This is a genomic window from Bradyrhizobium sp. 23AC (assembly GCF_054863025.1).
This window is the reverse complement of sequence record NZ_JAVAYN010000001.1, coordinates 448,815-560,795: the sequence shown is the minus strand read 5'-3', so window position 1 is coordinate 560,795 and position 111,981 is coordinate 448,815. Positions and strand designations below refer to the sequence as shown.

The 111,981-nt window shown below is 64.6% G+C and carries 90 protein-coding genes (1 of these 90 cut by a window edge); 43 read left to right on the top strand and 47 right to left on the bottom strand.

Annotated elements, in window-relative coordinates; translation table 11 throughout:
* Window positions 1-115: 115 nt before the first annotated feature.
* The 6 genes from urtD to RAD10_RS02595 all read left to right on the top strand — a co-directional run bounded on the left by urtD (window position 116) and on the right by RAD10_RS02595 (window position 7,711).
* Complete coding sequence (gene urtD / locus RAD10_RS02620; protein ID WP_461616210.1) at window positions 116-871, top strand: urea ABC transporter ATP-binding protein UrtD; 756 nt, start codon at window positions 116-118, stop codon at window positions 869-871.
* 11 nt (window positions 872-882) lie between these two features.
* Window positions 883-1,572: an urea ABC transporter ATP-binding subunit UrtE gene (urtE, locus tag RAD10_RS02615; RefSeq protein WP_461616209.1), complete on the top strand. Its 690-nt coding sequence runs from the start codon at window positions 883-885 to the stop codon at window positions 1,570-1,572.
* A 27-nt stretch (window positions 1,573-1,599) separates the two neighbouring features.
* Window positions 1,600-2,829 (top strand): formamidase, encoded by a 1,230-nt coding sequence (fmdA, locus tag RAD10_RS02610; protein WP_018316778.1) that lies wholly within the window; start codon window positions 1,600-1,602, stop codon window positions 2,827-2,829.
* 111 nt (window positions 2,830-2,940) lie between these two features.
* Window positions 2,941-3,315: an FmdB family zinc ribbon protein gene (locus RAD10_RS02605; protein ID WP_461616208.1), complete on the top strand. Its 375-nt coding sequence runs from the start codon at window positions 2,941-2,943 to the stop codon at window positions 3,313-3,315.
* Window positions 3,316-3,357: 42 nt separating this feature from the next.
* Window positions 3,358-4,398: an aliphatic amidase gene (locus RAD10_RS02600; RefSeq protein ID WP_461616207.1), complete on the top strand. Its 1,041-nt coding sequence runs from the start codon at window positions 3,358-3,360 to the stop codon at window positions 4,396-4,398.
* Between the two features lie 322 nt (window positions 4,399-4,720).
* Window positions 4,721-7,711, top strand: a complete 2,991-nt coding sequence (locus RAD10_RS02595; RefSeq protein ID WP_461616206.1) for an autotransporter outer membrane beta-barrel domain-containing protein — start codon at window positions 4,721-4,723, stop codon at window positions 7,709-7,711.
* A 40-nt stretch (window positions 7,712-7,751) separates the two neighbouring features.
* Here the strand turns inward: RAD10_RS02595 and RAD10_RS02590 are convergent, their stop codons facing one another.
* Both RAD10_RS02590 and RAD10_RS02585 read right to left on the bottom strand, forming a co-directional pair.
* Window positions 7,752-8,582: an MlaD family protein gene (locus RAD10_RS02590; protein ID WP_461616205.1), complete on the bottom strand. Its 831-nt coding sequence runs from the start codon at window positions 8,580-8,582 to the stop codon at window positions 7,752-7,754.
* Between the two features lie 144 nt (window positions 8,583-8,726).
* Entirely contained in the window at window positions 8,727-10,946 is a 2,220-nt protein-coding gene (locus RAD10_RS02585) for an acetate--CoA ligase family protein (RefSeq protein WP_461616204.1), read from the bottom strand.
* A 200-nt stretch (window positions 10,947-11,146) separates the two neighbouring features.
* On the opposite strand from RAD10_RS02585, the gene RAD10_RS02580 reads away from it, so the two are divergent.
* On the top strand, window positions 11,147-12,793 hold the full coding sequence (locus RAD10_RS02580) for a glycosyltransferase family 2 protein (RefSeq protein WP_461616203.1): 1,647 nt from the start codon (window positions 11,147-11,149) through the stop codon (window positions 12,791-12,793).
* Window positions 12,794-12,804: 11 nt separating this feature from the next.
* Here the strand turns inward: RAD10_RS02580 and RAD10_RS02575 are convergent, their stop codons facing one another.
* The 3 genes from RAD10_RS02575 to RAD10_RS02565 form a co-directional block, all read right to left on the bottom strand.
* Window positions 12,805-13,797: a glycosyltransferase gene (locus RAD10_RS02575; protein ID WP_461616202.1), complete on the bottom strand. Its 993-nt coding sequence runs from the start codon at window positions 13,795-13,797 to the stop codon at window positions 12,805-12,807.
* A 163-nt stretch (window positions 13,798-13,960) separates the two neighbouring features.
* Window positions 13,961-14,530, bottom strand: a complete 570-nt coding sequence (locus RAD10_RS02570; RefSeq protein ID WP_461616201.1) for a class GN sortase — start codon at window positions 14,528-14,530, stop codon at window positions 13,961-13,963.
* 127 nt (window positions 14,531-14,657) lie between these two features.
* Window positions 14,658-16,919, bottom strand: coding sequence for a marine proteobacterial sortase target protein (locus RAD10_RS02565; RefSeq protein WP_461616200.1), 2,262 nt, complete (start codon window positions 16,917-16,919; stop codon window positions 14,658-14,660).
* A gap of 185 nt (window positions 16,920-17,104) precedes the next feature.
* Between RAD10_RS02565 and RAD10_RS02560 the strand changes: the two genes are divergently transcribed.
* Complete coding sequence (locus RAD10_RS02560; RefSeq protein ID WP_091964371.1) at window positions 17,105-17,875, top strand: helix-turn-helix domain-containing protein; 771 nt, start codon at window positions 17,105-17,107, stop codon at window positions 17,873-17,875.
* 48 nt (window positions 17,876-17,923) lie between these two features.
* Window positions 17,924-19,429 carry a glycosyltransferase family 2 protein gene (locus RAD10_RS02555; protein WP_461616199.1) on the top strand — a complete coding sequence of 502 codons (1,506 nt, stop codon included), beginning with the start codon at window positions 17,924-17,926 and terminating at the stop codon, window positions 19,427-19,429.
* 45 nt (window positions 19,430-19,474) lie between these two features.
* On the opposite strand, the gene RAD10_RS02550 is transcribed toward RAD10_RS02555, so the two are convergent.
* Window positions 19,475-20,698 carry an ABC transporter substrate-binding protein gene (locus tag RAD10_RS02550; RefSeq protein ID WP_461616198.1) on the bottom strand — a complete coding sequence of 408 codons (1,224 nt, stop codon included), beginning with the start codon at window positions 20,696-20,698 and terminating at the stop codon, window positions 19,475-19,477.
* Window positions 20,699-20,773: 75 nt separating this feature from the next.
* A complete protein-coding gene (locus RAD10_RS02545) occupies window positions 20,774-22,324 on the bottom strand; it encodes an acyl-CoA synthetase (protein ID WP_461616197.1) in 1,551 nt (516 codons plus the stop codon).
* A gap of 266 nt (window positions 22,325-22,590) precedes the next feature.
* Here RAD10_RS02545 and RAD10_RS02540 point away from each other — a divergent pair, with 266 nt between their 5' ends.
* The 8 genes from RAD10_RS02540 to RAD10_RS02505 all read left to right on the top strand — a co-directional run bounded on the left by RAD10_RS02540 (window position 22,591) and on the right by RAD10_RS02505 (window position 32,478).
* Window positions 22,591-23,727: an acyl-CoA dehydrogenase family protein gene (locus RAD10_RS02540; protein WP_461616196.1), complete on the top strand. Its 1,137-nt coding sequence runs from the start codon at window positions 22,591-22,593 to the stop codon at window positions 23,725-23,727.
* 122 nt (window positions 23,728-23,849) lie between these two features.
* The gene (locus RAD10_RS02535) at window positions 23,850-25,013 is read left to right on the top strand and encodes an acyl-CoA dehydrogenase family protein (RefSeq protein WP_461616195.1); all 1,164 of its coding nucleotides are present in this window, start codon (window positions 23,850-23,852) and stop codon (window positions 25,011-25,013) included.
* A complete protein-coding gene (locus tag RAD10_RS02530) occupies window positions 25,013-25,669 on the top strand; it encodes a glutathione S-transferase family protein (protein WP_461616194.1) in 657 nt (218 codons plus the stop codon). The genes RAD10_RS02535 and RAD10_RS02530 overlap by 1 nt, the downstream gene beginning before the upstream one ends.
* 172 nt (window positions 25,670-25,841) lie before the next feature.
* A complete protein-coding gene (locus RAD10_RS02525) occupies window positions 25,842-26,642 on the top strand; it encodes a helix-turn-helix domain-containing protein (protein ID WP_092251622.1) in 801 nt (266 codons plus the stop codon).
* A 199-nt stretch (window positions 26,643-26,841) separates the two neighbouring features.
* Window positions 26,842-27,708: a beta-keto acid cleavage family enzyme gene (locus RAD10_RS02520; RefSeq protein WP_461616193.1), complete on the top strand. Its 867-nt coding sequence runs from the start codon at window positions 26,842-26,844 to the stop codon at window positions 27,706-27,708.
* A 121-nt stretch (window positions 27,709-27,829) separates the two neighbouring features.
* Window positions 27,830-29,446, top strand: coding sequence for an acyl-CoA carboxylase subunit beta (locus RAD10_RS02515; RefSeq protein ID WP_461616192.1), 1,617 nt, complete (start codon window positions 27,830-27,832; stop codon window positions 29,444-29,446).
* Window positions 29,443-31,419 carry an acetyl-CoA carboxylase biotin carboxylase subunit gene (locus tag RAD10_RS02510; RefSeq protein ID WP_461616191.1) on the top strand — a complete coding sequence of 659 codons (1,977 nt, stop codon included), beginning with the start codon at window positions 29,443-29,445 and terminating at the stop codon, window positions 31,417-31,419. Before RAD10_RS02515 ends, RAD10_RS02510 begins: the two co-directional genes overlap by 4 nt.
* 186 nt (window positions 31,420-31,605) lie before the next feature.
* The gene (locus RAD10_RS02505; protein ID WP_461616190.1) at window positions 31,606-32,478 is read left to right on the top strand and encodes a hypothetical protein; all 873 of its coding nucleotides are present in this window, start codon (window positions 31,606-31,608) and stop codon (window positions 32,476-32,478) included.
* Here the strand turns inward: RAD10_RS02505 and RAD10_RS02500 are convergent.
* From RAD10_RS02500 to RAD10_RS02470, 7 genes are all read right to left on the bottom strand, one after another.
* The gene (locus RAD10_RS02500; protein ID WP_461616189.1) at window positions 32,435-33,436 is read right to left on the bottom strand and encodes an ABC transporter ATP-binding protein; all 1,002 of its coding nucleotides are present in this window, start codon (window positions 33,434-33,436) and stop codon (window positions 32,435-32,437) included. The genes RAD10_RS02505 and RAD10_RS02500 overlap by 44 nt on opposite strands.
* The gene (locus tag RAD10_RS02495; RefSeq protein WP_461616188.1) at window positions 33,433-34,440 is read right to left on the bottom strand and encodes an ABC transporter ATP-binding protein; all 1,008 of its coding nucleotides are present in this window, start codon (window positions 34,438-34,440) and stop codon (window positions 33,433-33,435) included. Before RAD10_RS02495 ends, RAD10_RS02500 begins: the two co-directional genes overlap by 4 nt.
* Window positions 34,440-35,333 carry an ABC transporter permease gene (locus RAD10_RS02490; RefSeq protein WP_461616187.1) on the bottom strand — a complete coding sequence of 298 codons (894 nt, stop codon included), beginning with the start codon at window positions 35,331-35,333 and terminating at the stop codon, window positions 34,440-34,442. The genes RAD10_RS02495 and RAD10_RS02490 overlap by 1 nt, the downstream gene beginning before the upstream one ends.
* Window positions 35,334-35,342: 9 nt before the next feature.
* Window positions 35,343-36,290 (bottom strand): ABC transporter permease, encoded by a 948-nt coding sequence (locus tag RAD10_RS02485; RefSeq protein WP_028139688.1) that lies wholly within the window; start codon window positions 36,288-36,290, stop codon window positions 35,343-35,345.
* 106 nt (window positions 36,291-36,396) lie between these two features.
* On the bottom strand, window positions 36,397-37,995 hold the full coding sequence (locus tag RAD10_RS02480) for an ABC transporter substrate-binding protein (protein WP_461616186.1): 1,599 nt from the start codon (window positions 37,993-37,995) through the stop codon (window positions 36,397-36,399).
* Between the two features lie 267 nt (window positions 37,996-38,262).
* Window positions 38,263-39,813: an AMP-binding protein gene (locus RAD10_RS02475; protein ID WP_461616185.1), complete on the bottom strand. Its 1,551-nt coding sequence runs from the start codon at window positions 39,811-39,813 to the stop codon at window positions 38,263-38,265.
* A gap of 18 nt (window positions 39,814-39,831) precedes the next feature.
* Entirely contained in the window at window positions 39,832-40,986 is a 1,155-nt protein-coding gene (locus RAD10_RS02470; protein WP_461616573.1) for an iron-containing alcohol dehydrogenase, read from the bottom strand.
* 328 nt (window positions 40,987-41,314) lie between these two features.
* On the opposite strand from RAD10_RS02470, the gene RAD10_RS02465 reads away from it, so the two are divergent.
* The 3 genes from RAD10_RS02465 to RAD10_RS02455 all read left to right on the top strand — a co-directional run bounded on the left by RAD10_RS02465 (window position 41,315) and on the right by RAD10_RS02455 (window position 47,191).
* Window positions 41,315-42,520, top strand: a complete 1,206-nt coding sequence (locus RAD10_RS02465) for an efflux RND transporter periplasmic adaptor subunit (RefSeq protein ID WP_461616184.1) — start codon at window positions 41,315-41,317, stop codon at window positions 42,518-42,520.
* A complete protein-coding gene (locus tag RAD10_RS02460) occupies window positions 42,517-45,687 on the top strand; it encodes an efflux RND transporter permease subunit (RefSeq protein WP_461616183.1) in 3,171 nt (1,056 codons plus the stop codon). Before RAD10_RS02465 ends, RAD10_RS02460 begins: the two co-directional genes overlap by 4 nt.
* 310 nt (window positions 45,688-45,997) lie before the next feature.
* Window positions 45,998-47,191, top strand: coding sequence for an ABC transporter substrate-binding protein (locus tag RAD10_RS02455; protein ID WP_104461980.1), 1,194 nt, complete (start codon window positions 45,998-46,000; stop codon window positions 47,189-47,191).
* Between the two features lie 158 nt (window positions 47,192-47,349).
* Here RAD10_RS02455 and RAD10_RS02450 read toward each other — a convergent pair whose 3' ends face one another.
* The 4 genes from RAD10_RS02450 to RAD10_RS02435 are packed head-to-tail and all read right to left on the bottom strand — an operon-like array spanning window position 47,350 to window position 51,950.
* Entirely contained in the window at window positions 47,350-47,736 is a 387-nt protein-coding gene (locus RAD10_RS02450; protein ID WP_461616182.1) for an MAPEG family protein, read from the bottom strand.
* A 29-nt stretch (window positions 47,737-47,765) separates the two neighbouring features.
* Window positions 47,766-48,848 carry a lipocalin-like domain-containing protein gene (locus tag RAD10_RS02445; protein WP_461616181.1) on the bottom strand — a complete coding sequence of 361 codons (1,083 nt, stop codon included), beginning with the start codon at window positions 48,846-48,848 and terminating at the stop codon, window positions 47,766-47,768.
* A complete protein-coding gene (locus RAD10_RS02440; RefSeq protein WP_461616180.1) occupies window positions 48,838-51,300 on the bottom strand; it encodes an FtsX-like permease family protein in 2,463 nt (820 codons plus the stop codon). The genes RAD10_RS02445 and RAD10_RS02440 overlap by 11 nt, the downstream gene beginning before the upstream one ends.
* Window positions 51,297-51,950 (bottom strand): ABC transporter ATP-binding protein, encoded by a 654-nt coding sequence (locus RAD10_RS02435; RefSeq protein WP_461616179.1) that lies wholly within the window; start codon window positions 51,948-51,950, stop codon window positions 51,297-51,299. Before RAD10_RS02435 ends, RAD10_RS02440 begins: the two co-directional genes overlap by 4 nt.
* Before the next feature lie 146 nt (window positions 51,951-52,096).
* On the opposite strand from RAD10_RS02435, the gene RAD10_RS02430 reads away from it, so the two are divergent.
* Window positions 52,097-53,431 (top strand): MFS transporter, encoded by a 1,335-nt coding sequence (locus RAD10_RS02430; RefSeq protein ID WP_461616178.1) that lies wholly within the window; start codon window positions 52,097-52,099, stop codon window positions 53,429-53,431.
* 54 nt (window positions 53,432-53,485) lie between these two features.
* Here RAD10_RS02430 and RAD10_RS02425 read toward each other — a convergent pair whose 3' ends face one another.
* The 4 genes from RAD10_RS02425 to RAD10_RS02410 form a co-directional block, all read right to left on the bottom strand.
* Window positions 53,486-55,204 carry an N-acyl-D-amino-acid deacylase family protein gene (locus RAD10_RS02425; protein WP_461616177.1) on the bottom strand — a complete coding sequence of 573 codons (1,719 nt, stop codon included), beginning with the start codon at window positions 55,202-55,204 and terminating at the stop codon, window positions 53,486-53,488.
* A gap of 211 nt (window positions 55,205-55,415) precedes the next feature.
* Complete coding sequence (locus RAD10_RS02420) at window positions 55,416-56,624, bottom strand: MFS transporter (protein WP_461616176.1); 1,209 nt, start codon at window positions 56,622-56,624, stop codon at window positions 55,416-55,418.
* Window positions 56,625-56,930: 306 nt separating this feature from the next.
* On the bottom strand, window positions 56,931-57,098 hold the full coding sequence (locus RAD10_RS02415) for a hypothetical protein (protein ID WP_461616175.1): 168 nt from the start codon (window positions 57,096-57,098) through the stop codon (window positions 56,931-56,933).
* An 80-nt stretch (window positions 57,099-57,178) separates the two neighbouring features.
* Window positions 57,179-58,216 (bottom strand): MBL fold metallo-hydrolase, encoded by a 1,038-nt coding sequence (locus tag RAD10_RS02410; protein ID WP_028139702.1) that lies wholly within the window; start codon window positions 58,214-58,216, stop codon window positions 57,179-57,181.
* 266 nt (window positions 58,217-58,482) lie between these two features.
* On the opposite strand from RAD10_RS02410, the gene RAD10_RS02405 reads away from it, so the two are divergent.
* Both RAD10_RS02405 and RAD10_RS02400 read left to right on the top strand, forming a co-directional pair.
* Complete coding sequence (locus tag RAD10_RS02405) at window positions 58,483-58,899, top strand: DUF7674 family protein (protein ID WP_461616174.1); 417 nt, start codon at window positions 58,483-58,485, stop codon at window positions 58,897-58,899.
* 253 nt (window positions 58,900-59,152) lie between these two features.
* The gene (locus RAD10_RS02400; RefSeq protein WP_461616173.1) at window positions 59,153-61,402 is read left to right on the top strand and encodes an ABC transporter substrate-binding protein; all 2,250 of its coding nucleotides are present in this window, start codon (window positions 59,153-59,155) and stop codon (window positions 61,400-61,402) included.
* Window positions 61,403-61,578: 176 nt separating this feature from the next.
* Here the strand turns inward: RAD10_RS02400 and RAD10_RS02395 are convergent, their stop codons facing one another.
* Genes RAD10_RS02395 through soxX form a run of 7 tightly spaced genes read right to left on the bottom strand, consistent with a single transcriptional unit; the run spans window position 61,579 to window position 66,172 of the window.
* The gene (locus RAD10_RS02395; RefSeq protein WP_461616172.1) at window positions 61,579-62,037 is read right to left on the bottom strand and encodes a DsrE family protein; all 459 of its coding nucleotides are present in this window, start codon (window positions 62,035-62,037) and stop codon (window positions 61,579-61,581) included.
* Window positions 62,034-63,785, bottom strand: coding sequence for a thiosulfohydrolase SoxB (gene soxB, locus RAD10_RS02390; protein ID WP_461616171.1), 1,752 nt, complete (start codon window positions 63,783-63,785; stop codon window positions 62,034-62,036). Before soxB ends, RAD10_RS02395 begins: the two co-directional genes overlap by 4 nt.
* Window positions 63,786-63,838: 53 nt before the next feature.
* Entirely contained in the window at window positions 63,839-64,144 is a 306-nt protein-coding gene (locus RAD10_RS02385; protein WP_461616170.1) for a hypothetical protein, read from the bottom strand.
* Window positions 64,141-65,004: a sulfur oxidation c-type cytochrome SoxA gene (gene soxA / locus RAD10_RS02380; protein WP_271591166.1), complete on the bottom strand. Its 864-nt coding sequence runs from the start codon at window positions 65,002-65,004 to the stop codon at window positions 64,141-64,143. The genes RAD10_RS02385 and soxA overlap by 4 nt, the downstream gene beginning before the upstream one ends.
* Window positions 65,004-65,315: a thiosulfate oxidation carrier complex protein SoxZ gene (soxZ, locus tag RAD10_RS02375; RefSeq protein WP_461616169.1), complete on the bottom strand. Its 312-nt coding sequence runs from the start codon at window positions 65,313-65,315 to the stop codon at window positions 65,004-65,006. The genes soxA and soxZ overlap by 1 nt, the downstream gene beginning before the upstream one ends.
* A 13-nt stretch (window positions 65,316-65,328) precedes the next feature.
* Window positions 65,329-65,820: a thiosulfate oxidation carrier protein SoxY gene (soxY, locus tag RAD10_RS02370; protein WP_461616168.1), complete on the bottom strand. Its 492-nt coding sequence runs from the start codon at window positions 65,818-65,820 to the stop codon at window positions 65,329-65,331.
* A 25-nt stretch (window positions 65,821-65,845) separates the two neighbouring features.
* Window positions 65,846-66,172 (bottom strand): sulfur oxidation c-type cytochrome SoxX, encoded by a 327-nt coding sequence (gene soxX / locus RAD10_RS02365; RefSeq protein WP_091964576.1) that lies wholly within the window; start codon window positions 66,170-66,172, stop codon window positions 65,846-65,848.
* Between the two features lie 266 nt (window positions 66,173-66,438).
* Between soxX and RAD10_RS02360 the strand changes: the two genes are divergently transcribed.
* Entirely contained in the window at window positions 66,439-67,110 is a 672-nt protein-coding gene (locus RAD10_RS02360) for a DUF938 domain-containing protein (protein ID WP_461616167.1), read from the top strand.
* Window positions 67,111-67,294: 184 nt separating this feature from the next.
* Here the strand turns inward: RAD10_RS02360 and RAD10_RS02355 are convergent, their stop codons facing one another.
* Complete coding sequence (locus RAD10_RS02355; RefSeq protein WP_461616166.1) at window positions 67,295-69,361, bottom strand: prolyl oligopeptidase family serine peptidase; 2,067 nt, start codon at window positions 69,359-69,361, stop codon at window positions 67,295-67,297.
* A gap of 195 nt (window positions 69,362-69,556) precedes the next feature.
* On the opposite strand from RAD10_RS02355, the gene RAD10_RS02350 reads away from it, so the two are divergent.
* Complete coding sequence (locus RAD10_RS02350) at window positions 69,557-70,804, top strand: MFS transporter (RefSeq protein ID WP_461616165.1); 1,248 nt, start codon at window positions 69,557-69,559, stop codon at window positions 70,802-70,804.
* Window positions 70,805-70,968: 164 nt separating this feature from the next.
* Window positions 70,969-72,204, top strand: a complete 1,236-nt coding sequence (locus RAD10_RS02345) for an MFS transporter (RefSeq protein ID WP_461616164.1) — start codon at window positions 70,969-70,971, stop codon at window positions 72,202-72,204.
* A 245-nt stretch (window positions 72,205-72,449) separates the two neighbouring features.
* Here RAD10_RS02345 and RAD10_RS02340 read toward each other — a convergent pair whose 3' ends face one another.
* Window positions 72,450-72,944 (bottom strand): VOC family protein, encoded by a 495-nt coding sequence (locus tag RAD10_RS02340; protein ID WP_461616163.1) that lies wholly within the window; start codon window positions 72,942-72,944, stop codon window positions 72,450-72,452.
* A gap of 109 nt (window positions 72,945-73,053) precedes the next feature.
* Window positions 73,054-73,599 carry a carboxymuconolactone decarboxylase family protein gene (locus RAD10_RS02335; protein WP_461616162.1) on the bottom strand — a complete coding sequence of 182 codons (546 nt, stop codon included), beginning with the start codon at window positions 73,597-73,599 and terminating at the stop codon, window positions 73,054-73,056.
* 137 nt (window positions 73,600-73,736) lie between these two features.
* On the opposite strand from RAD10_RS02335, the gene RAD10_RS02330 reads away from it, so the two are divergent.
* Entirely contained in the window at window positions 73,737-74,936 is a 1,200-nt protein-coding gene (locus RAD10_RS02330) for an acyl-CoA dehydrogenase family protein (RefSeq protein ID WP_461616161.1), read from the top strand.
* Window positions 74,937-75,109: 173 nt separating this feature from the next.
* Complete coding sequence (locus tag RAD10_RS02325; protein WP_461616160.1) at window positions 75,110-76,249, top strand: acyl-CoA dehydrogenase family protein; 1,140 nt, start codon at window positions 75,110-75,112, stop codon at window positions 76,247-76,249.
* A 202-nt stretch (window positions 76,250-76,451) separates the two neighbouring features.
* On the opposite strand, the gene RAD10_RS02320 is transcribed toward RAD10_RS02325, so the two are convergent.
* The 10 genes from RAD10_RS02320 to RAD10_RS02275 form a co-directional block, all read right to left on the bottom strand.
* Window positions 76,452-77,489, bottom strand: coding sequence for an amino acid ABC transporter substrate-binding protein (locus tag RAD10_RS02320; protein ID WP_461616572.1), 1,038 nt, complete (start codon window positions 77,487-77,489; stop codon window positions 76,452-76,454).
* 87 nt (window positions 77,490-77,576) lie between these two features.
* On the bottom strand, window positions 77,577-78,170 hold the full coding sequence (locus RAD10_RS02315; protein ID WP_091964260.1) for a L,D-transpeptidase: 594 nt from the start codon (window positions 78,168-78,170) through the stop codon (window positions 77,577-77,579).
* 367 nt (window positions 78,171-78,537) lie between these two features.
* Window positions 78,538-79,512, bottom strand: a complete 975-nt coding sequence (locus RAD10_RS02310; protein WP_461616159.1) for a hypothetical protein — start codon at window positions 79,510-79,512, stop codon at window positions 78,538-78,540.
* A gap of 101 nt (window positions 79,513-79,613) precedes the next feature.
* Window positions 79,614-80,177 carry a thioredoxin family protein gene (locus RAD10_RS02305; protein ID WP_461616158.1) on the bottom strand — a complete coding sequence of 188 codons (564 nt, stop codon included), beginning with the start codon at window positions 80,175-80,177 and terminating at the stop codon, window positions 79,614-79,616.
* A gap of 31 nt (window positions 80,178-80,208) precedes the next feature.
* The gene (locus RAD10_RS02300; RefSeq protein ID WP_461616157.1) at window positions 80,209-80,907 is read right to left on the bottom strand and encodes a cytochrome c biogenesis CcdA family protein; all 699 of its coding nucleotides are present in this window, start codon (window positions 80,905-80,907) and stop codon (window positions 80,209-80,211) included.
* A gap of 307 nt (window positions 80,908-81,214) precedes the next feature.
* Entirely contained in the window at window positions 81,215-81,826 is a 612-nt protein-coding gene (locus RAD10_RS02295) for a sigma-70 family RNA polymerase sigma factor (RefSeq protein WP_018316842.1), read from the bottom strand.
* A gap of 423 nt (window positions 81,827-82,249) precedes the next feature.
* A complete protein-coding gene (locus RAD10_RS02290; protein ID WP_461616156.1) occupies window positions 82,250-82,987 on the bottom strand; it encodes a response regulator in 738 nt (245 codons plus the stop codon).
* A 10-nt stretch (window positions 82,988-82,997) separates the two neighbouring features.
* The gene (locus RAD10_RS02285; RefSeq protein WP_461616155.1) at window positions 82,998-84,743 is read right to left on the bottom strand and encodes an ATP-binding response regulator; all 1,746 of its coding nucleotides are present in this window, start codon (window positions 84,741-84,743) and stop codon (window positions 82,998-83,000) included.
* Window positions 84,713-86,791 carry a sensor histidine kinase gene (locus RAD10_RS02280; RefSeq protein WP_461616154.1) on the bottom strand — a complete coding sequence of 693 codons (2,079 nt, stop codon included), beginning with the start codon at window positions 86,789-86,791 and terminating at the stop codon, window positions 84,713-84,715. Before RAD10_RS02280 ends, RAD10_RS02285 begins: the two co-directional genes overlap by 31 nt.
* Before the next feature lie 6 nt (window positions 86,792-86,797).
* The gene (locus RAD10_RS02275; protein ID WP_104466084.1) at window positions 86,798-87,793 is read right to left on the bottom strand and encodes a TRAP transporter substrate-binding protein; all 996 of its coding nucleotides are present in this window, start codon (window positions 87,791-87,793) and stop codon (window positions 86,798-86,800) included.
* A gap of 184 nt (window positions 87,794-87,977) precedes the next feature.
* On the opposite strand from RAD10_RS02275, the gene ugpB reads away from it, so the two are divergent.
* The 10 genes from ugpB to RAD10_RS02225 all read left to right on the top strand — a co-directional run bounded on the left by ugpB (window position 87,978) and on the right by RAD10_RS02225 (window position 99,190).
* Window positions 87,978-89,318, top strand: a complete 1,341-nt coding sequence (gene ugpB / locus RAD10_RS02270) for a sn-glycerol-3-phosphate ABC transporter substrate-binding protein UgpB (RefSeq protein WP_461616153.1) — start codon at window positions 87,978-87,980, stop codon at window positions 89,316-89,318.
* Window positions 89,319-89,402: 84 nt separating this feature from the next.
* On the top strand, window positions 89,403-90,362 hold the full coding sequence (locus tag RAD10_RS02265) for an aminoglycoside phosphotransferase family protein (RefSeq protein WP_461616152.1): 960 nt from the start codon (window positions 89,403-89,405) through the stop codon (window positions 90,360-90,362).
* Between the two features lie 350 nt (window positions 90,363-90,712).
* Window positions 90,713-92,335: an ABC transporter substrate-binding protein gene (locus tag RAD10_RS02260; protein ID WP_461616151.1), complete on the top strand. Its 1,623-nt coding sequence runs from the start codon at window positions 90,713-90,715 to the stop codon at window positions 92,333-92,335.
* A 133-nt stretch (window positions 92,336-92,468) separates the two neighbouring features.
* On the top strand, window positions 92,469-93,482 hold the full coding sequence (locus RAD10_RS02255) for an ABC transporter permease (RefSeq protein WP_461616150.1): 1,014 nt from the start codon (window positions 92,469-92,471) through the stop codon (window positions 93,480-93,482).
* 215 nt (window positions 93,483-93,697) lie between these two features.
* Window positions 93,698-94,597, top strand: a complete 900-nt coding sequence (locus RAD10_RS02250) for an ABC transporter permease (protein ID WP_461616149.1) — start codon at window positions 93,698-93,700, stop codon at window positions 94,595-94,597.
* Between the two features lie 91 nt (window positions 94,598-94,688).
* Entirely contained in the window at window positions 94,689-96,458 is a 1,770-nt protein-coding gene (locus RAD10_RS02245; RefSeq protein ID WP_461616148.1) for a dipeptide ABC transporter ATP-binding protein, read from the top strand.
* Between the two features lie 29 nt (window positions 96,459-96,487).
* Window positions 96,488-96,667, top strand: a complete 180-nt coding sequence (locus RAD10_RS02240) for a DUF4089 domain-containing protein (RefSeq protein ID WP_201760059.1) — start codon at window positions 96,488-96,490, stop codon at window positions 96,665-96,667.
* Between the two features lie 7 nt (window positions 96,668-96,674).
* Complete coding sequence (locus tag RAD10_RS02235) at window positions 96,675-98,069, top strand: AtzE family amidohydrolase (protein WP_461616147.1); 1,395 nt, start codon at window positions 96,675-96,677, stop codon at window positions 98,067-98,069.
* Window position 98,070: 1 nt separating this feature from the next.
* The gene (gene hpxZ / locus RAD10_RS02230; protein ID WP_461616146.1) at window positions 98,071-98,463 is read left to right on the top strand and encodes an oxalurate catabolism protein HpxZ; all 393 of its coding nucleotides are present in this window, start codon (window positions 98,071-98,073) and stop codon (window positions 98,461-98,463) included.
* 4 nt (window positions 98,464-98,467) lie between these two features.
* Entirely contained in the window at window positions 98,468-99,190 is a 723-nt protein-coding gene (locus RAD10_RS02225; RefSeq protein WP_461616145.1) for a GntR family transcriptional regulator, read from the top strand.
* A gap of 110 nt (window positions 99,191-99,300) precedes the next feature.
* On the opposite strand, the gene atzF is transcribed toward RAD10_RS02225, so the two are convergent.
* Both atzF and RAD10_RS02215 read right to left on the bottom strand, forming a co-directional pair.
* Window positions 99,301-101,106 carry an allophanate hydrolase gene (gene atzF / locus RAD10_RS02220; RefSeq protein ID WP_461616571.1) on the bottom strand — a complete coding sequence of 602 codons (1,806 nt, stop codon included), beginning with the start codon at window positions 101,104-101,106 and terminating at the stop codon, window positions 99,301-99,303.
* Window positions 101,107-101,311: 205 nt separating this feature from the next.
* Window positions 101,312-101,806 carry a MarR family winged helix-turn-helix transcriptional regulator gene (locus RAD10_RS02215; protein ID WP_461616144.1) on the bottom strand — a complete coding sequence of 165 codons (495 nt, stop codon included), beginning with the start codon at window positions 101,804-101,806 and terminating at the stop codon, window positions 101,312-101,314.
* Window positions 101,807-101,956: 150 nt separating this feature from the next.
* On the opposite strand from RAD10_RS02215, the gene RAD10_RS02210 reads away from it, so the two are divergent.
* Window positions 101,957-103,807, top strand: a complete 1,851-nt coding sequence (locus RAD10_RS02210) for a feruloyl-CoA synthase (RefSeq protein WP_461616143.1) — start codon at window positions 101,957-101,959, stop codon at window positions 103,805-103,807.
* Window positions 103,808-104,320: 513 nt separating this feature from the next.
* Here RAD10_RS02210 and RAD10_RS02205 read toward each other — a convergent pair.
* A complete protein-coding gene (locus tag RAD10_RS02205; RefSeq protein ID WP_018316859.1) occupies window positions 104,321-104,827 on the bottom strand; it encodes a MarR family winged helix-turn-helix transcriptional regulator in 507 nt (168 codons plus the stop codon).
* Between the two features lie 83 nt (window positions 104,828-104,910).
* Here RAD10_RS02205 and RAD10_RS02200 point away from each other — a divergent pair, with 83 nt between their 5' ends.
* The 3 genes from RAD10_RS02200 to RAD10_RS02190 are packed head-to-tail and all read left to right on the top strand — an operon-like array spanning window position 104,911 to window position 107,735.
* Window positions 104,911-106,131 (top strand): cytochrome P450, encoded by a 1,221-nt coding sequence (locus RAD10_RS02200; protein ID WP_461616142.1) that lies wholly within the window; start codon window positions 104,911-104,913, stop codon window positions 106,129-106,131.
* 12 nt (window positions 106,132-106,143) lie between these two features.
* Window positions 106,144-106,467, top strand: coding sequence for a 2Fe-2S iron-sulfur cluster-binding protein (locus tag RAD10_RS02195; protein WP_461616141.1), 324 nt, complete (start codon window positions 106,144-106,146; stop codon window positions 106,465-106,467).
* Window positions 106,468-106,523: 56 nt separating this feature from the next.
* Complete coding sequence (locus tag RAD10_RS02190) at window positions 106,524-107,735, top strand: ABC transporter substrate-binding protein (protein ID WP_461616140.1); 1,212 nt, start codon at window positions 106,524-106,526, stop codon at window positions 107,733-107,735.
* 205 nt (window positions 107,736-107,940) lie between these two features.
* Here RAD10_RS02190 and RAD10_RS02185 read toward each other — a convergent pair whose 3' ends face one another.
* Window positions 107,941-109,203: an NAD(P)/FAD-dependent oxidoreductase gene (locus RAD10_RS02185; RefSeq protein WP_183262064.1), complete on the bottom strand. Its 1,263-nt coding sequence runs from the start codon at window positions 109,201-109,203 to the stop codon at window positions 107,941-107,943.
* 312 nt (window positions 109,204-109,515) lie between these two features.
* On the opposite strand from RAD10_RS02185, the gene RAD10_RS02180 reads away from it, so the two are divergent.
* The gene (locus RAD10_RS02180) at window positions 109,516-110,688 is read left to right on the top strand and encodes an ABC transporter substrate-binding protein (protein WP_461616139.1); all 1,173 of its coding nucleotides are present in this window, start codon (window positions 109,516-109,518) and stop codon (window positions 110,686-110,688) included.
* 154 nt (window positions 110,689-110,842) lie between these two features.
* On the opposite strand, the gene RAD10_RS02175 is transcribed toward RAD10_RS02180, so the two are convergent.
* Window positions 110,843-111,981, bottom strand: the 3' portion of a protein-coding gene (locus tag RAD10_RS02175) for a bifunctional sugar phosphate isomerase/epimerase/4-hydroxyphenylpyruvate dioxygenase family protein (RefSeq protein WP_461616138.1). It continues 733 nt past the right edge of the window; 1,139 of the gene's 1,872 nt are visible here — the last part of the coding sequence; its start codon lies off the right edge, out of view; it ends in the stop codon at window positions 110,843-110,845.

The window sequence follows — 111,981 nt, the reverse complement described above, 5'->3', positions numbered from 1 at the left end:
ATAGATCATGCTCGTCGGTCATCACGATGCCGATGCCGCGCTGGCAGTGAGGAGATAGATCATGCTCGTCGGTCATCACGATGCCGATGCCGCGCTGGCAGTGAGGAGATAGATCATGCTCGTCGGTCATCAACCCAAGGAATTCCTGCTCGCTGTCTCCGGATTGACGGTCTCGTTCGACGGGTTCAAGGCGGTCAATGATCTCTCCTTCTACGTCGAGGAGAACGAGATCCGCGTCATCATCGGTCCCAACGGCGCCGGCAAGACCACGGTGCTCGACCTGATCTGCGGCAAGACCAAGGCGACCTCGGGCTCGATCCAGTTTCGTGGCAAGGAGCTCACGAAGATGAGGGAGAATGAGATCGTGCAGACCGGCGTCGGACGCAAATTCCAGACGCCATCGGTGTTCGAGGATCTCACCGTGTTCGAGAACCTCGAGATCTCGTTCCCGCGCGGCCGCACCGTGTTCGGCTCATTGACCTTTCAGCGCGACCAGCTCGTGAAGGATCGGGTCGAGGAGGTCGCGGAGATGATCTTCCTCAAGGACAAGCTCAACACCTATGCCGACGAGCTCAGCCATGGTCAGAAGCAATGGCTCGAGATCGGCATGCTGCTGATCCAGGATCCGGACCTCTTGATGCTCGACGAGCCGGTCGCCGGCATGAGCGTGTCCGAACGCGCCAAGACCGCCGAGCTGCTCAACCGCATCATCAAGAACCGTTCGGTGCTGGTGATCGAGCACGACATGAAGTTCGTCGAGGACATCGCCCACAAGGTGACCGTGCTGCACCAGGGCCAGATCCTCTCCGAGGGGACCATGGAGAAGGTCAAGAACGATCCCAAGGTCATCGAAGTCTATCTGGGGCACTGAGGAGAATCTCGATGCTGGCAATTTCCGATCTTCACGTCGCCTACGGCCAGAGCGAGGTGCTGCACGGGCTCAACGTCAAGGTCGCGCCCAACGAGATCGTGGCGATCATGGGCCGCAACGGCATGGGCAAGACCACGCTGATGAAGTCGCTGATGGGCATCCTGCCGGCCAGGAGAGGCTCGGTGACCATGGACGGCGCTGAGCTCGGTAACCTCAAGAGCTACGAGCGCGTCGCCAAGGGTCTCGCCTATGTGCCGCAGGGCCGCATGATCTTCTCCACCATGACGGTGAAGGAGAACATCGAGACCGGCCTCGTCGTCGCGGGTGAATCCGAGGTGCCCGGCGACATCTACGAATTGTTTCCGGTCCTGCTCGAGATGAAAGGCCGCCGCGGCGGCAATCTCTCCGGCGGCCAGCAGCAGCAGCTCGCCATTGCGCGTGCGCTCGCAACCAAACCGAAGGTGTTGCTGCTGGATGAGCCGACCGAAGGCATCCAGCCCTCCATCATCAAGGAGATGGCGCGCACCCTGAAGCGCATCCGCGACGAGAAGGGGCTCTCGATCGTCGTGTCCGAGCAGGTCCTGAGCTTCGCGCTCGACATCGCCGACCGCGTGCTGGTGATCGAGAACGGCGAGATCGTGCGCGACGATCCGCGCGATGCCGTCGATGCCGCACAGGTCTCGAAATATCTGTCCGTCTAACCAACCATGTAAAAGGGGAGCATCTCGATGCCAGAGACACTGATCAAGGTCGATCTCACCAAGTCGGCTTACGAAAATGACATGGTGCATAACCGCTGGCACCCCGACATCCCGATCGTGGCCTGGGTCAATCCCGGCGACGATTTCATCATCGAGACCTATGACTGGACCGGCGGATTCATCAAGAACAACGATTCCGCCGACGACGTGCGCGATATCGACCTGTCGATCGTGCACTTCCTGTCCGGTCCGATCGGCGTCAAGGGCGCCGAGCCCGGCGACCTCCTTGTCGTCGACCTGCTCGACGTCGGTCCGATGAAGGAGAGCCTGTGGGGCTTCAACGGCTTCTTCTCCAAGCAGAATGGCGGCGGTTTTCTCACCGACCATTTCCCGCTGGCGCAGAAATCGATCTGGGACATCAAGGGCCTCTATACGTCGTCGCGCCACGTGCCCGGCGTCAACTTCGCCGGCCTGATCCATCCCGGCCTGATCGGCTGTCTTCCTGATCCGAAGATGCTGGAGACCTGGAACAAGCGCGAGGCCGAGCTGATCTCGACCAATCCGACCCGCGTCCCGGGCCTTGCCAATCCGCCGTTCGCGGCGACCGCCCATGGCGGCCGCGCCAAGGGCGACGTCAAGGCCAAGATCGGCGCGGAGGGGGCGCGCACGGTGCCGCCGCGCGAGCATGGCGGCAATTGCGACATCAAGGATCTCTCCCGCGGCTCGAAGATCTACTTCCCGGTCTATGTGCCGGGTGCGGGTCTTTCGATGGGCGATCTGCACTTCAGCCAGGGTGACGGCGAGATCACCTTCTGCGGCGCCATCGAGATGGCCGGCTGGCTGCATCTGAAGGTCGAGGTGATCAAGGACGGCATGTCGAAATACGGCATCAAGAACCCGATTTTCAAGCCGTCGCCGATCACGCCGAACTACAAGGACTATCTGATCTTCGAAGGCATCTCGGTGGATGAAGCCGGCAAGCAGCATTATCTCGACGTCCACATCGCTTATCGCCAGGCCTGTCTCAATGCGATCGAGTACCTGAAGAAGTTCGGCTATTCCGGCGCCCAGGCCTATTCGATCCTCGGCACCGCGCCGTGCCAGGGCCACATCTCCGGCGTGGTCGACGTGCCCAATGCCTGCGCCACGCTGTGGCTGCCGACGGAGATCTTCGACTTCGACGTGATGCCGTCGGCGGCAGGTCCCATCAAGCACATCACCGGCGATATCCAGATGCCGATCTCGCCCGACAAGTAGCCGGTGCGCTCCCTCTTCCCGTTCTTACGGGGAGAGGGTTGGGGTGAGGGGCTGTCTCCACACGAATGGTGGCAGCGAGTTGTATGAACAGGCAAGAGCTTAGGTGATGCGATGCCGGTCTACGAATATCTCTGTGACGACTGCGGACCTTTTACGGATCTGCGCCCGATGGCCGAGTGCGACGATCCGCAAAGCTGCCCGCGCTGCGAGACGTCGGCGCCGCGCGTGATCCTGACCGCGCCGAATTTCTTCTGCATGCCGGCCGAGAAGCGCAAGGCGCATGCCGTCAACGAGCGCAGCACCCATGCGCCGCAGACGCTCGCGCAATACAAGGCTTCGCACGGTCCGGGCTGCGGCTGCTGCTCCACTGGCAAAACCGTGAAGAAGAACGCGTCAGACAAGAAAAAGCCGGCGCGGCTGATGACCAAGACCGGGAGCGGCGCCAAGGGTTTCCCGACGGCACGGCCCTGGATGATCAGCCATTAGCGCGCGATGACCTCAAACCAATAAACGACAGGAGCGCCCAACATGCTTCACGGTGACATTTCGAGCAGTAACGATACCGTCGGCGTCGCCGTGGTGAACTACAAGATGCCCCGCCTGCACACCAAGGCCGAGGTGCTCGATAACGCCCGCAAGATCGCCGACATGGTGGTGGGCATGAAGGCCGGCCTGCCCGGCATGGACCTCGTAATCTTTCCCGAATATTCCACGCAAGGCATCATGTACGACTCCAAGGAGATGTACGAGACGGCGTGCGCCGTGCCCGGCGAGGAGACCGCGATCTTCGCCGAGGCCTGCCGCAAGGCAAAAGTGTGGGGCGTGTTCTCGCTGACCGGTGAACGACATGAGGAGCACCCGAACAAGGCGCCCTACAACACCCTGATCCTGATGAACGACAAGGGCGAGATCGTGCAGAAGTACCGCAAGATCATGCCGTGGGTGCCGATCGAGGGCTGGTATCCCGGCAATTGCACCTATGTCTCCGACGGCCCCAAGGGGATGAAGGTCAGCCTGATCATCTGCGACGACGGCAACTTTCCGGAGATCTGGCGCGACTGCGCCATGAAGGGTGCCGAGCTGATCGTGCGCTGCCAGGGCTACATGTATCCGGCCAAGGAGCAGCAGGTTCTGATCTCGAAGGCCATGGCGTGGGCCAACAACGTCTATGTCGCCGTCGCCAATGCCGCCGGTTTCGACGGCGTCTATTCCTATTTTGGCCACTCCGCGATCATCGGCTTCGACGGCCGTACGCTCGGCGAATGCGGCGAGGAGGATTACGGCATCCAGTACGCACAGCTGTCGAAACACCTGATCCGCGATGCGCGCCGCAACGGCCAGTCGCAGAACCATCTCTACAAGCTGGTCCACCGCGGCTACACCGGCATGATCAACTCCGGCGAAAGCCCGCGCGGCGTCGCGGCGTGCCCGTATGATTTCTACAAGAACTGGATCAAGGATCCCGAAGGGACGAGGGACATGGTCGAGGCGATGACCCGCTCGACCCCCGGCACGGACGAATGTCCGATTGACGGCATCCCGAATGGGTCGTCTCCGAGCAATTACTGAGCCCTTGCCAGCACCATGAGTTGGACGGTCAACCATTGATGTGAATGGCCGTCCACAAATGCGGACGTTCTCATGCGCCCGTATGTGCGCGGAATGGGAATGGCGCCCGGCAAAACCGTGGCGCGGTTACAACATGGGCTGTTGAATCTGCCCCAGTTGGGGGGCCCGTGGGCAGATTTTCGATGCCCCGTAGTTCTACCGCCCATCCTCTTCGCCTAAGTTCCCCGCGGCGCCGCTGGGGAGCGCCGCGGGGTGAGGAACGAGCGTGGGGGCTTGGTTGCGATCGAGCGGGGGGAGTTGCTCGCGCCGGAGTGCCGCGGTAATGCGCGTGGCATTCGGGGCCGGCTTCGTCTCGAGCGCAATCGTTATGGCGAGCCCAGTCGGGGCCCAGCAGGTCTTCAACGGATCACAGACCACGCCGAACGGCATCGTCAACGGCGGGGGCGGCGTCTGGGACAACACTACGACCAACTGGACCGACTTCTTTGGAGCGACCAGCACGGCCTATGATCCCGCGTCAGCCGGCACGCTGTTCGGAAGCAGCGCTCCCTCGACGCCGGCGACGGGCGGCACGGTGACGGTTACGCCGGGCGGCGTGCAGCTCACCAGCCTCGTGGGCTTCGACCTCACCGCCGACGGCTCGATCTATACCATTCAGGGCGGCGACCTCAGGCTGGCTGCGGGCGGCACCACGTTCGTCACCAACGATGTGACCGGCACCAGCGATCCCTCGGCCGCGATCGTTTCGCGCATTGTCGGCAGCGACGGCATCAATGTTCAGGGACCAGGTACCCTGGCGCTGCTCGGCGCGAACTCCTATACCGGCGGCACCTTCATCTGCAATTGCGGATCCCTGCAGCTCGGTGACGCGACCCACACCGCGAGCATGGTCGGCGCCGTCACCAACGAGGGCCTCTTCAGCATCGTCAATGCCGACACGTCGGGAATCACGTCGATCCTGAACGCCTTCTCCGGCACGACGATGTTCCTCAACGCAACCTCCGCCAGCTCGATCGTGATCACCAACAACGGGCAGGTGTATTTCGGCGATCCGCTCGGGGGTGGAGCCGACACCGCGACGGCCGGTCGGGCCACCATCATCAATGACGGCGGCTTGATCGGCTTCTTCGGACGGACTAATGCAGGCACGGCCAACATCACCAACAAGAATGGCGGCGGCACGATATTCATCGAGCAATCTTCGGCGGGCTCGGCGACGATCGTGAACAAGGATTTTGGCGGGACCGTGTTTGGGACGTTCGCCGGCTCCGACACGGCGACCGCCGGCAATGCAACCATCATCAATGAAGCGGATGGTCTCACCGATTTCGGCGCGTTCACCACGGCCGGCAATGCCACGATCATCACCAAGGACGGCGGCAGGACCGAATTCTTCGACAACTCCACCGGCGGCAACGCACGCTTCATCACCATCGGGACCGGCGTCGTCGATTTCGGTGGAGGCACCGGTCCGGCCGGCGATGGTCGCATCACCGCAGGATCGATCGAAGGCAGCGGCTTCTACTACATCGGCGGCGGCAATACCCTCGTCGTCGGCGGTAACAACCTCTCGACCGAGGTCAGCGGCGTCATCGGTGATACCTGCGGTTGCGGTCCCGTCGGCCCCGGCTTGCTGGAAAAGGTCGGCAGCGGCACGTTGATCCTCTCGGGCGCGAATACCTACACCGGCACGACCACGGTGAACGGCGGCATCCTGCGGGTCGATGGTGACATCTCGCAGTCGAGCCTGACCACCGTGAATGCAGGTGGTGCGTTGTTCGGCGCCGGAATCGTTGGCAATACCCTCATCGCCAACGGCGGCATCTATGCGCCCGGCGACGGCGGCCCGGGCTCGAGCATGCAGGTTCAGGGCGATCTCACGCTTCAGTCCGGCTCGGTCTATGTGGTGCAGGTCGGTAGCGGATCCAGCACGAGCCACGCGCTCGTCACCGGCAATGTCGCGCTGGACGGCACTGTCGGCGTCGCGCTGTATCCGGGCGCCGCGGTGATGAAGCACTATTCGATCATGAACTTCTTCGGCACCTCCGTCGGGAATTTTTCGGGCGTTGCCGCGCCGGGTGGCCTCATCGGCACGACGACCGTCGGATCGAACGAGGTCTTCCTCGATTTCACGCTGAACTACGGCGCGAAATACGCGCTCAACGTCAACCAGCAGAACGTCGCAACGACCCTTCAGAACTTCTTCAACACCAACGGCTTCCTGCAGGCCGAACTCGCGGGTCTTGGTCCCGGGGGCCTGACGCAGGCCTCGGGTGAATCCGCAACGGGATCGCAGCAGACGACGTTCAATGCGATGAACCTGTTCATGAGCCTGTTGACCGACGTCTTCAGCTCAGGACGCAGCGGCACGCCTGGCGCGTCGCCATTTGCCGCGGACGCGAATGCGCGCGACAAGAGCGCGCGCGACGCCTTCGCCTCGATTTACCGCAAGGCACCGGCGGCAACCTTCGAGCAGCGCTGGGATGTGTGGACGGCCGGCTATGGCGGCTCGCAGACCACGGACGGCAATGCCGGCCTCGGCTCGAACAACACGAGCAGCAGTGTCTACGGCACTGCCGTGGGCCTCGATTACCGCTTCTCGCCGTCGACGATTGCGGGCTTTGCACTCGCAGGCGGCGGGACCGCCTTCAACGTCAACGGGCTCGGCTGGGGTCGCTCCGATCTATTCCAGGCCGGTGCCTTCGTGCGTCATACGGCGGGACCTGCCTACATCACGGCGGCGCTCGCCTATGGCTGGCAGGACGTCACGACCAACCGCGTCGTGACGGCTGCCGGTTACGACCAGTTGCGGGCGCAGTTCAACGCCAACGCGATCTCGGGGCGCATCGAGGGCGGCTATCGCTATGCCACGCAATGGGCCGGCGTCACGCCCTATGCCGCGCTCCAGGCCACCTTGTTCAGCCTTCCGACCTATGCAGAGGCAGCCGTGGTCGGCAGCAATGTCTTCGCGCTCAACTATGTCGCCAAGGACGTGACCAGCACCCGCACCGAGCTCGGCCTGCGCGCGGACAGATCGTTTGCCGCGGCCGGTGGCCTGGTGACCCTGCGCGGCCGCCTCGCCTGGGCGCATGACTACAACCCGGACCGCACTGTCGGCGCGGTGTTCCAGACCCTGCCGGGATCGGCTTTCGTCGTGAACGGTGCCGCCCAGGCGCGCGATTCGGCTCTGACCACCGCATCAGCGCAGATGAACTGGATGAACGGCTGGTCTGCATCGGCGACGTTCGAGGGAGAGTTCTCGAACCTCACCCGCTCCTACGCCGGCAAGGGCGTCGTACGCTACGCGTGGTGAGGCATGGTCGGCTCCCTTGAGAGGGAGGACAGGGGAGGCGTCACTGCTTCTTCTGCGGCGGCTTGCGCGGCGGGCGCGGGGCGGCAGCGGGGGCCGGCGTCCCGCTCATCTTGTTGGCAGCCTCGCTGACGTCGAGCAGCGAGCGACGGATGTCTTCGAGGTAGCCGGCCGATTTCTTTCTCATGGTGTCGGCGAGCTCGTGCAGCCCCTGTATCTTTTCGAACAGCTCGTCGGCCTTGCCGTCGACGAAGCCGGGCACCACGCCCTCGATCTTCGTGACCGCCTTGTCGAAGCCCGCGAAGGCGGTGTCGACCTTGGCCATGATGGAGTCGATTTCGCCACCCTTGCTCCGGAGGTCGGCGGTGTAGTCCTCGAACGTGCGCAGGCCCTCCTTGATCGCGGGGGCGTTGCTGACGATGGTGCGGTCGACACTGTGCAGGGTGTCGACGATGGATTCGGCGTCGCTGAGATCGGCGGTCAGCACGGGGACGCCGTCCGAGTCCAGCGGCACCGGCGGCGCGGAAGGCGCGCCCCCGATCAGCGAGATCGCGGCAACGCCGGTGAGGCCCTGGAACTCGATGCCCGCCACGGTGTCCTTGCGGATCGGCGCGGTGTTGTCGAGCATCACCAGCGCCACGATCCTGCGCGGATTGTCCAGCTTGATCGACAGGATCTGGCCCGCAGGCACGCCGTCGAAATTGACCGGTCCGCCGCGGCGCAGGCCGCTGGCGGACCCGCCCTCGAATACCACGCGCAACTGGCTGCGGCTCTGGATGGTGCGCCATTTCTGCACGCCGAGCAGGCCGCCGAACGCCACGGCGATCACCGCCAGCGTCGCCGTTCCGATCACCAGATTACTCGCGCGTGCCATCAGGCGATTCTACGGCCAAAGCGGGGAAGTTGGAAGGAGCCCCCCATGGTAGGTAGGGCGGGTTAGCGAAGCGTAACCCGCCGTTTTCGCCGCAGCAGTCGTGTGAATTGGCGGATTGCGCTGGCGCTAATCCGCCCTACGGCCTCAATGCCCGGCAACCCGCCTGGCAGCAGCATTGTTCAGCACAATCAGCGCATCGACCGCTACGCCCGTCCTGGTGTTGATCAGGAACGGATTGATGTCGATCGAGGCGATCCGGTCGCCGGCATCCGCGATCAAATTGGACAGGCCGACCAGCGCTTTCACCGCGGAGGCCTCGTGCAGGGCCGGCTTGCCGCGATAGCCGCGCAGCTTGATGCCGGCCTTGGTGCGGCCGATCAGGAGCCGCGCCTCGGCTTCGTCCAAGGGCGCGCCGGCAAGCGCGACGTCTTTCATCAGCTCGATGTCGATGCCGCCGGTCCCGAACAGCACGACAGGTCCCATCTCGGCATCGAGCGAGGCGCCGACCACGAGCTCGAGCTCGGCCTTGACCTGCTGCGCGATCAGGATGCCGTCCAGCTTCGGCTTGCCTTTCAACTTGCTCACCCGGGCCGTGATATCGGCGAACGCCTTCTTCACCTCGGCGGCACTGTTGAGGTTCAATACCACGCCGCCGATATCGGACTTGTGCAGGATCTCGGCGCTGACGAGTTTTGCCACGACCGGAAAGCCGACCTGCTTGGCGATCTTCACCGCCTCGGCCGCCGTCTGCGCGATCGCTTCCTTCGAGATCGGAATGCCATAGGCCTTCAGGAGCTTCTTCGAGGCGACCTCGTCGAGCGCGGCACCGTTCGCCGATTTCAGCGCCTTCTCCAGCACGGTGCGCGCGGCAGGTTTCGAGCTCGATACGATATCGGGTACCTCCTTGCGCAGCCTGGCGTAGTCGAGCAGCGACTTGATCGCGGTCACCGCCCGGTCCATGCCCTGCATGACCGCGAGATGCGGCAGCGATTTGCGCAAGGTCTTGGTGAACTCGGTGAAGCCGATCGACATCGCGCTGATATAGATCACGGGCTTGCCGCCCTGGCGCGCCATGTCGTCGACGATGCGCAAATTGCGCTCGCGAAGCTCGTGCGGGGCTTTGGGCAGCTCGGCATCGACGATGACGATGTCGATATCGGGATCGTCGATCATGAGCTTGATCGACTTCATGTAGACGGAGGGATCGACCACCGCGGCAAAGCCGGCGTCGAGCGGGTTGCCGACGATCGACCCGGGCCCGAGCATCTTTGCCAGCTCGGAGCCGACGTGCGGGCTGAGTGGCGCAAAGTTCAGGCCCTCGGCATAGAAGGCGTCCAGCAGCATGCCGCGCTTGCCGCCCGACAGCGTGACGGCCGCGAGCCGGTCGCCTTTGGGCACGCCGCAATGAACGAAGCATTCCGTGGTCTCGATCAGCTCGTCGAGCCCGCCGACGCGGATGACGCCTTCGCGCGTTGCAATGGCGTCGAACGTCTCGATCGAGCCTGCAAGCGCACCCGTATGTGCCATCGCCGCGGCCCGGCCACCCTCGGACGAACCGAGCTTGAGTGCGATCACGGGTTTGCTGGCAGCGCGCGCTGCCTTGCAGGCCTCGCGAAAGGCCTTGGTGTTGCGCACGCCTTCGAGGTAGACGACGATCACCTTGATGCTCGGATCCTCGGCGAAATAGCGCATCAGGTCTGGCGTCTCGAGCCCGGCCTCATTGCCTGATGTCACCATGTAGCCGACGCCGACACCTCGATCCTCCAGCGCTTGGCGGATCGCCATGACGATGGCGCCGGACTGCCCGGCGATCGCCACCGCGCCCTGTTCCATGGTGACGATGCGATCGTCGATGTTGGTGAAGAGCTTTTCGCCGGCGCTCAAGTTGCCGAGGCAATTCGGGCCGGTGACCGCAAGTCCCGTCTCACGTATCGCCGCTTGCAATTCGGCCGCGAGCTTCTGGCTTTCCTCGTCCTGCAACTCGCTGAAGCCCGAGGTGACGATGGTGGCCGACCGTGCACCGGCGGCCGCGGCATCGCGGATCACCTGGACCGCAAAGCGCGCCGGCACCAGCACCAGAACGTGATCCGGCTTTTCCGGGAGGCTCGCAAAGTCCTTGTAGCAGGGGACGCCCCAGATGGTTTCCCGCTTGGCGTTGACCGGATAGAGGCCGCCCTCGTAACCGTACTTGATCAGATTATTCCAGATGCGTTCGGCATAATTGCCGGGCTTGTCGGTTGCACCCACCAGCACGATGTTGTGCGGGTGCAGCATGGCGTGGATGCCCTTGACGATCTCTCCGGCGTCGGGCGGTGGAGACCATGAGCGCGGAGAAACCGATGCGGCGGGCACTTGAGCTTCCATGCGCTTCCCTCACTTCTTGTTCTTGTTGCAACGCGCGCCCCGCGCGCCGGCTTCGGGGGCTGATCGTGGCCGCTCCATGCCGCGAGACGGAATGGGCAGGATTTGGCGATGAGGCTAGCATCACGAGACTTTTGGCGAAAGTGCGAACGGTCCGGCAAGATGCTAGGAAACCGTGACCCTCATTCTCTCAATTGGTGATCATGCCGCTGCTGTCCATCGTGGTGCCGACCCTCGATCGTCCCGACACGCTTCGCCATGCGCTCGCGACCATGGCGTGCCAGCCTGCGCATGCAGATTGCGAGTTCATCGTTCAGAACAATGGCGGCAATCCCGAGATTGCGAAGATCGTCGCAGACCTCCAGGACGAGCGCTTCAGGCATTTTGCCAGCGAGACCGTTCTGACCATGACCGACAATTGGGAGGCGGCGCTCGGCCACGCCTCGGGCGAGTACGTCGCCTTCATCGGCGACGACGACGGGCTGATGCCCTATGCATGTGCCACGGCATCGGAGATGCTCTCCGGCCGAAACATCGATCTCCTGAGCTGGAGCGCCTACACTTATCACTGGCCGAGCTACTACCATGCGGCCTTCCGCAACCGGCTGCTCGCCGAGATCGACCTGACCTCGTCCGCACAGCGAGTTTCGTCGCGCGACGAACTGAGGCGCATCTTCGGTTTCCAGGCGAACTATGCGCATCTGCCGATGATCTACAATTCGTTCGTCCGCCGCAGCATCATCGATCGGATGCGTGCGATCGGTGGGCGCTACTTCATCGGTCTATCGCCCGACGTGGCGTCCGGTATCGCCAACGCTGCACTGACCGACAGTTTCATCCGACTGTCGCGGCCTCTGAGCATGGCCGGGTTCTCGCAGCACAGCACCGGTCACGCGCTGTTCTTCGAGACCGCTGATCTGCTCGAGACGCCGCGAGGGGCGCGCGATTTCGGACCCATTGACGAGGATCCCCAACTCCCCGATCTCAACGCCCTTCAGCTCTTCATCGCCAAGGACATGCTTGTCCTCAAGCGTCTGCTGCTGGCGGATCACGGCGATGTGCGGCTCGACTTCAAGGCGCTGGCACAGGCGCTCGCGACCGACATCAACCATCGGCCGCCCCTGTATGATCGGACCGTGCAGACCATCGGCGAACTCGCCCGCACGCCTGGGTTCGACGTTGCTGACATCATCATTCCTGCCCGCCTTGCGGATCGGCCGCCACCCCGCGGGGGTGTTCGCGTGACCGGACCGAACCGTGTGGTTTACGAGCTGGATGGTTCTGCGCTTGGGCTCAATTCGATTGCGGACGCAGTGCGCGTGATCGCGCAATTCGTTCCGGATCAGGGGCCGCTCGATCCGACCGCTCTGAAGGCTCCCGTGTCCTCGCCGGTCCTCGGCGTAAAGGAGCTCGAATTCGCGCATGGCGGAGCGGGCGTCGCCGCGTTGATCGAGGGATGGAGCGAGCCGGAGCAATGGGGCACCTGGTCCATTGCCAGGAACTGCGTGCTCCAATTCGAGGTCCATCCCATTCCGTCACGGCCGGTCGAGCTTGTGCTGGCGTGCCGGGCTTTCGTTTCCGACGGAAATCCGCAATTGCGGGCGGCCTGCCGCGTCGGCAACGGAGCGCCGCAGCAACTGACATTCTCGAGAGAGGCGTTCGCGGGTTTGCGAAGGTTGATGCTCGATCCCGCCGCGATTGCCGCCGACGGGACGCTGACGATCAGCCTGTCGCTATCCGATCCACGCTCGCCCGCGGATCTCGGACTGAGCTCCGACGCGCGGCCGCTCGGCATCGGGCTCGAGCGGGTCTGGCTCGATCACGACGTTCATTCGGCACGAGGTGGGTGATCGCCGCCCGCTCAGTACCCTAGCAGGCTCAGCTTGTGGGCGTAGTGAAAGACGACCTGCCTCGCGAGATAGGGGGCGATGGCGCGGCGAATCTGTACCTGTGTCGGATCGAAGCCGAGAGCGCGGCGCCGCAGGATGCCCATCTCCCGGACGCCGATCGCGTAGGTCGATGCCGTCTTCTGGGCATCATGGATTCGGAAGCAGGCGAGAAATCGCGGCAGGCGCACGAATTTGAATCCCGCGGCCTGCGCCCGCAGGATGAAGTCCCAATCCATCGCGTAGTGGAAGCTTTCGTCGATCGGACCGATCCTGTCCCACACGCGCCTGCGCCAGAACATCGTCTCCTGCGGGATATAGTCGGCATACTGCAGCGCGCGTCCGTCATGGGGCGGTAGCACGGCACGGCCGACCTCGAGTCCCTCGCGATCGACGAAGACGCGATGCCCATAGACGATGTCGACATGGGGATGCGACGTGAAGTAGTTGGCGACATAGGCCAGCGTCCCCGGCAGCAGCATGTCGTCGCTGTTGAGATAGGCCATGATCTCGCTGTCGACGCCGGCGAAGCCGAGATTGATGGCGTTCGATTGTCCGCTGTCAGGTTCGCTCTTCCAGCTGATGCTCTCGCCGCGGCACTTTAGGAGGTCAGCGGTGCCGTCGATCGAGGCGCCGTCCTGCACGTGGTAATACAGGTTAGGATAGTTCTGGCTCACGATGCTGTCGATCGTGGCGCCGAGATATTGCGCCTGATTGTAGCTCGGTGTGACCATCGCGATCCGCGGTGCATTCTCGTGGGTCGAGGGCGCTGGCGGGAAAGCCGTCAGGTTGAGCAAGCGCGGTGGATATTGCTCGAAGGTCCACATCGGAGGACGCCGCCAGAGGCTCCGGAGCGAGGAGCGCCTTTGCCCGGCGGCGATGAGATCCTGATTCCTTTCCAACAGCGCGACGCGATTTTCGAGCTGCTCCATTCGCTGTTCGAGGCGCTGCCTGAACTCGTCGTCCATCTATCGAGCTTTCGCAAATTACAACGTCCAAAAATCAATGGGACCTTCTTACAGGTCTCTGGTCGGCGGCGCCAGTTCACGGTCGCGTCAAACGCGATGGCCCGGCGTGTCCGGCGCGGTTTGAGAGGGCTCGATCGTTCCCGGACGGGCCGATTGCGAACCGCTATTCACGTGTTTCGATCAAGGTGGCATGCAGGACGTAGCGCTCCGGGCCGGACGTAACGGCGTCGAACGGCCAGCAGGTCGCGAGCACGAGTTCCGCCCCCTGCGCTGAGGGATCGACGCCCGACGCGTCGAAACGGACAACGGCCGAAGAATCCGCCCGATAGCGAAAATGCTTGCCGTCGCGGCGGGTGATCTCAACGACGTCTCCGACGGCAACATTTCGCAAGAAGCGGAAATGTGTGTCACGATGCGCTGCATATACGGCAACACCGCGCTCGCCCGCATCAGCCGTTCGGCTGATATGGCCCGGCCCGAAGGCAAGCGCCTGGCCGCTCGTACCTTCCAGCACGATCGCGCTGGCGCCTATCCGCTTCACCTCGATCCGCGCGACCGGCCAGGTGTCGGCCCATGCCCACGGCTTGATCACCTCGCCCGTCGCAAGGCTCTTGTCGAACGCGCGCTCCAGCAGCAACTGCGCCAGCCACGCCTTGGCATGGATGTAGGCGCCGTCGCCGAACAAGATGAGGCCGATCAGTGCCAGAACCAGGGGAGATAAGAGGCGGGGCATGACATCTACTCTCGTCATTGCTTCGTCACTTCGCTCTTCGCAATGACAGGAAAAAAGACGCGCGCGGCCGTTGGTATGGGACGGGCAGCCGCGCGCGCTAACAGAGGAGTTCGGGGAGGCTCCTCTCTCAAGCGGCGTCGGTGAGCAAGAGCCGACGCCGGTTGAACACGAACAGGATCAGGGCGAGCACGATCAGGACCAGGCCTGCGGTCATCTTCAGCTCGGCTGAAGTTGCCGTCTTGGGCAGACGGATCGCGTCAGGCGCTGCGGGTGTCGGACGCCGCGCGGCGGGTGAGGTGCGCGCATCGGCATGGCGTTCGCGCAAGTGTGCCGGGACCTGCGGCCGTTCGCCGAACACCTTCTCGAACTCCCAGCCGGCCGGCAGGTTGATCGGCAATTCGCTGAGCTTGAGCGGCGCGCCTTCGGGCCGGCTCGGCGTCTTGTCGACGGCGACAAGGCTGGTCAGGCGCGTGACGATCTGATGGTCGAGCGCCAGCGCCAGGATCGCCTTGTCGGCCTCCTCGGGCGCGAGCTCCCGCATGGCGCGCGCCACTTCGGCGTCACCGATCTTGCGCTTGGCCCAGAGTTTCGACAGGCCGTTGCCCTCGGCTGCATTTTGCAGCGGCAGCGTCACCGACCATGGACGGTCGCCGATGCGCCCCTTGATCTCGAGCGAGCCTGCGAGCTTGTCGAGCTTTGCCGCCAGCACCAGCGGCTCGTCGCGATAGACGTCGGGGATCATCGCCGGGGTGATGTCGGCGTTGGCCTCGGAGAATTTCGCGGTAAGGCCGGTCACGGCCGGGTTTTCGAGCTTGGCGAACAAGCCGCGCATGCGCTCCTCGACCTGCTCGACGGAACCGATATGGGTGAAGGCGCCACGGCCGAGCTCGGCGGCGCGGGTCATCAGATAGGTGTTGGGCGCCGACCCGATGCCGACCATGAAGACGCGCGAGCGGCCGCGCATCGCCGTGATCGTTTCGAACAATTGCTGCTCGTTGCCGATTGCGCCGTCGGTGAGGAAGATGACCTGGCGAACCGTGCCGGTGTCGCCGAGTTTGTCGGCCAGTGCGGCGCGCATCGCCGGCACCATCTCGGTGCCGCCGCGTGCCTGCAACGCGCTCACGAACGAGGTGGCATCACCGACATGGGTCGCGTCTGCCGGCACGGAGGCGGGAAACAGCATGTCCATGGTATCGTCGAAGCGGATGACGTTGAAACGGTCGGTCGGCTGGAGCCGGGACAGAGCATAGGCGAGGCTGGCCTTGGCCTGGACGATCGACGTGCCGCCCATCGACCCCGAATTGTCGATCACGAACACGACCTCACGCGGCAGCGGCTTTTGCGTCGTCTGCTCGGCGCTGGGCGGAGCGACGAAGGCGAGCAGGTAGTCGGCATCACCGACATGTTCGCGGAACAGGCCGACCGACGGCGCCTTCTCGGCGGCGGGCTTCCAGGTCAGCTCGAAGTCGCGGTCGGCGGGGACGGCACCGTCGGCCAGCGTAATGACGCGATCCGTATTGTCCGGACTTTCGATCTTGACCTTATGGTGGTGACTCTTGACCTCGCCGAGCGCGAAGCCGGCCTTCAGGCGCACCGTGATGCTGGTCGGATTGACCGGTGCATTCCTGGCGGGATCCAGCACAGGCGGCGAGATGCGGTCGCGGTCCGGGACCGGGTCCGAGGTCGCCGTGCCCCAGCCCGATCCGTCCTTGCGGAAGTCGACGCTCTGGACGATCGGCGCCGGATTGTAGCGCGGTCCGACCACCAGCGGCAGTCGCAGTGAATATTCATTGCCGGATTGATGCACCGGCTCCTGATATTCGATCTGCACCAGCACGGTCTCGCCGGGGCCGATATTGGCGACCGAATTGGTGAAGATGTTCGGCCGCTCCTGCTCCGTGAGCGCCACCCTCTGACCGGTGCGGCGCGCCTCTTCGTAGATCACGCGGGCCTGCTGCCGCTCCCTGATGTCTCCGACGATGACGCGGTCACCGACCACCATCTTCAGCGTATCGACGGCGCCGCCGGTCGCGAGCGGATAGACATAGATTGCTTCGACCCAGTCCTTGGTCGGATTGCGGAAGATTTGGGTGACGCGCGCGCGCAGCGTCGGGCCCGAGACCGTGATGTCGACGTCGGTGCCAAGGCGGATCGCTTCGGTGGTGGCGCCATCCTCCTTCAGGAGGAGGGAGCCGGACCTGGCGTCGCCGGGCTGGAGCAGGCTGGCCTGCTCGGTCGTTGCCGACCAACTGGTCCCGAAGCTAACGAGCAGGGCCACGAAGGCCATCAGCATCACCGCGATACCCTGCGCGAGAAGAAACAATCCGAGCTTGATCAGCCCCTTCAACATGGGGTGCTCGTCGTTGTCGGCTGTGTCGTAGGTGTCCATTGGCCTGCTCCGGAAGGACGTTTGCTGGCTCCGAGCATTCGCCGGGAGGGGCCGATTTCGCGAGCAGAATGATCGGTCATGTTCCGCCGCGGCCGGCCCGGGCAGGCTGCCGTGGGGCGCCCATGTGTGGTTTTGTGCTGGTTTGTCCGCCCTGCTAGAATGGCCGTGCTGGAGCAGGATTAGCGATGCAGATGCAGGATAAACTCACCGACAAGCAGCTTTCGGACGAGCAGAGCCGCGAGATCGCCGAGACCATTCGCGAGGAGCTCGCCAGACGCCGGATCTCCCGGCAGACGCTGGCCGAGCAGGCCAAGCTCAGCCTGTCGACGCTGGAGAAGGTGCTCGGCGGCCGGCGGCCGTTTACGCTGGCGACCACGGTCCGGCTGGAGCAGGCGCTGGGCGTCTCCTTGCGCAAGAGCCCCGTCGTTGCGGCGCCTCAGGCCGCCAACGATGTCGCTCCCGACAGTCTTGGCTCCTATGCGCATCGGGCCGTGACCTGGCTCGAGGACGTCTACATCACGCTGCGGCCGTCGTTCGGCGACAAGGACGCGATCTTCGCGTACCGCACCGAGATCGTCTGGGAGCCGAAGGTGTCTTCGCTGGTCTTTCGGGAGGGCGATCGCACCGATACCGCCTACGAGCATACCGGCGAGGTCGCCGTCCCGCATCAGTCAGGCTTCATCTACCTCGTCATCATCAAGCACGGCCAGCATCGCGTGATCACAGTGTCGCGGCCGACGGTCGCCGGCGAGATGTACGGCATCATCTCGACGCTCCGCGCCGGGCCTGGTTCACAGCTCACGCCGATCGCAGCGCCGATCGCCTACGTTCCGCTCCGGAACGTCCCGAAGCCGTCGCTGGGGAGGGTCGGGCCCGGCGACGCCAACCATGCGTTGTACGGAAAGCATCTGCGCCGCACGGTGGAAGAATCCTTCGCACTGTTTCTGTCGGTATAGTCCGCAAGAAAGAATCCGGAATGGCGTTGCCTGCGTCTATAAGGGGGTATGCAGAACGCGCGCGCCCCATGCATCGGCGAATCTCCGCTGTTCTCCATCATCATCCCGCTCGACGACCATCGCGGGCAGTGGCGGCAATCCTGGCTCGGCTGGACATCACAGAGCGTAGACAGATCTCTGTATGAGATCATCCTCGCCGTACCGCCGGACGCCAAACTTCGCGCGGATATCGAGGCGCTCGTCGGCGACGATGCGCATCTCGAATACAGCGAATCCAATCACGACATCGAGTTGAGTGCGCTGGGCGCGGCGAAGGCCCGCGGCTCCTACCTTTTCTTCACGGAATCACACTGCCGTCCCGAACCCGACGTACTCGAACTCTGCTTGTGCGCCATTGAAGATCATCCCGATTGGTCGGGATTCTCCTGCCGTTCGATCCCGGTTTGCCACAATGCCTTGTCGGAGGCAGAAGCTGCGATGTACCAAGCCGACATCGAATTCGGCATGAAGGTGCATCCTTGGCTCAAGGTGCTCGATCAGTGTTTCGTGACACGACGGGACGTCTACGAGGAGTGCGGCGGCCTGCGCACGGATCTGGGTCACTTTGCCGAATGGGTACTCGCCGCCAGCTATTATGCGCGCGGTCACGTCATCGGTTATCTGGATGGAGCCTGCGTCCATCACTACTACGTCGGCAGGCTCGACGAGCTCGAGACCTTTACGCGCGATTTTGTGCAGGGCCAGATACGCTATCTCAGTGAGGCGCGCGACGATCCCGGCAGCGAGCTGCTGGAAATTCCGCTCGACTGGAGCAAGCAGGGCGAGTTCGATGCCTCGCTCGCCCGCCATGCATTGAAAGCACTCGTGCGCGACAGCCTCGCGGGGCGGGGCTGGAAGCGGCCCGATGAGATGCTGCGTGCCTTTTTGCGCTGGGTCGCACCGGCTCTGTTCGGCGGGCTCGGCACGCGTGCGGCAGCCCGTCTGGGGGTCATACGTGCACGCACGGTCTTGACGGCGTTGGAGCGCATCGGGTCGAGCGAGGCGATCGGCCGATGGATGAAGCGCTACATCGCCGCACTGATAAGGCTTCAGAGACTCGATTGCATTTCCCACCTGTACCGGCGGGGCAGACCCGCTGCCGGGCTCATGGGCAAGCACGTTCTTGCGCAGATCGGCTTCCATGCCGAAGAGTCTTCCGCCGGTTACACTTTCCGGTGGAGCGAGCCGCAGGCTGCCCTACGGATCGAGGGGCCGCCCGGCCGCAACATCGTCCGCATTCGAAGCCCGGCACTTCGCGCGCCGCTCGACGCGATCGGCACGCATTTCTATCTCGACGGCGCGCCTGTCGATCCCGCCGCGATCGTGATCGGCTGCGACAGCTATACGCTTAGCCTCGATCTGCCGCCATCAGGTATCGCCACCCTTGCGTGGTCATGCCCGGTGCTCAGGGGCGTCGGCGATTCGCGTCCTCTCGGCCTGTCCATCGTGGCGATCGACGTCGGCGGCGAGGCCGAAATCGCCGGCAGGGCAGCGCTGCTCGCTGAACAAGAATAGCGGCCTTTCGGCCGCTATTCGGTGTGTTTCAGTAGGTCGGTCGAGCTAGCCTCCGGTCTCCGCGCTGATGATGTCGCCGAACAGCTCCCACTGGCCCTTCTTGAAGCGCCACATTTTGAGCTGCTCGATCGGCGCAAAGTCCGTGGCGGAGGTGTTGATCTTGATTCCCGGGATCAGCGTGTCGGGGACGAAGTCCTTGAGACTGGCGGCCTGCTTCATCACGTTCTCACGGGTCAGGTTGTCGCCCGACTGCTTCAGCACCTGGACCATCGTCTGGGCCGCGGCGTAGGCGTAAACCAGATTGGCGTCCGAAATGTTCGCGCCCGGCATGTACTTGTCGATGAAGGCCATGAACTTCTTCATGCCCTCGTCGTCCTTCCACTGCGGATCCGAGGCGTCCTTCAGATAGCCGGCCGACAGCACGCCTTCGGATGCCTCGAGGCCGGCCGGCTTCATCACGGCGCCGATCGACACCGAGACGTCGGTCATCAGGTGCATCGGCTTCCACTCCAGCTCCGCGATCTTCTTGATGGCCTGCGCCGCGAACTTCGGCGTCGAGATGTTCACGAAGACATCGGCGCCGGTGCCCTTGAGCTTGACGATATGGGCGTCGATCGATGGCTCCGACGTCTCGTAGCTCTCTTCGGCGACGATCAGCTTCGATGCTTTGTCGCCGAAAACATCCTTGATACCGGCGACATAGTCTTTGCCGAAATCGTCGTTGGCATAGAAGATCGCGACCTTCGCGTCCGGCTTTTCCTTCAGGATGTATTTTGCGAAGATCTGGGCCTCGACCCGGTAGCTGGGCTGGAAGCCCATGGTCCAGGGGAAGTTCTTCGGGTCGTTCCACTTGCTAGCGCCGGTGGCGAGGAAGAGCTGCGGCACCTTCTTGGAGTTGTGATATTTCTGGACGGCGGTCTGGGTCGGCGTGCCCAGCGCGTTGAACACCAGGAAGACCTCGTCGCTTTCGACCAGCTTTCGAATCTGCTCCACGGTCTTGGGCGGCGAATAGCCGTCGTCATAGGAGATCCAGTTGATCTTGCGGCCGTTGATGCCGCCCTGGTCGTTGACCATCTTGAAGTAGGCTTCCTCGGTCTTGCCGATGATGCCGTAGGCGGAAGCGGGACCGGAATAGGCCTCGACATTGCCGATCTTGATCTCGGTGTCGCTGGCGCCGGTGTCGTATTTCTTCTGCGCGAAAGCGCCCTGGGTGGAGAGCAATGTCAGGGCAGTTGCCGCAGCGAGCAGGACGAGTTTCTTGTTTTTCATGGAAATTCCTTGGGGTTTCTTGTTGGGTGGAGCAGGCACTTCAAAAAAGAAAAGCGCCCGCGAGGGGCGCTTGGGTCAGGCGTTGGCGGCTTTCTTGTCGACTTCGGAGGCCACCGAGAACTCCTTGCGCAAGGTCGGCTTGTGGATCTTGCCCGTGGCGTTGCGGGGCAGCGCGTCAACGAAGCGGATCTGGCGCGGACATTTGAAGCGCGCCAGATTGGCCGCGCAATGCGCGAAGACATCGGCCTCGGTCAGCTTCTGGCCCGACTTGACCGCGACGATGGCAAGGCCCACTTCGCCCCATTGCGGATCGGAAATGCCGATCACGGCAGCTTCGGCAACGGCCGCGAGCTGGTGTAGCACGTTCTCGACCTCGGCCGGATAGACGTTCTCGCCGCCGGAAATGTACATGTCCTTCCAGCGGTCGACGATGTAGTAGAAGCCTTCCTCGTCGACACGCGTCGCGTCACCGGTGTGCAGCCAGCCGTCGGTGAAGGAGGTCTTGTTCGCCTCCGGCCTGTTCCAGTAGCCCGGCGTGATGTTCGGCCCCTTGACCCAGAGCTCACCGAGCTCGCCGACATCGGCGTTGCTGCCGTCGGGGCGCACGATGCGCACTTCGGTGTGCAGCACGGGCTTGCCGGCGGAGCCTGCCTTGCGCGCCGCATCCTCGCGGTCGAGCACCAGCACGGCCGGCGAGGTCTCGGTCATGCCATAGCCTTGCTGAAGTGCGACACCGCGCGCCTCCCAGACCTTCAGCAGCGGCACCGGCATCGGTGCGCCGCCGACACCGCCCACGATCAGCCGGCCGAGATCGGTCGTCGCGAAGGCGGGGTGTTGCGCCATGAACTGGTAGATCGCGGGCACGCCGAAGAACACGTTGATGCCCTGCGCGGGATCGTTGATCAGGCCGAGCGCGATACCGGGATCGAACGCGCGCATGATCATCACGGTGCCGCCGGCATGCAGCACCGGATTGGTGTAGCAATTCAGTCCGCCGGTGTGGAACAGCGGCAGCACGGTGAGCAGCACCGAGGATGGCCCGATGCAGGCGGGGCCACCGAGATTGACGCAATTCCAGAAGGTCATGCCATGGGTGATGGTCGCGCCCTTCGGATGTCCCGTCGTGCCCGACGTGTACATGATGGTCGAGATGTCATCGAGCGTGACCTGCTCGATCGCCTCGAGCGGCTTTGCGCCGGCGATGCCGGCCTCATAGGCCCCGCCGGGCCCGAGCAGCAGACTGGTCGCGATCCCGCACAGCTTTGCGAGGGCAAGCGCGGTCTCGGCGAGGTCGGTGTCGTGGATCATCACCTTCGGCGCGCAATCGCCGGTGATGAACTGAAGCTCGGGGACGGTGAGCCGGGTGTTCAGCGGCACGAAGATCGCGCCGAGGCGGCCGCAGGCGAACTGCACCTCCAGCGTATCGGTCGTGTTCAGCGCCAGCACCGCGACACGGTCGCCACGTGAGACGTTCAGCGTGTGGCGCAGGAATGAGGCGAGGCGCGAGACGCGGGCGTCCAGCTGCGAATAGGTGAAGCGGCGCTCGCTCGCGAGGTCGATCACCGCAACCTTGTCAGGCGTGCGGCGGCCATGATGAATGATCCAATCGTAGTAACGAACGGCCAAGAATTCCTCCCTCGGCGGTCCTTACCGCCTGCATCCCTATTGCCGTGCACCATGCTCGGCGTGGCCCTGAGGCCAGCCGGAGTTGGCGCATCGACGTCTTTTTTTGATTTGGAGTTGGCGCGCGAGGGGTCAAAATCGTCTTGCGTTGAGTTGCTAGGCCATGGCCCGCGCCGCAGTGGTTCTTCGGTCAGCCACTCTGCGCAAGTGAGCCGCCGATGTTCCGGCCATGGTGAACGAGACGAATCCGTCCGCGAGGCGAGACTGCGATGAAGAGCCCGTTCTATACCGCCGAGCACGATGCCTTCCGCGAAATGATGCGCCGCTTCGTCGAGAAGGAGATCTCCCCGTTCGCCCATGAGTGGGACGAGGCCGGCGAATTCCCCCGCGCGCTCTATCGAAAGGCGGCCGGGATCGGCCTGTTGGGCCTGGGATTCCCTGAGGAATATGGCGGGATCGCCGCCGACCAGTTCATGAAGATCGTGGCGAGCCAGGAATTGGCGCGGGCGGGCGCCGGAGGCGTCAGCGCCAGCCTGATGAGTCACACCATCGGCTCGCCTCCGATTGCGCGGGCGGCACGGCCGGAGGTTAAAGCACGCGTGCTGCCGCAGGTGCTGTCAGGCGACAAGATCTCCGCGCTCGCGATCACCGAGCCGGGCGGCGGCTCCGATGTCGCGAACCTCGCCACAAGGGCGCGGCGCGACGGCGATCACTACGTCGTGAGCGGTGAGAAGACCTTCATCACCTCGGGGATGCGCGCCGACTATCTGACCGTTGCTGTGCGCACGGGCGGCGAAGGTGCCGGCGGGGTCAGCCTGCTCCTGATCGAGGGCGACACGCCCGGCCTGTCCAGGACCAAGCTGAAGAAGATGGGCTGGTGGGCCTCCGACACCGCGACGCTGCATTTCGACCAATGCCGCGTGCCGGCCGAAAATTTGATCGGCGAGGAAGGCCAGGGCTTCAAGATCATCATGCAGAATTTCAACAGCGAGCGCATGGGCATGGCGGCAGGCTGCACCGCCTTCGCCCGCGTCTGCCTTGACGAGGCGATCGCCTATGCCAGGGAGCGCAAGACCTTTGGCAAGCCGCTCGCCCAGCACCAGGTCATCCGTCACAAGATCGTCGACATGGCGCAGAAGGTCGCAGCGTCCCAGGCGATGCTGGAGATGCTGGCCTGGCGGCTCGAGCAGGGCGAAAGCCCGGTCGCCGAAATCTGCATGATGAAGAACCAGGCGACGCAGACCATGGCGTTCTGCGCCTCGGAAGCCGTGCAGATCTTCGGCGGCGCCGGCTTCATGCGCGGCATCAAGGCCGAGCGCATCTACCGCGAGGTCAAGGTCAACGCCATCGGCGGGGGGACCGAGGAGATCATGAAGGATCTGGCATCGAGGCAGATGGGGTTGTGACCCTCTGTCATTCCGGGGCGTGCGCAACGCGCACGAGCCCGGAATCCATCGGGCTCCAGACTCCGCAGAGGAATGGATTCCGGGTTCGCGCTGCGCGCGCCCCGGAATGACGAGAGGACAAAATGCTATTCACCGCCGACCATGACGACATCCGCCGTTCCCTGCAAAAGTTCATCGCCAATGAGATCAACCCTCATGTCGATGACTGGGAGAAGGCCGACATCTTCCCGGCGCACGAGCTGTTCAAGAAGATGGGCAGCCTCGGCTTCCTCGGCCTGAACAAGCCCGTGGAGTTCGGCGGCTCCGGCCTCGACTACTCCTATGCGCTGATGATGGCGGAGGAGCTCGGCGCCATCACCTGCGGCGGCGTGCCGATGGCGATCGGTGTGCAGACCGACATGGCGACGCCGGCGCTGGCGCGGTTCGGCTCCGACGAGGTGCGGCGCGAGTTTCTGGCGCCCTCGGTCTCGGGAGATTTCGTCGCTTGCATCGGCGTCTCCGAGCCGGGCGCAGGCTCCGATGTCGCCTCAATCAAGACCCAGGCGCGCTCCGACGGCGACGATTACGTCATCACCGGCGGCAAGATGTGGATCACCAACGGCACCCAGGCCGACTGGATCTGCCTGCTCGCCAACACCGGCGACGGGCCAGTTCACCGCAACAAGTCGCTGATCTGCGTGCCCATGAAGAGCAAGGGCGTCACCATCGCCCGCAAGCTCGACAAGATGGGCATGCGCTCCTCCGACACCGCGCAGATCTTCTTCGACAATGTCCGCGTGCCCAAGCGCAACCGGATCGGTGAGGAAGGCAAGGGCTTTACCTACCAGATGATCCAGTTCCAGGAGGAGCGGCTCTGGGGTGCGGCGGCTTGTCTTAAGGCGCATGAATACATCGTCGATCAGACCATTGAATACACCCGCAACCGCAAGGCCTTCGGCCAGAGCATCCTCGACAACCAGGTGGTGCACTTCAAGCTTGCGGAGATGCAGACCGAGGTCGAGCTGCTGCGCTCGCTGATCTATCGTGCCGCCGAGCAGCTGGTGGCCGGCGAGGACGTGACGAAGCTCGCGACCATGGCCAAGCTGAAGGCTGGTCGGCTCGGCCGCGAGCTCACCGACGCCTGCTTGCAATATTGGGGCGGAATGGGCTTTACCAACGAGACGCCGGTCAGCCGTGCCTATCGCGACAGCCGCCTGACCTCCATCGGCGGCGGTGCCGACGAGGTCATGCTGATGGTCCTGTGCAAGATGATGGGCACGCTGCCCGGCAGCAAAGGAAACGCCTGATGATAACGCTCTATCACTGCGACGCCGCGCGCTCGTTCCGTCCGCTCTGGATGCTGGAGGAGATGGGGCTGCCATATGAACTGAAGATGCTGCCGTTCCCGCCGCGGGTCTTCGCCAAGGAATATCTGGCGCTCAATCCGCTCGGCACGATTCCCTTCATGGTGGACGGCGAGACGAAGATGACCGAATCCTCCGGCATCTGTCACTATCTCGGCATCAAGCATGGCCCGACGCCGCTGATGGTCGGGCCGGAAGATCCCGCCTATGGCACCTTTCTGAACTGGATGTATTTCAGCGACGCCACGTTAACCTTCCCGCAGACGCTGGTGCTCCGATACACCCAGCTCGAGCCGGAGGAGCGGCGCAATCCGCAGGTCGCCGGCGATTATGCGAAATGGTTTCTGGGTCGGTTGCGCGCCGTCGAGGCAGCGACGGCCAATGCCGAAACATTGTGCGCCGGCCGCTTCACCGCCGCTGACATTGTCATCGGTTATGCGCTTCGGCTGGCCGACAATATCGGGCTCGCCAAGGATTTTGGGCCAAATGTCGCAGCCTATTGGGCGCGCCTGCAGCAGCGGGACGGTTTCAAGCGTGCGGTTGCTGCGGAACAGAAGGCTGGCGCCGAGCAGAATGTTGCACCGCGCGTGAGGGCGTAAACCTCCGCACGTCGAGACTACAGTCTCACGATGGTTCCGGACCGGCACATCGCCGTCCTGGAATGCCAACGCTTTGCGCTCGATGACAGCGCTATCCCGTCGTGACAGCGCCCAAATTTCCGCTAAGGTGCCTCCGTCCGCAGCGGCCAGAGAGCCGCGCGAGGAGGATCCAATGGAAGATAAAGGTCGCGAATCCGACCATCTGATGCTGATCACGCCGGAGCGGGTATTCTATGCCGGCCTGCTCGGGCGCCCTCGCAAGCGGACCCCCGGCTGCTGCCATATCTACGTCGCGGTGAAAGGCAGCCTGCACCTGACGATCGACGACGTCCACACGTCGGACGAACTGATCGTGACCCTGCCGAACCAGCGGCATTCCATCGCCAGCGACTACCGCACTGCAATCAGCGTGACCCTCGAGCCGGAAAGCATGCCGGATGGCGTGATCGAGGCTTTGGCCGAGCGGCTGCGAGGGCCGGACAAGGCTCTCTATGCCCGCAAGATCCTCGCCGCCTACGCGCTGCTCCGCCAGCGCCGCTACGGCGACATCACCACCGCCGAGTTCGACGAGATGTGCTTTGGCGAGGCGCTTGCTCGCCGCGAGCTCGATCCGCGCGTGACCCGCGCCGTCGCCCGCATCGAGCGGTTCTCCGGCGAGCCGGTGACGGCCGACACCTGCGCGGCGGAAGCAGGGCTCTCGGCCTCGCGCTTCCTGCATCTGTTCAAGGAAGAGACCGGCATCTCGTTCCGCTCCTTCCGCGCCTGGAAGCGCGCACGGCATCTGCTGCACTTCGCCAACCAGGACCTCAACCTCGCCCATCTCGCGCAGGACATCGGCTATCCCGACTCCACGCATTTCAGCCATTCGATCCGCCGCTTCTACGGATTGAAGCCGCGCGCGATCTTCGTCGGCTCGCGCGACCTTGCGATCTATCGTAGCACGGAGACGGTGCGGCTCGCGGAGGCGAGTTAGGCTCGCTCTCGTAGGGTGGGCAAAGGCGCTCTTGCGCCGTGCCCACCACCTCTCGGCAACTGGCAAAGATGGTGGGCACGCTTCGCTTTGCCCACCCTACGAATTCGTCGTTTTCTCCAGCTTCTCCGCGCAAGAAGCCGCATGCCGCCCATCACATGATCGCAAGCGTTGAATTCTCAACGTGCGAGATATCCAAGGCATGAGCGACAAGGCCGTCATCACCTGCGCGCTGAACGGCGTGCTCACCGACCCCAAGCAGCACAACGTGCCGGTTACGCCCGAGCAGATGGCACGCGAGGCCAGGGCTGCGTTCGATGCCGGTGCGTCCGTCATGCACATCCACCTGCGTCAGCAGGCGCCGGGCAAGGGACATCTGCCGTCCTGGGAGGTCGCCGTCAGCAAGGAGATCCAGCAGGCGATCCGTGAAGCCTGTCCCGGCGTGATCATCAATCACACCTCGGGCGTGTCGGGGCCGAACTACTCTGGGGCGCTCGACTGCATCCGCGAGACCAAGCCGGAGATCGCCGCCTGCAATGCCGGCTCGCTGAATTATCTGAAGGTGAAGGCCGACAATACTTGGGCCTGGCCACCGATGATGTTCGACAACGCGGTCGAGAAGGTGAAGGACTATCTCGACGTCATGAACGCGGTCGGCACCATCCCCGAGTTCGAATGTTTCGACGTCGGCATCGTCCGCTGCGTCGGCATGTACACCCAGGTCGGCATGTACAAGGGACCGCTCGAGTATAATTTTGTGATGGGCGTCGCTTCGGGAATGCCTTCGGACCCGGAGCTGCTGCCGATCCTGATCAAGCTGAAACGTCCCGAGGCGCATTTTCAGGTCACCGCGATCGGCCGCGAGGAAATCTGGCCGCTGCACCAGCGTTGCGCCGAGCTCGGCGGCCACCTCCGCACCGGTCTTGAGGACACTTTCTATCTCGCCGACGGCAAGAAGGTGACGTCGAACGGACAGCTGATCGAAGCCGTCGCTGCCTGCGCGCGCCGTGCCGGCCGCGAGATCGCGAGCCCCGCCGAGGCGCGGAAGATCTTTGGGACGAACAAGTAGTCACATACTCCGTCATTCCGGGATGGCCCGAAGGGCCAGGCCCGGAATCCATAACCACGATCGGGAGTATGGATTCCGGGCTCGCGCTCCGCGCGCCCCGGAATGACGGGCAGGAGATTTGATGTCCATTCTCGAAAACACCATCTCCCCCGGCGGCGCCGCCTACCACGCCAACCGCGACGGCATGCTCGGCCTCATCGACCGCATGCGCGCGCTGGAAGAGCGCACCCGCGCGGCGTCGGCGGCGGCGAAGGATCGCTTTCACAAGCGCGGGCAGCTGTTGCCGCGCGAGCGCGTCGCGCTGGTGCTTGACCCCGGAGCGCCTTTCATCGAGCTGTCGACGCTCGCCGGCTACATGTTCGATGTACCGGACGCGACCAAGAGCGTGCCCGGCGGCGGCGTCATCGGCGGCATCGGCTTCGTCTCGGGCATCCGCTGCATGGTCAGCGCCAGCGATTCCGGCATCGATGCCGGCGCGCTGCAACCTTACGGCCTCGACAAGACGCTGCGGGTGCAGGAGCTCGCGCTGGAGAACAAGCTGCCTTACGTGCAACTGGTCGAAAGCGCCGGCGCCAACCTGCTGCGTTACCGCGTCGAGGATTTTGTCCGTGGCGGCAACATCTTTCGCAATCTGGCGCGGCTCTCTGCGGCAGGCCTGCCCGTCGTCACCGTCACGCACGGCTCCTCGACTGCCGGCGGCGCCTATCAGACGGGTCTCTCCGACTACATCGTCATGGTCCGCGGTCGTACCCGCGCCTTCCTCGCCGGGCCGCCGCTGCTGAAGGCCGCGACCGGTGAGATCGCGACCGAGGAGGAGCTCGGCGGCGCCGAGATGCACACCCAGGTCTCTGGTCTCGGCGATCATCTCGCCGAGGACGACCGCGATGCACTGCGCATCGCGCGCGAGATCATGGCGGCGCTGGAATGGGAACGGCCGGGCAGGACGGCGTCGGAATTCAAGCCGCCACGCTACGACCAGGACGAGCTGCTAGGCATCATGCCGATGGACCACAAGCGCTCCGTCGACATGAAGCAGGTGATCGCACGCATCGTCGACGATTCCGATTTCACCGAGATGGCGCCGAATTACGGCCCCGCCACCGTCTGCGGCCACGCCCGCATCGAAGGACAGGCGATCGGCATCATCACCAACAACGGGCCGCTCGATCCCGCCGGTGCCAACAAGGCGACGCATTTCATCCAGGCGTGCTGCCAGACCCGCACGCCAATCCTCTATCTCAACAACACCACCGGCTACATGGTCGGCAAAGCCTATGAAGAAGCCGGCATGATCAAGCACGGCTCGAAGATGATCCAGGCAGTGACCTCGGCGACGGTGCCGCAGATCACCATTTATTGCGGCGCCTCGTTCGGCGCCGGCAATTACGGCATGTGCGGCCGCGGCTTCCATCCGCGCTTCTGCTTCTCCTGGCCCAACGCCAAGACCGCCGTGATGGGCGGCGAGCAGGCGGCCGAGACCATGGCTATCGTGACGGAAGCCGCTGCCGCGAGGCGCGGCAAGCCGGTCGAAAAGGAAAAACTCGATGCCATGAAGGCGCAGATCATTGGCGTATTCGACGGCCAGATGGACGTGTTCTCCACCAGCGCTCGCGTGCTCGACGACGGCGTGATCGATCCGCGCGACACCCGCGCGGTCCTCTCCGAAGTGCTCGCGATCTGCCGCGAGGGCGACGCACGCACGCCCCAGCGCATGCAGTTTTCGGTGGCACGCCCATGAGGAACGGATCAGTGCAGCACCGGCCGTTCTTCAAGGTCCTGGTCGCCAATCGCGGCGAGATCGCGCTCCGCGTGATGCGCAGCGCGCGGCGGCTGGGCCTCGGCGTCGTCGCGGTCTATTCGGACGCGGACCGCGATGCGCTCCACGTGCAGCAGGCGGATCAGGCCGTGCGCATCGGCGAAGCCTTGCCGGCGCAATCCTATCTCAACATCCCCGCGATCATCGCCGCTGCGAAAGCGAGCGGCGCAGATGCCGTTCATCCCGGCTACGGCTTCCTCGCCGAGAACGAGGATTTTGCGCAAGCCTGCAAGGATGCCGGCCTGATCTTCATCGGTCCCTCGCCGCAGGCGATCGAGGCGATGGGCAACAAGGCCGGCGCCAAGGAGATCATGAAGAAGGCCGGCGTGCCCTGCGTGCCCGGCTATCAGGGCGCCGAGCAGGGCGACGAGGTCATGCTCGCAGAGGCCCAAAAGATCGGCTTTCCCGTGATGATCAAGGCGGTCGCCGGCGGCGGCGGTCGTGGCATGCGGCTCGTGACGGACGCGGCCTCGTTCCCTGATGCCCTGCGCAGCGCGCGTTCGGAGGCGAAGGCGGCATTCGGCGATCCCACTGTTATCCTCGAACGCGCGATCCAGAATCCACGCCACATCGAGATCCAGGTGTTCGGCGACAGCCATGGTAACGCCATCCATCTCGGCGAGCGCGACTGCTCGGTGCAGCGGCGGCACCAGAAGCTGATCGAGGAGGCGCCGTCGCCTGCGGTGACGCCGGAGCTGCGCGCGAAGATGGGTGAAGTCGCGGTCGCCGCGGTCAAGGCGCTGCGTTACGAGGGCGCCGGCACGCTGGAATTCCTGCTCGATGCGAGCGGCGCGTTCTACTTCATGGAGATGAACACCCGCCTCCAGGTCGAGCATCCCGTGACCGAGGCGATCACCGGGCTCGATCTCGTCGAACTCCAGCTGCGCGTGGCGCGCGGCGAGCCGTTGCCGGTGAAGCAGCAGGATATCAGGGTCGCCGGCCATGCCATCGAGGTGCGGCTCTGCTCGGAGGATGCCGGGCACGACTTCATGCCGCAGTCCGGCCGCATGGCGCGCTGGCAGGTGCCCGACGGCGTCCGCGTCGAGCACGCGCTGCAATCGGGCTCGGAGATTCCGCCGTTCTACGATTCCATGATCGCCAAGGTCATCAGTCACGGCGCGAGCCGCGAGGAGGCGCGAGCGCGGCTGATCGTCGGCCTGGAGCAGCTCACGGCGTTCGGCGTGACCACCAACCAGGCGTTCCTGATGTCGTGCCTGCGCCATCCCGGCTTCGCCAAGGGTGAGGCGACGACGGCCTTCATCGGCGCGCATCGCGATGAGCTATTGGCGCCGCGTGCGGACGCGGCCTTCGATACGGCTTTGGCGGGGCTGCTGCTCTACGTCACGAACCCGCGCGCGCCGTCTTGGCAGGGCGGGCGGAGCCTCGCCGCCACCTTTCCACTGCCAGCGAAGATCGAGATCGCCGGTCAGACATACGAACTCGAAGTCACGCGTGAGCGCGATGGTAGTTACACTGTCGCCGCCGACGGCCGGCAAGACAAGTTCGAGATCGACCAACTCGATTCCGACGCCGTCCGCTTCAGCCACAATGGCGTGATGGACAGCGCCAAATTCCTGCGCGACGGCGACCGGCTCTACCTCCAGCATCGCGGCATCCCGCTCGCGGTCACCGATCTCACGCTCGCCGCGCCGAAGGCCACTGCTGCCAACGGCGGCGACGGCAAGGTGCGCGCCGCCATGAACGGGCGCGTCGTCGCCGTGCTGGTCAAGCCGGGCGACCGCGTCGCCGCCGGTCAGCCGGTGCTGACACTGGAAGCGATGAAGATGGAGCACGTCCACAAGGCCGGCGTCGACGGCGTGGTGGCGGCTATCGACGTTGCCGAAGGCGAGCAGGTGACGACGGGCAGGATCGTCGCCGAGATCGGGGCAGGTTAGCGCGGCGAACGCAGTCTCGTAGGGTGGGCAAAGGCGCAAAGCGCCGTGCCCACCATCTCGCGCTAATCGCAAAAAAGTCGTGGGCACGCTCCGCTTTGCCCACCCTACGGCATCTGGCGTGCGGTAAAAAATCACCTGTTATTTCAGTTGCTTAATTACATATTGGTGCAAGGTCAAAAATTCAATTTGAACGCCGTTCATTTTCAAGCTACATATATTGAACATTGTTCAATTTTTGGAGCCGGCATGTTGCGCCCAAATGATCCCGCCCAAGCGACCAATCCGATGCTCCCGTCGGTATCCCGCCGCTTCTCGTTCGCCGCCACACAACTCCGCGAGAGATACCTGATTGCGGCCCTCTGCGCTCTGACGCTGTCGGCACTCCTCGCTCCCGCGCTGCCCGCCGCCGCTTGGCACATCCCGCACTTCGTCGACAATCGCACCTGGCTCGGTGTGCCCAACGCCGGCGATGTGCTGAGCAATCTCGCCTTTCTCGCGATGGGCGTCTGGGGTTCGGAGCGGATCCGCGCCCGCCATGATGCGCCCGTGGGTGCAAGCTGGTTCTTCGTCGGACTGATCCTCACCTGCCTGGGATCTGGCTTCTATCACCTCGACCCCGACATGCCGCAACGGCTCGTGGCCGACCGCCTCGGCATGGCGGTGGCATTTGCGGGCTTTCTGGGCATCGCGGCCAGTGAGCGCATTAGCGTGCGTGCCGGCGAGGCGGTGCTGGTGCTGATGATGGTTGCGGGCTTGCTTGCTGCCTGGGTGGCACGCGAGAATCTCACGCCATGGGTGGTTGTGCAGTTCGGCGGCATGGCACTTGCCGTGGGACTGGCGTTGACGCGGCTGCGGCCTGGCGCGCTCGGCGTGCCGCTCGGCGGCGTGATCTTCTTTTATGTGCTGGCGAAGCTGTTCGAACTCGGCGACGCGCTCATTTTCGAAGCGACAGGACACATCGTCTCGGGCCACACCCTCAAGCATCTCGCTGCTGCCTTGGCGGCGTGGCCCGTGATCAGATCGTTGGCGCCAACTGGCTCCGCCCCGTGCCCTCGTTGAGCAGACACGCCACCTGATGCCCGTCGCCCGCTTCCATCAGCGCCGGTCGCTCCGTCTTGCAACGCTCCATCGCAAATCGGCAGCGGGTGTGAAACGCGCATCCGGGCGGCGGATTGACCGGGCTCGGCACGTCGCCGTCGACCAGCGGCGCGAGCTTCTTCGCGAGCGGATTCGCCACGGGCACCGAGGCGAGCAGCGCCTGCGTGTAGGGATGCCTGGGATTGCGAAACAGCTCGTCCTTGCCTGCGATCTCGACGATGCGGCCGAGATACATCACGGCGACGCGATGGCTGATATGAGCGACCACGGCAAGATCGTGCGCGATGAAGAGATAAGAGAAGCCGTGCTGGCGCTGCAGGTCGATCAGCAGGTTGATGACCTGCGCCTGGATCGAGACGTCGAGCGCGGACACCGGCTCGTCGCAGACGATCAGGCGCGGCTCGAGTGCGAGCGCGCGCGCGATGCAGATGCGCTGGCGCTGGCCGCCGGAGAATTGGTGCGGGAAGTTGTGCATCTGGTCGGCTCGCAAGCCCACCTGCTCGAACAGCGTTGCGACCCGCGCATCCAGCGCCTTGCCGCTGGCGATCCCGTGCACCGCAAGCGGCTCGCCGACGATGTCGCCGGCGGTCATGCGCGGATTGAGCGAGGCGAACGGGTCCTGGAAGACGATCTGCATCGAGCGCCGGTGCGGGCGCAGTGCCGCCTTGGACAGATGGGTGATGTCCTCGCCTTCGAGCCGAATCTGGCCCGAGGTTGGCTCGACCAGCCGCAACACGCTGCGCGCCACCGTCGACTTGCCGCAACCGGATTCGCCGACGAGCCCGAGCGTCTCGCCGGCATGAACCGAGAACGAGACGCCGTCGACCGAGTGCACGGTGCCAACTTGCCTGCGCAATACGCCGGCCCGCACCGGGTAGTGCTTCTTGAGGTTGGTGACTTCGAGCAGAACTTCGCTCATGCCACCTCCGCGACTTCAGCCGCACGCCAGCAGGCTGCAAGATGTCCGCCGCCCCAATCCGCCAGCGGCGGATACTCGGCCTCGCAGCGCTTGATTGCGAGCTTGCAGCGCGGTGCGAAGGCGCAGCCCTTCGGCAGCCGCACCAGCGACGGCACGGTGCCGGGAATTTCGTTCAGCCGTGCCTGCGCCGGGACGCCGGTGGCCGGCACGGCCGGGATCGAAGCCATCAGCCCGCGCGTGTAGGGATGTTTTGGTGCGGCGAACAGCGCTTCGACGCTGGCTTCCTCGACCTTTCGCCCCGCATACATCACGATCACGCGCTGCGCCGTCTGCGCGACAACGCCAAGATCATGCGTGATCAGCACGAGCCCGGTGCCGAGCTCCTTCTGAAGGTCGAGGATCAGCGCCAGGATCTGCGCCTGGATGGTGACGTCGAGCGCGGTGGTCGGTTCGTCCGCGATCAGCAGCGCCGGCCGGCAGGCCAGCGCCATCGCGATCATCGCGCGCTGACGCATGCCGCCGGAGAGTTGATGCGGATATTCCTTCGCGCGTCGCGCCGGCTCGGGAATGCGGACCAGGCGCAGCATCTCGACGGCGATATTCCGGGCCTCTTTGGCCGGGATGTTCCGGTGCAGCCGCACCGCCTCGACGATCTGGTCGCCAATCCGCATCACCGGATTGAGCGAAGTCATCGGCTCCTGGAAGATCATCGAGATGCGGTTGCCCCTGACTGCGCGCATCTCCGCCTCATCCAGCGCCAGCAGGTCGGTGCCTTCGAGCGAAATCGAGCCGCCGACGATGCGGCCGGGCGGATCGGGCACCAGCCGCATCAGCGACAGCGCCGTGACGCTCTTGCCGCAACCGGATTCGCCGACGATCGCCAGTGTCTCGCCGCGCTTGACGGTAAAGGAGAGGTCGTCGACGGCTTTGAACAAACCGGAATTGGTGAAGAACACCGTTTTCAGGTTCTTCACTTCGAGCACAAGGTGGGATTTGTCCGTCATCAGCCGCGCTGCCTCGGATCCAGGATGTCGCGCAGGGCGTCGCCGAACAGGTTGGCGCCGAACACGGCGAGGCTGATCGCAATGCCCGGGAAGATCACCAGCCACGGCGCGGTGCGGACATACTCGGCGGCGGACTCGGAGAGCATGCGGCCCCATGACGGATAAGGCTCGGGAATGCCGAGGCCGAGGAAGGAGAGCGAAGCTTCCGTCAGGATGGTCGAGCCGAGCTGCGCGGTCGCGAGCACGATCAGCGGCGCCAGCGTGTTCGGCAGCACGTGGCGGAGCGCGATGCGCACTTCGCTCATGCCGATCGACTTGGCGGCTTCGATAAAGGGGAGTTCGCGCAGCGCCAGCGTGTTGGCACGGATGACGCGCGCAACGGTCGGGATCAGCGGAATGGCAATCGCAATGATCACGTTCGGCAGCGACGGGCCGAGTGCCGCCGTCATCACCAGCGCCAGCACCAGCAGCGGCAGAGCCTGGAGGACGTCGGAGACGCGCTGGAATACGAGATCGACCCAGCCGGAGAGATAGCCGGAGGTGAGGCCGACGATGACGCCGATCGTGCCGCCGAGCGCGGTCGAGCCGATCCCGACCGCAAGCGAGATCCGCGCGCCGTGGATGATGCGGCTGAACACGTCGCGGCCGAAGGAGTCTGTTCCCATCCAGTGCGCCAGGCTCGGGCGGGCCAGAGCGCGGGCCGAATCGATCGACAGGGGATCATAACGCGCGATGAAATCGGCGAAGATGGCCGTGAACACGAACACGGTCATGATGATGAGGCCGGCGGCGCCCAGCACATGCCGCTGTGCCAGAAACAGCACGCGGCGCCAGCCTCCGGTCGCATGCGCGCCGGCCCGCCTCAGTTCAACGTCGAAGTCGATCGCGGCCAAATTGATCTCCTAATCCGTGTACCTGATGCGCGGATCGAACACGGCGTAGAGCATGTCGACGATGAAATTCGCGCTCACCACCACGACGGCGATCAGCATCACGAGGTTCTGCACAATCGGATAGTCGCGCCAGCGGATCGCCTCGACCAGGAAGCGGGCGACGCCGGGGATGTTGAACACCGTCTCGGTGACGATCAGGCCGCCGATCAGGAAGGCCGCCTCGATGCCGATCACGGTGATGACGGGCAGGATCGCGTTCTTCAGCGCGTGCTGATAGTTCACGGCGGCATCGGAGGCGCCCTTGGCGCGCGCGGTGCGGATGTAGTCCTGACGCAGCACCTCCAGCATCGAGGACCGCGTGATGCGCATGGTCAGCGCGGCGCTGCGGAAACCGACGGCGGCGGCCGGTACGGCGTAGGTTGCGAAAGCCTCGAGCCAGGTCTGCGGATTCGGATTGAAGATCGGCATCTGGCCGAACATCGCCACCGACGCCGTGAGGATGAGGAGGCCGAGCCAGAACGAGGGCAGCGACAAGCCGCTGAGGCTGACGACACGCAAGGCGTAATCCAGCCGTGTGCCCTGCTTCACGGCGCTGATGACGCCGAGCGGAATGCCAATCGAGACCGAGAACAACAGCGCGAGGCCGGCGAGCCGCGCCGTGATCGGGATCCGCGGCAATATCTCCTGGAGCGCCGGCTTTTCGGAGACGTAGGAGTAACCAAAATCGCCGCGCAGAAAACCGCTGATCCAATGCCAATATTGCACGATCAGCGGCTGGTCGATGCCGAGCTCCTTCTCCAGGTTGGCCTTGTCGGCGGGATCGACATAGCCGGCCGCGGCGAACAGGATGTCGACGATGTTGCCGGGCACGATGCGCAGCAGGAGGAAGATGACGATCGAGATCCCGAACAGGGTCACGAGCATCAGGAACAGGCGTCGCACCAGATAGGCAAACATCCTTCGCCCTCCGCGAGCCGCTAGAGCATGATCCGGAAAAGTGCGCAGCGGTTTTCCGACAAGATCATGCTCAAAACCAAAATCCCAAAGCCTTCAGCCTGCCGCGCTACTTGTCGAGCCACGCGTCCTCGTAGCGGAAGCCGTTATAGGAGCTGTTCGACATGATCGTGACGCCCTTGACATAGGGCTGCCAGCACGTGCCGGCCCGTGCATGGAAGATGATCGGGCGGGCGACATCCTCCTGCAGCTTCTTGTCGATATCCCAGACCAGCGGCTTGCGCTTGCTGGTGTCGGTCTCCTGCGATTGCACGTCGAACAGCTTCTCGATCTCCTTGTTGCAGTAATTGGTGTAGTTCCGCTCCGAGCCGCAGGAATAGTTTTCGTAGAAGGACTGGTCGGGATCGTCGACGGAATTGCCGGTCAGATTGAGGCCGAGCATGTAGTCCTTGCGCGCGACTTTCGGGAACCAGTTCGCAGTTTCGACGACGTCGAGCTCGCCGTCGATATAGATGCTCTTGAGCTGGTCGATCAGGATCACGGCGGGGTCGCGATATTCCGCGAGATTGCGCGTCGAGACCTTCACCGCGAGGTGCTTGTCGGGGCCGTAGCCCGCCTTCTGCATCAGCTTCTTCGCTTCCTCGCGGTTCGCGTTCACGTCCCGGCCATAGCCCGGAATGGTCTCGAGCTTTTCCTTGGGCATGCCCCAGACGCCTTGAGGCAGTGGCAGCATGGTGCCGCCGATGTCGGCCTGGCCTTCGAACAGGATATCGACGAAGGCCTTGCGGTCGAGCGCAAGCGCCACCGCCCGGCGAATATCGATGTTGTCGAACGGCGCCGAGGTCGAATTGACGATGATGTTGGTCGAAACGTTGGTCGGTTCGACGACGCAAGACGCGTTCGGCGCCTGCGACTTGATGTCCTTCAGCAGCGGAATCGTGATGTGGGTCGGGAAGGTCATGTCGAACTTGCCGGCGACGAAGGCGAGAATCGCGGTCGAGCGGTTCGTGATGATCGTGTACTCGATGCCGTCGAGATAGGGCAGGCCCTTCTTCCAATAGTCCGGATTTCGCGTCAGCTTGATCGATTCATTGGCCTTGAACTCGACGAACTTGAACGGTCCGGTCCCGATCGGATGGGTGCGCATGTCCGCCGGCGAGACGTGACAGGGATAGACCGGCGTATAGCCGGACGCGAGCATCGCCAGCAGTGACGGCTGTGGCCGCTTCAGGTCAAAGGAGACCTCGAAATCGCCACTCGTCGTGATCTCGTTGACTTCGTTGTACCAGGCCTTGCGCGGATTCTGCCGCAGCTTCTGCTGTGACTTGCCCATCAGCAGATCGAAGCTGCATTTGACGTCGGCCGATGTGAACGGCTTGCCGTCGTGCCATTTGACGCCCTGGCGCAGCTTGAACGTCAGCTTCTTGTTGTCGCTGCTCCAGGACCAGCTTTCGGCGAGCTCGGGCCGCAGGGTCTCAGGACTATTCTGCGCGATGTGCTGGTCGTAAATGACAAGGTTATTGAAGACGCCCATGAACGGCACGTTGACCGAATAGGTCGCGCCCTCGAGGATCGATGCGTTGGCCGGGCTGTCGCGGTGATACATTCGCAGGACGCCGCCCTGCTTGGGCTCGCCGGCGAGCGTGTTGGTTGAGGCCGTCAGCACAGATAGCGCCGCCATTGCGGCGAGCGCCCACACGCTCCGCATGCTCATCCTCCCTGGACATCAGTCTTTTTGGCCTTTGCGGCCTGTTTGTCGCGACGATAGCACGCGAGTCGAGGGAGGCAACCGGTAAGGCCGCATGCCGCCTCGACAATTCGGATGACCGAAGGCCGCAGGTCTTCATACTCTCACGATGTGAGAGTGCAGGTGCGAAGAGATGGTTCCGGTGCCGGTCTTGCGCGCAGTCGTATCAACAAGCTCCTCTGTGGTCCCGGTGAACGTCGGGACGACAGCGAGCTCGCCGCCGCGCCCTCACACGATCCTCGACGCCTTGTTCCCCCAATACCGGTCCCGGAGCAGGCGCTTGTACAACTTCCCGGTCGGCAGCCGCGGCAATTCCTTCTCGAAATCGACCGAGCGCGGCACCTTCTGCCGCGACAGCGATTTTGCGCAGAATGCGATCAGCTCTTCGGCGAACGCCTCGCCCGGCACGACATCAGGCATCGGCTGTACCACCGCCTTCACCTCTTCGCCGAGATCGGGATTGGGCACGCCGAACACCGCGGCATCGGCGACCTTGGGATGGGTGATCAGCAAATTCTCGCATTCCTGCGGGTAGATGTTCACGCCACCGGAGATGATCATGAAGGTGGCGCGATCGGTGAGGTAGAGAAACCGGTCGGCATCGACATAGCCGACGTCGCCGACCGTGCTCATGCTGCCGTCGGCCGAGCGCGCCTCCTTGGTCTTCTCCGGATCGTTGAAATATTCGAACGGCGAGGCGGTCTTGAACCACACCTGGCCGGGCGTTCCGGTCGGACATTCCCGCATGTTCTGGTCGAGGATGTGGAGGTCGCCGAGCAGCACCTTGCCGACGGTGCCGCGGTGGCTAAGCCATTCCTCGCTGTTGCAGGCGGTAAAGCCGAGGCCTTCGGTGGCGCCGTAATATTCGTGGATGATTGGGCCCCACCATTTGATGATGTCGTCCTTGACCAGAGCCGGGCAGGGCGCAGCGGCGTGGATGGCGATCTCCAGCGACGAAAGGTCGTAGCGGCCGCGCGCCTCCTCCGGCAACTTCAGCATGCGCGAGAACATGGTCGGCACCAGCTGGGTGTGGGTGATGCCCCACCGCTGGACGAGCTCGAGGTAACGCTCGGGATCGAAACTCTCCATGATGATCACGGTGCCGCCCATGCGGATCGTGAGGTTCACGGCCGCCTGCGGCGCCGAGTGATAGAGCGGCGCCGGCGAGAGATAGACCATGCCCTCGCGGTAGTGCCAGAGCTTGGTGAGGAAATCGAACAGCGGCAGATTGTGCTTCGGCGGCTCCTCCGGCAGCGGCCGCAGAATGCCTTTCGGCCGTCCCGTCGTGCCGGACGAATAGAGCATGGCCGTGCCGAGCCACTCATCCGCGATCGGTGTTGCCGGCATATCCGCGGTGACGTCCGCAAGTCCGACGATGCGCTCGCTCTCGCCGGGGCCGTCGGCGACGATGCAGAGCTTGATGTCGGGGCAGGCCTTGATCGCCTCGCGGGCGATGTCGAGCTTCGCCACCGAGGTGATCAGGATCTTCGACTGGCTGTTGACCAGCAGATAGGCGAGTTCGCCCGGCGTCAGGAACGAGTTGATGCAGGTGTAGTACAGCCCGGAGCGTTCGCCGGCGCCGCAGGCCTCCAGATAGCGCGAATTGTTCTCCATGAAGATCGAGTAGTGGTCGAGCCGCTTCAAGCCGTGCTTGCGGAACAGATGGGCCAGCCGGTTGCTGCGCGCATCGAGCTCGCGATAGGTGACGGCCTCGCCCGTGGCCGCCATGATGAAGGCGGGCTGCAGCGGGCGTAGGCGGGCATGCTGACCTGGGTACATCTATCCTCCGGCTTTGGATTATGCGGCGAGAAGCAGGATTTCGCGCACCTGCGCCGGGCCTTCGATCTTGCGCGGGTTGCGCGGGATCCAGTTGGTGCGCATCGCCTGGTCGGCGATTGTCTCGAAATGCTCGGGCGATACACGCACCTCTGCGAGGCTGCGCGGCATGCCCAGCGAGCGGATGAAGGCATCGAGCACGTCGGCAGCGTTGTGGCCGGGAAAGCCCATGGCGGCCGCGACGATCATCTGCCGCTCGGCATTGGCGCTTGCATTCCAGCGCATCACCGCCGGCAGCATGATGCAGGACGTGTAACCGTGCGGCACGTCGAAGGCCGCGCCGAGCACGTAGCCGATGCCGTGGCTCGCGCCCATGGGAACGCCGGCCGCGAGCGCGCCCATCGACAGCCAGGTGCCGATCTGCGCGTCCATCCGCGCGTCGAGATCGGCGGGGTCGGCTTTCACCCGCGGCAGCGCGTCGGCGAGCATGGCGAGGCCCTTCACCGCTTGCGCGTCGGCATAGGGATGCGTCTCGCGCGAGCAGATCGCCTCGACGCAATGGTCGATGGCGCGGATGCCGGTCGACAGGAACAGCCATTCCGGGGTGTGCACGGTGATCGCGGGATCGAGTATGGTCGCGCGCGGTACGGCGAGCGGATGCCGCAGCATCTGCTTCACATGCGCAGCTCGGTCGGTCACGCCCGCAATGGACGAGAACTCGCCGCCCGCGATCGTCGTGGGCACGCTAACCTGGCGCACGGTCGGCGCCGTCATCTCCGGTGCGACGCCCTTGTGCACGCGGATCCGCTCGATGCCGTCGATATCGTCGATGCCGTTGGCGAGGCAAAGCTGCACCGCCTTGGCGCCTTCGGTGATCGAGCCGCCACCCACGGTGACGATGAGGTCGGCGCCGGCCTCGCGCGCCGCGTTGGTTGCCGCGATCACCGCCTCGCGCGGCGTGTGCGCCGGCATGGCATCGAACAGGCCAGCGCAGCGGGGGCCCAAAGCCTGCTTGATTTTCTCGATTTCGTCGGTCTGCCGGTTCAGTGTGCCCGAAACCATCAGGAAGGCACGGCGCGTTCCCAGCCGGTCCATCTGCGCGACGATGGCCTCAGTTGCAGGATGGCCGAACACGACCTCCTCGATCGCGCCGAAAACGACACGTCCCTGGTGCACGCCTGTCCTCCCGGACAATTCGTCTTGTTTTTGTAAGGGCAATCTAGCCGAGCGGATGGCGTTCGTCATGTGCGAAGGCGCTGGCTCTCTCTTACCCTCCCCCTCCAGGGGAGGGTGGCATCGTGCCTTCGTCATCAGTCTCGCATCGCGTGAGAGAGCTCCACTCCCTCCCGTCAACCCGCCATCCGGTCAGGGCGCGCTTGGAAGCCCTGCACGCGCTTTGGTCTTGAAGTGGTCATCAACTGCACCCATCTTGGAACGCCCGCGGGTAAATGCCTACCCTGCCTTTTCCGCGGCTTTTGACATGAGGACGATGCGAGGACCTGGGATGGCTGGACCGGATGGAAGCGAGCGACTTGTCAAAAAGCACGAATTCGTCCAGCCGCGGCATTACGCACTAGCGGGTCTCCTCGTCGCTTCGTTCGCGCTCACCGGTTGCGGGCAGCCCACCTCGCAAGCGTCTGCCCCGCCGCCGGCGCCCGTGACGGTCGCCCAGCCGGTCAAGCGCACCGTTACCGATTGGGACGAGTTCACCGGCCGCTTCGAGGCGGTGGAGGAGGTGCAGGTGCGCCCGCGCGTCGGCGGCTTCGTCAACTCGGTCGAATTCCAGGACGGCGCCATCGTGCATCAGGGCGATCTGCTTTACGTGATCGACCCGCGTCCGTTCGAGGCGGTGGCCACGCAGGCGGAGGGGCAGCTGTCGGATGCCCGCGCCAAGGTGGAACTTGCCAAGCGCGAGCTCGACCGCGGCCTCAGCCTGGTGCAGACCAGCGCGGTCTCCGAGCAGGTCGTCGATCAGCGCCGTCAGGCCCTGCAAGCTGCGCATGCGGCGGAGGTGCAGGCTGAAGGTGCGCTCAAAGCCGCCAGACTGAACATCGAGTTCACGCACGTGACGGCACCGTTGACCGGCCGCGTCAGCCGTCATCTCGTCAGCCCCGGCAATCTCGTGCAGGGCAGTGACACCGGCACCTCGACGCTGCTCACCTCGATCGTCGCGCTCGATCCGATCTACGTCTATTTCGACATGGATGAGGCGACCTTCATCAAATACAGCAAGCTGTGGTTCGAAGGGCGGCGCCCGAGCTCGCGCGACACGGCCAATCCGGTGCAGGTGACGCTCGCCGGCGAAACCAAGCCGTCCCATGAAGGCACCATCAATTTCCTCGACAACCGGCTCGACGTTTCGACCGGCACGCTGCGCAGCCGCGCCGTGGTCAAGAATACCGATCTGTCGATCCTGCCCGGCCAGTTCGGGCGCGTACGGCTGATCGGCAGCGCACCCTATGAGGCCCTGCTGATTCCGGACGTCGCTGTTGCGACCGACCAGTCCCGCAAGATCGTGTTCGTGGTGAAGCCCGACGACACCGTCGAGGCGCGTCCCGTGGTGCTCGGGCCGCTGGATGACGGCCTGCGCGTGATCCGCGAAGGATTGAAGGCCGAGGACCGCGTCATCGTCAACGGCATCCAGCGTGCCCGTGTCGGTGCCAAGGTTGCCCCGCAGACCGCGCAAGCCCCAGCCGGTGGCAAGTCATGAATCTCGGTCGTCTCTCCATCAACCAGCCCATCCTGGCGATGGTGCTGTCGATCGTGCTCCTGATCATCGGTGCGCTCGCCTACACCACGCTGCCGGTGTCCGAATATCCGCAAGTGGTGCCGCCCACCGTCGTCGTCACCACGCAATATCCCGGCGCCTCCGCGCAGACCGTCTCCGACACGGTCGCAGCTCCCATCGAGCAGGAGATCAACGGCGTCGAGGACATGCTGTACCTCTACAGCCAGGCGACCTCGAACGGCCAGCTCACCATCACCGTCACCTTCAAGCTCGGCACCGATCTCGACAAGGCCCAGGTGCTGGTGCAGAACCGCGTCGCGATCGCGCAGCCGCGCCTGCCCGAGGAGGTCCAGCGCAACGGCGTCACCACGCGCAAGAACTCGCCCGATATCCTGATGGTCGTGTTCATGCTGTCGCCCGACGACACCTTCGACCAGCTCTACATCTCCAATTACGCGCTGCTCCAGGTCCGCGACCAGCTGCTGCGTCTCGACGGCGTCGGCGACATCCAGATCTTCGGCGCGCGCGACTATTCGATGCGGCTGTGGCTCGACCCTGACCGGATCGCCAATCTCGGCCTGACCTCGGCGGAAGTGCTGGCCGCGATCCGCGCCCAGAACGTGCAGATCGCCGGCGGCCAGATCGCCGAGCCGCCGATCGCCGATCGCGCGTTCCAGCCGAATCTCACCTTTACCGGGCGCCTGAAGGACCAGAAGCAGTTCGAGGACATCCTGATCAAGGCCGGCTCCGATGGCCGCGTCGTTCGGCTGCGTGACGTCGCCCGCATCGAGCTCGGGGCGCTCGCCTACAGCACCAACAGCTTCCTGCTGCGCAAATCCGCGGTCGCCATGCTGGTGACGCAGCGGCCGGGATCGAACGCTCTCGCTACCGCGAAGAGCATTACCGACACCATGACGAGGCTGAAGGAGAGCTTCCCGAAAGGTCTCGACTACAATATCGGCTACAACCCGACCGAATTCATCGCGCAGTCCGTCCACGAGCTGATCAAGACCATCTATGAGGCCATGCTGCTCGTGGTCATCGTCGTGCTGGTATTCCTGCAGGGCTGGCGGCCCGCGATCATTCCGATCATCGCGATCCCGGTGTCGCTGGTCGGCACCTTCGCGGTGATGGCGGCGCTGGGCTTCTCCATCAACAATCTCACACTATTCGGCCTCGTCCTCGCGGTCGGCATCGTGGTCGATGATGCCATCGTGGTGGTCGAGAATGTCGAGCGCCATCTCGAGCATGGCATGAGCCGGCGCGATGCCGCGCTCAAGACCATGGAGGAGGTCGGCGGCGCGCTGGTCTCGATCGCGCTGGTGCTCTGCGCCGTGTTCGTCCCGACCGCGTTCCTGGGCGGTATTTCCGGGCAGTTCTTCCAGCAATTCGCCGTCACCATTGCGGTTGCGACCGCGATCTCCTGCTTCTGCTCGCTGACGCTGTCGCCGGCGCTGGCCTCGCAGATCCTGGTGCCGCACGAGGAGAAGCGGCCGCCGGCAAGCTGGAATGTCATCGCGCGGGCGTGGGGTGCCTTCACCGGGGTCTTCAACCGTGTGTTCGACCGGTTGGCGCACGGCTATGCCGGCCTCGCCAATTTCGTGATCCGCCATGCGGTGGTGATGATCCTGATCTACGTCGCGCTGATCGGAAGCGCCGGCTGGCTGATCGCGACTACGCCGCAAGGCTTCATCCCGGCGCAGGACCGCGGCTACGTCATCGTATCCGTGCAATTGCCGGGCGCGGCTTCGCTGGCGCGCACCACCGAGGTCGTGCGCGAGATCGAGCGGATCGCGCTGGATACGCCGGGCATCGTCCGCGTCGCCGCTTTCGCCGGCTTCTCCGGCGCAACGCGCACGCAGGCGGGTAATGCCGCGGCGCTCTTCCCGGTGTTCGACGAGCCCGAGGCGCGGATGAAGAAGGGATTGTCTGCGAACGCCATCACGGTCGAGCTGCGCAAGCGCCTGTCCGCGATCCAGGGCGCCTTCATCATCGTGATCCCGCCGCCGGCCGTGCCTGGCATCGGCACCGGCGGCGGCTTCACCATCCGCATCCAGGACCGTCAGGGCCGCGGGCCTGAGTTGCTCGCCGCGGCCACCGACGAGCTCGTCGCCGCGGCGCGCAAATCGCCCTCGCTGCTCGGCCCCACGGTGTTCTCGCCGTTCTCGGCCAACACGCCGCAGCTCTTCGTCGACATCGACCGCACCAAGGCGCAGAAGCTCGGCGTTCCCATCTCCAATATCAACGACACGATCCAGAGTTATTTCGGATCGACCTATGTCAACGACTTCAACCTGTTCGGCCGCACCTATCACGTCACCGCGCAGGCCGACTTCCCGTTCCGGAAAGAGCCCAGCGACCTCGCACGCCTGCGCACACGCAACGCGTCCGGTGACATGGTGATGCTCGGCAGCGTGGTCGAGTTCAAGGACGTCTCCGGACCTGATCGCGTCGCGCGCTACAATCTCTACGCGGCCTCCGAGCTCCAGGGCGAACCGGCGCCGGGCACCAGCTCGACCACGGCGCTCAACACCATCAAGAAGCTCGCGGACGACACCTTGCCGAGCGGCTTCACCTTCGAATGGACTGACCTCTCCTATCAGCAGATCACAGGCGGCAATGCCGGCCTCTACGTGTTCCCGATCTGCGTGCTGTTCGTCTACCTCGTGCTCGCTGCGCAATATGGCAGCTGGACTTTGCCGTTCGCGGTGATCCTGATCGTGCCGATGTGCCTGCTCGCTGCCACCATCGGCGTGCGCATCATGGGTCAGGACGTCAACATCCTCACCCAGATCGGCTTCGTCGTGCTGGTGGGGCTGGCGGCCAAGAACGCGATCCTGATCGTCGAGTTCGCGCGCGACATCGAGAACGAGGGCAAGCCGCGGCTGGAGGCGGTGATTGACGCCTGCCGGCTGCGCCTGCGGCCGATCCTGATGACGTCCTTCGCCTTCATCCTCGGCGTGCTGCCATTGGTGATATCGAGCGGCTCCGGCTCGGAGATGCGGCAGGCCGTCGGCGTCGCCGTGTTCTTCGGCATGATCGGCGTCACCCTGTTCGGCCTGTTGTTCACGCCGATCTTCTACGTGGTGGTGCGGAACCTGGCGGAAGGGCGGAATGAGGGGAAGAAGCCGCAGGTGGCGGCCCCCTAGTTGTCGGTGGCGGTCACGTGCGTCCCCTCACTCACGGTGTCGTCCCCGCGAAAGCGGGGACCCATAGCCACAGGGAGGAGTTTGGCGAAGACTAGGAGTTACCAGCTTCGGCCCAAACTCCTCCCAGTGGTTATGGATCCCGGATCTTCGCTTCGCTCGTCCGGGACGACAGCTCATTTTTGTCGCGCCACCCGCGATGCCAATTGGCACACGCCCATACTAACGACCAACGTGAAATGGATGGGCAGGCGCGGGGTTCTTCACTAGTATCCGCGCGATTTCAAAACAGAAAACTGCTGGGAGCTAACAGATGAAATCAGCACTTTTGGCCGCCGTCGCAACCTCTGCTCTGGTGCTGGCGGCGCCGGCCTCCGCGCAAGGCGTCAAGATAGGCATCCTCAACGACCAATCCGGCGTCTATGCCGATTACGGCGGCAAATGGTCGGTCGAGGCGGCCAAGATGGCGATCGAGGATTTTGGCGGCGAGGTGCTGGGTCAGAAGGTCGAGCTCGTCACCGCCGATCACCAGAACAAGCCTGACCTCGCGACCTCGATCGCGCGGCGCTGGTACGACGTCGAGAACGTCGACATGATCACGGAGCTGACGACCTCCTCGGTCGCGCTCGCGATCCACGAGCTCTCCAAGGAAAAGAAGAAGATAGACATCGTCGTCGGCGCCGCCACCTCGCGGCTGACCGGCGATGCCTGCCAACCCTACGGCTTCCACTGGGCCTACGACACCCGCGCGCTCGGTGTCGGCACCGGTGGTGCGCTGACCAAAGCCGGCGGCGACACCTGGTTCTTCCTCACTGCGGACTACGCCTTCGGTTACGCGCTGGAGAAGGACACCAGCGAGATCGTCACCGCCAATGGCGGCAAGGTGGTCGGCTCGGTGCGCGTGCCGCTCAATTCCTCGGACTTCTCCTCGTTCCTGCTGCAGGCGCAGAGCTCGAAGGCGAAGATCGTCGGCCTTGCCAATGCCGGCCTCGACACCACCAATTCGATCAAGCAGGCGTCCGAGTTCGGCATCGTCGCCAGCGGCCAGAAGCTCGCGGGCCTATTGATGACGCTTGCCGAAGTGAACGGCCTCGGCCTCCAGGCTGCACAGGGCCTGGTGCTGACCGAAGGCTATTACTGGGACGTCAACGACAAGTCCCGCAATCTCGGCGAACGCTTCCTCAAGCGCACCGGCCGGATGCCGAACATGATTCAGGCCGGCACCTATTCGGCGACGCTGAGCTATCTGAAGGCAGTCAAGGCGGCAGGCACCAAGGATCCGGATGCGGTTGCCAAGAAGCTGAAGGAGCTGCCGGTCGACGACGATTTCGCGCAAGGCGGCAAGGTGCTCGAGAACGGCCGCATGATCCACGACATGTATCTGTTCGAGGTCAAGAAGCCCTCGGAATCGAAGAAGCCCTGGGACTATTACAAGCTGCTCGCCACCGTCCCCGGCGACAAGGCCTTCTTCACCGCCAAGGACAGCGGCTGCCCGCTGACGAAGTGAGGCTCTCGTGTCCCGGACGCGCTGCAGCGTGAAACGCTGCTGCGCAGAGCCGGGACCCACGCTTCTCCGGGCGTGGAGGCCTGACTGGATCCCGGTTCAGCGGCGCAGCGTTGCACGCTGCGCCGTGCCCGGGACACGAGCACGCGTGATGTGATTCACTACACCAGCCGCAACACCACCGCACCCAGCGCGCCGGCCCACAGTGCGATGGCGGCGATGCCCTGGATCATGAAGCCTGGGCCGCGCTTGGCTGCCGCCTTCGTATAGCCGACGAAGTAGACGATGCGGCCGATGATCCAGACCGCGCCGATCCCTGCCGCGATGCCGTCGCTGATATAGATCGCGAACAGCCAGAGCGCCGGCAGGACAATCGGCATCCATTCCAGCGTGTTCATCTGGATGCGGAAGGCGCGTTCGAAATCCGGATGGCCCGACATCGCCGGCACCTTGACGCCGGTCTTGGTGCGCGCGCTCGAGACGTTGATGGCGGTGAAGAAATAAAATGCGATCGCCAGCAACGTGACGAGGGCGGTGAGGTGATACATCGCGGAATCCCGTTGAAGAGGTCGCCGCTTCAATACCCGGTCAGCTCGAGATAGCCAACGCCGTCATGCGTCCCGGCAAATCTGATCGGCCCCTCCCAATAGGAGAAGCCGGTCCCCATCCAGGCCCTGGGATTGAGCGGCTTGCAGTGGATCGAGAACGATCGCGACGGGATCGCGATCTGCCATTCCACCGGCAGCTTGCGTCCCGCAACCTCCGCCGTCGCCTTCGGGATCATCTGGATGTCGCCGCCCGCGATCATCTGCGTTTCGCCGGCAGCGCTGATCCAGTTGCCGAGGGGATAGTCGCTGCCGTCCTTCTGCCGTAGCCGGTACAGCATCAGCTTGTCGCCTGACGACAGATGCAGCGACAGCCAGTCCCAGCCGGTCTGGTCGGCGTCGAGCGGCTGGCTGCTCCATTCGCGGTCCATCCAGGCCTGGCCCGTCACGTCCACCGGTTTGTCGTCGATGGTGAGCGTGCCGCGGGCGCGGTAGAACGGCTGGCTGTAATAATAGGACGCCTGCCCACGCTCCGACTTGCGGCTGTAGCCGCGATCGCCTTGCAACACCACAGCGCGATCGGCCTCCAGCGTCAGTGCGTAGCTGAAATCTGTGCTGGACGCCCTCAGCGCCAGCGGCGCCAAAGTGCGGTCATCGGTTCGCTCGAGAGCCTTCATCTCCCAATCGTCGATCCAGGCATCGAACGGCTTGGCCGTGACGCCAGCCTGCCCGACCCCGCCGCGTGAAAAGACCTCGTTGAAGCGGTGGGTGTCGGCGCGCGTCACTGCGGCATGCGCCATCCAGATTTGCTGATTGGCCCAGCCTTCGCCTTGCGGGCCCGGCTGCGTTGCTTGGCGGAAAAGCGTCCATTGCAAGCCGCAAGCCGCACCGCTGGAATCGACGAGGTTTGCCGTGAGATACCACCACTCGATGCGAAACTCCGGATGCGGCCCGTGATCGCCAGGAAAGGCAAACAGCTTTCCCGGCGTCACCTTCCCAAAGTCATCCGCTTTCTCACCGAGCCCCGCATAGCCTTGCGCGCTGGCGCGGCGTGCGAGCGCCAGCGCAGCGAAGCCGCCGGCGAAGGCGCGGCGCGACATGCGATCAGCGCTCATTGGCAAACACCTTGACGAGATTTGCTGGCTGCATTCGCGCCAGCCGTGCCACGGGCAACAGTGCCGCAAGCAGCGACGCCAACAGCGCGACCGCGACCAGCTCGACCAGCTGCAGTGGGAACACGTGGAACGGCAGCCGCCAGCCGAACGCCTTCACGTTCACGATCGCGATCAGGCACCACGCCACCAGGAGCCCGAGCGGCACGGCGAGCAGCGCCGTGAACAGCGCCACCGACAGGGTCTTGGTCAATTCGATCGCGGCAAGGCGCGGTCGCGTGATGCCGATCGCCCATAGCGGCGCGAGGTGCGGCAGGCGGGAGTTCGCCAGCGTCAACAGGCTGGTGAACAGCGCGATCCCGGCGACACCGAGTGTGAACGCATTCAGCGCCGAGGTCACCGCAAAGGTGCGGTTGAAGATGCGGATCGATTCCGCCTTCACCGTCGCCTGGTCGGCCACACTGCGGTCGTCGAGCGCAAATTGCTTCTGCAAATCCGCGATCAGGCCGGGGATGTTCTCCTTGGCGACGATCAGGCCGATCCGCGTTTGCGGCGTCTGCGGAAACTGCCGGATCAGCGCCGCGACGTTCACGGTCAGCTGCCCCTTGGGATTGCCGTAATCGGCATAGACGCCGACGATGTCGAGCTCCCAGGTCCCGCCCGGCGCCGGCACCTCGACGACGTCGCCGATGCGGACGTTGAGGCGGCGGCTGAGCTGCTCGCTGATGAAGGCGGCATTGCCCGGCATGAGCCGGTTCCAGGCGCGCGGCGCGGCTTCGAGCAGCGGCCAGCGATCGCGATAGAGCGCGTGATCGGGCAGGCCGAGCAATTCCACCGGCTGGCCCTGAAGCTGGGCCTCGGCGCGACCGCCCGACAGGATCGCCTGCACGTCGCTGCGCTCGCGCAGCCAGTTGCGGATGGCGACGCCTTGCGCATTGTCGGAGGCGCTGACGTAGACGTCGGCGGCGAGCCGTCCATTGAGCCAGCCGAGGAAGGTGCGGCTGAACGTCTCCACCATGGTGGACACGCCGACATTGACGGCGAGCGCGAGCAGCAGCGCCATCAGCGCCAGCGACAATCCGGATAGCTGCTGCCGGCTGTCCGCCCAGAACCACAGCGCAAGCGGTTTCCTCGCGGCGCGCTGACCCGCTAGCAGGATGATCTCGAGCAACGCCGGCAGGATCAAGGCCGCGCCGAACATCAGCGCCGCCAGCACGCCAAAGCCCGCGATCAGCGATTGCCCGTACTGAAGCAACAGCAGCGCGACCGCGAACACGGCGCAGGCGGCGAGGCTCTGCAGGATCAGCCAGCGGCGCTGCCGCTGCTGCCAGGCGTGCGGCTGCGCGGTCGCCAGCACCGGCATCCTGATCGCCTTGATCAGGCTGGTCGCCGCCGCAACAAGCGCGCCCGCAATGCTGATGCCGATGCCGGCGAGCCACCATTCAGGCTGTAAGGTCAGTTGCCCCGGGATTTGTGCGCCATAGAGCCCGCGTAGTGACGCCGCGACGTCGGGCAGCAGCACTGCCGCGATGAAATAGCCGCAGACGAGCCCGATCAGGCCGGCGATCAGCGCCAGCGCCACGAGCTCGACCACCAGCACGGCGTTGACCAGCCGCGCCGAGGCGCCGCAGGCGCGCAGCGTTCGCAGCATCGGCAGCCGCTGCTCGAAAGCGAGGCCGACGGCCGAGTTGACGATGAACAGGCCGACGAAGAACGACAACAGGCCGAACGCCGTGAGATTGAGGTGAAAGCTGTCGGTGAGGCGTTCCAGCTCGGTCTCTGCAGTCGGCTCGACCAGCTGCAACTGGTCGCCGACCACGCTTGCCAGCGGCGCAGGCTTGCTCTTGGGCTTGCCGATCAGAAGCCGCGACAGCTGATCCGGCTTGTTCAGCAGACGCTGCGCCACGCCGATATCGACCACCAGCACGCCGGGCGCGAGCTGCGGCAACACGCGCAGCGGCGGCAATCTTGTGCCGTTGCTGATCGGGGGCGCAGCGCCCTCTGTTTCCTGCAAGTCGCTCAGCGTCTCCCGCGCCACCAATGTCTGGCCCGGTGGTGCAACAAAACTGCCTAAATCCGCAGCACCGAGACGCGGTGCGTTGCCGATTTCGACCGGCAGCGTGACCGGTTCGATCCCGAGCAGCCGCACCGAGCGTCCGTTAATCTGGACCCGACCCTCCAGCGCCGGCGACACCGGCCAGCCGGCGCGGCGGAGTTTGATGAACAGCTCCTGGGAAAATGTCGCGCTAGCAGGCGCGACCAGCATGGCCGTGCGGGTGCCGCCAAATGTCGCCGCGGCGCGGTCATAGGCATTGCGGGCCTGCTGGTTGATGGCCTGCACGCCGCTCCACAGCGCGGTCGCCGCGATCAGCCCGACCAGCAGCGTCGCGAACTGCATCTTGTGACGCCGCCAATGGCTGAGCAGCACTGCGAGCACCCAGAGCGCGCGTCTCATGCGATCCGCCCCGCATGCAGGGTGAGATGGCGGTCGAGCGTGCCGGCCAGATGCAGGCTATGGGTCACCATCAGGAAGCCGCAGCCGGTGCGCGCGACGAGGTCGCGCGTCAGCGCCAGCACGTTCTCGGCGGTGGTCTCATCGAGATTGCCGGTCGGCTCGTCCGCCAGCAGCAGCGATGGCCTTGTCGCCAGCGCCCGGCCGATCGCGACCCGTTGCTGCTGGCCGCCGGACAATTGCTCGGGATAGCGCTTCAGCAGAGCGCCGAGGCCGAGCCGTTCGACCAGCTCCTTGGTCCAGGCTGCATCGTGACGGTCGGCGATCCGCGCCTGGAAAACCAGATTGTCCGCGACCGACAGGCTCGGGATCAGGTTGAATTGCTGAAAAACCAGGCCGATCCGGTCGCGCCGCAAGCTGGCGCGCCCTGCATCGGACAGCGCGGTGACCTCTTTGTCCTCCAGCCGGATCGTGCCGCCATCGGCGGCGTCGAGTCCCGCGATCAGGTGCAACAATGTGCTCTTGCCGCTGCCGGACTCGCCGGTCAGCGCGACGCGTTCGCCCTCCTTAAGGTCGAGATCGACGCCACGCAGCACATGGACCGGCTCGCCGGCCGAGGAGAAGGTCTTGGAGAGATTCTTGATGCTCAACACGATGAATGGCGCCGGGCGGAATTAGCGGAATTGCTGCGTAGCACACTTGCTGCGGAAATGCCGGGTTGCGTTGGTCTCGAAGCCGTTGTTAGCTCCCAAGACAGCCAAATCAAAAAAGTGCCAAAAGACATCGACGGGGGAGAATCATGAGCGTTGAGGGAACGACGGAGGTAGCCGGCAAGGCGATCGGGACCAAGGCAACGCCAAAGGGCGCCTGGACCGTCACCTTTCTCCTCTTCCTCTTCATGGTCGTGAACTTCGCCGACAAGATCGTCGTCGGTCTCGCCGGCGTGCCGATCATGACCGATCTGAAGCTCACCCCGGAGCAGTTCGGCCTGCTCGGCTCCTCGTTCTTCTTCCTGTTCTCGATCGCCGCCATCGTGGTCGGCTTCATCGTCAACAAGGTGCCGACGCGCTGGGTGCTGCTCGTGCTCGCAGTGATCTGGGCGCTGGCGCAGTTTCCGATGGTTGGCACCGTCTCCTTCACCACGCTGCTGATCTGCCGCATCGTGCTGGGTGCCGGCGAAGGCCCGGCCTTCTCCGTCGCCGCGCACGCGATCTACAAATGGTTCCCCGACGAGAAGCGCACGCTGCCGACCGCGATCCTGTCGCAGGGCTCGGCCTTCGGCGTGATCCTCGCGGTGCCGGCGCTGAACTGGGTCATCGTCAATCATTCCTGGCACTATGCCTTCGGCGCGCTCGGCGTCGTCGGCCTGATCTGGGTTTGTGCCTGGCTCGCACTCGGCAAGGAAGGCCCGCTGGAGGACACGCAGGTCCTGGCCGCGACCGAGCAGAAGATCCCTTACTTGCAGCTTCTCACCTCTCGCACCTTCATCGGCTGCGTCGCCGCGACCTTCGGTGCCTATTGGGCGCTGTCGCTGGGCCTGACCTGGTTCACGCCGTTCATCGTCAAGGGGCTCGGCTTCTCGCAGAGCCAGGCCGGCTTCATCTCGATCCTGCCCTGGGTGTTCGGCGCCACCATCGTCATTCTCACCGGGTGGATCTCGCAGGTGATGATGGCGCGCGGCTACAACACCCGCGTGGCTCGCGGCGTGCTCGGCTCGGTGCCGCTGGTGATCGGCGGGCTGATTCTGGCGATGATGCCACATGTTCAGGGCGCGGGCTTGCAGATCGCGCTGCTCGTGGTCGGCTCTGGCCTGTGCGGGGCGATCTATGTGGTCTGCCCGCCGATGCTCGGCGAGTTCACGCCGTCGTCGCAGCGCGGCGCGATCCTCGCGATCTACGGTGCGCTCTACACGCTCGCCGGCATCATTGCGCCCGCCGTGATGGGGGCGATGATCCAGCGTGCCGGCAGCACGGTCGATGGCTACATGGCCGGCTTCACCATCAACGCCGTGATCATGGTCGGCTCCGGCCTGCTCGGCCTGCTGCTGCTGTGGCCGAACTCGGAAAAGGCAAGGTTAGTGCGTGGTGCTGCGGCACAGGCCAGCGCGCTGAAGGGTGCGGTGTCGCCGACGTAAGGGGGCTGTTCTCTGACCCTCCCCCTCCAGGGGAGGGTCAGTAACAACGCCGTGCTAGCTCGCGAGCCCCTGCGCCCCGCGAATCAGCTTCCCCGGCCGCCGGCCCGTGGCCTCGCCATGCCGCCGCGTCACCACGCCTGAGACGATCGTGGCGTCATAGCCGTCGACGTCCTGCAACAGCCGCCGCCCGCCGACCGGCAGATCGTAATGCACCTTCGGCGGATGCAGGTGCAGCCGGTCATAGTCGATCACGTTGACGTCGGCCTTGTAGCCGGGCGCAATCAGGCCGCGATCGGTGAGGCCGACGGAGAGTGCGGTCTTGCGCGACTGTGCCGCGACCACGAACGGGATCGACAGCTTCTCGCCGCGCGTGCGGTCGCGCGTCCAATGCGTCAGCAGATAGGTCGGGAAGCTCGCATCGCAGATGATGCCGCAATGCGCGCCGCCGTCGGACAGGCCCGGCACCGATTGCGGGTCGATCAGCATCTCGCGGGTCGCGTCGAGATTGCCGTCGGCATAGTTGAGGAACGGCACGTAGAGCATGCCGCGGCCCTCGTCCGACAGCATCGCGTCATAGGCGAGCTCTTCCGGCTGACGGCCCTGCTTGCGCGCTTGCGGCCCCAGTGCGTTCTCCGGCGGTTGCTCGTAATCGGGGGGATCGCCGAGCAGGAACATCTTGTCGTAGTTCGGACGGAAGAACAGCGGATCGTCGGTGGCGGTCGCCGTCTCGCTCAAGATGGCCTTGCGCACATCGCTCTGATGCAGCCGCGCCAGCCGCTCCTTCAAGGGAAGATGCGCGATCGCCCTGTAGCTCGGATGGGTCTGGAATGGATTGCGCGACAGCTCGAGCCCGAGCAGCAGGCCGACCGGGCGCGCCGCGATCTGCGCGGTGATTGAGAGACCGCGCTTCGCCGCCGCATTGATCTCGTCCAGCGTCTGGCGCCAGCGGTTTGGCGATTTGTCGTTCTGCGTGATCGAGAACGAGATCGGACACTTCGTCGTGTCGGCGACCCGCAACATCATCGGCAAATCTTCGTGGATGGTGGAGAGATCCAGCACGAACTGCAACACGCTGCGGCCCTGGCTGTGCATCGCCCCGGCGATCGCGGTGAGCTCGTCCTCGCCGGCCTTCAGCGTCGGCGTGAAGTCGCCGGTGGAGGTGCGGTGGTTGAGCGTGCGCGAGGTCGAGAAGCCGAGCGCGCCGGAGCGCACCGCTTCGCCCGCGAGCTTCGCCATAGCGGCATTGTCCTCCGCGGTCGAGGGATCGCGGCGCGCGCCGCGCTCGCCCATGACATAGACCCGCAGCGCCGCATGCGGCAGCTGCGCGCCGACATCGATGTCGAAGTCGCGCTTGGAGAGCCAGTTCATGTAGTCCGGAAAGCTCTCCCAGGCCCAGGGAATGCCGGCGCTCAGGACAGGCTCGGGAATGTCCTCGACGCCTTCCATCAGCTGGATCAGGCGGGTGTGATCGACAGGCTTGCACGGCGCAAAGCCGACGCCGCAATTGCCCATGATCGCCGTGGTGACGCCGTTCTGCGAGGACGGCGTGATATCCTGGCTCCACGTGACCTGGCCATCGTAATGGGTGTGCACGTCGACGAAACCCGGCGTCACCAGTTTTCCGCGCGCGTCGATTTCCTCGGTACCTTTGCCAGAGATCTTCCCGACCTCGCTGATCCTGCCGCCGGTGATGGCGACGTCGGCCTCGAACAGCTCGCCGCCGCGACCATCCGCAACGGTGCCGCCGCGGATCACGAGATCAGGATTGTTCATGTGTTTCTTCCCGGTTTGTTTCTTGTTTCTTGTCGTCGTCCCGGACAAGCGCGCTCTAAGCGCGCGCAGATCCGGGACCCATAACCACAGGCAGCAACTTAGCGAAGACTCGGAGTGACCAGCTTCGCGCGACAATAGCTCCCTTTGGTTATGGGACCCCGCCCCCCGTGCGCAATTGCGCACCAGGCGGGGACGACGGTCGAATTTGTAGCTACGCCTTGCCTTCCCGCTTCCGCTCCGTGAACGGGGACAGCACCACCGTCGCCACCATGAACACCACCGACGCGCCGAACACCCAGTGCGGCGCGCTCTGGTCCATGATCCAGCCGAACAGCAGCGGTGAGATGATGCCGCCGAGATTGAAACCGGTCGAGACGATGCCGAAGGCGCGCCCCGCAGCGCCGGGAGGTGCCGCATTGCGCACCAGCATGTCGCGCGAGGGGGCGATCACGCCGGAGAGAAAACCCGCCGCCGTCATCGCGGCGGTCAGGGCCCAGCCGGGCAGCGTCACCAGCGCGATCAGCAGCACGATCGCCGCGTTCACGGCAAAGCAGGCCGCGGCGACATAGCCGTGGCGTTCGGTGTGATCGGCGAGGAAACCGCCGGCAAGCACGCCGGCGGCGCTGGCGCCAAGGAATGCCGTCAGCATGACGTTGGCTGCCGAGTAGGACGTGCCATAGCCGCTCATCAGCGCGACAACGCCGAAATTGTTGATACCGGCGACCGAGAGGCTGAGCAGCATGAACAGCGCGGTCAGCACGATCAGCGCCGGTGTGATGACAGCCTGCTTCGGCGCGTTCTCCGCGCCCGGCTTCTTCTTGCTGGCGCCGGCGTCGGGAATGTTCATGACGAGCAGCAGCAATGCCACCAGAATGCCGATCGCACCCGATGCGATCAGCGCGCCGACGCCGCCGGACAGTGTGACGAGTGCAGCCACGATCGCCGGCGCCACCGCGCCTCCGAGAAAACCGGCAAAGGTGTGGATTGAGAAGGCGCGGCCCATCCGTGCCTCGTCCATGTGCTCGGCCAGGATCGCGTAGTCGGCGGGGTGATAGACGCTATTGGCGAGACCCAGCAGCACGGCGCAGGCGATCAGCGAGGCGTAGCTGAGGTGCAGGCCGAGCAGGATCAGCGCGAAGCCGCCGAGCGTGAGGCCGATCAGCAGAATTCGCCGCGCGCCAAAATGGTCGACGAGATAGCCGGTCGGCGCCTGCGTCAATCCGGACACCACCGCGAACACGGTGAGCGCGAAGCCGAGCTCGATATAGCCGACGCCGAGCTGAGCCTTGAGGAACGGGAACAGCATCGGCAGGACCAGCAGATGGAAATGGCTGACCCAATGCGCGATCGAGATTCCGGTCAGCGTGCGTAGCGCGCTGTCCGCCTTGCCTTGCTGCGGTGCGGCGAGAACGTCGACCATTGCAATTCCGGTTTCACTCCCTGGAAGGCGCGCAAACTATCGGGGAGAGCGGTTATTTGTCCATGAACGCAGGCGCATGGCAGGTAGTGCGGGTGGGGCGCTGCCATCTCAAGATCTGCTCACTGGTTCAGCGAGGCACACCCCCTTGTGGGGGAGGGCGGGGGAGAGGCGTACCCAGCAAAGGCTCCATCCGGTCGATGCAGAGTTAATCGCCGCCCTCTCCAAAGAGTGTGCCGTGTGGCACCCTCTCCCTAACCCTCCCCACTAGGGAGGGAACGCACCGTTCGTGAGGTGAACTTCATGCTCTCACAACGACTCGTCATCCGGACCGTAGCGGTCGCGTTTGGGCGTCGCGATATCGCCGTCCTCGTAGTCATCGTCATCGGGAGGAGGCGAGGGTATCTTCACCTTGTCTTCCGCCCGCTTTTTGTCAGCGATTTTGGGCGGCTCGCTTGGCTTGCCGATCTTGGCCATGGCTGTTCCCGGATGGTGATGCTGCATCCGATCCTATCCGGAACATATGTGTAGTTTCTGACCTATCGCAAGCAGGGCCGTCAGTGCACCAGCGGCCCGCCCGCCTTCTTCCAGGCATCCACGCCGCCGGCGATATGGGCGGTGTTGGAAAGGCCGGCCGCCTTGGCGGCGGCCACCGCCATCGCCGAGCGCTCGCCGAAGGCGCAGAAGAACACGATGCGGCGGCCGGTGGCGGCGGCGACCTCGCGCAGCATACCGCCGGGCTTGAGGCTCTCCTCGACGGACGGATAGGGCGTATGCAGCGCGCCTTCGAGCATGCCGTGCTTCATCCGCTCGTTGGTCTCGCGCAGATCGACCAGCAGCATGTCGGGCCGGCCGAGAATGCGGATCGCCTCGACCGCGCTGAGCGCGCGGCCTTCCTTCTCCAGTTCCTCCTGATGCAGGCCGACATGCATGTTGGCGGGCACCGCCACGTCCATCATCTTCGGATTGGGCAGCTTCAGGTTGGCCATCAGCTCGATATATTCGTCGACCGACCGCACCTGGAGCCGCGGGTTGTAGCGCTTCTCCTCGCCGATGGTGGAGACGGTGTCGCCTTTGTAGTCGTGCGCCGGAAACACCATCGTCTCGTCCGGCAGCTTGAGCAGCCGGTTGAAGATCGAATCGTACTGGGCGCGCGAGGAGCCGTTCTGGAAATCGGTGCGGCCGGTGCCGCGGATCAGCAGCGTATCGCCGGTGAAGACGCGATCGCCCATCAGGTAGGAATAGGAATCGTCGGTATGGCCGGGCGTGTACATCACGTCGAGCGACAGGCCCTCGATCGTCACCTTGTCGCCGTCGGCGACCCGCATCGCCACCACATCGGCCTTGGTCTGGTCGCCCATCACGGTCATGCAATGGGTGCGGTCGCGCAGCTCGCCGAGGCCGGTGACGTGGTCGGCATGCAAATGGGTGTCGACCGCCTTGACCAGCTTGAGGTCGAGCTCGCGCAGCAATTGGCAGTAGCGATCGACCTTCTCCAGTACGGGATCGAGAATGAGCGCCTCGCCGCCTGGGCGGCTGGCCAGGACGTAGCTGTAGGTGCCCGAAACGCTGTCGAAGAGCTGGCGGAAGATCATGGCAAGACCCCGGCGTGGCGTGATTTATAGATTCTACTACGTCGGGAGGCAAAAAGAGAAGTAATTCACTGCGCGAAGAAGAAAATTTGGAAGATTTTTATTCCGCGTGATGGGGGCGAGAGGGCGGGCGGTCCACAAATTCGGTGTCGTCCCTGCCTGGTGCGCAATTGCGCACTAGGGCTCATAAATCTGCGACGCCCGCTTTCAGGAGCGAAGCGGACACGCGACCCGGCCTGAGGGATAACGCCTTGTGACCCATTGCCGACATGATCCGTGTCCGACATTTTGGTCGCATGCTTGGGGATGAGAGCTATCTTGAAAGAATTGCTGATCTTGCACCTCAATTGAGAGAAGTGCTCGCTGAGCTAAAGGCCGAATGGTCGACTGAAGTGGTGCCCGTAACCCTCGTGGGTGCCGGATTGGCGGAAGCTCTTGTCGAGCATTTCAATCGACTGCCAAAAAGCACAATACAATCCGTCATTGAACTCTGCGAACAAGCGCTCGAAGACGGCTCTGCTCAAGAACGTGCCGCGTTATCAACCGGCTTTCTTGAATCACTACAGCATGCGGATGGCACAAAGGCATTCGATTTCAGGTCGGTGGCAGGCTTCCTGGGGCCGAAGTCCAGAGAGCATTGCTCAGCGATGGATAGGTTTTGGAAAGCCACGACGAGCGGCTTGTAGAGGTCTGCTTCTAGCCCGAACGCGAAGTCTGGGCCAAGCCGCTCCCCGTCGGCTCATCAGGGTGGACAAGGCCACGGCCGACAGCTCTGACCTTCGGCACCACGCACTGTCCTTCATCCGCCTTGAGTGGTCTTGGTTCTGCCGGTGGCGATGGGTCGGGCTTGAAAAACGCTGTCAGCGGCGGCAATCTCGGCCTGATTGAGGCTTCGATCTGACGAATCTCGGCTTATGCCGACCGATGCGAGGATCGACGATGAAGCAGCGGCCGATAGTGTGGCTTGCCGTTGTTGCAGGCGTGGTCCTGGTGCTTGCTGTCGCCTGGGCCGCCATCCTCTGGACGCGCCCAGAGCCTATTCGCATCGCATTCGCCAATTCGCTCTCTGGCCCGTCCGCCACGGCCGGGGCGGAAAGCCTGGTCGCGACGCAGCTTGCAATCGACGAGGTGAATGCCAAAGGGGGTGTCAACGGACGGCTGATTGAGCTCGTTCTGTTCGACGACGCAAGCAATCCAGCCGTGGCGCGCGCGAATGCGCAGGCGATTGCCGACAGCCCGTGCGTCGCTGTGCTCGGACATTATCTCAGCTCGGCGTCGCTCGCGGCGGCGCCGATATATAAGGATGCGCGGATACCGGCACTCACGGGAAGCTCAGCTGCCGACGATCTGACAAGCAACAGTGAATATTATTTTCGTGCGCTGTCGCCGGTCTCCGTGCAGGCGCGCTCGATCGCGGAACATCTGCGCGCCGTGATGAGGGAGCCAAAAGTCCGTCTCGTTCACACGCGCGATTCCTACGGCAAGAATTTTGAGCGTGGATTTGCGACGGCCTATCCGGCGGAGCAGTTGCGTGTGTTCGGACTGGACGTCGCAGCCGGTCAGATCGGATCGACGGATGAGGCGCTGGACGCTGCCGCGCAGGAGCCCGGGCCCGGTGTTATTGTCGTCGGCGCGGCAACCGATTTTAGCGCAGACATCGTCAAGGCGCTCCGCCGCCGCGGTATCAGGGGAATGATCATTGCATCCCAAGCCGCGGCCCGCGAAAGCTATTTGCAGAATTTCGCCAATGAGCCCGAGGAAAAAGTGCAGCCGGGTTTCTTCAGCGAGAATCTGTATGCTGCTTCCTCGCTGATGTTCGACAGTGCCGGCGTGGCAGCGCAGGTCTTTGCCGCCGACTACAAAGCGAAAGCGGGAACCTTGCCAAGCTGGGTTGCCGGCGGCTCGTATGACGCTGCGCGCCTGATGATCGATGCGCTAAAACGAGCTGCCGTACATCCCCGGTTTATGGGGCAGGGGATTCAGAAACGATCCGACAGCAAGGTTGCAGATCGCGACCGTGTGCGCGTCGCGCTTGCCGCGATCAACGATCCGAAATCGGCGGTCGTCGGGCTGACTGGGCGGCTCTATTTCAACGCGAACCGCGACATTCCGCGCCCGATTCGACTGGGTTTCTTCCGTTACGGTTTGTTCGTCACTGCGCCGCTGCAACTCGTACGCATCGATCAGCCCAAAGGAATCGATCTCGCCGCGGAACGAGAGGAGGGCCGTGTCGTCACGTTCGGCGACCGACACTACTGGATACAGCGCGTCGTTTATACCGGCATCGACATCATTCGCGTCAGCCGGATCGACGTGAAGCAAAATTCGTTCAACGTCGACTTCTATCTCTGGATGCGGTTCGCCGGGGACGATGAAGCGCAGACGCACGTCGAGTTCCCGGCCTTGCTGGATCGCGGGGCGTTCGATCCGGCTCGGCCGATTCAGATTGGACAGGAAGACGGCCTGAGCTATCGGCTCTATCGAATCAACGGCGATTTCAAAGCCCGTTTCGATCTCCATGATTATCCGTTCGACACGCAGGAATTGCGTCTACGTTTCCAGAACACGAAGCAGCGGCGGGAACTCATCACCTATGTCATCGATCGGTTCGGCTTGCGGCTCGCCGACGACGGAAGCTCGCGGGCCGAGGATGGGGCCTATTCCGGACTTCAGCTCTGGCGATTTCTCGGACTGAACTATTTCGTCGAATCTCGGTCCAGCGGATCGACGCTCGGAAAGGCGTCCTCGTTTGGTGCCGAGGCAATGACGGAATTCGCAGGCTTCGATGCGACCATCATGCTGCGCCGCAGCTCCGCCATCTACATGCTGAAGAACCTGTTGCCGCTGTTTCTGCTCGTGCTCGTCGTGTTCGCGACGCTGTTCTTTCCCGAAACCATGTTTCGTGAACGCGTGACGATTCCAGTGACCTCGATCCTGGCGAGCGCGGTGCTGCTCGTGACGGTCGCCAGTCAGGTCGGCGATGTCGGATACACGGTGGTCGTCGAAGAGATGTTCTACATTTTCTTCATACTATGCCTGATGACGATCTTGGCGGGCTACAAACATGAAAAACTTCGAGACGCCGGCCGAAAGCGCGCCGCTATTATTTTGGATCACGCCGCTCGGGTCATTTATGCCGGGACGGTACTCGCTGTAATCGTCGTGCTCTACCGGCGTTATGCCGTGTGAGGCAAGCGTGGATACCTCGCCGGTCCGCCACACCTTCTTGAAATTCGCAGCATGAGTCCGGATCTGGCCCTTGGCCGACATGACCAAGCGCGCCTCTTTTGTCCGTTTCCGATGGTCATGCGGACGTCGTCCGCCGGGTGGATTGGATACACGCGTGTTCGGCGGGACAACGCCCCCTACGGCCGCACCACCGTATACCCGTTCTCCGCCAGGAACAGGATCTGCCCCACGCCCACCTGCACCGGTGTCGCGGCCTGGATGAACTCAGGCCGCTTGCCCGTCTCGCGCTCGATCGTATCGACCGTGTTGAGACAGATGTCGAAGCGCACACCCTGCGCGATCAGGCTCTCGACCTGCTTGCGACGCTCGCTGCCGGACAACAGGAGATCGACGCCGGGGCCGAACGCGACGACCTCGATCGCGATCTTGTCGGGGTCGTACGCCTTCAGAAGATTGTTGGCGACGCTCAGCACCAGCGCCTGCTTCCTTGCATCGCCGTCGGAAAGCTGCAGCACGATCCTGTGCTCTGCGAACGGCTTGTCCTGAAGCGGCACCTGCTGCGCAAATGCTGGCGGTACCGCCGCCCAGGCCAGCAGCGTCAGCAGCATCGCGCGAAACGGTTGCGCCCGCATCATCCTTGTCCCGCAATACCCGGATTGTCCTCGACGCCCTTCAGCGTCACGCCGGAGCCGAGCCGCTCCTGAAACATCCGGCCCGAGCGCAGATATTTGCCGACGACGTCCCACACCGGCGCGCCTTGCTGGCCGTTGACCGAAGCCCAGCCTGCGACCTTGTAGCGGTGGCTGGCGCTGAGCGCCTTGCCGCCATGGAGCTTCACTTCCGAGATGCGGCCGCCGATCGCGGCGGTCGGCGTGCAGGTGTAGCTGAGCCCGCCGGCGCGCACCATGTCGCCGCCCTGCTGATAATAGGGATCGGCGTTGAAGAGGTTGTCGCAGACGTCTTCCAGCACGTCCTTGATCTGGGCTCCCGTCATCTCCTGCACATAGGTCTCGGGATAGGTGATCGCAGTCTCCGCGAGCAGGTCCTCCATGGTCAACGCCTGGCCCGACAGCGCGGTGACGCCCCAGCGGAACCCCGGCGACAGCGCGATCTCGGCATCCAGCTCGGTGCGCAGCGCGGTGCAGATCAGCTCGTCGACCGGCCCGGAGAAATTGCCGCGCCGATAGAGCAGGCGGTCGGGCGTTGCGATCTTTGCCGACCAGTCGGTCACATGCGGCGCGCGCAGCCGGCCGATCAGCTCGGCCATTCCGGGGTCGGGCTTCAGCAGCTCGGAATAGACAGGCAGCAGATGATAATGAATGTCGCTGACCTTGCCCTTGTCGATCGCGAGATCGACCACGGCGAGGAATTTTCCGTTGGAGCCGGCATTGGTGACGAGCGTGGTGCCGCCGGCGTTCTTTACGGCGATCGGCTGCGGCACGGCGTCATGGGTATGGCCGCCGAGAATGATGTCGATGCCGGTGACGCGGCCTGCGAGCTTGAGGTCGACGTCCATGCCGTTGTGCGACAGCAGGATGACGGCATCGACCTTGTCGGTGCCGCGCAAGGCATCGACATGCTTCTGCAACTCCTCCTCGCGGATGCCGAAGGTCCAGTCCGGCGTGAACCGCTTGGGGTGCGCGATCGGCACGTAAGGGAAGGCCTGGCCGACGATCGCGACCCGGTGACCGCCGATCTCCTTGATCATCGAAGGCTTGAACACGCGTCCCGTGGCCTTGTCGAAGGCGGGAGCGTCGTTGAACGCGGCTTCCTCGGTCAGGAACACGTTCTGCGCCAGGAACTCGCCCTTGAAGCGCTCGAGATTGTCGCGCAGCGTCTGCTCGCCATAGGTGAATTCCCAATGCCCGGTCATCGCTTCGATGCCGAGCAGATTGGCGACCTCGACCATGTCGCGGCCCTGCATGACGTTGGCAAGCCCGGTGCCCTGCCAGAGATCGCCGCCGTCGACCAGCAGCGAACGCTTCTCGCCGACATCGCCACGCAAGCGATCGACCAGCGTCTTCAGATGGGCAAAGCCGCCGAGCTTGCCGAAGCGGCCTGCAGACTTCTCGAACTCGACGCAGGTGAAGGCATAGGCATCGGCGCTGTCGGGACGGATGCCGAAACGATCGAGGAAGGCGCGGCCGACCAGATGCGGCGGCCGCCCGGCCATCTCGCCGATGCCGATATTGATGCTGGGCTCGCGGAAATAAACCGGGTTGAGCTGCGCATGCGTGTCGGTGATGTGCAGGATGCGCGCGTTGCCGAAGCGCTCGAGGTCGTAAATGCTCGCGGACTCAGTGCCCCGCGCAAGCCGCGGCAGACTGAGCGATGCAGCGGCAAGGCCTGCGCTCTTCAGGAAATCGCGGCGGCGGATCGCCATACCAAAATTCTCCGCGCCCTCAATGTCGCAAGACTGTTTCAGTTGAGGCCAGTCTAGCGGATTTCCATCGCCTTCCAGGCTTCTTTTTCAGACGTCGCCTGGAAGGTCGACGCCTTTGCCAGCGCCTCGGCCTCCCTGGCTGCGGCGGTGGCGCGGTCGAAATCGCCGCCATCCGCCGCTTTCTTGGCCGCGGCCAGCGTCGAGACGGTCACGGTCCACTGGTTACGCAAGCCGGCAGCCTCCTTCGATGCGGTTTCGGCGGCGGCGTAGGCCGCCTTGTAATCCGCTTCATTTGCCGCGCGCGCCACTGACGCGAGGCCGAGCGCCAGGAGCATGGCGAGGGGAAGTGACCGCTTCATGGCCGCGCTCCCGGGCCAGATATCGGCAGGCCATTGGCGACGTAGGACAGGAAATACTCGACGTCGCGATATTCGTCCGATTGCGGCTCCAGCGGAACCGCGCGGGTCTGGCTGTTGCAGGTGACGAAGCGGCGGCTGGTCGTGCCCATGCCGCTCCATTCGGAGCGGTAGATCGGCATCGCGTTCAGGATGCCGAGCGCTGGCGCCAGGATCTCGGCGCGGATGCGCTCGCCCGGGCTCTGCACATGGCAGCTGGCGCAGGAGAAATTCATCTGGCCGCGCCGCGTGTAGAAGTAGCGCTTGCCGTTCTCGAATGCCGCGAGCGCACGGGGATCGTCGGGAATCTTGATGTCCATCGGCTTGCCGCGCGAGGTGAAGGCCATGTAGGCGGTGAGCGAGGCCATCTCGTCCTTGACGTAGGAGTAGGGCGCCTCGCCATTGGCCTCGCGGCAGCGGTTGAGCGCGAGCTCCAGCGTGACGACCTTGCCTTCCTTCTCGTCGAAATAGGGATAGTTCTGGCGGATGCCGACGCCCCCGTTGGGGAAGCAATCGGCATAGGTCTTGCCGTTCTTGAACGGGGTGGCAAACATCTCCTTGCCGGCATCGAGCGCGAACTCATAAGGAGGGAATTCCTCCTTCTCCTGCCACTGCCGCTTCATGTCCGCGTTCATGGAGTACGGACCGTTGACGAAGTCCTCGTGCTTCACATCGGGAAATTTTTGGAAGAAGAAGTTCTGGAACGCCTTGGCGTCGGCAACGGGATCGACCTTGTCGGCCGCGACGACGCGCGGAGAGGTGAGGGCGAACGCCACTAGCGCGGCGCTGAGCGAGCCAAGCAGCAGGGCAGAGCGGGTCTTCATCACGCGATCTTCGCGGTGGTCGTATCCGACGCACCCTTGTTGTCGGTCCAGGAGATCTTGAGGTCGTCGCCCTTCTTGGCGCCCTTGAAGCTGAACTTCACATAGGGGTCCTTGGAGACCGCAGTGCCCCAATCGGCGACGAAGACGTCCTTGCCGTTACATTCGAACTTCAGCTCCTGGATGTAGTGCGCCGGGATCGGCTCGCCCTTGGAATCCTTGACCAGGCCGGTGTCCATGGGGTGCTGGATCAGCGCCTGCACCTCGGTGATGTCGCCATTGGATGTTGCGCGCACGCGAATGCTTGATGCCATCGGACCGATCCTCCTAGCCGCCGCAGCCGCCGACGGTGACCTTCACTTCCTTGGTCGCGCTGTAGAGCTTGCCGTCAGCCTCGACGATGGCGACCAGTTTGGTGGTCTTGGCCATTTTCAGCCGGTTGGCGACGCCCGGAATTGTGCCGTCGGCGATCTTGTAGGACGCTGCAAGCGCGTACGGGTTCTCGGTCACGAAGAACGAGATCGAGCTCACCTTGTCGAGCGTCGTCGTCACCGACACCGGCACCACGCCGCCGTTCTCGGCGATCTCGGGCGCATCCAGCTTGACCTTGTCGGAGGGCTCGGCGGTCTTGCCATAGAGCGCCTTGATCGCGTCGGCCTCGTTCTTCTGCTTGAAGGCCTCTTCCGGATACTTGTCGTTGGCCGCGGCGCACGCGGGCGTCGCCGCGAACGGCAGATTGCCAAGGCCGAGCAGGGCGACAGAGGCCGCGCCCTGAAGGATCAGGCGCCTCGTCGCAAGCGGGCCGGTGGTCGTGGTCATCTCAAGTCTCCTGGGCAGCCGGCCGTTACAGGGTCTGCAGGAAATCAACGATCGCGCTGATCTCCTGTTCGGTCAAAATCCGGTTCCGGCCGAACGGCGGCATCATGGTCTGCGGATTGCGCTTGGTCTCGTCGAAGATGATCGCGGTCAGCTCGTTGCGATCGGGGTATTTGGCCTTGAGGTCCTTCAGTTCCGGCCCGATTGTTCCCGGCAGGTCGCCGCCTTTGATGACGTGGCAGGTCAGGCAATTGCCCTTGCCGCGATCGAAGGCGAGCTTCTGGCCGTCGGCGACAGCGGATTGTGCCCGCGCCGGAGCCACAGCCGCGCCGGCGGAGAGGACCAGCGCCGCCAGGACGGCAAGCTTGCAAGGAAAGGCGGTCAAGGCATCGTCCCAGGCGTTATGTCGATGATCTCGTTTGCGGAAATATAAGCGTTCCAAAGCACAAAGGGCATCGCCTGACAATCAAGACTATGCACGCGGCAAAATGGAGTTAATATCCTGCGCATTGCAACCGATGAGATAGCTTGTTCATCTACAAGGTTTGGCACTAGCAAATTATTCTAGGGCGTTTGGCCCTTACGGCCGTCTTTGCTGTTTCACATTCATTGGGGACTGACTTGGCTGAATATGTCGTCGAATTTGGCAGGGATGGCGGACGGGTCGAGCCCGATGGGCGGCTCGATGCACCCGCGTTCCATCGCAACCATGCGCCGATCTGGGCGGCGCTGGAAAAGCACCTCACTGGGCTGACCGGCAACGTGGTCGAGCTCGGCAGCGGAACCGGCCAGCACGTGGTCCATTTCGCCCGCCACACGCCCGGCCTGATCTGGTGGCCGAGCGACCTCAACCAGCGCCACCTCAAGAGCATCGAGGCCTGGCGCGTCCATACGGGCCTCGCGAACATCCGCAGCCCCCTGCGGATCGATCTCACCGATCCCGACTGGTGTCCGGAGATGAAAAGCGGACAGGCGCCGACGAGCCTTGCGGCGGTGTTCTGCGCCAATGTCATCCACATCGCGCCCTGGGCCGTGGCCGAGGGCCTGTTCGCCGGCGCCGGCCGCTACCTGCGCCCCGACGGCAAGCTGTTCCTCTATGGCCCGTTCAAGCGCGACGGCAAGCACACCGCGCTCAGCAATGCGGTGTTCGACACCTCTCTGCGGGAAGGCAATCCCGACTGGGGCGTGCGCGACATCGGCGATGTCGAAACGCTCGCGAAGGCTGCAGGTCTTCGCCTCGTCGATACGATCGACATGCCCGCAAACAATCTGACGCTGGTGTTTGAGCGGTAAGCGACGCGGAAGGTGTGCTCCCTCCCCCGCCTGCGGGGGAGGGCTGGGGAGAGGGTGTTTCGACAACGAAGACTCCCCAAGAGGAGAAAACCCTCACCCGCCACGCTCTTCGAGCGCGTCGGCCTCTCCCGCAAGCGGGAGAGGCAAGAGCCGGCCTTGGTCTGCACCGACCAAACGAGTCCCGTCACCCCTCATCCCTCCACCCGATCTTCTCCTTCAAGAACCGGAAGCCGAGCACCTCGAAGCCGGCGCGCTCCTTGTTGTCCTTGCCGTAGCCGTGGCCGCCGGCTTCCGGCTCGTAGAACCAGGCCTCGTAGCCCATGGCCTGCAGCTTGGCCGTCATCTTGCGGGCGTGGCCCGGATGGACGCGGTCGTCGCGCCGCGTGGTGGCGATCAGGATCGGCGGATAGGTCTGGCCGGCTTTTACATTGTGATAGGCCGAGTAGGTTTTCAGCCACTCCCATTCCTCGGGCTTGTCGGGGTCGCCATATTCCGCGATCCAGCTCGCGCCCGCGAGCAGCTTTGTGTAGCGGCGCATGTCGATCAGCGGGATGGTGCAGAACAGCGCGCCGAAGCGCTCGGGGTAGCGTACCAGCATGTTGGTGATGAGGATGCCGCCGTTCGATCCGCCTTGTGCAGCAATGCGCTTCGGCCGCGTCACGCCACGGCGGACGAGATCGGCCGCAACCGCGGCGAAATCATCGTGCGAGAGTTTCTTGCCGGCGAGGCGGCCGGCATCGTGCCAGCGCGTGCCGAACTCGCCGCCGCCGCGCAGATTCGCCTGCACGATGGTGCCGCCGCGCTCCAGCCACAGCTTGCCGAGCGAGGCGTTGTAGTACGGCTTCACCGAATGTCCGAAGCCGCCATAGGCGCTCATATAGACCGGCGCATCGCCGGTCTCGGCTCCCGGGCCGGTCTGGACATAGGGAATGCGCTCGCCGTCAACAGAGACCGCCTCGTGCTGCGTCACCTCGAGGCCGTCGGCGGTGAACGTCTTCGGCGCTTGTTTCAGGACGATCGGGCTGGCGACGCCGCGCTCGATCAACAGCAGCGAGGGCGGGGTGAGCGGATCCTGCACATTGGCGAGCAGATCGCCGTTGCTCTCGCTGGGATGACGATCGAGCGGCCAGACGTCGACGACGCCGATCTCAGGCAGGCCGGGAAGCGTCTCGCGGCTCCAGCCGGTGGCGGATGGCGTGCAGATCTCAAAGCGTGGGCGCAGCTCGTCGAGGATCGACAGCACGAGCTTGCCCGCCGCCCAGAACAGGCCTTGCAACGCGCGCCGCGGCGCCGGCTCGAACAGCACCGCAAAATCGCGGCTGCCGTTCAGGAATGCCGACAGTGAGATGCCGAGCACGGTGTCGGTGGCGTAGGTCCGCCCGCCGGCCGTCCAGTCCTTGCGCAGCTTCATCGCGAACCAGTCGCCATGGGCCTGCAGCCAGATGCCGGTCGGCAGATCGAGCTTCGTCATGCGACCTGCCGCGTCGCGCAGCCAGACCGCGTGATTGAAGAAGTCGATCTGCTCGACGATCCAGACCCGCGGCTCAGGTCCGGTGTCGTCGGCGCCGCCATAGATCATCATGCGATCGGCGGTGGTCTCGATGATCACCTCGGCCTGATCGACCGGCTGGCCGCGCCGCCACAGGCGAACTGTCCGCGAGTATCCGGAGTCCGTCACCATGCCCTCGCCATGGGCGCTCGATAGCAGCAGCGTGTCGGCATCAAGCCAGTCCGCGCCGCCCTTGGCTTCCGGCAGTGTAAAGCCGTCCGCCACGAAGCTCTTCGTGACGAGGTCGAATTCCCGTAACGTCACTGCGTCGCTGCCGCCGCGCGACAGGCTCAAAATGGCGCGCGAGCTTCCCGGCGTCGTGGCGATCCCGCTCAGCAGCCAATCCTCGCCTTCGCGCGCTGCGAGCTTGTCGATATCCAGCATGGTCTCCCACGCGGGACTGGCTCTGCGAAACTCCGTCAGCGCGGTCCGCCGCCACAGGCCGCGCGGGTTGGCGGCGTCCTTCCAGAGATTGTGCAGGTCGCTGCCGCGCCGGCTGACATAGGGAATGTTGTCGGGGCGATCGTAGATCGCTGCGAGGATGTCGCGGTCGTGCTCGAAGACCTTGCCGCCGAACGCCTGGAGCGTCAGGCTGTTCTGCCGCTCGACGAAATCGAGCGCTTGCGTGCCCTCGATCTCCTCCAGCCAAAGCCAGGGATCGTCGTCGGGAGCGCTGAGCGTGGGCCTGTCGTCGACGGTCATGAACGAAACTCCGAAAAATAGCGGCGGATAGGATTTGATCGAGCGCAAGCCGTCAAGCGCGCGGCCCGCTATCATCCGTCCGATTGCGTCAGAGGCATGGCCTGCGCCCGTTTGCGCCGGTTGCCCGGCCACTCGCGTCCCTCCATAGTGCCGGGAATCAACAAGCCCTTGAGCCCGTTCGGGCAGAAAAAGCCGATGCTTGACGTGACTTCTGCCCATGAGATCGCCGACGACGCCCGCGTGCGCGCCAATGTGGTGCGCCTGGCCGCAGCCCAGGCGCTGACCGGCGCCAACTCGGCCGTGATCTTCGCCACCGGCGCCATCGTCGGCGCCACGCTCGCGCCCGACATGTCGTTCGCGACCGTGCCGATCTCGATGTATGTGGTCGGACTCGCCGCCGGCACGCTGCCGACCGGCGCGATCTCGCGTCGCTTCGGCCGCCGCGTGGCCTTCGTCATCGGCACCGGCCTCGGCACGCTCACCGGCGTGCTCGGCTCGGTCGCGATCCTGCACGGTTCGTTCGCGCTGTTCTGCATCGCGACCTTCCTCGGCGGCCTCTATGGCTCCGTGGCGCAGTCCTATCGCTTCGCCGCTGCCGACGGCGCCAGCGCGGCCTACCGGCCCAAGGCGGTGTCCTGGGTGATGGCTGGCGGCGTGTTCGCCGGCGTGCTCGGTCCGCAGCTCGTGCAATGGACGATGGACGTCTGGCAGCCCTATCTGTTCGCCTTCAGCTTCCTGGTGCAGGCCGCGGTGGCGCTGATCGCGATGGGCATCGTCGCCGGCGTCGACATGCCCAAGCCCGCGCCGGCCGATTTGCACGGCGGCCGGCCGCTGCGCGCGATCGTGACCCAGCCGCGCTTCATCGCCGCGGCGCTGTGCGGCGTCATCTCCTATCCCATGATGAACCTCGTCATGACCTCGGCGCCGCTCGCTATGAAGATGTGCGGCCTGTCCGTGTCCGATTCCAATTTCGGCATTCAATGGCACATCGTCGCGATGTATGGGCCGAGCTTCTTCACCGGCACGCTGATCGCCCGCTTCGGCGCACCGAAGGTCGTGGCCGCCGGCCTGCTGCTGGAAGCCGGCGCCGCCGGCATCGGCCTCTCCGGTCTCACCGCGATGCACTTCTGGGCCACGCTGATCGTGCTCGGTGTCGGCTGGAATTTTTCCTTCATCGGCGCCTCCGCGCTGGTGCTGGAGACGCACCGCCCGCAGGAGCGCAACAAGGTGCAGGCCTTCAACGATTTCCTGGTGTTCGGCATGATGGCGATCGGCTCGTTCTCCTCCGGGCAATTGCTGGCCAGTTACGGCTGGTCGGCGGTGAACCTGGTGGTGTTCCCGCCGGTGGTGCTGGGCCTTGCCGTGCTCTCGCTGGTCTCCTGGGCCCGCCGCCGCAAGGCGCGGCTGGAGGCGGCGATGGGCGAGTTCCCGGATGCGATCTGACTGGCAGGAGGCTGTCAGCAACGTTGATACTTCGATCCAGGTCGAAGTGATTTTAAGGTTAGGGCCATTTAGATGTCGTCATGGCCGGGCTAGTCCCGGCCATCCACGTCTTAGGTGCTCGGATCGAACAACGTGGATGCCCGGGCATGACGGAGTAAGCGGCGATGCTCGACAATCCCCAAGCCCCAGCGATCGATGAATCCTCCCTTCGCTACGAAGGCTGGCGCATCGTCGCGGTCTGCTTCCTGCTCGCGACCTTCGGCTGGGGCCTCGGCTTCTACGGCCAGAGCGTCTATGTCGCCGAGCTGCAGCGCGCGCGGGGCTGGCCGACCACGCTGATCTCATCGGGTACCACGTTCTTCTATCTGTTCGGCGCGCTGCTCGTCGTGTTCGTCGGCGAAGCCGTGAGGAGATACGGCCCGCGCCTCTGCCTGATCGCGGGCACGCTGGCGATGGCGGCAGCTAGCGTGGCGATCGGCGCGGTGCGCGAGCCCTGGCAGCTTTATCTCGCCGACGCCGTGCTCGCCTTCGGCTGGGCCGGCACCAGCCTCGCCATGATCACCAACACGATCAGCCTGTGGTTCGACCACAAGCGCGGCATGGCGATCAGCCTTGCGCTCAACGGCGCCAGCTTCGGCGGCATCGTCGGCGTGCCGCTGCTGGTGACCCTGATCGGCCATGTCGGCTTTGCCAGTGCCATGTATGCCGCCGCCGGCGCCATGCTGGTGCTGCTGCTGCCGGTGATCCTTGTTCTCGTCGGCCGGCCGCCCGATCACCATGGCTGGCACGCGGCGGCGAAGGCGAAGCCGCAATCATCGACGCAGATTCGCACCTGGGCACTGCGCGACGTCGGCTTCCTCACGGTGACGATTGCGTTTGCGCTGGTGCTGTTCGCGCAGGTCGGCTTCATCGTGCATCTGATCTCGTTCCTCGACCCCGTGATCGGCCGCGAGCGCGCCGCGGTCGCCGTCGCGGTGCTGACCGCGATGGCGGTGGTCGGCCGCGTGCTGTTTTCGCTGGTGATCGATCGTCTCAACCAGCGGCTGGCCTCCACGCTGTCGTTCCTCAGCCAGGCCGCGGCGCTTCTGGTCGTCATCAACCTGCACAACGACTACGTGCTGATCGCGGCCTGCGCGGTGTTCGGCTTCTCCGTCGGCAACCTCATCACGCTGCCGTCGCTGATCGTGCAGCAGGAGTTCGAGTCGGCGTCGTTCGGCGTGCTGATCAGCCTCAACACCGCGATCAACCAGGTCACCTACGCGTTCGGTCCGGGCGTCGTCGGCTTTCTGCGCGATTGGTCCGGCGGGTACGCGCTGCCGTTCTATCTCTGCATCGCGCTGGAGGTCGTGGCCGCGGCGTTGATCATGGTGCGCGGGACGCCGCGGACGAAGCTCCCGTAGGGTGGGCAAAGGCGCAAAGCGCCGTGCCCACGATTGCTCGATGAGTCAGCAGGGTTTCGTGGGCACGCTCCGCTTTGCCCACCCTACGGCACTGTGTACTGCGCTGGAGTTGGCTGCGGCCGCGCTGATCATGGTGCGGGGAAACAGGTTTCGTAGGGCGGATTAGCGAAGCGTAATCCGCCAACTTCGCTCCGCATTCGCTGAGACATGGTGGGTTACGGCTTCGCCTAACCCACCCTACGGCATCACGTTTCCCGGTCCCTCAGCAGCCCCTCCACATCCAGCCGTTTCGTAAACATCGAGAGCTTCCCATCCGGCCCGAACGGCCATTGCTCCCTCGGCTTGTCCCAATACAGCTCGACGCCATTCTGATCCGGATCCCGCAGATACAGCGCCTCGCTGACGCCGTGATCGCTGGCGCCATCCAGCGCAATGCCGGCCGAGCGCACGCGGTGCAGCGCATCGGCGAGCGCGGCGCGCGTCGGATAGAGGATGGCGGTGTGATAGAGCCCGGTGGTGCCCGGCGGCGGCGGCGAGCCGCCCTTGCTTTCCCAGGTGTTGAGCCCGATGTGGTGATGATAGCCGCCGGCCGAGATGAAGGCCGCTCCCGAGCCCATGCGCTGCATCAGCTCGAAGCCGAGCACGCCGCAATAGAAGCCGAGCGCGCGATCGAGATCGGCGACCTTGAGGTGAACGTGGCCGATCCTTGTGCCGGCGGCGACGGCTGGGCTTTGCGACATGGGAATGCTCCGTTGAAAGCATGCACATAGGGCGGGCTCCGGGGCGGTGCTACGGCCGTTCCCGAAACCCAGCGTTTCCTGATGCGCAATTGCGCATCAGGATCAGAAACTAAGCCAGTTCCGACACCTCGCCCTCCGGCAGGCCGAACTCGAACGTATTCAGCGTCATCGACACCATCGTGTAATAGCCGCACAGCCCGATCACCTCGACCACGCCGCGTTCGCCAAGCAGCTTCACCGCCTCATCATAGAGGCCCTTCTCGACGCCGTGGCCCTCGTGCAGCGATTTCGCCACGTCGTAGATCATCCTGCCGCTGGGATCGTCGAACTCGGGCGTGCGGCGGTCGCGGATGGCGTCGATGATCTCGGGCTTCATGCCGCCCGCCAGTGCCAGCCGCTTATGCGCGTACCATTCGTAATGCGCGGTCCAGTGCCGCGCCGTGACCAGGATCGCGATCTCCGAAAGCTTTGCGGGGAATATCGTGTCGAAGCGCAGGACTTCGCCGAGCCGTGTGGCGTGACGGGCCATCTCAGGGCTGTTCAGCCAGGCCATCATCGGCGCCGGCGGCTTGCCGCGCTTGCCGGCAATCGACTCGTCATAGGTCTGCCGCTGGCTCTCGTTCATTTCGCCAGGCGAAAGAAGTTTCAGGCGCATCGTCGTTTCCTCTTTGTTTTCAAGCACCGTCTTGGTCGCGACTATAGCGGAATGCGGGTCGCGGAAGTGGTTGAATTCCGCGGGAGCTTGGCCCAGAGTCGCGCCCAACAAGTCGATTTTGATTGATGGAAACGACCATGAGCGATTCTGAGACCGCCGAACTCGAAACATTCCGCGCTGAGACGCGCGCCTGGCTGGAAGCCAATTGCCCGCCGGAGATGCGCAAGCCCGCGACGTCGGATGCCGACGTGTTCTGGGGCGGGCGCAACGCAAAATTCTCGTCCGAGCCGCAGCGCATCTGGTTCGAGCGCATGCGCGACAAGGGCTGGACCGTGCCTGACTGGCCGAAGGAGTATGGCGGCGGTGGCCTGAGCGCCGCCGAGCACAAGGTGCTGCGCGCGGAGATGGGAAGAATCGGTGCTCGCCCGCCGCTGTCGAGCTTCGGCATCTGGATGCTCGGGCCGGCGCTGCTGAAATACGGCAACGACGCGCAGAAGAAGGAGCATCTGCCGAAGATCGCCGCTGGCGAGATCCGCTGGTGCCAGGGCTATTCCGAGCCGAACGCCGGCTCCGATCTCGCTTCGCTGCAGACCCGTGCCGAGAGCGATGGCGACGATTTCGTCATCACGGGATCGAAGATCTGGACCTCCTACGCCAACTATGCCGACTGGATCTTCTGCCTCGTGCGTACCGATCCCGCCGCCAAGAAGCATGACGGCATCAGCTTCATCCTGTTCGACATGACCTCGAAGGGCGTGACGACCAAGCCGATCCTGCTGATCTCCGGCTATTCGCCGTTCTGCGAGACCTTCTTCGACGGCGTCCGCGTGCCGAAATCGCATGTGGTCGGCACCGTCAACCGCGGCTGGGACGTCGCGAAATATCTGCTGCAGCACGAGCGCGCGATGATCTCCGGCATGGGCGAGCGCGGCGTTGGCCGTCCGCTCGGCCAGATCGCGGCAGATTCCGTCGGCACCGATGCGCAGGGGCGGCTCGATGATTCCATGCTGCGCGGCAAGATCGCGACGTTCGACGTCGATGAAGCCGCACTTGCGGCGTGCGCCGAGCGCGCCGTCGATCTCGCCAAGGCGGGACAGGCGCATCCGGCGTTCTCGTCGGCGATGAAATATTACGGCACCGAGCTCAACAAGCGCCGCTACGAGATCCTGATGTCGGCCGGCGGAGCCGATGCGCTGGAATGGGAGAGCGAGCGCTCCAAGCAGGGCGCCCGCCCGCGCGCCTGGCTGCGCACCAAGGCGAATTCGATCGAGGGCGGCACCACCGAGGTAATGCTCGGCATCGTCGCCAAGCGCATCCTGGATTTGCCGGGGGCGTAGGGCGCACGTTCTCGCCACCCGTCATTCCGGGGGGCGCGCGCAGCGCGAGCTAAGATGCGCAATTGCGCATCTGAGAATCCATAACCACCAGTCGGGAGTATGGATTCCGGGCCTGCGCCTGCGGCGCATCCCGGAATGACGACCCAAACTAGATTTCGAATCGGAAACACACCATGGCCCTCGTCCTCACCGAAGAACAATCAATGCTCCGCGATAGCGCGCGCGGGCTGATCAGCGACAAGGCGCCGGTGTCGCACCTGCGCCATTTGCGCGATAGCAAAGACCCCACCGGCTTCTCCAAGGAGTTTTGGCATTCCTTCGCCGAAATGGGCTTCGCCGGCCTTTTGGTGCCGGAAGAATTCGGCGGCAGCGGGCTCGGCCATGTCGAGGCCGGTGTCGTGATGGAGGAGATCGGCCGCACCTTGATGCCCTCGCCCTTCCTCGCCACCAGCGTGGTTGCGGCCTCGGCGCTGAACCGCGGCGGCAATGCTGCGCAGAAGTCGGAGTATCTGCCGAAGATCGCGAGTGGTTCGCTGCTCGCGACGCTCGCGATCGACGAAGGCGCAAAGCATCGCCCGCTCCAGACCAGTCTGCAGGCCGTGCGCGCCGGCAACGGCTTCAAGCTCTCGGGCGCCAAGGCGCTGGTCGTCGATGGCCACGTTGCTGATTTGCTCATCGTCGCCGCGCGCGCTGCCGGTTCCGCCGGCGAGCGCGAAGGCTTGACGCTGTTCCTGGTCAATCCCAAAGCCAAGGGCGTTGTGATCGAGCGCACCATCATGGTCGACGCGCACAACGCGGCGCGGATCGAGCTCACCAATGTGGAGGTCAATGCCGACAGCGTGCTCGGCGAGATCGATCAGGGCGCCGCGCTGCTCGACGGCGTGCTCGACATCGGCCGTGGCGCGGTCGCTGCCGAAATGGTCGGCCTCAGCGAAGAAGTCTTCAACCGTACCGTCGAATACCTCAAGAACAGAAAGCAGTTCGGCAAGCTGATCGGCGAATTCCAGGCGCTGCAGCATCGCGCCGCCGAGCTCTATGTCGACATCGAGATCACCCGCGCCGCCACCATGAAGGCGCTGCAGGCGCTGGATACCGATGTTGCCAAAGCCGCGTCAGCCGTCGCCGTGGCAAAAGCCCGCGCCGGCACCACCGCCACCCGCGCGGTGCAGGAAGGCGTGCAGATGCATGGCGGCATGGGCATGACCGACCAGTTCGACATCGGCTTCTTCATGAAGCGCGCGCGGGTGTGCGAGGAATTGTTCGGCGACGCCAATTACCACACCGAGCAGCTGGCGCGGGCGCGGGGGTATTGAGGCGACGGCCCAAGGCACGATGGTGCCTCACCCCGGGTGTCGTCCCGGCGAACGCCGGGACCCATAACCCCAGGGAGTAATTTGACGAAGGCTCGGAGTTTAAAGAGTCTCTCCGCGGTACTGTCACCTGTGCTTATCGATAGATCACGCGGTATGGGTCCCGGCGTTCGCCGGGACGACAGCAGAGAGAGCCGCCTCTTCCCTACCTCATCGGCGGCGCGTACTGCACGCCACCCGCGTTCCACAGCTGGTTCATGCCGCGCGGGATCTTCAGCTTCGACTTCTCGCCGATGTTGCGCTCGTACATCTCGCCGTAATTGCCGACGTGGCGGATGATGCGGGCGGCCCAGTCCTTGGTGAGGCCGAGCTGCTCGCCGTAATTGCCTTCGGTGCCGACGAGCCGCATCACTTCCGGCTTCTTCGACTTCAGGGCCTCGTCGATGTTCTCCGAGGTGACGCCGAGCTCCTCGGCGTTGATCATCGCATAGAGCGTCCACTTCACGATCATCATCCAGTCGTCGTCGCGCTGGCGCACCACGGGAGCGAGCGGCTCCTTGGAGATCATGTCCGGCAGGATCATGTGGTCGCCGGGCTTCGCCAGGTTGATCCGCAGCGCGTAGAGTTGGGAGACGTCGGCGGAGAGCGTGTCGCACTTGCCGGTGTCGTAGGCCTTCACGACCTCGTCGAGCTTGTCGAACTTCACCTCGTCATACTTCATGTTGTTGGCACGGAAGTAATCGGTGACGTTGAGTGCCGTGGTGGTGCCGGCCTGGACGCAGACCTTGCTGCCGGTCAGGTCCAGCGAGGTCTCCTTGTTGCGCGAACGCGGCAGCATGAAGCCCGCGCCGTCGTAATAGGCGACCGCGGGGAAATAGAGGTCGTAGTCGAGCTCGCGCGCCATGCTCCAGGTCGAGTTGCGCGAGAGGATGTCAACCTTCCGGCTCTGCAATTCCTTGAAGCGCTCGCCGGCATCGAGCGGGATGAACTTCGCCTTGCCCGGATCGTTGAAGATCGCCGCCGCCACCGCGCGGCAGAAATCGACGTCGAAGCCGGTCCAGTTCTTGTTGTCCTCGGAGTACGAGAAGCCCGGCAGGCCCTTGTTGACGCCGCACAGCACCTCGCCGCGGCGCACGGTGCGCTTCAGCGTACGGGTGTCGTAGAACTCGTAGATGATGGCCAGAACGGCGACCAGCACGGCGACCGCGAGCCCGATCAGCAGGCCGCCTCGAAAAGTGCGCATCATGTTGCTCTCTCGAAAAATCGGGAAAAGGAATCAGGAGGGAAGGCGACGAGCATGGTCCGGAGGACCATGCTCGGATCAAAAACCTCAGAGCTCGGGCTTCTGCCGGATCACCACTTTGGTGCCGACGGGGACGCGCTCATAGAGATCGGCGACGTCGTTGTTGACGAGACGGAAGCAGCCCGAGGACACCTTGGTGCCGATCGTGTCGGGGCGGTTGGTGCCGTGAATGCGATAGACCGTGGTGCCGAGATACATGGCGCGGGCCCCGAGCGGATTGCCGGGGCCGCCGGCCATGAAGCGCGGCAGATAGGGCTGACGCTGGATCATCTCCGGCGGCGGCGTCCAGTCCGGCCACTCCTTCTTGTTGGTGATGTTCACGAGCCCCTGCCACTGGAAACCGTCGCGGCCGACACCGATGCCGTAGCGGATCGCGCGTCCGCCCGGCTGCACCAGGTAAAGGTGGCGCTCGGCCGTGGAGATGATGATGGTGCCCGGCGTCTCGGTGGTGCGGAAGTAGACGACCTGCTTCTGCCATTCCGGTTCGAGCTGGTAGCCGTCGTCGGCGACCAGACCCGGCTCGTCGCCGCGGTCAGGCTGCTGCGCGATGGCATGTGGTGCGGACAGGATCAGGCCGATCGCGGCCACGAACATCCCGGTCAGGCGACGAAAATCCGTCATTTCAAGCTCTCCCCACTGCCACGGCGCAAATCATTCGGAACCATCAAACCTGAGGGGCATGTTCATGGCAAGTTGATGGCGCGCCGCCCTGATATGTCACGAGAATGCTTTGGTTTTTTGACGCCCGCCTGGCAATGCCACAAACAGGGGATGGCGCGAAAAGCTTAGGATGCTGCGGCTGGGCGGGGGTGCGCTCCCTCCCCCGCTTGCGGGGGAGGGTTGGGGAGAGGGCTGTCTCCGCAATGGGACACTCCCGATGTGGAGAGAACCCTCACCCGCGCCTTCGGCGCGACCTCTCCCGCAAGCGGGAGAGGCGCAGACCGAGTTCGCGGAAAGACCACCTCCGACGATGAGCGCTGTGCGCCAATCAGATCTTATTACTCTCCGGCGCGATCCCGAGCCGCCTTACAATCTCCGTCCCCACCGCGCGCGCCTCCATCCGCGAGCCGATCCGCGGGCTGCGAAACCGTCGCCCCGAGCGCAATCGGATCGTGACGATGCAGTGTTCGTCCTCGGACCGGCCGCGGCGCTCGACGGTGATCGTCTTCACGTCGTGCCCCTCGATATGATCGGCGCGCGGCGTGCCGTCGCCCCACAGGCGTTCGACGCGGATGTCGTCCTCGCGGATGATCCAGAACGCACCGGTGACGAGGTTGGCATAGCGATGCACGGCGAACGCCGCGATCACGCCAAGCGGAAGCAGTAGGATATCGACATGGGTGGGCGGCCATCCGCGCCACAGCTTGTAGGCATAGGGCAGGGCGGACAATGCGACGGCGATCAGGGACACGATGCGGATGTCCCGCGCGGAAAATGCCTCGAGCGGCTCGCCGAGATGCATCTCGGGATTGCTGGCATCGAGTGGGTTGACGGGCTCCTCGACATTGGGAACCTCGAACTGCGTCGCGATCCGGGCCACGGTATCGCGAACATGGGTGACGTCGGAGATCGGCGGGGACGTCAGTCGCTCTCCCGAAGTCAGCGTGAAGACGAGCTGAAAGCGGGCCTTCACCCGCTTGCTGCCGGGAACCTGCAGCCTCGTGATGACGTCCTTCGCGACGATGCGCGTACGCAGCTTTCCGAACGGGCTTTGCCGCCCGATCAGGATCTCGCCGGGCGTGATGATCCACACCACCGCCGGCGCCATCATGATGCCGACGACGAACCCGGCTCCCACCAGCAGCGCCGCCACCGATATGACGATTTCCAGCGTGTCGTGCGTAAACAGGCCGGGCGTGAAGCACAGCGCCACAGCCGCGGCAAAGGCGGACATGACCAGCCGCTGCGCGATCGAGGAGCCTTCACGAAGGCGGATGTCGGTGCTGGTGGTGACGTCGTTCATTGCGGGCGGCTGATTCCGTTGCCGCGAAACTCCACGGACGGGTCCGGGGAGTCAAGCAACAAGGGCGACAGCTGAAACCTGCCGCCCCATGCCCGCCGCGCCTAGCTATTGGCGTTCAGCAGCTTTGCCACGGTGCGGTCGATCTCGTCGTAGCGGCCCTCGCCGGCGTGCTGGAACACGATCTTGCCGGTCTGGTCGATGATGTATTGCGCCGGCCAGTACTGGTTGCGGTAGGCGTTCCAGGTCTTCGAATCGTTATCCTGCGCCACCGGATAGGTGATGCCGTGGCGCTTGAGCGCGGCCTGGACGTTGGAGGCGGAGCGCTCGAACGGGAATTCCGGCGTGTGCACGCCGACCACGACGAGGCCTTTGTCCTTATACTTGGCATAGAGGTCGGTCACGTGCGGCAGCGTGTTGACGCAGTTGACGCAGCCATAGGTCCAGAAGTCGACCAGCACGACCTTGCCGCGGAGTTCGGCCATGCTCAGTGGTTTCGTGTTGAACCAGTTGGTGACGCCGGCGAAGTCCGGCGCGGTCTGCTGGCTTGCGGCGGCGGTGAGGACAGGCGTGGCGCGGGCGGCCTCCTCGCAGATGCCGGGGATGACGGCGCCGGTGACGGTGAAGCCGATCAGGGCGGCCGAGACGGCGAGCAGCTTGAAAGTCATGGAAGCGTCCTCCGGTGAAGATGAGGGATGATCACAGGCCGATCTGGCCGGTCGGGTAGAAGCCGGTGAGCCACGCCACGATCAGCGTGTCGTATTGAAAATAGGCGGCGACCGCGAAGCCGATCACGACGATGCCAAAGCCCTGCTGCAGCCGCGGCGAGATCCGCGCCAGGCTGCGCACCCGCGTGGTCGCGGCCTGCCCGCCATAGGCTATTCCCAGCATCGGGATCGCGGCGCCGATCGCATAGGCGATCAGCAGCGTGCCGGCCCAGCCAAAATTCTTCGAGGTCGCAACCAGCGTCAGGATCGAGCCGAGCACAGGGCCGGCGCAGGGCGTCCAGACCAGGCCCAGCGTGGTGCCGAGGATGAGCCCGCCGAGCGCGCCCTCGCGCTGGGTGGCGCCGGAATTGCCCAGATCGATCCAGCCATTGAGTCGGCTCGACAGCCATTCGAACGGCGCCGGCCACAGCATCAACAGGCCAAAGCCGAGCAGCAGGATCGCGGCGGCCTCGCGCAGCACGTTCGGATCGAAATCGAACAGTCGGGTGATTGCGCCGAGCAGCAGCGCGGTCGCCGAAAAGGAAAGCACGAAGCCGAGCGCGATCATCGCCGGGCGCAGATGTCCCGCGCGCCCGATCGAGGCGCCGAGCAGGATCGGCAACATCGGCAGCGTGCAGGGCGCCGCGATGGTGAGGATGCCGGCGAGGATAGCAAAGGCGAGTTCGAGCATCGGGCCACTCGTGATGGGGGTCACGAGGGCAGTTCGGAGCGGGCGAGCCGGACGTTACGTCGCGTCACGCGCTCGTGACGATGTAGCGGCCTCAGCCGCTCCCAAATACAAAACGACCCGGAGGGGGGCATCCCGTCCGGGTCGCTGGAAGTCTTGGGAGGTTTAACGAAACCGTATGTGAGCTTTATAGGGGGGAAGTTTTTCCGCCTGATGTTGTGCTTTGTTTCAATTGTTTCGTGGGCGGTAACACTTCCGTGTCCCGGGAGAGGGCCAGATCGGCGGCCCTATCCCTTTGAATTCATTTAGCTTAGGCAGCGAAGCGCTCGACACCGCAGCCCTTAAGCAATTCCGCCAGTTGCTTGCGGGCGTAGAACATCCGCGTCTTCACGGTGCTCTGGGGGATGCCGATGATCTGCCCGACCTCCTCCACCGACTTCTCGTGGTAGTAGACGAGGGTGATGATCTCGCGATGCGCGGGCGACAGCTTCTGCACGCAGGCGCGCAGGATGGCACTGGTGTCGCTGCGGTCGAGCGAGGTCTCCGGCGTATCGGAATCGTCGGGGATCTGCCGCACGTCTTCCTGGTCGATGTCCTCGAAGCGGCGCTGGCGCATCGCGGTCAGCGCCTTGAAGCGGGCGATTGACAGCAGCCAGGTCGAAACCTGCGAGCGGCCCTGGAACTGGCCGGCGGTCCGCCACACGTCCAGGAACACCTGGCTGACGAGATCCTCTGCCGCGGTGGCGTCACGCACGATGCGCAGGATGAAGCGGTACACCCGCACGCTGTGCCGGCAATAAAGGATATGCATCGACGTCCGGTTGCCGTCGGCAATGCTCTCGAGAAGCATGTCGTCCGAAGTCGCCTGAGCGGCGATGATGCTCTGGCTGGCCTGGGCGTTGATGGCGATGACGTTCCGCATTGACTTGGCTCCCCGTAGCGCCGCGACCGAGCGGCGTTTCCTTGGACCAAAGTGTTAATGAGCCAACGTTTCGGGACGTCTGCACGAAAAGGGGAAAATGGTTTCGTGCGCCGCCAAATTGTTTCGTCGGAGGAGGGATGACGAAACATTCGGGGCAAAAAAACGTGGAATTTCAATGTACGGAAAATACGGGCTGGGGATTTGACGTCGCGCTGAACCGCCAGGAACGTATTTCGGGGGATTGCGTTCGGTCGCGCGGCACACACTGCTGTCGTCCCGGGGCGACAGAGGAGCCAGAGAGGTGGTCCCGTAGGGTTGGCAAAGGCGCCCTTGCGCCGTGCCCACGATCTTCCGATATGGCGACAGACGCGTGGGCACGCTTCGCTTTGCCCACCCTACGGCACCTGGCGCGCGCGGCGCTGTTTACGTCTTCTCGCCGGCCGGCGAGAACAGATAGCCGCCGCCGCGGATGGTGCGGATCACGGCGGGTTTTGCCGGATCGGGCTCGATCTTGCGGCGGATGCGCATGATGCGGAGATCAACGGCGCGGTCGAAGGCTTCGGCGTCGCGCGCATTGGCCAATTCCAGCAAGCGCTCGCGCGACAGCACGCGCTTCGGATTGGCCGCGAACACCTTCAACAGCCCGAACTCGGATGCGGTCAGCGGATGCTCGTTGCCCTCGTCGTCGCGCAAGGCCTGGGCTTCGAGGTCGAGCCACTTTGTCCCGAACCGTACCAATTGCTCCTTGTCGGATTTCGCCGCCGCTGCATCCGGCGCTGCGGCCTTGGCCGGCCCGCTCCGCCGCAGCACCGAGCGGATGCGCGCCATCAGCTCGCGCAGCTCGCAGGGTTTTGCCACGTAATCGTCGGCGCCGAGCTCGAGCCCCACCACGCGGTCGATCGGGCTCGCGGTTGCCGTCAGCATGATGACGGGCACGTTGATGCGGCTCTTGAGGTCGCGGATGATCGAGAGGCCGTCTTCCTCGGGCATGTTGAGATCGAGCACGACCAGATCGGGCATGCCGCCCTGGATCGCGGCGCGCAAGGACTTGCCGCCGTCGCACAGCGTCACGGTGAAGCCGTGCATCTTGAGATAATCGCCGACCATCTCCCGGGCCGGGGCTTCATCGTCGACGATCATGATGTGCTGGCTTTGGGTCATGGTCTTGAGATCACGGCATTTCGGTCGCGGGAAGGGTGATGGTGAAGGTCGAGCCCTTGCCGGGCCCTTCGCTGTCGGCGGTCACCTCGCCGCCATGCATGTCGACAATACGCTTGACGATGGAGAGCCCAAGTCCCGTCGAGCTCTCGCCGGCGGTCGGTTTGGCCGACAGCCGCTGGAACCGGCCGAACAGGCGGCCGAGATCTTCCGGCGACAGGCCGGCGCCCTCGTCGCTGACGCGGACGACGGTGTCGCTGCCCTCATGGCTGACGACCACGTCGATCCTGCCGCCGATCGGTGAGTATTTGATGGCGTTGCTGATGAGATTGTCGATGGCCTCGCGGATCCGGTCGGTGTCGCACATGGTGACGATGTTGGCCGGCGCGGCGACGGTGATCGCCTGCTGCTTGTTGACGGCGAGCGGCTGGTTGGCCTCGGCGACCTCCTTGACCAGGGCGGCGACATCGACCGGCTCGCGGCGGATGGTGATGTCGAAGGCATCGGCCATCGCATCCGAGATCAGATGGTCGACCATCGTGGTCAGGCGCTTGGTGGCGTCGCGGATGTGGTCGACCTGGGCGACCACGCCGTTTTCCGAGGCGCCGGTCGAGATCAGCTCCTTCAGCATCTCGGTGCGGCCGAGGATGACGCCGAGCGGATTTTTCAGATCGTGCGCGACCGTGCCCAAAATCTCGTTCTTGAAGCCGTTGGCGCGCTGCAGCCGCAGCCATTGCGCGGAGAGGCGGCGGTTGGCCTGCATCAGCGCGCGGGTGCGCTGGGCGACGCGGTCCTCCAGCTGGGTGTTGGCGGCCTGAAGCTGCTGGTAGAGGATGACGTTGTCGAAGGCGATCGAAAGCCTTGAGGAGAAGATCTCGACCAGCGAGCGGTCGGTCTCGGACAATTCGCGCTCGGCCTGCAGCAGCACCACCACCTCGCGGCCGGACCCGGTGCGCAAATAGATCACGCTGCGGTGGTCGGCGAATTCGTTCTTGCGGCGCTGGAACGCGGCCTCCACCATCTCGCGCAGTTCGGGGTCAAGCGCCTTCGACGTCGTGGTGCCGATGAAGCGGCTGTAGCAGCCGCTGCCGGCGAGCACCGAGAGCTCGGGGTCGATGCCGCCATTGTCGCGCAAGACCAGTATACCGGCGCAATCGACGTTGAGCAGCGAGGCGAGCTGGGTCAGAACGCCCTCGGCGAGCCGCTGCATCGACTTGAAGTCGTACAGCGTCGAGGCCGCGTCGATGATGATCTCGAGCCCGCGCCTTGTCTGCACCATGCGCTCGAGCTGCTGATAGGAGCGCAGCGCCGCGGTCAGCGAGGTGAACAGCTTGTCGGCGGTGAGCTCGGTCTTGGCCTTGTAGTCGTTGATGTCGTACTGCACGATCACGCGCCGCTCGGGCGCCTGGCCGGGCTGTCCCGTGCGCAGGATGATGCGCACGGTCTCGTTCTTGAGCTCGTTGCGGATGTATTCGACCAGCTCGAGGCCGGCGACGTCGGTCTCCATGATGACGTCGAGCAGCACCGCGGCGATGTCGTTGTGCGCGGCCATCAGCTTGCGGCCTTCGGCCGCGGAATGCGCCGAGAGGATCTCCAGGCTCTGGCCGTTCAGGCTGTAATCCGAGAGAGCAAAACGGGTGCCGTCATGCACGGCCGGATCGTCGTCGATGACGGCGATCTTCCACTTCCGGGCGTTGGCATCCTCCGACGCGGTACCGGTATCGTCGATCAGGTGGAGGACATCGTCCTGTTCGGCCATTGAGAAGTCCCGTCACTTTCTGTGCTTTGCGCGCCGCCCTTGGCGACCCGGGGCATGATAATGCGAAAAGTGGTGCCTTGTCCCAGCTTGGATTCCAGCATCATGCGCCCGCCGAGCTGCTGGGTGACGAGGTTATAGACGATATGAAGCCCGAGTCCCGTGCCGCCTTCATTGCGCCGGGTGGTAAAGAAAGGGTCAAAGGCCTGCCGCTGCACGTCGGAGGTCATGCCGGCCCCGTCATCGGTGAAGATGAGCTCGACGTCCTCAGTCCCGCGCGGCCGCGCCGAGATGATGATCGTGCCGGCGCGCCCGTCCGCGAAGGCGTGGTTGGCGGCGTTGAGGAAGAGGTTGGTCAGGATCTGGCCATAGGAGCCGGGATAGCCGTCGAGCAGCAGCCCCTCGGGCACGTCGACCTGGAGCGTGATCGGCGAGCGCTTCAGCACCGGGCGCAAGCTGGCGATGATCTGGTCGGTGGCCTCGCTGAGCGAGAATTGCCGCCGCTCGGCATGGGAGCGGTCGACCGCGACCTGCTTGAACGACTGGATCAGCTCGCCGGCGCGCTGGAGATTGGCGACCAGCTGCTGCGAGGCGTCGCGCGAGGACTGCACGAACTCCTCCAGCTGCGAACGGCGCAGGCCCCCCTCGCCCCTGAGCTGGGCCTCGAAGATCTCGCTGCGCCGGGCAAAGCTTGAAGCGACGGTGAGGCTGATGCCGATCGGGTTGTTGACCTCGTGCGCGACGCCGGCGACGAGACCGCCGAGCGCCGCCAGCCGTTCGGCATCGATCAAATTCTGCTGTGCGGTATTGAGCTCGAGCAGCGCGCTCTCGGCCTTCTCCTTGGACGCGCGCAGCTCGTCCTCGGTCTCGCGCTTGGCGATCGCATTCTCGCGGAACACCTCCACCGCGCGCGCCATGGCGCCGACCTCGTCGCGGGCCTTGGTGCCCTGCACCTCGCGGTCGAGATCGCCGAGCGTGATCGCACGCATCGCCGCCATGATCTGCTGCAGCGGCAGGCGGATCGACAGCGCGATCATCACGCCGGCGGTGAGGATGATGCCGAGGAAGATCACCGCAATGGAAAGGACGCGGCGGGAAATATCCGCCAGCGTGCGGTCAAAGGTCTCCTGCGCCTTCTGCTCGCGCTTGCGCATCTTGGTCGAGAGGTCGTCGATGGCGCCGATCGCCTCGGCCTGGCTGGCGTCGATGGTGTTGCGGAGCAGCTCGGTGCGGCTGGCGAGCTGCTCCGAGAGCTTTGCAAAGCCCTCGCGCAGCGCGGCGGTGCGGGCCCCGAGCCGCCGCAGCGCCATCTTCTGCAGGTCGTTGTCGGCGAGATCGATCATCACGGGGATGGTCTTCTCGATCGTCTCGGTGTTGCGGCGCGCGTCGTCGGCGGCGCCCGATGACAGCGACAAATAATAGGAATTGGCCGCCACCAGCATCGCGGTGAAGGCCTCGCGGGATTTGCCGAGCGAAGGCCAGATCAGCGCGTCGCGATGGCCGGTGGCGCCTTCGATGATGGAATAGAGGCCGGCCATGTCCCTGGCCGGGCCCTGCACCTGGTCCTCATAGGTCTTGGCGATGGTGGCCTGCACGCTGCGCAGTTCGCCGAAACCGTTGAGGAAGCGGTCGGTGGTGCGCTCCAGCTCCTCGACCGAGCCCGACAGCATCGGGTCCTTGGCGGCGCGGTTGGTCAGCGTGCCCAGCACCGCCTCGCGCAGCAGCAGGATCTCGGCGAACAGGTCCGGGCTCGGCTGGTTGATGTAGCGGTGGATCAGATTGTGCAAGCGCCCGGTTTCGCTTTCGAGCAGCGCCAGGATCCGGTCGGATTCGCGCACCTGGCGCACGTCGCCCCAGGCCGAGCCCAGCACCTGCGCGCCGTTCCAGATCATCGCCACCAGCACCACCACCACGGCGGAGTTCAGCGCGGCGATCGACAGGATGCGCCAGCGGATCGGCACCGCCCGCAGCACGCCGACCAGCCGTGCGCGCAGCCGTCCGATCGGGCCGGACGGCCGGTCTGCGTGCTCGGTATGTCCAAGTGCAGCCAACGCGGCTCACTCCACCTTGCGAATGCGTTCGATCAGCGCGGCCGCGGCGGGATCGCGCCCGGCCTTGGCGTAGATCGGGGCCATCGCGTCCTCGAACGGCTTGCGGTCGATCTCCCTGATGATGGTGACGCCGGCTTCCTGCGCCTTGCGCTGCGACTGCTCCTCGAGGTCGCGCCATTTTTCGCGCATGAACCGGCTGGAGCGCTGCGCGGCCTCCCGGAAGATTTTCTGGTCGTCCGGCGACAGGCTCTGCCAGGCCTTCAGCGAGATCACCAGCACTTCGGGGCTCATCGTGTGCTCGGTGAGCGTATAATGCCCGGCGTGCGTGTAATGATCCGTCGTCACGAAAGATGGCCAGTTGTTCTCGGCGCCGTCGATCAGATGGTTGGCGAGCCCGGTGAGCACCTGCCCATAGGGCATCTCGACCGGCTCGGCGCCGAGCGAGCGAATCATCTGGCTCATCAACTCCGACTGCTGCACCCGGATCCGCAATCCCTTGAGATCCGCGATGGTCTTCACCGGGCGGGCGCCGTTGTAGATCGACCGCGCCCCGGAATCGTAGAAGGCGAGCCCGACGAAGCCATAGGGCTCGAAGCTATCGAGGATCTCGCTGCCGATCGGCCCGTCCAGCACCTTCTGCATGTGCTCGATGGACCGGAACAGGAACGGCATGGCGAGCACGTTCATCGCCGGAACGAAATTGCCGATCAGCGCCACGTTGGTCCGGTTGAGGTCGATCGCACCAGCCCGGGTCTGCTCGATGGTCTCCTTTTCCTCGCCGAGCTGGCGGGAGTGGAACACCTTGATCTCGTGGCGGCCGCCGCTGCGCTCGGCGATCAGCGCGCCCATGTAGCGCAGCGCCTGGACGGTCGGGTAATCCTCGGTCTGGGTATCGGCGGCGCGAAATTCGCGTGCGACGGCGCCCGTCGCACAGACGGCAAGCAGAAGCGCGACGACGATCACTCCGGTCCGCGAGAGTTCGGCACGGCTCAACACTGGCACACTCAACCCCTCAGTGGTGGAGTCTATGGCGGGGGCAAAAGGTTCAATGCAATCTAGCAGATGGTCGGGGGAAGGCCATCCCGCCCGGCGCGACCGTGTAATTGTGCGGCGCGGTCGGCGCTCATTCCCGGTTGAAACCGCAAATGCCGCGCCTTAAGCAGGGCAGCCGCCTTTGTCGCGCGGCATGGGAAGAGCCATCGTGACTTCAGCATTGCGCCTTTTGCAGCTCGTCGCCGCCTTGGCGGCTCTCTCATTGGCCGCGCCCGTGCGCGCCGCCACCGACATCGCGTGGTGGCACGCGATGTCCGGCGAGCTCGGGCGGCAATTGGAAAAGCTCGCCTCGGACTTCAACGCCTCGCAGTCCGATTACCGGATCGTGCCCGCTTACAAGGGCAATTACACCGAGACGGTGACCGCCGCGATCTTCGCCTTCCGCTCGCGCAGCCAGCCCGCCATCGTCCAGGTCAACGAGGTCGCCACCGCCACCATGACCGCGGCCAAGGGCGCGATCTATCCGGTGTTCAGCCTGATGCGGGACATGCACGAGCCGTTCTCGCTGACCGATTACCTGCCCGCAGTCTCGGGCTATTACACCGATGCGGCCGGCAATTTGTTGTCGTTCCCGTTCAATTCCTCGACGCCGATCCTCTATTACAACAAGACCATGTTCCGCGACGCGGGCCTCGATCCGGAGGCGCCGCCGAAGACCTGGCCGGAATTGGGTGCGGCTGCAAAGCGCCTGCGCGACCGTGGCGCTGCGTGCGGCTTCACCACATCATGGCCGTCCTGGATCCATGTCGAGAATTTCTCCGCGTTCCATAATTTGCCGCTGGCGACGCGCGGGAACGGCTTTTCCGGGCTGGATGCCGAGCTGACCATCAACAATCCGGTCGTGGTCAAGCACATCGCCCAGCTCGCCGAATGGCAAAAGACAAAACTGTTCGACTATGGCGGCCGCGGCCAAGCGGCCGAGCCGCGCTTCCAGAGCGGCGAATGCGGCATCTTCATCGGCTCCTCGGCGACGCGCGCCGACATCAAGGCGAATTCGAAGTTCGAGATCGGCTACGGCATGATGCCGTATTGGCCCGACGTGAAGGGCGCGCCGCAGAACTCGATCATCGGCGGCGCCACGCTATGGGTGCTGCGCGACCGGCCGCGCGAGGAATACAAGGGCGTGGCGCGGTTCTTCGCCTATCTGTCTCAGCCCGGCGTGCAGGCCGCCTGGCACCAGAACACGGGTTACCTGCCGATCACCCGCGCCGCTTCCGAGCTGACGCGCGCGCAAGGTTTTTACGAGCGCAATCCGGGCTCGGCGATCTCGTTCGAGGAGATCACGCTCAATCCGCCGACGGAGAATTCGAAGGGCATCCGGCTCGGCTCCTTCGTCCTGATCCGCGGCACAATCGAGGACGAGCTGGAGCAGGCCTTTGCCGGCCAGAAAAGCGCGCAAGCCGCTCTGGATTCCGCAGTCGAACGCGGCAACAAGCTCTTGCGCCAGTTCGAGCGCGCGAGTCCTGAGCGGTAAGGCGGCTGCGATTGAACACCGCTGTGACCTCGGGAGAGGTGCACCGTCTTCTTGGCTCGCACTGAATCAACAAAAAGCACCTGAATGACGATCGCTCCATCGCAAACACTGCCGGCTTTCACCGACGATGAAAGCTTCCGCGCCTTTCGCTCTGCGCCTGCGCAATGGTTGCCGATCGCGCTCGACGTCGCGCGCAGCCACGATCTCGATGTCAGCGCGCCGCATGTGTTCGCGACCGGCACCAATCTCGTCGTCGGGCTCGGCGAGAACCTGATCCTGAAAATCTTCCCGCCACTGCTCCGCGCGCAATTCGTCTCCGAGCGCGGCTCGCTGATGCAGCTCAGAGGCCATCTCGATCTGCCGATCCCCGAGATCGTCGCCGAAGGAACGCGAGACGGCTGGCCCTATCTCTTCATCACCCGCCTTGCCGGCGCGCTCGGTTCGGAGGTGTGGCCGCACCTGGTGGAAGCGCAGAAGGAACGCCTGCTGCGCCAGATCGGCGAGACCATCGCGAGCGTCCAGCGCGCCCCGCTCGGGCCGCTGGCGCGAATCGAGCCGCGCTGGGACGACTTTATGCGTGCCCAGATGCTGGGCTGCAGGGCCCGGCACACCCGTCTCGGCCTTGCGCCGAAATTTCTTGCCGGCCTCGATGATCTCCTGCGCGATGCGGAAGAGCTGATTCCGATGAATGCGCCGCCGGTCTTTCTGGTCGGCGAATACATTCCGGAGAACTTCCTGCTCGCCTGCGATGACGGTCAGTGGTCGCTCAACGGCCTGTTCGACTTCGGCGACGTGCTGGCGGGATGGCGCGATTACGACCTGCTCGGCCCCGGCGCGTTCATGGCGGCGGGCCGGCCGGGGAGGGTGAAGAGCCTGCTCGAAGGCTTTGGCTATGCGAAGCTCGACTACCCGCTGAAGCGCCGGCTGATGGCGCTGATGCTGCTGCACCGCGCCAGCGACCTCAACAGCCACATCTGCATCGAGGGCTGGCAGGAGCAGGCGGATGATCTCGTCGAGCTGCAGGAGCTGATCTGGGCGGGCTGAGCGCCGGCCCCGCATCTCTCCGTCATTCCGGGGCGCCGCGGAGCGGCGAGCCCGGGATCCATGATCCTGCGCGTGCTGCCGCCCGATGGATTCCGGGCTCGATGCTGCGCATCGCCCCGGAATGACAGCCGTGCTTATTGGGCGGGCGCCAATCAAATTAAGCCCATTGAATAGGCAAATCTGTATCTTTGTATGCAATATCGGGAGATCGAGACGAAGGCCGCGACGCGCCTAAATCGACATTTTATAAGCGATATCAGTTCGTTAACTTGACCGTAAACATCCGTTAAGCTCTGGCACGAACCTTGCGAATCCGGTTCCAACCAAAAACGTTGTGTTGGAGCGATTTCATGAAGCGCCGCGATTTCCTCAAGTCCGTTTCCGGATTGGCCGCCGGAGCGGCGCTTCCGGCGATGCCACAGGTGATTTCCTCAGCCTATGCCGACGCCCGTTCGGAGACGCTGCTGATCGTCTCGGAAGGCGGCCCCAACAATCTCGACATTCACGGCGTCGGCACCAACGTGCCCGGCTATGAGGTGTCCTGGAATTGCTACGACCGCCTGATCAGCCACGAGATGAAGAGCGGCCCGGGCGGCGTGCCCTATTACGACCGCGACAAGTTCAAGGGCGAGCTCGCCGAGGATTTTAGAATCGACGACATGTCGGTCACCTTCAAGCTGAAGAAGAACGCCAAATTCCACGACGGCGCGCCTGTCACCGCCAAGGACGTGAAATGGTCGCTCGACCGCGCCGTCAGCGTCGGCGGCTTTCCGACCTTCCAGATGAGCGCGGGCTCGCTGACCAAGCCGGAGCAGTTCGTCGTCATCGACGACTACACCGTGCGCGTCGACTTCCTGAAAAAGGACAAGCTGACGATTCCCGATCTCGCCGTGATCGTGCCCTGCATCGTCAACTCCGAGCTGGTGAAGAAGAACGCCAGCGAGAAGGATCCCTGGGGTCTCGAGTTCACAAAACAGCAGACCGCGGGCTCCGGCGCCTACAAGGTGACGAAATGGACCGCGGGCACCGAAGTGATCATGGAGCGCAACGAGGATTGGGTCGGCGGCCCCTTGCCGAAGATCAAGCGCGTGATCTGGCGCATGGTGCCGCAGGCCGGCAACCGCCGCGCGCTGTTGGAGCGCGGTGACGCCGACATCTCCTACGAGCTGCCGAACAAGGACTTTCAGGAGATGAAGGCAAACGGCAAGCTCAACGTGGTGTCGCTGCCGTTCTCCAATGGCATCCAGTATATCGGCATGAACGTCACCAAGCCCCCCTTCGACAATCCGAAGGTGCGTCAGGCGGTCGCTTACGCGCTGCCCTATCAGAAGATCATGGACGCCGTGATGTTCGGCCTCGCCAACCCGATGTTCGGCGCGGCCAAGGACAAGGCGACCGAAGTCGCCTGGCCGCAGCCGCATAAATACAACACCGACATGGAGAAGGCGAAGGCGTTGCTGGCGGAGGCCGGCTACGCCAACGGTTTCGAGACCACGATCTCGTTCGACCTCAACTTCGCCGGCGTCAACGAGCCGCTCTGCGTGTTGGTGCAGGAGAGCCTCGCCCAGATCGGCATCAAGACCACGATCAACAAGGTGCCGGGCGCCAACTGGCGCACCGAATTGAACAAGAAGGAGATGCCGCTCTTCACCAACGTGTTCTCGGGCTGGCTCGATTACCCCGAATACTTCTTCTACTGGTGCTATCACGGCAACAATTCCGTCTTCAACACCATGAGCTACAAGTCGGCGGAGATGGACAAGCTGATCGACGGCGCGCGCACGGCCGCCGCGGCCGGCGATACCGCGACCTACGACAAGGACGTGAAGGGCTTCGTCGATCTCGCCTACACCGACATCCCGCGCATCCCGCTGTACCAGCCCTTCGTCAACGTCGCGATGCAGAAGAACATCAGCGGCTATCAGTACTGGTTCCACCGGCGGTTGGACTATCGCGCGATGGCGAAGGGGTGATTGGGGCGAATGGTGAGTGGCGAATAGCCTTCTGGCGAATGGCGAATAGGGAGTAGCGAATGGTGTTCAACGACTGGGGCGTCTTGCCACTCGCCATTCGCTATTCGCCATTCGCGCAAGCCGAGTGCACCCCATGCTGACCATGATCGGCAAGCGCCTGATGTTCGCGATTCCCTCGCTGATCGGCGTCGTCATCGTCACCTTCCTGCTGACGCGCGCGCTGCCGGGGGATCCCGCCGCGTATTTCGCCGGTCCCGCCGCGACCAAGGAAGCCGTTGAGCAGATCCGCAAGAAACTCGGCCTCGACAAGCCGCTGATCGAGCAGTTCTTCCGCTACACCAATGATCTTGCCCATGGCGATTTCGGCAATTCGCTGACGACGGGCCAGCCGGTCGCGGCCGAGATCCGCAACCGCCTGCCGGCCTCGGCTGAACTCACGCTGCTCGGCCTCATCGTGTCCGTCGTCATCGCCATTCCGCTCGGCGTCCTCGCGGCGACGCGGCCGGGATCGTGGGTCGACCACTTATGTCGCGTCACGACGACGGCCGGCGTCTCGCTGCCGGTGTTCTTCACCGGCCTCGTGCTGGTCTATGTCTTCTATTTCCGGCTCGGCTGGTCGCCGGCCCCGCTCGGCCGGCTCGACGTGTTCACCAGCGCGCCGCCGACCGTGACTGGCTTCTATCTGGTCGACACCCTGATCGCGCGCGACCTCGAGGCGTTCCGCTCGGCGCTGAGCCAGCTCATCCTGCCCGCGACGACGCTCGCGATCTTCTCGCTGGCGCCGATCGCGCGCATGACGCGCGCCTCGATGTTGGCAGTGCTGGCTTCGGAGTTCGTGCGAACAGCGCGCGCGAGCGGCCTGTCGCCGACGACCGTCATCGTCACCTACGCCTTCCGCAACGCGATGCTGCCCGTGATCACCACGCTCAGCATGGTGTTCTCGTTCCTGCTCGGCGCCAACGTGCTGGTCGAAAAAGTGTTCGCCTGGCCGGGCATCGGCTCCTACGCCGTGGAAGCGCTGATCTCGTCGGACTTCGCGCCGGTGCAGGGCTTCGTGCTGATCATGGCGGTCATGTACGTGCTGCTCAATCTCGTGATCGACATCTTGTACGGCGTGATCGATCCGCGCGTCAGGTTGGAGGGCTAGATCATGATGAGGTTTTGTCCTCTGCAAGCCCCGACGAGGGTGTGCCCCCTCTCCCGCTTGCGGGGGAGGGTTGGGGAGGGGGTATCTCCTCGGGCGAGAGCCCCGCTGTGGAGAGAGCCCCCACCCGGCGCGTTGCGCCGACCTCCCCCGCAAGCGGGAGAGGTAAACCGCCCCCGCGGCTTGCTGGTTCGGCCAAAAAACATCCGGGTGGTCCTATGACGTCCGTTGCGCCTGCTGTTGAACCCGTCGGTCCCGCACGCACCTCGGGACTGACTGCGATCCTCGAACAGACCCGCTATGTCCTCAGCGAAAACAAGGTCACCGGTTTTGCCTTCGCGCTGCTGATCCTGATCCTCGCCGCCGCGATCGTCGGCCCCTATGTCGTGCCGTACGATCCGCTCGCCTCCGACACCGCCGCGGCGCTGAAGCCGCCGTCGGCCGCTCACTGGTTCGGTACCGACCAATTGGGGCGCGACATCTTCAGCCGCGTCATCGTGGCAACAAGGCTCGATACCTTCATCGCAGTCGCCTCCGTCGTGCTGGTGTTCCTGATGGGCGGCCTTGCCGGCATCGCCGCCGGCTATTTTGGCGGCTGGACTGATCGCATCGTCGGCCGCATCGCCGACACTATCATGGCCTTCCCGCTGTTCGTGCTGGCCATGGGCATCGTCGCGGCCCTCGGCAACACCGTGCAGAACATCATCCTCGCCACCGCCATCGTGAATTTCCCGCTCTATGCCCGCGTCGCGCGCGCGGAAGCCAATGTCCGTCGCAACGCCGGCTTCGTGCAGGCCGCGCGCCTGTCGGGCAACGGCGAATTCCGCATCCTCCTGGTGCACATTCTCCCTAACATCATGCCGATCATGATCGTGCAGATGTCGCTGACCATGGGCTACGCCATCCTCAATGCCGCCGGCCTGTCCTTCATCGGCCTCGGCGTCCGGCCGCCCACCGCGGAATGGGGCATCATGGTCGCCGAAGGCGCCGGCTTCATGGTGTCAGGCGAATGGTGGATCGCGCTGTTTCCCGGTCTTGCCCTGATGATCGCCGTGTTCTGCTTCAACCTCCTCGGCGACGGCCTGCGCGACATCGTCGATCCCCAGCGGAGGACGTGATGGCAAATTTTCGGCCGAAATTCCCCAATGAATCCAATGCGATTCTACTGTGCATGGGGTTGTTTTCGCGTTTTTTGATCGGCAGCCCCGCATGACCGCCCAGCCGCTGCTCGACGTTCAGGATCTCACCGTCGAATTCACCACCCGCCGCGGCATCGTCAAGGCCGTGCAGCACGTCAACATCTCCGTCGCCAAGGGAGAGACGCTCGCCATCGTCGGCGAGTCCGGCTCGGGCAAGTCGGTGACGTCCTATGCGGTGATGCGCATCCTCGATCGAGCCGGGCGGATCGCCGAGGGCTCGGTGATGTTCTCCGGCATCGACGTCAAGGCCGCGACCGAAGACCAGATGCGCGATCTGCGCGGCCGCGAAGTCTCGATGATCTTCCAGAACCCACGCGCCGCGCTCAATCCGATCCGGAAAGTCGGCGACCAGATCGAGGACGTGCTGCGCACCCATGTGCAGCAGGCCCAGGTCGCCGATCACGGCGAGAAGGCGATCGAGGCGCTGGAGCAGGTCAAGATCGCCCGCCCGCGCGAGCGCTATCATGCCTACCCGTTCGAGCTCTCGGGCGGCATGTGCCAGCGCGTCGTCATCGCGCTCGCGCTCGCCTGCAATCCGCAGCTGCTGATCGCGGACGAGCCGACCACCGGCCTTGATGTGACCACGCAGAAGGCGGTGATGGACCTGATCGTCGAGCTGACCAAGCGCCGCGCGATGTCGACCATCCTGATCACCCACGATCTCGGCCTTGCGGCCGCCTATTGCGACCGCGTCGTGGTGATGGAGAAGGGCCGCGTGGTCGAGACCGCCAAGGCCGCCGACATTTTTGCCAACCCGCAACACCCCTACACCAAGAAGCTGATGCGCGCGACGCCGCGGCTTGGTGTGTCGTTGCGGGATCTGTTGCCGGAGGAAGACGCTGCACCCGTCATGGCCGGGCTTGACCCCGCCATCCATCACGCTTCGCACGATTCATCTCAGTCGATGGACCCCCGGGTCAAGCCCGGGGGCGGCGAGATATCAAAGCCCCTCCTCCTCATCGAAAAGCTCGTCAAGGAATACCCGCGCCAGGGCGCCACCGCGACGCTTGGAAAGCTGTTCGGCCGCAAGCCGCCGCTGGAGCCTGACGTGTTCCGCGCGGTCGATGGCATCAGCTTCTCGGTCGGCCATGGCGAGAGCGTCGGCCTCGTCGGCGAGTCCGGTTGCGGCAAATCGACCACGTCGATGATGGTGATGCGCCTGCTCGACCAGACCTCCGGCCTGATCCGGTTCGACGGCGAGGACATCGGCGCTATCCAGCCTGCGTCCTTCGCCCGGCTGCCGCAGCGCAGCCGCATCCAGATGGTGTTCCAGGATCCGACCGACAGCCTCAACCCGCGCTTCACCGCTGCGCGCGCGATCGCCGACCCGATCATGCAATTGGGCGACATCAGGGGCCGCGATGCGCTCCGCGCCCGCTGCGAGGAACTGGCGACCATGGTCGGCCTGCCGCACAATCTGCTGGATCGTTTCCCGCACCAGCTCTCCGGCGGCCAGAAGGCCCGTGTCGGCATCGCCCGCGCCATCGCCCTGCATCCGAAGCTGGTCATCCTGGACGAGCCGACCGCGGCGCTGGACGTCTCGGTGCAGGCTGTCGTTCTGAACTTGCTCCAGGATCTCAAGGCGCGGCTAGGTATGAGCTATCTGTTCGTCTCGCATGATTTGAATGTGGTGCGCTTGCTGTGCGATCGTGTCATTGTGATGCGGACGGGTCGAATCGTGGAAGAGGGCTCTTCCGAGCAGGTCCTCAGCGATCCCAAGGACGACTACACCAAGGAGCTGCTGACGGCGATCCCACATCCGCCGTTGCAAGTACACTGAGAGCGCACTGAGAAATTGTTGGGAGCGTGATGGCCGAGCCGCTGGACGACTATATCGACGCCGTATCGAAAGCGCTGGCATTGCCGATCGAGGAGGCCTGGAGGCCCGCGGTGCGCGCCAACCTCGAAGTCTCGCTGCGGCTCTCCCGCCTCGTCGACGAATTCGCGCTGCCGGACGAGACCGAGCCGGCACCGATTTTCACGGCGTGAGGCTGCCATGACCAGCAAGCCAGAGATGACGGCCTCGGGAATCGCGAGTGCGGTTGCGGGCCGCAGGATGTCCGCGCTCGATGCCACTGAAGCTGCGCTTGCGCGCATCAAGCAGCACGACGGCATCCTCAATTCCTTCACCGACGTCACCGCCGAGCGCGCCCGCGCGAAAGCGCGTGCCATCGACGCCGATATCGCCGCCGGCAAGGAAGTCGGCCCGCTCGCCGGCGTTCCCTTCGCGGTGAAGAACCTGTTCGATGTCGCCGGCCTTTCGACGCGCGCCGGCTCGAAGATCAATCGCGACCTCGCGCCGGCCAAGCGTGACGCCACCTTGATCGAGCGGATGGAGGCGGCCGGCGCCGTGCTCGTCGGCGCGCTCAACATGGGCGAATACGCCTATGACTTCACCGGCGAGAACGTCCATGACGGTCCCTCGCGCAATCCGCACGACACCACGCGAATGACCGGCGGCTCGTCGGGCGGCTCGGGCAGTGCCGTCGGCGGTGCGCTGGTGCCGATCGCGCTCGGCTCGGACACCAACGGCTCGATCCGCGTGCCGTCCTCGTTCTGCGGCATTTTTGGTTTGAAGCCGACCTATGGCCGGCTCTCTCGCGCGCGCTCGTTCCCGTTCGTCGCGAGCCTCGATCATCTCGGCCCGTTCGCGCGCTCCGCCGCCGATCTCGCGCTCGCCTATGACGTGATGCAGGGCCCGGACGCGGAGGACAGCGCCTGCACGACGCGCGGGCTGGAGCCGACGCTGCCGCTGATCGCCAATCCGGTCTCGGATTTGCGCATCGCCATCGCCGGCGGGTATTTCCAGAAGAACGTGTTTCCGGAAGCGGTCGAGGCCGTCAGCCGCGTCGCCAAGGCGCTTGGCGCAACGAAGGTGGTCGACGTTCCCGAAGCCGCGCGCGCCCGCGCGGCAGCCTATGTCATCACCACCACCGAGGGCGCTTCGCTGCATCTCGATCGCCTGCGCAAGCGGCCGAACGATTTCGATCCAGCCGTGCGCGACCGGCTGATCGCGGGCGCGATGGTGCCGGCGCCGATGGTCGATCGGGCGCAAAAATTCCGCCGCTGGTATCGCGCGCAGCTCGCCGAGATATTCAAATCGGTCGACGTGCTGCTCGCGCCGGCAACGCCCTGCACCGCGCCAAAGCTCGGCCAGGTGAATTTCAACCTCGACGGCGTCGAGCTGCCGGTGCGCGCCAATATCGGCGTCCACACCCAGCCGATCTCCTTCATCGGCCTGCCGGTGGTGGCCGTCCCGGTGCCGCTCGAGCCGCTGCCGATCGGCGTGCAGATCATCGCTGCGCCCTGGCGCGAGGACATCGCGCTCCGCGTCGCCTACGCCCTGGAAAAGATGGGCGTCGCCGCAGCGCCCGCGCCGAGAGGACTCTGACATGGAGATCGATCTCCCCGAGGTGATCGCGGAAGTCAAAGCCGCGTTCGATCGTTATGAGCAGGCCCTCATCAGCAACGACGTCGCCGTGCTCGGCGAGCTCTTCCGCAACGATCCCCGCACGCTGCGCTACGGCATTGGTGAGAACCTCTACGGCTACGAGGCGATCAACGGCTTCCGCGCCGGCCGCTCGCCGGTCGGCCTGAATCGCCGCACCGCCAAGACGGTGATCAGCAGCTATGGCCGCGACACCGCCGTGGCCTCTACTTTGTTTTATCGCGATACGGCGCCTGGCAAAGTCGGCCGGCAGATGCAGACCTGGATTCGCTTTCCCGAGGGCTGGCGCGTCGTCGCCGCCCATGTCAGCATGATCGACGAGCCGAAAGAGACTTGACCGCATGACGCTCGACGATCTTCCGCAGGGAGCACTGCCGGCCGAGCCGGTGGTGCCCCGCGTCGACCGCGCCTCGCCATCGCTGATGAAGGTCACGCGCGCCGAGGAGCTGCGCCTGCAGCTCGCCGACGAGATCGTGCGCGGCGCCCTGGCCCCCGGCGCGCCCCTGGACGAGACCGACATCGCGCGCCGCTTCAGCGTCTCGCGCACGCCGGTGCGCGAGGCACTGCGTCAGCTTGTGGCCAGCGGCCTCGTCGAAGCGCGTGCCCATCGCGGCGCGGTGGTGGCGCAGCCCTCGATCGAGCGTCTCACAAGCATGTTCGAGGCGATGGCCGAGCTCGAGGCATTGTGTGCCGGCCTCGCCGCCGAGCGCATGTCCGCCGCCGAGCGCCACGGCCTGGAGGCCATCCATGAAGAGTTGCGGGTGCTGAGCTACACCGGCAATCCCGATCGCTTTCACGAGGTCAACGAACGCTTCCACAATGCGATCTATGCGGGCTCGCAGAACGGCTACATCGCCGAGATCACGCTGGCGACGCGGGTGCGCGTGCAGCCGTTCCGCCGCGCCCAGTTCCGCAACCTCGGCCGTCTCGCCAAATCGCAAGCCGAGCACGATCGCGTCGTCGTCGCCATCATGCGCGGCGACAAGCAGGGCGCCGCGGCGGCGATGCGTGCGCATATCGAACTGGTGCGCGGGGAGTACGAGATCTACGCGGTTTCGGTGTAAGGCCGCACATGCGGTGCCGTAGGGTGGGCAGAGGCGCAAAGCGCCGTGCCCACGGTTTTTCATGAAGGTCGGGATCGTGGGCACGCTTCGCTTTGCCCACCCTACGAGACCTACTTTGTCGCAGCTTCCTTCATATACGCGCGCCATCCCCCATACGCCGTGATGTCGCGCGCGTCGCCCAGCACCTCGGGCTCGACGAGAAATCCTTTCACGCTGCGACCATCGGCAAGGCGCACCGTGCCGATCGCCATCGGCGAAGGAATCGCATTGACGAACTTGCCGAAGGCGGACGGCGACAGCGACCAGATCTCCAGCTCGATGGCGGCGCCCTTGCCGGCTTCCACGCGCAGCATGCCGGGCTTCGGCGGCGTGGTCTTGAGCGCGTAGAGCTTATAGTCGGGCGCGGTTGTTGTCGCCTCGATCAGCTTTGCATCCAGCGCCTTCAATTCGCCGTTGAGAACCATGCCGGACAGATGCGCGCCGACGACCGCGATCGGGATCTCATCGCCGCTGCTTGCCGACAGCGGCGACAGCGGAGCTTGCGCGGTGCCCTTCGCGCCGAGGCTCAGCTCGGTATCGGCATGGAAGACGCGGCCGATGCTCGCGAGCAGCGCGTCATGTCCTGCGGGCGCGAGCAGCGTGATGCCGAACGGAATGCCGTCGGCGCGCATCGATGCCGGCACGGCGAGGCCGCAGAGGTCGAGCAGATTGACGAAATTGGTGTAGGTGCCGAGCCGGCTGTTGAGCTCGATCGGATTGGCCAGCACCTGCGCGGTCGTATAGGCCGTCGGCGCCGTCGGCAGCACCAGCGCGTCGATATTGGCGAACGTCCGCTCGGCGATCTTGCGCAGGCCCTGCAGGCGATAGAGCGCCGAGAACGTGTCCGCAGCGGTGAGCCGCGCGCCGGCCGCGGTGATCTCGCGCGTCACGGGATGGATCGTATCCGGCGCGGACGCCAGCAGATCCTTGATCACGAGATAACGCTCGGCGACCCAGGGGCCCTCATAGAGCAGCCGCGCGGTCTCATAGAACGGCTCGAGATCGAACTCGACGAGCTTCGCTCCAAGCGCAGCCCAGCGCTTCAGCGCATCGGCGTAGGCGGTTTCCGCCTTCTTGTCGCCGAAGAAGATCAGCTGTCCGTTGCGCGGCACGCCGAGGCGCAAGCCTGCCGGGAACGGCGTGAGCGCGCCCAGCGGCCGGTCGCGCGAGAACGGATCGGCCGGGTCGGGACCTGCCATCACGGAGAGCGCGAGTGCGGCGTCGTCGACCGTCAGCGCGAATACCGAGATGCAATCCAGCGTGCGGCAGGCCGGCACGAGGCCCGCATTCGAGATCATGCCGAGGCTCGGCTTGAGCCCGACGATGTTGTTGAGCATCGCCGGCACGCGGCCAGAGCCGGCCGTGTCGGTCCCCAGCGACAGCGGCACGAGCCCCGCGCCAACCGCCACAGCGGAGCCCGAACTGGAGCCGCCGGGAATGAGATCCTCGCGGATCGAATTCTTGGGAATGCCATAAGGGGAGCGCACGCCGACGAGGCCGGTCGCGAACTGGTCGAGATTGGTCTTGCCGATGATGATGGCGCCGGCCGCGCGCAGCCGCGCCACCGCGGTCGAATCGTGTGGGGGCGTGGTGGAGAAGGCCGGGCAGGCCGCGGTGGTTGGAAAGCCGAGCGCGTCGATATTGTCCTTCACCGCGACCGGCACGCCGTAGAGCGGCAGGCTGGCGGCGTCCTTCGTAGCAAGCCTCTCGGCCTCGGCGATCGCATCCTTTTCGTCGCGCAGACTGATGAAGATGGCGGGATCATTGTGGTCGCGGATGCGCTGATAGGTCCGCGCGACCGTCTCTGCCGGCGTCAACGTGCCCGCGCGATGCGCGGCCACAATCGCGGCGATCGTTTCAGGCTGCTCAGCCCCCATTTCAGCCCTCATGGCGACAAAACTCCGGCAACTGCTCCACCTGGAGTGAAGCAAGCGATGTGCCATTGTGTACATTATCCGGGCAGGAATGCTGCTGCGGATATTATCCGTGTGATCAGTGGCTTGGGGGATATTTCGACAGGCGAACGGGCAGCGATGTCAGCGCCCTACGATGGGCATCTGCTCAAATCATAGGCAGTCGAGATCAGGTGAAGCCTGCGAGGATACGAAGCAGCTGCGCCCGGTTTTCCTTGCCGATCTTCTCTTCGACATGCCGCTCGTGCTCGGCCGCGAGCCGCTTGAATTTCGCCAGCGCCGTCTCGCCCTGGGTCGTGAGATGCAGCGCATGCGAGCGACGGTCCGCCTTCGACTTGACCCGCTTCAAGAGCTTGCGCTGTTCGAGGCTGTCGAGCAGATGCACCAGCCGGGCGCGCTCGATGCCGAGGCGTTTTGCCACCGCCATCTGCGACAGGCCCGGATTGGCGCCGATCACCGTCAGCACCGAATATTGCGTCGGCCGGATGTCGACATCGCCGAGCGTCCTGATGAAGTCCTGAAAGATCCAGATCTGGAAGCGGCGCACCGCATAGCCGGCGTGCCCGACCAGTGCGTCGAGGCCGATATCGTCGGCCATGTCCCGAGGCGCCGCGCCGTTGCCGGCGCGCTTGCGTGCGGAAGTCTGGGCTGCGGTGGCTGTCAAATCGCGTCTCCTGCCGGACCTGTTGTAGCGTCTCTGTCGCTGGAGCGAAAGATTGTTGTTGACGACAACAATTGTCATGCCCAACATTATGGCCAAAGCAGCCCGGAACGAGGCTGCGGCCGATCCGGGATCCGGGCGGAGGAGGAAATCATGACAACCGCCGCACGCGGCGATACCGCAAGCCTGTTTGCAACGCCACGGACCGTCGCCGAGCATCGCGCCAACGGCAGCATCGTGCTGCGCTCGCCCGATCCGTTGCGCGATGGCGCGCGCTGCGTCGGCGACTGGCTGGAGCAATGGGCGCGGCAAACGCCGGATGCAATCTTCCTTGCCGAGCGCGGCGATGTCGACAGGCCCTGGACCACCGTCACCTATGCGCAGGCGCTGCGCCAGGTGCGTGCGGCGGCGTCCTGGATTCTGGCGCAGGGTCTGAGCGCAGAGCGCCCGCTCACGATCCTCTCCGACAACAGCATCGACCATGCGCTGCTCGCGCTTGCCGCCCAGCATGTCGGCGTGCCCTCGGCTGCGATTTCGCCGGCCTATTCGTTGATGTCGAAAGATTTTGACAAGCTCAAGAGCATGATCGCGCTGCTCGAGCCGGGCGCGATCTATGTCTCCGCCACGAAACCATTTGCGGCGGCGCTCGCCGCGATCAAGCCGCTGCACAAGGCGCAGATCATCAGCGGGAACGCTGACGATGTCGATGCGCTCGCGTTCCACACCATCGCCGCGACGCCCGAAACGCCCGACGTCGCAACGGCGTTCGCCGCGGTGACGCCGGATACGATCGCAAAACTCCTGTTCACCTCGGGGTCGACGGGTACGCCCAAGGCCGTCATCAACACCCAGCGCATGCTGACCTCGAGCCAGCAGGCCAAGGCGCAGACCTGGACATTTCTGGAGCAGGGTGGCGGCGATCTCGTCATCCTCGACTGGCTGCCCTGGAGCCACACCTTCGGCGCCAACCACAATTTCAACCTCGTGCTGCGCAATGGCGGCTCGCTCTATATCGACGGCGGCAAGCCGGCGCCCGGGTTGTTTGCGACGTCGCTGGCCAATCTGAAAAGCGTGATGCCGACGGTCTATTTCAACGTGCCGCGCGGCTTCGACATGCTGATCGCGGCACTGCGCGGCGACGAGGAATTGCGCCGCCGCTTCTTCAGCGAGGTGAAATTCGCCTTCTATGCCGGCGCCGCGTTGCCGCAAAATCTCTGGGACGCGCTCGAAGAGCTCTCGATCAGGACCGTCGGCCGCGCGATGCCGATGGTCTCGGCCTGGGGCTCGACCGAGACGTCACCGCTCGCGGCCGACTGCCATTTCCTCGCGGAGCGCTCCGGCAATATCGGTGTCCCCATTCCCGGCACCGAGCTGAAGCTCGTCGCCTCCGGCGACAAGCTAGAGGTGCGCGTGCGCGGTCCCAACGTCACGCCGGGCTACTGGAAGGCGCCGGAGCTGACGAAGCAGGCCTTTGATGAAGAGGGCTTTTACCTCATCGGCGATGCCGTGAAGCTCGCCGACAGCGCGCGGCCGGAGCGCGGCCTGTTCTTCGACGGCCGGGTGGCCGAGGATTTCAAGCTCAATTCCGGCACCTGGGTCAGTGTCGGCACGCTGCGCGTTGCCGGCATCGCCGCGCTGGCACCGCTGGCGCAGGACATCGTCGTCGCAGGCCATGGCGGCGACGAGGTGCGCTTTCTGGTGATCCCGAACATCGCGGCTTGCCGCGCCCATGCCGGCTCGGGCGAGACGGCCGATGTGAACGAGGTGCTCGCCCACGACAAGGTCAGGACCGCCATCGCGCAGGGACTGGCGAAACTGAAGCAGCAGGGCCCCAACTCCTCCGGCCACGCCACGCGCGCGCTGCTTCTCGCCGAGCCGCCGTCGGTCGATGGCGGCGAGATCACCGACAAGGGCTATATCAACCAGCGCGCCGTGCTGACGCGCCGCGCCGATGCGGTGGCGCGCTTGAATGATGATGCGGCGGCGGAGTGGATCGGGCTGTAGTGCCTGAACCCGTGCCCCGGACGCAGCGCAGCACTCCCGGCGATGCGTAGCATCGTCCGGTGTGATGTGCTGCAGAGCCGGGGCCCATCTCTCGTCGTGCACGCGGCTTCTGGGTCCCGGCTCTGCGCAGCAGCGTTTCACGCTGCAGCGCGTCCGGGACACGAGAGAGTTTGGTCGGGCGCGCCTGTCGCCACATCGTCATTGCGAGCGCAGCGAAGCAATCCAGAAATCCCTCCGCGGAAACATTCTGGATTGCTTCGTCGCTTCGCTCCTCGCAATGACGGAAGGGGCGGGACGTCTCCCTAACTAGGCCAGCAACCCTGCCGCAATATATTGCTGATTCTTTTGTTGCCGAAGCAACTAATTTATGCGAACCGTTCTAGAGAGCGATGAACGGCGGAAGAACCGCCGCGTCTGATCCTGGAGGAAACGATGCTCGGCCCGAACGGTGCCGTCGGCAAACGCCGGCGTATGTCTGGACGCGACGGAGGGCGGTGCCTGAAGCGCGCCCCGTCAGGTCTCAGTGCCGCCGGTGACCGCGCCGAGATTTTCGTGCAGCCGGCGGAGCAGGCCGATCAACACCTCGCGCTCGTCCTTGTTGAGGCAGGACAACAGCCGCCGCTCGCGTTCGAGCGCGGCGGCGATCACCTTGTCATGGGTGGCGCGGCCCCTTGCCGTCAGCGAAATCGAATGGGTGCGGCCGTCGTTCGGGTCGGTGCGGATCGAGATCAGCCCGCGCTTCTCGAGGCCCGCCAGTGTCCGGCTCACTGGCCCCTTGTCGAAGCCGATGACGTGACAGATGCGCGAGGCCGGAATGCCGGGCTCGATCGCCAGCAGAGACATGACCCGCCATTCCGTGACGTTGACGCCGAACTCCCGCTGATAGAACGCAGTCGCGCTGTTCGAGAGCTTGTTGGCGATGAAGGTGACGAAGGCCGGGACGTAACGCTCGAGATCGAGCGTCGGTCCCGCCTCTGCGGGCGCAGGCTTGTGGCGGGGTCTGGTCGAAGGCGCAGGCATGTCGGCGTTCTGTCTCGCGGTGAGGCCACCGACCTAAAGGCATGCGCCGCGCTTTCACAAGATCAAAATGAGGGAGGTCTCCCATGACCGCATCCGGCGCCCCTGCATCGACAGGCTCTGCGGCCGTCCCGCATCTCGACGTCGATCCCTTCGACATGAATTTTTTCGCCGACCCGTATCCGACGCATCAGCGGCTGCGGGAGGCCGGTCCGGTGGTCTATCTCGACAAGTGGAATGTCTATGGCGTGGCGCGCTATGCCGAGGTCCATGCGGTGCTGAACGATCCCGCGACCTTCTGCTCCAGCCGCGGTGTCGGCCTGTCCGACTTCAAGAAGGAGACGCCGTGGCGGCCGCCGAGCCTGATCCTCGAGGCCGATCCGCCCGCGCACACCCGCACCCGCGCCGTGCTGTCAAAGGTGCTGTCGCCGACCGTGATGAAGCAGGTGCGCGATCGCTTTGCGGCCGCGGCGGAGGAGCGGGTGGATGCGCTGCTGGACAAGCGCAGCTTCGACGCGATCACCGATCTCGCCGAGGCCTATCCGCTCTCGATCTTTCCGGATGCGCTGGGCTTGAAGGCGGAGGGACGCGAGCATCTGATCCCCTATGCGAGCGTCGTGTTCAACGCGTTCGGCCCGCCCAACCAGTTGCGCCAGCAGGCGATCGCGCGCTCGGCGCCGCACCAGGCCTATGTCGCCGAGCAATGCCAGCGCGACAACCTCGCACCCGGTGGCTTCGGCGCCTGTATCCACGCCCGGGTCGACGACGGCGAGATCACCGCGACCGAGGCACCGCTGCTGGTGCGTTCGCTGCTGTCGGCCGGTCTCGATACCACCGTCAACGGCATCGGCGCGGCGGTCTATTGCCTTGCGCGCTTCCCCGACCAGTGGCAGCGCCTGCGCGCTGATCTGACGCTGGCACGCAACGCCTTCGAGGAGGCCGTGCGGTTCGAAAGCCCGGTGCAGACCTTCTTCCGCACGACCACGCGGGAGGTCGAGCTGTCAGGCGCGACGATCGGTGAGGGCGAGAAAGTGCTGATGTTCCTCGCCGCCGCCAATCGCGATCCCAGACGCTGGGACGAGCCTGACAGTTACGACATCACGCGCCGCACCTCCGGTCATGTCGGCTTCGGCTCGGGCATCCACATGTGCGTCGGCCAGCTCGTTGCCCGCCTCGAAGGCGAGGTGATGCTGACGGCGCTGGCCCGGCGCATCGCGAAGATGGAGATCACGGGCGAGCCGAAGCGCCGCTTCAACAACACGCTGCGCGGGCTCGATAGCCTACCCGTCACCATCACCCCGGCCTGACCAGGAGCTTTGATGCCCGCCATCACTTTCATCCATTCCGACGGCAAGTCCGAGCGCGTCGAGACCGCGGACGGCGAGAGCGCCATGCAGACCGCGACCCGACACGGTCTGGACGGCATTCTGGCCGAGTGCGGCGGCAACGCCATGTGCGCGACCTGCCACGTCTATGTCGACGAGAGCTGGCTCGCGCGGCTGCCCGGCATGGCCGACGATGAGGATGCGCTGCTCGACGGCACCGCGAGCGAACGGCTGCCCAACAGCCGGCTGTCCTGCCAGATCAAGATCACGCCGGAGCTCGACGGGCTCGTGGTGAAGCTGCCGGAACGGCAGGTCTGATTCTCGATGCGTCGGCAACGACCGGCGCGTCAAACCATCAAACAGGGGAGGGAACGATGAAACATCTGAAATGGACGCTTGCGCTGGCCGCGAGCCTGGTGACCAGCGCGGCGAGCGCCGAGATCTCGGACAATGTCGTGCGCGTCGGCGTGCTCAACGACATCTCCGGCATCTTCCAGGACACCAACGGCATGGGCTCGGTCGAGGCCGCGCGCATGGCTGCCGAAGACTTCAACGGCGGCGGCAAGGGCATCAAGGTCGAGATCGTCTATGCCGACCACCAGAACAAGGCCGATGTCGGCAACGCCATTGCGCGCAAATGGCTCGACGTCGAGGGCGTCGATGCCATCGTCGACGTACCGAACTCGGCGGTTGGTCTTTCCATCAACACGCTGCTGCGCGACAGCCGCATGACCTTCCTGGCGTCGTCGACCGCAAGCTCGGATCTCACCGGCAAGGCCTGTTCGCCCAACACCATCCAATGGGTCAACGACACCTGGGCCACCGGCAACACCACGGCGGCCGCGATGATGTCGCGCGGCGGCAAGGACTGGTATTTCCTCACGGTCGACTACGCGCTCGGCAAGGGCATCGAGGCGGAGGCGCAGAAATATATCGAGGCCCATGGCGGGAAGGTGACCGGCTCTTCCAAGCACCCGCTCGGCACCTCCGACTTCGCCTCCTTCCTGTTGCAGGCGCAGAGCTCGAAGGCCCAGGTGATCGGCCTCGCCAATGCCGGCGGTGACACCATCAACGCGGTGAAGCAGGCCGCCGAGTTCGGGATCCAGCAGAACGGCCAGAAGCTCGTCGCCTTCCTGCTCTTCATCAACGACGTTCACGGCATGGGCATCAAGGTCGCGCAGGGCCTCCAGCTCATGGAAGCCTTCTACTGGGACATGAACGATGACACCCGCGCGTTCGCCAAACGTTTCGCCGCGCGGCCGGGCATGAACGGCAAGATGCCGAGCGGCAACCAGGCCGGCGTCTATGCCTCGACGCTCGCTTATCTCAACGCGGTCGCCGCGACCGGCAGCGACAACGCCAAGGACGCCGTGCCCGAGATGAAGAAGTTCAGAGGCAAGGACAAATTGTTCGGCGACACCACCATCCGTCAGGACGGCCGCGTCGTGCATCCGATGTACCTGTTCGAGGTGAAGAAGCCGGAGGAGTCGAAATATCCGTACGATTATTACAAGCTGGTCTCGACGATTCCGGCAGACCAGGCGTTCCGCCCGCTGGCGGAAGGCGGGTGCGAGCTGGTGAAGTAGGGGAGCGAGCGCCGTCTCTTTCACCCTCCCCTGGAGGGGGAGGGTCGGTCGCGCGCAGCGCGAGCGGGGTGGGGTGATCTCTCAACACCGGCAGTGTCTCCGCGGAGAGACTGTCACCCCACCCCGCTACGCATTTCGCCTCGCTGCATGCTTCGCGACCCTCCCCCTCCAGGGGAGGGTAAGAGGAACGCGCCGCGAAAGCCCCCTACACCACCTTACTGCTTCCCTGCGTGATCAGCCGCGCTGCCCGCTGATCCCGCGCGTAGATCCACAGCCAGCTGAGCGCAACACTGAGCCGGTGGCGCAGGCCGATCAGGAAGTAGATGTGGGCGATACCCCAGATCCACCATGCGATGGTGCCGCGCAGCTTGATGCGGCCGAAGTCGATCACCGCGAGCCGCTTGCCGATTTGCGCGAGGCTGCCGGAGTGCTTGTAGCGGAATGGGCCTGTCGGCTCTCCGCGCAGCCGCGCCTTGATCGTTTCGGCGACGTGACGGCCCTGCTGCTTGGCGGCCGGTGCGATGCCGGGCACCGGCTTGCCCTCCCAGGCATTGATCAAGACGGTGTCGCCGATTGCAAAGATCTCGGGATGATCAGGGATGCTCAGATCGTCCTTGACCTGTACGCGGCCAGCACGATCGGCCGGCGCGTCCAGCCATTCCGCGGCGGGTGAGGCGCGCACGCCCGCCGCCCAGATTCGGGTCTTTGCCTCGAGCAGCTTGCCGCCGAACACCACGCCCTCACGATTGATCTCGGTGACGGCCTGCCCCAGCACGACCTCGACGCCGATCTTCTCCAGCGAGGCCTGCGCGTAGGCCGAGAGATCGTCGGCGAAGCCCGCGAGCACGCGCGGCCCCGCTTCGATCAGCACCACGCGGGCCTTGGTCGTGTCGATGTTGCGGAAATCGCCGGGCAAGGTGTGACGCGCCATCTCGGCGATGGTGCCGGCGAGCTCGACCCCGGTGGGGCCGGCGCCGACGATGACGAAGGTCAGCCGCGCCGCGCGCTTCGCCGGATCGGTCTCGCGCTCGGCACGCTCGAACGCCACCAGGATGTGACGGCGCAGCGTGGTGCCGTCCTCCAGCGTCTTCAGGCCCGGCGCGAACTGCTCCCATTCGTCGTGGCCGAAATAGGCGTGGCGCGCGCCGGTGGCGAGCACCAGCGTGTCGTAGGGCACCTCGCTGCCGTCGTCGATCAGCACGCAGCGCCTTGCCGCGTCGACGCCGCTGACGGTCGCGAACAGCGTCGTCACCTCGGGCCTGTCTCGCATCAGGTGGCGGATCGGCCAGGCGATCTCGCTGGTGGCGAGCGAGGCGGTTGCGACCTGGTACAGCAGCGGCTGGAACAGATGATGGTTGCGGCGGTCGATCAGCGTGATCTCGACCGGCGCACCCGCAAGCCGGTAGGTCGTCTCCAGCCCGCCGAAGCCGGCGCCGACGATGACGACGCGATGCGGTGTCGTGGTCATGATGTGCCCTCGAATCTCGCTGCTCCACACCCCCATTTAAGTGCGGATCGGCCGCTGCGGTCCAATAGCTGTCATCAATCGCCGCATAGGCCGGATGTATCGATCGGGCGCGAAAAAGCGCCGCAGGCTCGGATCAGGCCTTGGCCGAAGTATGTAGAATTATATTTCTTGCCATCGCTGATTGGGGCGAAATATGGTGCAGCAGCGGCCGCTGAGCCATTGGCGGCGCGACAGATTTTGCGTTCAATAGAGACAGGCCCGGGGCGGCGATCACCCCGTTTTCCGGGACCGATAATAAGGAGGGGAGTGGTTATGAGGACGGCATTCTGGCTGGCGGGCGCGGCGGCGCTGGTGCTGGCGAGCCCGGCATTCGCCGGCGACACCATCAAGATCGGTTTCGTCTCGACCTTCAGCGGCCCGACCGCCGTGATCGGCAACGACATGCGCAATTCCTTCGAGCTCGCGCTGGATCACATCGGCCGCAAGATGGACGGCAAGCCGGTCGAGGTCATCTACGAGGATGACGGGCAGAAGCCCGATGTCGGCAAGCAGAAGACCGAGAAGCTGGTGCAGTCCGACAAAGTCGATTTCATCGTCGGCTACATCTGGTCGAACGTGCTGCTGGCCTCGCTGAAGACGGCGGTCGACTCGCAGACCTTCCTGATCTCGGCCAATGCCGGCCCGTCGCAGCTCGCCGGCGAGCTGTGCTCGCCTTACGTGTTCTCGACCTCCTGGCAGAACGACCAGACGCCGCAGGCGATGGGCCTCTACATGAACCAGAAAGGCGTCAAGAGCGTGTTCCTGATCGGGCCGAACTACGCGGCCGGCAAGGACATGCTCGCGGGCCTGAAGAACACGTTCAAGGGCGAGATCAAGGGCGAGGAATATACGGTTTGGCCGAGCCAGCTCGATTTCTCCGCCGAGCTCTCCAAGGCGCGCGCCTCGGGCGCGGAGTCGATCTTCGTGTTCTATCCCGGCGCCGCCGGCGTGCAGTTCCTCAACCAATATGCGCAGGCCGGCCTGAAGAGCACGATGCCGCTCTACACCGCCTTCACGGTGGACGAGCTGTCGCTGCCGCTGCAGAAGGAGAACGCGCTCGGGGTGCCCGGCGCGCAGGAATGGGTCAACGACCTCCCGAACGAGCAGAACAAGCGCTTCGTCGCCGACTATCGCAAGAAGTACACCGGCCTGCGCCCGACCTATTACGGCGCGCAATCCTATGACGCCGCCCAGCTCATCAACAGCGCGGTGGTCGCGGTGAAGGGCGACACCAGCAAGAAGGATGCGATGAAGGCCGAGATGGAGAAGGCCAACTTCAAGTCGCTGCGCGGCGCGTTCAAATACGGCAAGAACCACATCCCGGTGCAGAGCTTCTATCTCCAGGACGTCGTGAAGGACGCCGAAGGCCAGCTCTCGCTGAAGACGGTCGCGACCATCGTGGAGAACGACCAGGATCGTTTCCACGACAAGTGCAAGATGAAGTGAGGTGATTCCTCTCGCTCTCCCCGCTTGCGGGGAGAGGAATCTCAGCTCTCTCCTCCGTCATTGCGAGCGCAGCGAAGCAATCCAGAGTCTTTCCACGGAGGGATTCTGGATTGCTTCGTCGCTTCGCTCCTCGCAATGACGATGTGGAGAGAGCCTACACCCTTGGCATGCTCGCGGGGCGCACTTCTCGGGCCTGGGCTGCGAGCCTGATCCCGGCATTGGCCGCACCGAACCCCTGATAATCCCTGCGCTCGACGATCTCGAAGAAGAACCGCTCGTCGAAAATGTGGGTGTAGACCTGGAAGAATTCGCCGTCGCCCTCGCGGTCGTAGAGGATGTGGTTGGCGCGCAGCTGCGCCATCAGCTCGGGCGCGAGGTCGTATTTGGCTTCGATGTCGTCGTAGTAATTGGCGGGGATATCCAGGAAATCGGCGCCGCGCTTGCGCATTTCCGCGACCGCCGCAAAAATGTCCCGGCACGAGAACGCGACGTGCTGCACGCCCGAACCGAAGAACTCCGAGATGAAGCGTGCCGGCAACGTCCGGTTGGCGGATGAGCCGTTGAGCACGAAGCGCAGGCTCTGGTCGGCGTTGATGATGGCCTGGCTCTGCACGAGACCTCGGGGATCGGCGATCTCCATCTGCGGCAGGCGCTTGAGGTCGAGAATGCCGGTGTAGAACAACAGCCAGGACAGCATCTCGTCATAGGGCATCGACTGCGCGATGTGATCGACGGTGAGCAGCGCGTCCGCGGCTGCATCGCTCGGGACAGGCTCGAAATCCGTGTCCCAGTTCTTGCCGGCCTGGTCCAGGAAATACAGCAGGCTGCCGCCGACGCCGTGGATCGCCGGGATTTCCAATTCGCCCGGCCCGACCGGCTGGTAGAAGGTGCGCGCCTTCAGCATCTCCGCACGCTGCATGGCAAGGCCGGCATTGTCGACATCGAGCGCAATCGCGCAGACGCCGGGGCCGTGCGTCACATAGTGCGAATGCGCGAATCCGTCGGTCTCGCTGTTGATGACGAGCTCGACCTTGCCCTGCGACCAGCGCTCCACCGCCTTGCTGCGATGCGCGCCGGTCTTGCGGAAGCCGATCTGCGCGAACAGTCGGCCCAGCTCGCCCGCCTTGGTCTCGTTGACGGCGAACTCGATGAACCCGGTGCCGCGGCTCTTCGCTTTCGGTGCCAGCGGTTCGGCGGCGAATCTCGGCCAATCCGGCGCAAGCTGGTCCTCCAGCAGGATCAGCGAGCGCAGGCCGTCGAGCGCGGTCTGCGCGGCCGAGCCGGCGCGGAACT

Excerpts from the sequence above, each read along its gene's own strand:
- RAD10_RS02555 (WP_461616199.1), top strand. The coding sequence starts at position 17,924 with ATGCAGAACGCGCGCGCCCCATGCATCGGCGAATCTCCGCTGTTCTCC.
- RAD10_RS02325 (WP_461616160.1), top strand. The coding sequence starts at position 75,110 with ATGGCCCTCGTCCTCACCGAAGAACAATCAATGCTCCGCGATAGCGCG.
- RAD10_RS02525 (WP_092251622.1), top strand. The coding sequence starts at position 25,842 with ATGGAAGATAAAGGTCGCGAATCCGACCATCTGATGCTGATCACGCCG.
- RAD10_RS02210 (WP_461616143.1), top strand. The coding sequence starts at position 101,957 with ATGACAACCGCCGCACGCGGCGATACCGCAAGCCTGTTTGCAACGCCA.
- RAD10_RS02485 (WP_028139688.1), bottom strand. The coding sequence starts at position 36,290 with ATGTTTGCCTATCTGGTGCGACGCCTGTTCCTGATGCTCGTGACCCTG.
- atzF (WP_461616571.1), bottom strand. The coding sequence starts at position 101,106 with ATGGGGGCTGAGCAGCCTGAAACGATCGCCGCGATTGTGGCCGCGCAT.
- RAD10_RS02455 (WP_104461980.1), top strand. The coding sequence starts at position 45,998 with ATGAAATCAGCACTTTTGGCCGCCGTCGCAACCTCTGCTCTGGTGCTG.
- RAD10_RS02600 (WP_461616207.1), top strand. The coding sequence starts at position 3,358 with ATGCTTCACGGTGACATTTCGAGCAGTAACGATACCGTCGGCGTCGCC.
- RAD10_RS02540 (WP_461616196.1), top strand. The coding sequence starts at position 22,591 with ATGAAGAGCCCGTTCTATACCGCCGAGCACGATGCCTTCCGCGAAATG.
- RAD10_RS02605 (WP_461616208.1), top strand. The coding sequence starts at position 2,941 with ATGCCGGTCTACGAATATCTCTGTGACGACTGCGGACCTTTTACGGAT.
- RAD10_RS02350 (WP_461616165.1), top strand. The coding sequence starts at position 69,557 with ATGCTTGACGTGACTTCTGCCCATGAGATCGCCGACGACGCCCGCGTG.
- hpxZ (WP_461616146.1), top strand. The coding sequence starts at position 98,071 with ATGGAGATCGATCTCCCCGAGGTGATCGCGGAAGTCAAAGCCGCGTTC.
- RAD10_RS02250 (WP_461616149.1), top strand. The coding sequence starts at position 93,698 with ATGACGTCCGTTGCGCCTGCTGTTGAACCCGTCGGTCCCGCACGCACC.
- soxZ (WP_461616169.1), bottom strand. The coding sequence starts at position 65,315 with ATGGCATCAAGCATTCGCGTGCGCGCAACATCCAATGGCGACATCACC.
- RAD10_RS02310 (WP_461616159.1), bottom strand. The coding sequence starts at position 79,512 with ATGAACGACGTCACCACCAGCACCGACATCCGCCTTCGTGAAGGCTCC.
- RAD10_RS02265 (WP_461616152.1), top strand. The coding sequence starts at position 89,403 with ATGACGATCGCTCCATCGCAAACACTGCCGGCTTTCACCGACGATGAA.
- RAD10_RS02575 (WP_461616202.1), bottom strand. The coding sequence starts at position 13,797 with ATGGACGACGAGTTCAGGCAGCGCCTCGAACAGCGAATGGAGCAGCTC.
- RAD10_RS02475 (WP_461616185.1), bottom strand. The coding sequence starts at position 39,813 with ATGTACCCAGGTCAGCATGCCCGCCTACGCCCGCTGCAGCCCGCCTTC.
- RAD10_RS02200 (WP_461616142.1), top strand. The coding sequence starts at position 104,911 with ATGACCGCATCCGGCGCCCCTGCATCGACAGGCTCTGCGGCCGTCCCG.
- RAD10_RS02385 (WP_461616170.1), bottom strand. The coding sequence starts at position 64,144 with ATGAAGCGGTCACTTCCCCTCGCCATGCTCCTGGCGCTCGGCCTCGCG.
- RAD10_RS02520 (WP_461616193.1), top strand. The coding sequence starts at position 26,842 with ATGAGCGACAAGGCCGTCATCACCTGCGCGCTGAACGGCGTGCTCACC.
- RAD10_RS02180 (WP_461616139.1), top strand. The coding sequence starts at position 109,516 with ATGAGGACGGCATTCTGGCTGGCGGGCGCGGCGGCGCTGGTGCTGGCG.
- RAD10_RS02550 (WP_461616198.1), bottom strand. The coding sequence starts at position 20,698 with ATGAAAAACAAGAAACTCGTCCTGCTCGCTGCGGCAACTGCCCTGACA.
- RAD10_RS02450 (WP_461616182.1), bottom strand. The coding sequence starts at position 47,736 with ATGTATCACCTCACCGCCCTCGTCACGTTGCTGGCGATCGCATTTTAT.
- RAD10_RS02400 (WP_461616173.1), top strand. The coding sequence starts at position 59,153 with ATGAAGCAGCGGCCGATAGTGTGGCTTGCCGTTGTTGCAGGCGTGGTC.
- soxA (WP_271591166.1), bottom strand. The coding sequence starts at position 65,004 with ATGAAGACCCGCTCTGCCCTGCTGCTTGGCTCGCTCAGCGCCGCGCTA.
- RAD10_RS02495 (WP_461616188.1), bottom strand. The coding sequence starts at position 34,440 with ATGACGGACAAATCCCACCTTGTGCTCGAAGTGAAGAACCTGAAAACG.
- RAD10_RS02580 (WP_461616203.1), top strand. The coding sequence starts at position 11,147 with ATGCCGCTGCTGTCCATCGTGGTGCCGACCCTCGATCGTCCCGACACG.
- RAD10_RS02240 (WP_201760059.1), top strand. The coding sequence starts at position 96,488 with ATGGCCGAGCCGCTGGACGACTATATCGACGCCGTATCGAAAGCGCTG.
- RAD10_RS02225 (WP_461616145.1), top strand. The coding sequence starts at position 98,468 with ATGACGCTCGACGATCTTCCGCAGGGAGCACTGCCGGCCGAGCCGGTG.
- RAD10_RS02500 (WP_461616189.1), bottom strand. The coding sequence starts at position 33,436 with ATGAGCGAAGTTCTGCTCGAAGTCACCAACCTCAAGAAGCACTACCCG.
- RAD10_RS02565 (WP_461616200.1), bottom strand. The coding sequence starts at position 16,919 with ATGGACACCTACGACACAGCCGACAACGACGAGCACCCCATGTTGAAG.
- RAD10_RS02245 (WP_461616148.1), top strand. The coding sequence starts at position 94,689 with ATGACCGCCCAGCCGCTGCTCGACGTTCAGGATCTCACCGTCGAATTC.
- RAD10_RS02295 (WP_018316842.1), bottom strand. The coding sequence starts at position 81,826 with ATGCGGAACGTCATCGCCATCAACGCCCAGGCCAGCCAGAGCATCATC.
- RAD10_RS02340 (WP_461616163.1), bottom strand. The coding sequence starts at position 72,944 with ATGTCGCAAAGCCCAGCCGTCGCCGCCGGCACAAGGATCGGCCACGTT.
- RAD10_RS02410 (WP_028139702.1), bottom strand. The coding sequence starts at position 58,216 with ATGATCTTCCGCCAGCTCTTCGACAGCGTTTCGGGCACCTACAGCTAC.
- fmdA (WP_018316778.1), top strand. The coding sequence starts at position 1,600 with ATGCCAGAGACACTGATCAAGGTCGATCTCACCAAGTCGGCTTACGAA.
- RAD10_RS02560 (WP_091964371.1), top strand. The coding sequence starts at position 17,105 with ATGCAGATGCAGGATAAACTCACCGACAAGCAGCTTTCGGACGAGCAG.
- RAD10_RS02205 (WP_018316859.1), bottom strand. The coding sequence starts at position 104,827 with ATGCCTGCGCCTTCGACCAGACCCCGCCACAAGCCTGCGCCCGCAGAG.
- RAD10_RS02335 (WP_461616162.1), bottom strand. The coding sequence starts at position 73,599 with ATGCGCCTGAAACTTCTTTCGCCTGGCGAAATGAACGAGAGCCAGCGG.
- urtE (WP_461616209.1), top strand. The coding sequence starts at position 883 with ATGCTGGCAATTTCCGATCTTCACGTCGCCTACGGCCAGAGCGAGGTG.
- RAD10_RS02460 (WP_461616183.1), top strand. The coding sequence starts at position 42,517 with ATGAATCTCGGTCGTCTCTCCATCAACCAGCCCATCCTGGCGATGGTG.
- RAD10_RS02320 (WP_461616572.1), bottom strand. The coding sequence starts at position 77,489 with ATGCGCACTTTTCGAGGCGGCCTGCTGATCGGGCTCGCGGTCGCCGTG.
- RAD10_RS02255 (WP_461616150.1), top strand. The coding sequence starts at position 92,469 with ATGCTGACCATGATCGGCAAGCGCCTGATGTTCGCGATTCCCTCGCTG.
- RAD10_RS02285 (WP_461616155.1), bottom strand. The coding sequence starts at position 84,743 with ATGGCCGAACAGGACGATGTCCTCCACCTGATCGACGATACCGGTACC.
- RAD10_RS02345 (WP_461616164.1), top strand. The coding sequence starts at position 70,969 with ATGCTCGACAATCCCCAAGCCCCAGCGATCGATGAATCCTCCCTTCGC.
- RAD10_RS02590 (WP_461616205.1), bottom strand. The coding sequence starts at position 8,582 with ATGGCACGCGCGAGTAATCTGGTGATCGGAACGGCGACGCTGGCGGTG.
- soxB (WP_461616171.1), bottom strand. The coding sequence starts at position 63,785 with ATGGCGATCCGCCGCCGCGATTTCCTGAAGAGCGCAGGCCTTGCCGCT.
- RAD10_RS02290 (WP_461616156.1), bottom strand. The coding sequence starts at position 82,987 with ATGACCCAAAGCCAGCACATCATGATCGTCGACGATGAAGCCCCGGCC.
- RAD10_RS02260 (WP_461616151.1), top strand. The coding sequence starts at position 90,713 with ATGAAGCGCCGCGATTTCCTCAAGTCCGTTTCCGGATTGGCCGCCGGA.
- RAD10_RS02515 (WP_461616192.1), top strand. The coding sequence starts at position 27,830 with ATGTCCATTCTCGAAAACACCATCTCCCCCGGCGGCGCCGCCTACCAC.
- RAD10_RS02405 (WP_461616174.1), top strand. The coding sequence starts at position 58,483 with ATGATCCGTGTCCGACATTTTGGTCGCATGCTTGGGGATGAGAGCTAT.
- RAD10_RS02585 (WP_461616204.1), bottom strand. The coding sequence starts at position 10,946 with ATGGAAGCTCAAGTGCCCGCCGCATCGGTTTCTCCGCGCTCATGGTCT.
- RAD10_RS02530 (WP_461616194.1), top strand. The coding sequence starts at position 25,013 with ATGATAACGCTCTATCACTGCGACGCCGCGCGCTCGTTCCGTCCGCTC.
- RAD10_RS02395 (WP_461616172.1), bottom strand. The coding sequence starts at position 62,037 with ATGATGCGGGCGCAACCGTTTCGCGCGATGCTGCTGACGCTGCTGGCC.
- RAD10_RS02420 (WP_461616176.1), bottom strand. The coding sequence starts at position 56,624 with ATGGTCGACGTTCTCGCCGCACCGCAGCAAGGCAAGGCGGACAGCGCG.
- RAD10_RS02430 (WP_461616178.1), top strand. The coding sequence starts at position 52,097 with ATGAGCGTTGAGGGAACGACGGAGGTAGCCGGCAAGGCGATCGGGACC.
- soxY (WP_461616168.1), bottom strand. The coding sequence starts at position 65,820 with ATGACCACGACCACCGGCCCGCTTGCGACGAGGCGCCTGATCCTTCAG.
- RAD10_RS02465 (WP_461616184.1), top strand. The coding sequence starts at position 41,315 with ATGGCTGGACCGGATGGAAGCGAGCGACTTGTCAAAAAGCACGAATTC.
- urtD (WP_461616210.1), top strand. The coding sequence starts at position 116 with ATGCTCGTCGGTCATCAACCCAAGGAATTCCTGCTCGCTGTCTCCGGA.
- RAD10_RS02235 (WP_461616147.1), top strand. The coding sequence starts at position 96,675 with ATGACCAGCAAGCCAGAGATGACGGCCTCGGGAATCGCGAGTGCGGTT.
- RAD10_RS02190 (WP_461616140.1), top strand. The coding sequence starts at position 106,524 with ATGAAACATCTGAAATGGACGCTTGCGCTGGCCGCGAGCCTGGTGACC.
- RAD10_RS02595 (WP_461616206.1), top strand. The coding sequence starts at position 4,721 with ATGCGCGTGGCATTCGGGGCCGGCTTCGTCTCGAGCGCAATCGTTATG.
- RAD10_RS02315 (WP_091964260.1), bottom strand. The coding sequence starts at position 78,170 with ATGACGGATTTTCGTCGCCTGACCGGGATGTTCGTGGCCGCGATCGGC.
- RAD10_RS02570 (WP_461616201.1), bottom strand. The coding sequence starts at position 14,530 with ATGCCCCGCCTCTTATCTCCCCTGGTTCTGGCACTGATCGGCCTCATC.
- RAD10_RS02305 (WP_461616158.1), bottom strand. The coding sequence starts at position 80,177 with ATGACTTTCAAGCTGCTCGCCGTCTCGGCCGCCCTGATCGGCTTCACC.
- RAD10_RS02510 (WP_461616191.1), top strand. The coding sequence starts at position 29,443 with ATGAGGAACGGATCAGTGCAGCACCGGCCGTTCTTCAAGGTCCTGGTC.
- RAD10_RS02415 (WP_461616175.1), bottom strand. The coding sequence starts at position 57,098 with ATGGCCAAGATCGGCAAGCCAAGCGAGCCGCCCAAAATCGCTGACAAA.
- ugpB (WP_461616153.1), top strand. The coding sequence starts at position 87,978 with ATGGGAAGAGCCATCGTGACTTCAGCATTGCGCCTTTTGCAGCTCGTC.
- RAD10_RS02425 (WP_461616177.1), bottom strand. The coding sequence starts at position 55,204 with ATGAACAATCCTGATCTCGTGATCCGCGGCGGCACCGTTGCGGATGGT.
- RAD10_RS02185 (WP_183262064.1), bottom strand. The coding sequence starts at position 109,203 with ATGACCACGACACCGCATCGCGTCGTCATCGTCGGCGCCGGCTTCGGC.
- RAD10_RS02445 (WP_461616181.1), bottom strand. The coding sequence starts at position 48,848 with ATGAGCGCTGATCGCATGTCGCGCCGCGCCTTCGCCGGCGGCTTCGCT.
- RAD10_RS02300 (WP_461616157.1), bottom strand. The coding sequence starts at position 80,907 with ATGCTCGAACTCGCCTTTGCTATCCTCGCCGGCATCCTCACCATCGCG.
- RAD10_RS02195 (WP_461616141.1), top strand. The coding sequence starts at position 106,144 with ATGCCCGCCATCACTTTCATCCATTCCGACGGCAAGTCCGAGCGCGTC.
- RAD10_RS02480 (WP_461616186.1), bottom strand. The coding sequence starts at position 37,995 with ATGCGGAGCGTGTGGGCGCTCGCCGCAATGGCGGCGCTATCTGTGCTG.
- RAD10_RS02535 (WP_461616195.1), top strand. The coding sequence starts at position 23,850 with ATGCTATTCACCGCCGACCATGACGACATCCGCCGTTCCCTGCAAAAG.
- RAD10_RS02330 (WP_461616161.1), top strand. The coding sequence starts at position 73,737 with ATGAGCGATTCTGAGACCGCCGAACTCGAAACATTCCGCGCTGAGACG.
- RAD10_RS02440 (WP_461616180.1), bottom strand. The coding sequence starts at position 51,300 with ATGAGACGCGCGCTCTGGGTGCTCGCAGTGCTGCTCAGCCATTGGCGG.
- RAD10_RS02355 (WP_461616166.1), bottom strand. The coding sequence starts at position 69,361 with ATGACCGTCGACGACAGGCCCACGCTCAGCGCTCCCGACGACGATCCC.